The 90,740-nt window shown below is 43.8% G+C and carries 70 protein-coding genes and 1 riboswitch; of the genes, 34 read left to right on the top strand and 36 right to left on the bottom strand.

Annotated features, from left to right (window positions below; genetic code table 11):
- Positions 1 to 1,675: 1,675 nt before the first annotated feature.
- The 6 genes from GL182_RS23145 to GL182_RS23170 form a co-directional block, all read right to left on the bottom strand.
- Positions 1,676 to 2,776, bottom strand: coding sequence for a hypothetical protein (locus GL182_RS23145; RefSeq protein ID WP_163382267.1), 1,101 nt, complete (start codon positions 2,774 to 2,776; stop codon positions 1,676 to 1,678).
- 1,048 nt (positions 2,777 to 3,824) lie between these two features.
- Positions 3,825 to 4,280, bottom strand: a complete 456-nt coding sequence (locus tag GL182_RS23150; protein WP_163382269.1) for an Hsp20/alpha crystallin family protein — start codon at positions 4,278 to 4,280, stop codon at positions 3,825 to 3,827.
- A gap of 175 nt (positions 4,281 to 4,455) precedes the next feature.
- Positions 4,456 to 5,730: a TRAP transporter large permease gene (locus tag GL182_RS23155; protein ID WP_163382271.1), complete on the bottom strand. Its 1,275-nt coding sequence runs from the start codon at positions 5,728 to 5,730 to the stop codon at positions 4,456 to 4,458.
- The gene (locus GL182_RS23160) at positions 5,727 to 6,188 is read right to left on the bottom strand and encodes a TRAP transporter small permease (RefSeq protein WP_163382272.1); all 462 of its coding nucleotides are present in this window, start codon (positions 6,186 to 6,188) and stop codon (positions 5,727 to 5,729) included. The genes GL182_RS23155 and GL182_RS23160 overlap by 4 nt, the downstream gene beginning before the upstream one ends.
- On the bottom strand, positions 6,185 to 7,174 hold the full coding sequence (locus GL182_RS23165; RefSeq protein WP_163382274.1) for a TRAP transporter substrate-binding protein: 990 nt from the start codon (positions 7,172 to 7,174) through the stop codon (positions 6,185 to 6,187). The genes GL182_RS23160 and GL182_RS23165 overlap by 4 nt, the downstream gene beginning before the upstream one ends.
- Positions 7,175 to 7,263: 89 nt before the next feature.
- The gene (locus tag GL182_RS23170; protein WP_163382276.1) at positions 7,264 to 12,540 is read right to left on the bottom strand and encodes a lamin tail domain-containing protein; all 5,277 of its coding nucleotides are present in this window, start codon (positions 12,538 to 12,540) and stop codon (positions 7,264 to 7,266) included.
- Positions 12,541 to 12,643: 103 nt separating this feature from the next.
- Between GL182_RS23170 and GL182_RS23175 the strand changes: the two genes are divergently transcribed.
- The 3 genes from GL182_RS23175 to GL182_RS23185 all read left to right on the top strand — a co-directional run bounded on the left by GL182_RS23175 (position 12,644) and on the right by GL182_RS23185 (position 15,628).
- Positions 12,644 to 13,633 carry an aspartate-semialdehyde dehydrogenase gene (locus GL182_RS23175; RefSeq protein ID WP_163382278.1) on the top strand — a complete coding sequence of 330 codons (990 nt, stop codon included), beginning with the start codon at positions 12,644 to 12,646 and terminating at the stop codon, positions 13,631 to 13,633.
- Between the two features lie 33 nt (positions 13,634 to 13,666).
- A complete protein-coding gene (locus GL182_RS23180; RefSeq protein ID WP_163382280.1) occupies positions 13,667 to 14,821 on the top strand; it encodes a class I SAM-dependent methyltransferase in 1,155 nt (384 codons plus the stop codon).
- A gap of 507 nt (positions 14,822 to 15,328) precedes the next feature.
- The gene (locus GL182_RS23185; protein ID WP_163382281.1) at positions 15,329 to 15,628 is read left to right on the top strand and encodes a hypothetical protein; all 300 of its coding nucleotides are present in this window, start codon (positions 15,329 to 15,331) and stop codon (positions 15,626 to 15,628) included.
- A 273-nt stretch (positions 15,629 to 15,901) separates the two neighbouring features.
- On the opposite strand, the gene GL182_RS23190 is transcribed toward GL182_RS23185, so the two are convergent.
- The gene (locus GL182_RS23190) at positions 15,902 to 16,354 is read right to left on the bottom strand and encodes an HNH endonuclease domain-containing protein (protein ID WP_163382283.1); all 453 of its coding nucleotides are present in this window, start codon (positions 16,352 to 16,354) and stop codon (positions 15,902 to 15,904) included.
- Between the two features lie 981 nt (positions 16,355 to 17,335).
- Between GL182_RS23190 and GL182_RS23195 the strand changes: the two genes are divergently transcribed.
- Positions 17,336 to 18,220, top strand: a complete 885-nt coding sequence (locus tag GL182_RS23195) for a metallophosphoesterase (protein WP_163382285.1) — start codon at positions 17,336 to 17,338, stop codon at positions 18,218 to 18,220.
- 46 nt (positions 18,221 to 18,266) lie between these two features.
- Positions 18,267 to 19,199: a sugar phosphate isomerase/epimerase family protein gene (locus tag GL182_RS23200; protein ID WP_163382287.1), complete on the top strand. Its 933-nt coding sequence runs from the start codon at positions 18,267 to 18,269 to the stop codon at positions 19,197 to 19,199.
- Here GL182_RS23200 and GL182_RS23205 read toward each other — a convergent pair.
- The 4 genes from GL182_RS23205 to rimP all read right to left on the bottom strand — a co-directional run bounded on the left by GL182_RS23205 (position 19,196) and on the right by rimP (position 24,266).
- Complete coding sequence (locus GL182_RS23205) at positions 19,196 to 19,390, bottom strand: hypothetical protein (protein ID WP_163382289.1); 195 nt, start codon at positions 19,388 to 19,390, stop codon at positions 19,196 to 19,198. The genes GL182_RS23200 and GL182_RS23205 overlap by 4 nt on opposite strands.
- Positions 19,391 to 19,495: 105 nt before the next feature.
- Positions 19,496 to 22,474, bottom strand: coding sequence for a translation initiation factor IF-2 (gene infB / locus GL182_RS23210; RefSeq protein ID WP_163382291.1), 2,979 nt, complete (start codon positions 22,472 to 22,474; stop codon positions 19,496 to 19,498).
- A gap of 71 nt (positions 22,475 to 22,545) precedes the next feature.
- Positions 22,546 to 23,790, bottom strand: coding sequence for a transcription termination factor NusA (nusA, locus tag GL182_RS23215; protein WP_163382293.1), 1,245 nt, complete (start codon positions 23,788 to 23,790; stop codon positions 22,546 to 22,548).
- A gap of 5 nt (positions 23,791 to 23,795) precedes the next feature.
- On the bottom strand, positions 23,796 to 24,266 hold the full coding sequence (rimP, locus tag GL182_RS23220; protein ID WP_163382295.1) for a ribosome maturation factor RimP: 471 nt from the start codon (positions 24,264 to 24,266) through the stop codon (positions 23,796 to 23,798).
- A 157-nt stretch (positions 24,267 to 24,423) separates the two neighbouring features.
- On the opposite strand from rimP, the gene cysS reads away from it, so the two are divergent.
- The 8 genes from cysS to GL182_RS23260 all read left to right on the top strand — a co-directional run bounded on the left by cysS (position 24,424) and on the right by GL182_RS23260 (position 33,146).
- Positions 24,424 to 25,917: a cysteine--tRNA ligase gene (cysS, locus tag GL182_RS23225; RefSeq protein ID WP_163382297.1), complete on the top strand. Its 1,494-nt coding sequence runs from the start codon at positions 24,424 to 24,426 to the stop codon at positions 25,915 to 25,917.
- Positions 25,907 to 26,887: a M28 family peptidase gene (locus tag GL182_RS23230; protein WP_163382299.1), complete on the top strand. Its 981-nt coding sequence runs from the start codon at positions 25,907 to 25,909 to the stop codon at positions 26,885 to 26,887. Before cysS ends, GL182_RS23230 begins: the two co-directional genes overlap by 11 nt.
- 26 nt (positions 26,888 to 26,913) lie before the next feature.
- Positions 26,914 to 28,068, top strand: a complete 1,155-nt coding sequence (galK, locus tag GL182_RS23235) for a galactokinase (RefSeq protein WP_163382301.1) — start codon at positions 26,914 to 26,916, stop codon at positions 28,066 to 28,068.
- Between the two features lie 554 nt (positions 28,069 to 28,622).
- Complete coding sequence (locus GL182_RS23240) at positions 28,623 to 28,868, top strand: AbrB/MazE/SpoVT family DNA-binding domain-containing protein (protein ID WP_163382303.1); 246 nt, start codon at positions 28,623 to 28,625, stop codon at positions 28,866 to 28,868.
- Positions 28,859 to 29,182 carry a type II toxin-antitoxin system PemK/MazF family toxin gene (locus GL182_RS23245; RefSeq protein ID WP_163382305.1) on the top strand — a complete coding sequence of 108 codons (324 nt, stop codon included), beginning with the start codon at positions 28,859 to 28,861 and terminating at the stop codon, positions 29,180 to 29,182. Before GL182_RS23240 ends, GL182_RS23245 begins: the two co-directional genes overlap by 10 nt.
- A 362-nt stretch (positions 29,183 to 29,544) precedes the next feature.
- The gene (locus GL182_RS23250) at positions 29,545 to 30,180 is read left to right on the top strand and encodes an alpha/beta hydrolase (protein ID WP_163382307.1); all 636 of its coding nucleotides are present in this window, start codon (positions 29,545 to 29,547) and stop codon (positions 30,178 to 30,180) included.
- A 376-nt stretch (positions 30,181 to 30,556) separates the two neighbouring features.
- The gene (locus tag GL182_RS23255; protein ID WP_163382309.1) at positions 30,557 to 32,008 is read left to right on the top strand and encodes a sialate O-acetylesterase; all 1,452 of its coding nucleotides are present in this window, start codon (positions 30,557 to 30,559) and stop codon (positions 32,006 to 32,008) included.
- 394 nt (positions 32,009 to 32,402) lie between these two features.
- Positions 32,403 to 33,146: a hypothetical protein gene (locus GL182_RS23260; protein WP_163382311.1), complete on the top strand. Its 744-nt coding sequence runs from the start codon at positions 32,403 to 32,405 to the stop codon at positions 33,144 to 33,146.
- Between the two features lie 2 nt (positions 33,147 to 33,148).
- On the opposite strand, the gene egtD is transcribed toward GL182_RS23260, so the two are convergent.
- The 6 genes from egtD to GL182_RS23290 form a co-directional block, all read right to left on the bottom strand.
- The gene (gene egtD, locus GL182_RS23265; RefSeq protein ID WP_163382313.1) at positions 33,149 to 34,081 is read right to left on the bottom strand and encodes an L-histidine N(alpha)-methyltransferase; all 933 of its coding nucleotides are present in this window, start codon (positions 34,079 to 34,081) and stop codon (positions 33,149 to 33,151) included.
- Complete coding sequence (egtB, locus tag GL182_RS23270; protein ID WP_163382315.1) at positions 34,078 to 35,268, bottom strand: ergothioneine biosynthesis protein EgtB; 1,191 nt, start codon at positions 35,266 to 35,268, stop codon at positions 34,078 to 34,080. The genes egtD and egtB overlap by 4 nt, the downstream gene beginning before the upstream one ends.
- Before the next feature lie 121 nt (positions 35,269 to 35,389).
- The gene (locus GL182_RS23275) at positions 35,390 to 35,971 is read right to left on the bottom strand and encodes a RidA family protein (protein WP_163382317.1); all 582 of its coding nucleotides are present in this window, start codon (positions 35,969 to 35,971) and stop codon (positions 35,390 to 35,392) included.
- 56 nt (positions 35,972 to 36,027) lie between these two features.
- Positions 36,028 to 37,680 (bottom strand): aminotransferase class V-fold PLP-dependent enzyme, encoded by a 1,653-nt coding sequence (locus GL182_RS23280; RefSeq protein WP_240469942.1) that lies wholly within the window; start codon positions 37,678 to 37,680, stop codon positions 36,028 to 36,030.
- On the bottom strand, positions 37,649 to 38,872 hold the full coding sequence (locus GL182_RS23285; protein ID WP_163382318.1) for an amidohydrolase/deacetylase family metallohydrolase: 1,224 nt from the start codon (positions 38,870 to 38,872) through the stop codon (positions 37,649 to 37,651). The genes GL182_RS23280 and GL182_RS23285 overlap by 32 nt, the downstream gene beginning before the upstream one ends.
- 107 nt (positions 38,873 to 38,979) lie before the next feature.
- Positions 38,980 to 40,263: an amidohydrolase/deacetylase family metallohydrolase gene (locus GL182_RS23290; protein WP_163382320.1), complete on the bottom strand. Its 1,284-nt coding sequence runs from the start codon at positions 40,261 to 40,263 to the stop codon at positions 38,980 to 38,982.
- A gap of 200 nt (positions 40,264 to 40,463) precedes the next feature.
- Here GL182_RS23290 and GL182_RS23295 point away from each other — a divergent pair, with 200 nt between their 5' ends.
- Complete coding sequence (locus GL182_RS23295; RefSeq protein ID WP_163382322.1) at positions 40,464 to 41,744, top strand: Nramp family divalent metal transporter; 1,281 nt, start codon at positions 40,464 to 40,466, stop codon at positions 41,742 to 41,744.
- Positions 41,745 to 41,938: 194 nt separating this feature from the next.
- A complete protein-coding gene (locus GL182_RS23300) occupies positions 41,939 to 42,655 on the top strand; it encodes a hypothetical protein (protein ID WP_163382324.1) in 717 nt (238 codons plus the stop codon).
- A gap of 124 nt (positions 42,656 to 42,779) precedes the next feature.
- Here GL182_RS23300 and GL182_RS23305 read toward each other — a convergent pair whose 3' ends face one another.
- Positions 42,780 to 44,534, bottom strand: a complete 1,755-nt coding sequence (locus GL182_RS23305; RefSeq protein WP_163382326.1) for a PQQ-dependent sugar dehydrogenase — start codon at positions 44,532 to 44,534, stop codon at positions 42,780 to 42,782.
- Positions 44,535 to 45,065: 531 nt separating this feature from the next.
- Between GL182_RS23305 and GL182_RS23310 the strand changes: the two genes are divergently transcribed.
- From GL182_RS23310 to GL182_RS23320, 3 genes are all read left to right on the top strand, one after another.
- Positions 45,066 to 48,134, top strand: coding sequence for a SusC/RagA family TonB-linked outer membrane protein (locus tag GL182_RS23310; RefSeq protein ID WP_163382328.1), 3,069 nt, complete (start codon positions 45,066 to 45,068; stop codon positions 48,132 to 48,134).
- Positions 48,135 to 48,144: 10 nt separating this feature from the next.
- The gene (locus tag GL182_RS23315; RefSeq protein WP_163382330.1) at positions 48,145 to 49,764 is read left to right on the top strand and encodes a SusD/RagB family nutrient-binding outer membrane lipoprotein; all 1,620 of its coding nucleotides are present in this window, start codon (positions 48,145 to 48,147) and stop codon (positions 49,762 to 49,764) included.
- An 80-nt stretch (positions 49,765 to 49,844) separates the two neighbouring features.
- Entirely contained in the window at positions 49,845 to 53,150 is a 3,306-nt protein-coding gene (locus GL182_RS23320) for a VCBS repeat-containing protein (protein ID WP_163382332.1), read from the top strand.
- 120 nt (positions 53,151 to 53,270) lie between these two features.
- Here the strand turns inward: GL182_RS23320 and GL182_RS23325 are convergent, their stop codons facing one another.
- Positions 53,271 to 54,353 carry a bile acid:sodium symporter family protein gene (locus tag GL182_RS23325; RefSeq protein ID WP_240469943.1) on the bottom strand — a complete coding sequence of 361 codons (1,083 nt, stop codon included), beginning with the start codon at positions 54,351 to 54,353 and terminating at the stop codon, positions 53,271 to 53,273.
- Between the two features lie 47 nt (positions 54,354 to 54,400).
- Positions 54,401 to 54,862, bottom strand: coding sequence for a RidA family protein (locus GL182_RS23330; protein ID WP_163382335.1), 462 nt, complete (start codon positions 54,860 to 54,862; stop codon positions 54,401 to 54,403).
- A 289-nt stretch (positions 54,863 to 55,151) separates the two neighbouring features.
- On the opposite strand from GL182_RS23330, the gene GL182_RS23335 reads away from it, so the two are divergent.
- The 3 genes from GL182_RS23335 (at position 55,152) to GL182_RS23345 (ending at position 59,604) form a co-directional block, all read left to right on the top strand.
- Complete coding sequence (locus GL182_RS23335; RefSeq protein ID WP_240469944.1) at positions 55,152 to 56,084, top strand: SMP-30/gluconolactonase/LRE family protein; 933 nt, start codon at positions 55,152 to 55,154, stop codon at positions 56,082 to 56,084.
- A gap of 38 nt (positions 56,085 to 56,122) precedes the next feature.
- Entirely contained in the window at positions 56,123 to 58,414 is a 2,292-nt protein-coding gene (locus tag GL182_RS23340; protein ID WP_163382337.1) for a PAS domain-containing sensor histidine kinase, read from the top strand.
- Positions 58,415 to 58,581: 167 nt separating this feature from the next.
- Entirely contained in the window at positions 58,582 to 59,604 is a 1,023-nt protein-coding gene (locus tag GL182_RS23345; RefSeq protein ID WP_163382339.1) for a PAS domain S-box protein, read from the top strand.
- Positions 59,605 to 59,629: 25 nt separating this feature from the next.
- Here the strand turns inward: GL182_RS23345 and GL182_RS23350 are convergent, their stop codons facing one another.
- From GL182_RS23350 to GL182_RS23405, 12 genes are all read right to left on the bottom strand, one after another.
- Positions 59,630 to 60,016 (bottom strand): response regulator, encoded by a 387-nt coding sequence (locus tag GL182_RS23350; RefSeq protein WP_163382340.1) that lies wholly within the window; start codon positions 60,014 to 60,016, stop codon positions 59,630 to 59,632.
- Positions 60,017 to 60,151: 135 nt separating this feature from the next.
- Positions 60,152 to 60,970: a hypothetical protein gene (locus GL182_RS23355; RefSeq protein ID WP_163382343.1), complete on the bottom strand. Its 819-nt coding sequence runs from the start codon at positions 60,968 to 60,970 to the stop codon at positions 60,152 to 60,154.
- Position 60,971: 1 nt separating this feature from the next.
- Positions 60,972 to 61,214 (bottom strand): hypothetical protein, encoded by a 243-nt coding sequence (locus GL182_RS23360; protein ID WP_163382345.1) that lies wholly within the window; start codon positions 61,212 to 61,214, stop codon positions 60,972 to 60,974.
- Positions 61,215 to 61,649: 435 nt separating this feature from the next.
- Positions 61,650 to 62,903, bottom strand: coding sequence for an amidohydrolase/deacetylase family metallohydrolase (locus GL182_RS23365; protein WP_163382346.1), 1,254 nt, complete (start codon positions 62,901 to 62,903; stop codon positions 61,650 to 61,652).
- A 3-nt stretch (positions 62,904 to 62,906) separates the two neighbouring features.
- A complete protein-coding gene (locus GL182_RS23370; RefSeq protein ID WP_163382348.1) occupies positions 62,907 to 64,130 on the bottom strand; it encodes an aminotransferase class V-fold PLP-dependent enzyme in 1,224 nt (407 codons plus the stop codon).
- Between the two features lie 58 nt (positions 64,131 to 64,188).
- Entirely contained in the window at positions 64,189 to 64,719 is a 531-nt protein-coding gene (locus GL182_RS23375; protein WP_163382350.1) for a RidA family protein, read from the bottom strand.
- Between the two features lie 65 nt (positions 64,720 to 64,784).
- Positions 64,785 to 66,035, bottom strand: coding sequence for an amidohydrolase/deacetylase family metallohydrolase (locus GL182_RS23380; RefSeq protein ID WP_163382352.1), 1,251 nt, complete (start codon positions 66,033 to 66,035; stop codon positions 64,785 to 64,787).
- 14 nt (positions 66,036 to 66,049) lie between these two features.
- Positions 66,050 to 66,799, bottom strand: coding sequence for a carbohydrate-binding family 9-like protein (locus GL182_RS23385; RefSeq protein ID WP_163382354.1), 750 nt, complete (start codon positions 66,797 to 66,799; stop codon positions 66,050 to 66,052).
- Positions 66,800 to 66,838: 39 nt separating this feature from the next.
- Complete coding sequence (locus GL182_RS23390) at positions 66,839 to 68,596, bottom strand: c-type cytochrome (RefSeq protein WP_163382356.1); 1,758 nt, start codon at positions 68,594 to 68,596, stop codon at positions 66,839 to 66,841.
- A gap of 419 nt (positions 68,597 to 69,015) precedes the next feature.
- Complete coding sequence (locus GL182_RS23395) at positions 69,016 to 69,903, bottom strand: MerR family transcriptional regulator (protein ID WP_163382358.1); 888 nt, start codon at positions 69,901 to 69,903, stop codon at positions 69,016 to 69,018.
- Positions 69,900 to 70,346: a sterol desaturase family protein gene (locus tag GL182_RS23400; protein ID WP_163382360.1), complete on the bottom strand. Its 447-nt coding sequence runs from the start codon at positions 70,344 to 70,346 to the stop codon at positions 69,900 to 69,902. The genes GL182_RS23395 and GL182_RS23400 overlap by 4 nt, the downstream gene beginning before the upstream one ends.
- Before the next feature lie 36 nt (positions 70,347 to 70,382).
- Entirely contained in the window at positions 70,383 to 71,048 is a 666-nt protein-coding gene (locus GL182_RS23405) for a carotenoid biosynthesis protein (RefSeq protein ID WP_163382362.1), read from the bottom strand.
- 136 nt (positions 71,049 to 71,184) lie between these two features.
- Between GL182_RS23405 and GL182_RS23410 the strand changes: the two genes are divergently transcribed.
- Entirely contained in the window at positions 71,185 to 71,490 is a 306-nt protein-coding gene (locus tag GL182_RS23410; RefSeq protein WP_163382364.1) for a DUF4286 family protein, read from the top strand.
- Positions 71,491 to 71,503: 13 nt separating this feature from the next.
- Here the strand turns inward: GL182_RS23410 and GL182_RS23415 are convergent, their stop codons facing one another.
- From GL182_RS23415 to GL182_RS23425, 3 genes are all read right to left on the bottom strand, one after another.
- Positions 71,504 to 72,010, bottom strand: a complete 507-nt coding sequence (locus GL182_RS23415; RefSeq protein WP_163382366.1) for a hypothetical protein — start codon at positions 72,008 to 72,010, stop codon at positions 71,504 to 71,506.
- A 153-nt stretch (positions 72,011 to 72,163) separates the two neighbouring features.
- The gene (locus GL182_RS23420) at positions 72,164 to 74,713 is read right to left on the bottom strand and encodes a M14 family metallopeptidase (protein ID WP_163382368.1); all 2,550 of its coding nucleotides are present in this window, start codon (positions 74,711 to 74,713) and stop codon (positions 72,164 to 72,166) included.
- A 94-nt stretch (positions 74,714 to 74,807) separates the two neighbouring features.
- The gene (locus GL182_RS23425) at positions 74,808 to 75,701 is read right to left on the bottom strand and encodes a TIGR01777 family oxidoreductase (RefSeq protein WP_163382370.1); all 894 of its coding nucleotides are present in this window, start codon (positions 75,699 to 75,701) and stop codon (positions 74,808 to 74,810) included.
- A gap of 201 nt (positions 75,702 to 75,902) precedes the next feature.
- Positions 75,903 to 76,009, top strand: a riboswitch (Fluoride riboswitch).
- Between the two features lie 53 nt (positions 76,010 to 76,062).
- On the opposite strand from GL182_RS23425, the gene GL182_RS23430 reads away from it, so the two are divergent.
- From GL182_RS23430 to GL182_RS23440, 3 genes are all read left to right on the top strand, one after another.
- Positions 76,063 to 77,355 (top strand): voltage-gated chloride channel family protein, encoded by a 1,293-nt coding sequence (locus GL182_RS23430; protein WP_163382372.1) that lies wholly within the window; start codon positions 76,063 to 76,065, stop codon positions 77,353 to 77,355.
- 148 nt (positions 77,356 to 77,503) lie between these two features.
- A complete protein-coding gene (locus GL182_RS23435; protein ID WP_163382374.1) occupies positions 77,504 to 77,740 on the top strand; it encodes an acyl carrier protein in 237 nt (78 codons plus the stop codon).
- Between the two features lie 375 nt (positions 77,741 to 78,115).
- Positions 78,116 to 79,585: a Gfo/Idh/MocA family protein gene (locus GL182_RS23440; RefSeq protein WP_163382377.1), complete on the top strand. Its 1,470-nt coding sequence runs from the start codon at positions 78,116 to 78,118 to the stop codon at positions 79,583 to 79,585.
- A gap of 63 nt (positions 79,586 to 79,648) precedes the next feature.
- On the opposite strand, the gene GL182_RS23445 is transcribed toward GL182_RS23440, so the two are convergent.
- Entirely contained in the window at positions 79,649 to 80,065 is a 417-nt protein-coding gene (locus tag GL182_RS23445; protein WP_163382379.1) for a GNAT family N-acetyltransferase, read from the bottom strand.
- A 117-nt stretch (positions 80,066 to 80,182) separates the two neighbouring features.
- Here GL182_RS23445 and GL182_RS23450 point away from each other — a divergent pair, with 117 nt between their 5' ends.
- The 9 genes from GL182_RS23450 to GL182_RS23490 all read left to right on the top strand — a co-directional run bounded on the left by GL182_RS23450 (position 80,183) and on the right by GL182_RS23490 (position 90,704).
- Complete coding sequence (locus GL182_RS23450) at positions 80,183 to 81,304, top strand: Gfo/Idh/MocA family protein (protein WP_163382381.1); 1,122 nt, start codon at positions 80,183 to 80,185, stop codon at positions 81,302 to 81,304.
- Between the two features lie 346 nt (positions 81,305 to 81,650).
- Positions 81,651 to 82,694 (top strand): quinone-dependent dihydroorotate dehydrogenase, encoded by a 1,044-nt coding sequence (locus tag GL182_RS23455; RefSeq protein WP_163382383.1) that lies wholly within the window; start codon positions 81,651 to 81,653, stop codon positions 82,692 to 82,694.
- A gap of 62 nt (positions 82,695 to 82,756) precedes the next feature.
- On the top strand, positions 82,757 to 85,198 hold the full coding sequence (locus GL182_RS23460; protein ID WP_163382385.1) for an FtsK/SpoIIIE family DNA translocase: 2,442 nt from the start codon (positions 82,757 to 82,759) through the stop codon (positions 85,196 to 85,198).
- Positions 85,199 to 85,217: 19 nt separating this feature from the next.
- Entirely contained in the window at positions 85,218 to 85,874 is a 657-nt protein-coding gene (locus GL182_RS23465) for a LolA family protein (protein ID WP_163382387.1), read from the top strand.
- A 54-nt stretch (positions 85,875 to 85,928) separates the two neighbouring features.
- The gene (pyrF, locus tag GL182_RS23470; protein ID WP_163382390.1) at positions 85,929 to 86,744 is read left to right on the top strand and encodes an orotidine-5'-phosphate decarboxylase; all 816 of its coding nucleotides are present in this window, start codon (positions 85,929 to 85,931) and stop codon (positions 86,742 to 86,744) included.
- Between the two features lie 75 nt (positions 86,745 to 86,819).
- A complete protein-coding gene (locus tag GL182_RS23475; protein ID WP_163382392.1) occupies positions 86,820 to 88,124 on the top strand; it encodes a DUF2851 family protein in 1,305 nt (434 codons plus the stop codon).
- 53 nt (positions 88,125 to 88,177) lie between these two features.
- Positions 88,178 to 88,816: an acetyltransferase gene (locus GL182_RS23480; RefSeq protein WP_163382394.1), complete on the top strand. Its 639-nt coding sequence runs from the start codon at positions 88,178 to 88,180 to the stop codon at positions 88,814 to 88,816.
- Positions 88,817 to 88,873: 57 nt separating this feature from the next.
- Positions 88,874 to 89,860 (top strand): rhodanese-related sulfurtransferase, encoded by a 987-nt coding sequence (locus tag GL182_RS23485; protein ID WP_163382396.1) that lies wholly within the window; start codon positions 88,874 to 88,876, stop codon positions 89,858 to 89,860.
- A complete protein-coding gene (locus tag GL182_RS23490; RefSeq protein WP_163382398.1) occupies positions 89,841 to 90,704 on the top strand; it encodes a nucleoside phosphorylase in 864 nt (287 codons plus the stop codon). Before GL182_RS23485 ends, GL182_RS23490 begins: the two co-directional genes overlap by 20 nt.
- Positions 90,705 to 90,740: the final 36 nt, after the last annotated feature.

Consider the following 90,740-nt stretch of genomic DNA (forward strand, 5'->3'; position numbering starts at 1 on the left):
CATCCCGAACAGAGAAGTTAAGCCCTGCAGCGCCGATGGTACTGGGGTTACACCCGGGAGAGTAGGTCGCCGCCTCATTTATTCAAAAGCCCTTTGGTTAACACCACAAGGGCTTTTTTTATGCCCTATTACTCCAAAGCAAAGGCAATGTTCACCACAGATTACACAGATTCGCACAGATGGCATTTGGGGAAGGGATCCGAAAGACACCACAGATAGCACAGATTTAATTTGAGGATCAATGCAAAAACCCCTTATATGTTCTTCTATACCTTATGTGGTTCTTTTTTTAAACCATATAAGACATATAAGGAAATATAAGGGTTAGGGCACGTGCGGGGGAAATCCCAGCAAATTGGTATCCATCCGAGGGTATAAGAAATAGTCATTAAGGATTTTATCCAACCAGAATAGGATCCGAAGAACCCCTTATATGTTCTTCTATGCCTTATGTGGTTCCCTTTTTTCACCATATAAGGACACATAAATATATCGTAACCCCTTCCATGTCCTTATTTTGCTTATGTGGTTCTTTTTTTAAACCATATAAGACATATAAGGAAATATAAGGGTTTGGGCACGAGCGGGAGAAATCCCAGCAAATTGGTGGCCATCCGGGGGTAAAAAAATAGTCACTAAGGATTTTATCCAACCAGAATAGGATCCAAAAAACCCCTTATATGTTCTTCTATGCCTTATGTGGTTCCCTTTTTTCACCATATAGGGACACATAAATATATCGTAACCCCTTCCATGTCCTTATTTCTCTTATGTGGTTCTTTTTTAAACCATATAAGACATATAAGGAAATATAAGGGTTTGGGCACGTGTGGGTGAAATCCCAGCAAATTGGTATCCATCCGGGGGTATAAAAAATAGTCATTAAGGATTTTATCCAACCAGAATAGGATCCGAAAAATCCCTTATATGTTCTTCTATGCCTTATGTGGTTCCCTTTTTTCACCATATAGGGACACATAAATATATCGTAACCCCTTCCATGTCCTTATTTCTCTTATGTGGTTCTTTTTTAAACCATATAAGACATATAAGGAAATATTAGGGTTAGGGCACGAGCGGGAGAAATCCCAGCAAATTGGTAGCCATCCGGGGGTGTAAGAAATGGTCATTAAGGATTTTATCCAACCAGAATAGGATCCGAAAAATCTCTTATATGTTCTTCTATGCCTTATGTGGTTGCTTTTATTTACCATATAAGACATATAAGGACACATAAATATATCGTAACCCCTTCCATGTCCTTATTTTGCTTATGTGGTTCTTTTTTTTAAGCATATAAGACATATAAGGAAATATAAGGGTTAGGGAACGTGCGGGAGAAATCCCTGCAAATTGGAAGCCATCCGAGGGTATAAGAAATAGTCATTAAGGATTTTATCCAACCAGAATAGGATCCGAAGAATCCCTTATATGTTCTTCTATGCCTTATGTGGTTCCCATTTTTTTACCATTTAAGGACACATAAATATATCGTAACCCCTTCCATGTCCTCATTTCCCTTATGTGGTTTTTTTTTATACCAAATAAGTGATATAAGGGCATATAAGGTTTAGGGAGAATAAAAGTTTTCATGCTTATAGGATGTTCTTTGATGCGGGAATGTATGGATTGTCAGGTAGTAGCAATAGGTGATATTCCGTATATTTAATTAAACTTATTTTTCAATCAGGCTAAATTTATAAAAATCCAAATTTTCTTCCTCGGTGGCAGGGAAATATGAATTCATATAAAACTGACCGTCTAGTAGAAATGGATTGCGTAGCATGCGATCACTATTTTTTCCAAGGGAACTTTCCATTAGTTTTTTCCCATCTGTGTCAAATACGGATAGGTAACCAATGTTATTCATTGAATTCTCTTCATTAATGTCAATATGAAACCTGAAAATCTTATCGTTTTCAAAATCAATCAGCGGAATATCGAAGCTTGTAAATAGTGTATTTCCAATTTGAGTTGTGCCGATTGGTTCCGGTGGCGAGAAATTTGTTCCATTTTCTATCTTTAAATCCAGGCTACTCATCGTGCTATTTGCCAGATTGTACATGAAAACTTTCGATGAAAATCCGAAGCCAAACACAATGTGGTTGTCTGTAATGTTGTACTTAGGCCTTTCGTGTTGCGCATAAGTTGAATTGGGTTGTGTTTTAAACTCTTCGGGAAAAAAAATATCAAGTGGTATTAATTCGACCCGCAGGTTTTCATCTATCCTCATTTTTACAAATAAGGGATATTCCGGGTAATCCGCCTTCATTTGTAGATTTGGGCGGAATACCTGTAACACATATTCATTTTGATTGATAATCGGTACATGCGACATTGAACTTGTTATATATAAGTCGTCTTCATATTTGTCACCAAATAGGTTGTTTAGTTTGCTTAATATATCTATTTTTTTGAGCGTTTCTCCAGAATCATTGATGATGTAATAAGAAGGAAATGATTCAATTAAAAAGGTGCTGTCACTCAGGGGGAAGAAATCATTTATTCCACTTGAAATAGAATTGGGCCCATCACCTGTTTTAATGGCAATTTTCCTGATAAATATGGCTTCCACCGGGTCGGTAATGACTATATTTTTAAGCCGATCCAGGAATAAATGTTGGGGACGATCTGTATTAGCTGAATTTTCGATTGAAAATAAGGAAAAAACAGGGGACACAATCGTGTCCCCAAAAGCGATAGATTTTTTCTCAACTTCGAGTTCATAATTTAGCGCTTGCCGGAAATCTCCCGGGTTACATGCAGTAAATACCAATAGGATTGCAATGAATTTCATCTGTTAATATTTTTTTTAAGCGGTCAGATGGAATCTCGCATGATTTATAATCATCCCACTGTGTGACGGGTACGTCACGCTCGATTTCATGAGTTGGTGCAGGAAGAGTTGGGTCCATGACTATATTGATACCATTTATACTGCTCACCATTACAAACATCATGGACTGTTATATTCGCTATTAATTTCATTCCCACTATATTATTGGTTTAAATTTATAAAATATTTGTTAAGAAGAAATCTGGTAAGCGATGTTTCCCGTGAATGGTAGGTTTTTTCCTACGATTGTTCACCTTGGGAAGTCGGCAGGTAGCTGAACAGATAGGTAAAGAAGCCGCGCCTGGCACCTCCGCTAGCTGATTGGTTGACAGGTTGTTTTTTTGTCGAACTGTGGCATCGCATGCTCTTTGGTAAACGCCAAAAGGTTTTTTTAGGGCCGGGAGCAAAGGAAATGCTCACCACAGATAGTACAGATTCGCACAGATTGAATTTATGGATGAATGCAAAACCCCTTATAACCTATCATCTAACTAAACGCCTATCTTCATGATAATCTGACATTTGTTATCAAAATAGATAATAGGAGTTCCGCTCATTGATGAACTGAGTTCGATTTTAAAACTTTATGAATTATAGTACCTATTCTTTCATAAAAATGGTATTTACATAATGACTCAAACCTATTAATTATAACGCTCCCTGGAATGGGGCGTTCGCAAAAAAAATCCTCCTGCCCCCTTTTTACCTTAGATTTTGTGCAATCTGGATTCTTTACTTTATTTTTTGGTTTACATTTTTATAAACCTTATCTAGAATCGAACTCAGGTTTATATGTTCTTCTATTCCTTATATGGTTCCTTTTTTTTAAACCATATAAGTGGTATAAGGGCATATTAGGCTTAGACCACAAAGAAAAAAATCTGTGGAAATCTGGGTTCATCTGTGGTGAATACTTTAGCGGAAAAAACGAATATAAACTAGCCTCCCTTGTCGGGGAGGCTATCTGATCAATTCCCGGGATTTTTATTTATCCCACCGTAATCTGCTTAACTTCTTTTTTGATCTCTTTTTTCGGGATGGTTACCAACAGAATGCCATCCTTGTACTGGGCATTGATGTGGTCAATGTCCGCTTTCTCTTCGGGTAGGAAAAAGGATCTTTGGAAAGATTCATAGTGAAATTCCCTTCTGGTTACCTGATCCTTTTCTTCCTGCTCTTCGGTTTTCCTTTCGGATGCAATTACCAGGTGCTCATTTTCATAAGAGATGTTGAAATCTTCTTTTTTCAATCCGGGCACGGCCAATTCCAGCAGGTAATTCTTTTCATTTTCTTTGATATTTACCGCTGGTACGCTGGCCTTAAAACGGCTCATTGGGGCACCCAAATCAAAAGCCGAAGGCATGTCAAATAACCTGTCAAACAAATTGTCAAAGGCAGGTACTTGAGATTTTTTTCCGTTGTTTGCTACTTTCATCAATGTCATGGCTATAATAGTTTTGGTTTTACAATGCTTTTTCTTCACAAAAGTCAAATGATATGCCAATATTTATTTAGCTATAAACAACTGAATATTAAGACAATAAGTCATGTGGAGACTCTAAAATAAGTCAAATTGTCTAATTAAATTTTGAAATAATGCCAAAATGTCTTTCAGTGAATCAATCGTAAAACAGGCCAGGAAGCCACAGGCTGATTTCAGGAATATAAGTTAGCAACATCAAAACCACCAAACTGACCAATAAAAACGGGAAGCCTGCCTTGGCTATTTTTTCTATGGAAACCTGCCCTATACTGGAGGCAACAAACAGGCACACCCCCACAGGGGGTGTCGTAAGGCCAATAACCAAATTAAAAACCATGATGACGGCAAATTGTACGGGATCCACACCTACCTGCATGGCTACTCCCAGCAATACAGGAAAGAGAATCAACAGGGCGGCAATGGTTTCCATAAAGGCCCCTATAAAAATCAGGAGCAAATTGATCAAAAGCAATAAGATCCATTTGTTTTCGGTGAGTTCCAGCAGGCTGTTGGCTATCAAAAGAGGCAGCTCCTCCACTGTCATGATCCAGGCAAAAAGGTTGGCAAAACCTACCAGCACCATTAGGGCAGCAGTGGTTTTCGCCGATTGCAGCAAAATGGCCGGTATCATTTTTAATTTTAACTCCCTGTATACCCAAAGCCCGATGGCAAGTGCATAAATCACGGCTACGATGGAAGCTTCAGTCGGTGTGAAAACCCCTCCTATGATGCCAAAAAGAATTACAAAGGTCATCATTATGGCCCAAAAGGCTTGAAAGAAACTCTTGAAGATAAATTTTATCGGCTTCCGGCTACTTTTTGGATATTTCTTTTTGACGGCGATCAAATAGGTAGTGATCATAAATCCTACGCCCAATAACAAACCTGGAATGATACCTGCAACGAATAGTTTTCCAACGGATAAGCCTGTTAATGTAGCCGCAATGATCATGGGAAGGCTGGGAGGAATAACTGGTCCTATGGTGGAAGATGAGGCGGTTACGGCACAGGAGAAGGGAGCATCGTAACCCTCTTTTTTCATGGCAGGGATCATGACTGAACCTATACTGGCAGTATCTGCTATGGCCGTACCGGAGATTCCTCCAAATAGCATAGAGGCCCCTACATTGGCCAGGCCCAGCCCTCCTCTGATATGCCCCAAGAGGGCATTGCAAAAATTGATGATTCTTTGGGTAATTCCACTGGCATTCATCAGGTTCCCTGCCAGGATAAAACCTGGTATGGACAACAAAACAAAAACATCAATGCCGGCATACATCTTTTGAGGAATGACCATCAATGGAATATCGCTAAAGATCAGGTAAGTGAAAGCGGAAATCCCCAAGGCAAATGCAATGGGGAAACCCAGGATCAGTAAAATCAGGAACACCAGAAAAAGCAAAACGGTCATTTGAATTTTTTTAAGAGTTCAAAAATGCTGTACAGGCTGACAAAGAAACCCATTATGGCCATGGAACCGTACATAAAGGCCATATTGAGGTTCAAGGAGGGGGATTTTTGTAAGGTGACGATATCCATCAATGGAAGGCTGAATACAAACTGGGTGAACATCAGGCAGATGATCAATACTAAAATAAATGCCTCCATTTTTGATTTTGCTTTTGGGGAAAGCCGGTCCAGAAAGGTGTTCACACTTACATACCCCTTGTCTTTTACGGCCAAGGCTGCTCCGATGCTCACCAGATAAATAAAACAAAATCTGGCCAATTCTTCTGTCCAGTTTGGTGACCAGGGCAGGGCATACCTGGCAATGATCTGCAGTACAACAACTGCGATCATCAATACGAAACTCAGATTCAAAAAGAATCCCAGAATTTTATCTAATACGGGGAAGTGAGTTTTGATCATTGTACCTGCTGAATTCTATTTAGTAAATCAATCTGCTCCTCATTAAAGGTTTCCATAACCGCCCTGCTGGCAGCCTCCCTGAAAGCCTCCTTATCTACTTCTATGAATTCCATGCCTTTGTCCAGAAGATATTGATAATCTTTTTTTTCCTGTACCAGAAACAATTCGTGTTCATATTCCTGCATGACAGCTGCAGCCTCATCAATGACTTTTTGAAGGTCCGTAGGCAGCATTTCGTACTTTTTATTGCTCATGACCACATAGGCCCAGCTTTTCACATGCTCGGTAAGCATGCAATATTTTTGCACCTCGTACAAGCCTGCATCTTTGATCAGCGCAAAGGGGTTTTCCTGTCCGTGAATGGTAGATTGTTGCAAAGCGGTAAAAACCTCCGAAAAAGCCATGGGAGTAGGTTTGGCCCCTAAAGCACTCCAGGTATCTACATAAAGGGATACAGCCGGCACCCGCAGGATCATCCCCTGCAACTCATCCGGATGCCTGATGGGTCTGTTAGCTGTAAGGTTGCGTGCACCTCTTTCAAACCAGGCGATCGGCCTGAAGCCTGCAATGTCTAGTATATGTTGTTCGATTTCTTCTCCCAATGGACCACCGGCTACCTTTTTCAGGTGATCGGAATCGCGGATGGCAAAGGGGGTGGCACACAAAATGGATTTGGGCAGGCTCCAGCTTTGCAAGGACTCTCCTGTAATCATGATATCGGCACTGCCGACCAGGAGACCCGTTAGAACATCCATTTCTTTACCCAGTTGCTCGTTGGGGTAGACCTTGACTTCCAGTCGGCCCTTGGATCTTTTTTTAACTTCCTCGGCAAACTTCAGACTGGCCTGGTGCCAGCCATGTTGGCTGTTGGCCAGGTGACCAAATCGGAACACATATTCTGGTTGGTTTTCCCCTTTATCCTGGCAACCTGCCAATAACAAAAGGAGGTAAAACAAAATTACAGTCTGATACGGCTTTGGGAGCATTGTTTTTGACATCAAAACAATTGGTATGGGTTATTGCTTTTCAAATTGAATTCAAAGTACAAAAAATATTTACCACAGCCTTTTCTTTTTTAAAATTTAGCCCCAACCACTACTGTTTTTTTGATCTGCATCACCTGACCGTCCGGGTGAAACAATTCTCCGGAAACGATATAATACCCTGTGTTTACTTTTTCTCCCCTTTCATTGGTTCCATCCCAGGTATAAAAACCTGTGCTTCCCCAAATTTCATTTTGACACAACTCCCTGATGGGAATTCCTGTGGGAGAAAAGATCCTCAAGGTGGCTTGATAGCCCGGCCGGTCCATTTTGTAGGATATGGTGGTGAAGGGTTGTTCCCCGGCAGCCAATGGCACAAATACCTCAGGAGAGATGTGTATACCGAAATCTTGAGTAGGACTGTCATACACCTGTGAATTTTTGAAACCGGGGCTGGCATATCCCACATGGGCTCCTGCTGAGTGCCAATTTTCCGGATCATTGGCCGGAGAAAAAACAGAATACCTTTCCAGGGAAATGCCTTTTAAATCTCTCAAAAAACCATGATGTAAACTTTCATCATACGCCAGCTTTTCTACCCACCGCTCCTCCGGATCCAATAGAATAACCGTTCCGGACCGAATGGGATAGCTCGGCAAGGCCATTTCCAGAAAACTTTCCTTTACCCCTTTTGGATATTTCGCTGCCAGCTTTTCCACATCAGTAGTGAGCACCAGGTAGCTAAATGGATCAATGATCAGGTCATCTCCGGAAATTATCCTCCTGTTAGCGATCTCTCCATCCTCTTCATTGGCCAGTTTCCAGTTTTTCAGGTTCAACAATTTACTTGAATGGTTATAGATTTCTACAAACTTGGGACTTCCTGTAGCAGGATTAAAAAGGACCTCATTCAATACCAGGTTTCCTTCTTCCGCTTCAGCAGGGATTTTGATCCAGGCCAGGTCAGCCTCAGGAGAAATGGCGTTACCGGCACAGTCTCTCCAGGAATTTACCTGTAGCTGGTAGGCCTGGTTCTCCAGTAAGGGAGATTCCAGGACAATGATCCACTGAAACCGATTCAGCGGATCCGGGTAGGAATCCTTGATTACCAACTCAGGAGACAGATGAAATTTACTGTTGATATTATGGGGGCCTACGGGCTTTGAAAAGCGCAACAAGAGCTGGTCTTCGTTTTTGGGAATGGCCGCCAAAAGTCTGGGGGCCGTTCGGTCCGGGCTATCGTCAAATACAGCATTGATTCTTCCAGGTGTTCCCCTTTGATCACTGGTTGATGGGGTATAGTTTTCGGGGGATTCACAGGGATAGAATGGATTGATTGCCTCCAGGCTAAACCCCTTGTTGGCTATTTCTCCTCCCAGCGGCATGGAGGGATCATAAGTTACCCGGTCTATCAATTCCCCATGCGTATTGAAGAGGGAAATTTCATCACCTCCATTGAGAAGGGTAGGCCAATTTTTTAATCCCAGCACCTGGCCAAACGGATCAAAGGCTTCCTTTTCTGCGTCCGGGCATAGGATAAGGAAACCTCCCGCTGCTACCGTTGCCCTGGGCAGACTGCTTTCATTTCTTGAATTGGCGATTTTCATTCCGCCCAAATGAAACATTTGGTCAGTAGGATTGTAAATCTCAATGTATTCGCTGTCAGGTAAAGGACTACCGGGTCTTGGAGCCGGCATGATTTCATTGATGACCAATTCCTTAAAATGCGGGATTTCGGGTGGGAGGTAGGCAAAGGTCAGGGTTTGTCCGGCAATAGAGTGCCCATCCAAATCTTCCAGTTCCCGGATTTCCAAAATGACTACCTGGCCGGCTTCCCAACCGCTTTCAAAAGTAAGTAAGACCTCTTTTCCATCGTTTTCCAGGGATATGGAACTGGGAGAAATGCCATCTATGGAATAGAAGCCAGGTACCAGAGCCAGGACAGGGTTCAAAATTTTATCGAAAAACAAAAGTAGCCGGTTTTCGGGTAAAGGCTCTACTTCCAGTAATTCCGGAGGGGATGGGTCCCATGATACAGCCCTGAGACTGCCAGGTATATGGTTGCCATTTTCTCCCAGTCTGGGAGGAATTTTTAAGGTCCACAGGCTGCCAGCAGGAAGGGGCTCCTCAATGATCAATTGAATTTGACTGGGCTGACTCTTGTTGAGCAGGGCGGTTAAGCTCCGTTCGTCTTCCAGAAAACCAAATGCTCCCTCCCATGAATTGACCGTATCCAAAGGCTGTATCAGGTTGATATGTATCAACTGGCTATTTTGCACCCAAAGGTCATAAATACCATCTGCATAATGCAATTTTCCCTCAAAGGGTAAGCTCTCCTTTCCGTTCTTTGCTTGAATGGAACCGATGGAAATGGAGACACTGTCTTCCAGATGCAGTTGTTCCCGTAATTGTATTTTGACCTGATAGGCATTTTTCATCAACAAGGCACTTTCCGCCGGGGTAGCATTGATTTGATAATTTTCTGGAAAAAGCAAAGTGGCCGGATCGGGGAAGTCAGTGAAAGTCACCATAAGGTGCTGCTCATCCCATATTTCAAAGGCCCCAAGCTGAAGGAGGCTGTTGTCTATGATAATCTTTGTATCCAAAGCCGGCTCTCCTGTTTTGGCCCAAACCTCGGGAATCTTTACCTCGATTCCATCGGCTTCCAGGGGGTTTGAGGAAAGAATGATCAGGTTCAGTCCATCATTCGAAAGGAGCAGGTTTTCTGGCTTTAAGCCATTTACCCATACAGTATCCGGTAAGGCAATGGCCTTGTTCCAGACCAGCTCAAGCTCAAAGGGGGACTTTAGAAAAGCGGTATCTATCACCGGAGGGAGGGTGTCCCAAATAAAATTGCGGTTGATGGTACGGGTCATTTCCTGGCCATACAAATCTTTTAGCTGATTTATGCTGAGGCGGTAGGATTTACCCGGTTCCCAGGGAGAACCAAATTCAAGTTTTACCTGATGGGTGTCGGGCATGGACAGGGATTCAGGGAAAGCCTCGCCTTCATTTATCGTATAAAGCTGTGGGATCAGGGCCCATTTGGCATCCAAAGGTTTGTTGAAAGTCAACAGCAGGCCTGTAGCGGAGGAAACTATTAAATCACTGAGCTGTATGTTTCGGGTATCCCAGAGAAATTCCTTGCTTAGGCTAAACCGGGTATTGCCTTCCAGGTCCCTGATGCCGATTACTTCCAGGTTTAGGTTTTTATTTTGGGGGAATTCCCTGTCAAAGACAAGTAGGTAAGTATTTTCCTCCTCTTCTACAGGCAAAATCCGCTGTGGCTGCCAGGCTTCTTCTCCAAGCTTATAATTCTCCGGATTTAAAACCGTGGCCTGATCAAGCGAAAGGGCGGTCCTAAAAATAACCTGGAGAATATTTGGAGAGGAATAGGAAATACTATCCAATACATCTTCCCAGCGAAAAGAGAAGATTTCGTCAAGCAAATAGTTGCCATAGCTGTCTGCTATGCTGTCGGTTATCAATTCATATTTTTTGCCCAATTGAAGCGACTGATCGAATTCCAGGCGGATGGTATGGGCTGCCAGTTCATCAATGTGAACGGCTAAGGTTTTCGCTGGATCATCCTTAAGCCGATAATTTTCAGGCTTGGCGGCCGGTTGCTGGGAGAGTCCCTCATCGAATACCAGCAAGAGTGCATCCTCGCCTATTCCCCAGATGGCTTCCAACCGAGGAGGAGTGACATCGTATAGAAATGTGATCTCCCCGGTGGTCAGGGAAACACCAAAGCAGTCAGACAACCCCTTTCCTTTCAGTATATAAGTTTGGTTAGGCTCCATGGCCGTGGTCAACTCCAGAACCATGGAATGGTCTGAATAATCCTGCACAAGCAGTTCTTCGCCAGAAAGGGTAAACTGTGGCAGTGACTCCAGCGCTGGGGCTAAGGGTTTGGAAAAAGTCAGCAGGAGTTGTTTTGCAGATAAGGGACTTACTTTTGTTATTTCAAAAGGGCGGGTATCCGCTTCTTCGCTATAAACAGCATTTTGCTGTCCGGGTGTTCCTCCCTGGGCGGCTACTGATGCTTTCCAGTTGAAAGCATCACTGCAGGCCTGAAAGGGATTGATCCTTTCAAGGGCCCAATCACCCCGGGATTTTTCCTGATCCCGGTAGTAGCTCAGCTCATAAAAAAGGCTGTCGATCAGCTGCCCAAAGTGATCCCTGATCAATACTTCACCCGAATTATTGTTGAGATTGGGAAAGGAATTCACAGCTGCCACGGCTCCAAATGCTTCGAACACAGGTTTATTGGCTGTTGAACAAAGGATGAGATGGGAAAGTGGTTCCACCAGCACCGCTTCCACCTGCCTATTATTGATGGTAAAATCCTTTAGCAAAATGGGCTTTTCGGTTCGGTTAAGAAGTTCAACATATTCTGCACTGGCTTGATTGGGCAATACCGGATCAGGAGGGAGCATGCCCTTTGGGTTGGGGTCCGGCATGATTTCATTGATGATCAGGCTACCCGCAGGTGTGGGGCTATGCAGTTCAAATTGATGCTCCCATTCCTCATGAAGCGTTTCTTCCTGCCTTCCGGTAATCTGTTTAAATTTGATGGTATAGTTGTTGGTATACAGGTAATCATCAAATACCAACAGCAGTTTGTCCGGGTCGATTAGCCTAACATGTCTGGCCATACCATACTGGTTGTTCAGGTGGACCTCATCACTGGGCAGTTCTATGGATTGGTTAAAATGGAGCAACAGGGATGTATCGTTCTGGATTTCAACTCGATTGATGTTCAGGCCTGTCTGATGCTCCTGGATATTGATCAGGCTAAAATCATCCAGATACAGGCGGCCTGCTGAGCCGCTTCCGGAACCATATACGGCCTCCAGTAATAGGGTGACCTGTTTCAAATCCTGAAAGGCTCCGGGTATTTCCACCTGATATAAGCTATAGGGCGTATCTTCATTGGGAAAGGTATTGGCATCACCTATCTGAATCCTTTCACCAAAACCCAGCTCCGGATTTTCTGCCAGGGAGAGGTAGAGCCCTACCGGCCTGTCTCCTGATCCGTTTTTTCCGGTTTTGGCGTAAAAGGAAATTATAGGGTTTTGTAGCCCTTCAGTCGATGTTTTTATGTAAATTTGCGCATTGAAACTGCCGATCGTTTGAATGCCCAGCGCACTGGACTGGTTCAGTCCTTCGCCTGAGGCCTGGAAAACCCGGCTGCTGCCTGCGCTCAGCTCATTGGCTGACCAGCCCGGCAGAAATTCTTCAGGATGGTTGACAGTGGTAAACTTGCTTTCGAAATCCTGAATCTCAAAAGTTTCGGTTTTTGGCAGCAGCGTAAAACCTAGTATGGAAAAAGCAAGGAAACTCCATACAGAAATGATGGCTTTCACAGAATGAATATAACTAAAAGTATATAAAATTAGTATTCTTAAATAAAAAAATGTTTTTCTGATCATACATTGGGAAAACAGCACCGGTCAAAATTTAATCAACATGAAGTTAGCCGTAGTAGGAGCCACCGGTCTGGTAGGCTCAGAAATTCTTGAAGTGCTGGATGAGCACCAATTCCCTTTTGATGAGCTCTTGTTGGTCGCTTCCGAGCGTTCAGCAGGGAAAAAGATTAGTTTCAAGGGCAAGGAATATACGGTAATTGGACTCAAGCAGGCAGTAGCTGAAAAGCCGGACATTGCGATTTTTTCTGCAGGTGGAAGTACTTCCACGGAATGGGCACCCTTGTTTGCGGATGCCGGAGCCATTGTCATTGATAATTCTTCTGCCTGGAGAATGGACCCCAGTAAAAAACTGGTAGTACCGGAAATCAATGGGAAGGCCCTGCGCATCGATGACCGCATCATTGCCAATCCAAACTGTTCCACCATACAAATGGTTCTGGCCCTGGCACCGCTCAGGCAAAAGTACGGGATCAAGAGGATTGTAGTATCCACCTACCAGTCCGTGACGGGTACGGGTAAGGACGCAGTGGATCAAATGATGGCGGAAAGAAAAGGTGAAGAAGCGGCCATGGTCTATCCTTATAAAATTGACCTGAATGTATTGCCGCATATAGACGTTTTTCAGGAAAACGGCTATACCAAAGAAGAGATGAAGATGATCAATGAGACCAAGAAAATCTTTGGTGACGATAGCATTCAGGTGACTGCGACGGCAGTAAGGATCCCCGTAATGGGGGGACATTCCGAGTCGGTGAACGTAGAATTCCTTAAGGACTTTGACCTGGATGAGGTAAGACAACTCTTGTCCAACACCCCAGGCGTTATTGTGGAAGATGATCCGGCCAATAACATTTACCCCATGCCGTTGAATGCCCATAAGAAAGATGCCGTTTTTGTAGGAAGGTTGCGCAGGGATGAAACACAGCCCAATACGCTAAACATGTGGATTGTGGCCGATAATTTACGAAAGGGAGCAGCCACCAATGCGGTGCAAATCGCCGAGTACCTGTTGGCTCACAGCATGGTATAGGTGGAACTGGAAGCCCTATATCATCCAATTTTAATGCAGTTTGTGCAGGATCATCTTGATGAAGATCCTGCACAATTGCTTTTGAGGCATAAGACAATACCCGGTCTGGACATCAAGCTGGCTGCCCGGCAGATTTCCATGAGACAAAAGGCCTGGCAAAAGCTACCCGGATGGGTCAGGCATCCTTCCCTTATTTTTCCACCTGCCCTTTCCATGGAACAATGTTCGTCTGAGGCCACGGGAAAGTATAAAAGCAGTTTGGTAAAGGGAAAAACCCTGGCAGACCTGACCGGTGGTTTTGGAGTGGATACCGTCTTTTTAGGAGAGAAATTTGAGCAGGTAAGCTATATTGAGCAACAGGAGGAGCTGGTGGCATTGGCCAGGCATAACCTCCCCCAACTTCTGAAGGATCAGAAAATTGATATCCTCCATCAGGATGCCCTGTCATTTCTCAGACAAGTTCCGGATAAATTTGATTGGCTTTATGTGGACCCTGCCCGGAGGGGAAAGGGCAATCAAAAGCTGTACCGGCTGCAGGACCTGGAACCGGATGTGGTGGAAAACTGGGCTTTGCTGCAGGCAAAAGCCTCCAATATCCTGATAAAGGTCTCCCCCATGCTGGATATCAGCATGGCCAGCCGGGAACTACCGGGACTCTTTGAAATCCACGTGGTCAGTGTGAAGAACGAAGTCAGGGAATTGCTGCTTTTGTACAATGGGTCGCAGCAGCCGCTGAAAATTGTGGCCGTGGAAATCAATGGTCAGGGCCAGACTGTTTTTTCTTTTTCGCCGGAAGAAGAGCTCCATGCGGTGCCTGTATTTTCCTTTCCCCAAAAATATTTGGTCATTCCTTATGCTGGAATATTAAAAGCAGGGGCATTCAAAAGTTTTGCGGTCAAGCAGGGTTTGGCCAAACTGCAGGTGCATACCCATGTGTATACCACCGATCAATTGCCGGAGGCAGTCCCTGGGAGGGTTTTTGAAGTACTGGAAGAAATCAAGCTGGACCGGAAAATCCTGAAAAAATTGTATCCGGAGGGATTGGTCCATGTAATTTCCCGAAATCATCCCTTAAAGGCGGACGCATTTAAAAAGAAATTCCGGCTCAGAGATGGGGGAGATGAATTTTTGATTGCAGTCACGGTAATGAATGGAAAGACGGGGGTTTGGCGGTGCAAGTTGGTTTGATGTGCTGATGTGTCGATGTGCTGATGATTTGCAGGGGTTGCTGTGACTGAGGTTCCTGAGGTGCCTGCGATTCCCGCGGTGCCTGAGCGGAGCCGAAGGCAGCGGAGTCGTGATTTGTCTAAGCTAAACAATCATACTAATGCTGTTTCGTATTTGCCACGCAGAATTCAGATGAGCAGGGATTGTAAGTTTGGAACCGTAAGGCGGTTTTTTTTGAAATTATTATTTTGTTTTTGATTAATTGGTTTTATATTCAATTAATAAAATAGGCACAATGCTGGATCACTTTTTATTCATCTTGGTTGGGGTTCTTTCCGGACTTGCTTCTTTGGCCTTATTTTTATGGTTTTTGACTAAACTTAGACCTAAAATCATAATATCAGATAATATCGCATACGATGACGTGGAAATTGAAGGAACAAAAAACATTGTTTCCGTTTTAAAATTGTAAACAAAACATGGTTAAGTAAGGTATATGATGTTGAAGCTCAATTAGTATTTATTACTTTGGTTAATGCAGATGGGGGATTTAATATTTTCCTTAGCCCTATTAAACTTATTAAAGATAAATCATGGTCTTTAAATCGGATATCAAAAAATGATAAACATGCAGAGTATGCTTTTCAATTTATTACCTTAGAAGATATAAAAAGTAAATGGGGGGAAAACCAAAATGTTGAGTTAAGAGAAAAAGCCAAGCATGCGTTTAGTGGGTTTTCAAAGATTGAAAAAAAGAGATATTATAAACCAGGATTAGCCATTAAGAATGGATCATTTAAATTTGGCAATTCAATTGAAATCAGTTAATTAAATTTGATTATTAAGCTATGAAAAAGGATATCATTGGAATTTAAAACTAATGTTGGGAAAAAAAGGGGTTAATTAACCCCTTTTTTTCCCGGAAAACCAAACAAGCCTGAATGGATCGGTACCTTGTATCAATTGCAGCAAACTAAGATCCCCTGAAAAAGACAAGTACAGGAATGCCATACCGGCCAATTTGACCATTTGGATAGTGCAGGTAACTCAAAACTTGTTGGAGTTTTTGAACAATGACCCGATTTGGTATTTCAAAATCAACTAGAGTGTCCAATCAGTAGAAAAACCCATATTTTCTCCAATTTGATAAAGGGGATGAATGTTTTCTTTTAGAATATCCCCAAATTCCTCCGAATTCAACCTTGCAATGCCTTCCAGATCTTTTTTAAAAATGGTCGTGTAGTCGTAAAGCAATTTTTTATTATTTTGGTTATTTTCCAGAAAGACTTTAAATGCCTTATGTTGAATTTCGACAAAAGGATCCAGATATTCGGGTAGGGATGGAAAATTGTTGCCCTTTGAGGAGTTTACGGATCTGGTAGTCGGGATTAAATTCCAAAGCTGGTCATGGGTAACGAAACTCCAGGGAATGAAATGATCAATGGAAAGGTTTTCCAGGGACATTTCTTTATTGGAGTAAATACAAAAAATATTCCCATCCACTTTAGCCACTTCCTTCCAAAAGAAGATTGCATTTGTTAGCTTTCTTAACATCGGAGGGAATATTTTTTCTGTTAAACCAGGCACGTTTGGATTGTTTTTTTGTAAATAAATTACCAATCCCCAAAAAACAAACTTTTGTAAAATGGACAGGTGGACGTAAAAATAGCTTCTCCACTGAGGATGTAAGGTAATGGTACCCTCTGCTATTGCATAGGGGCAAAAATTGGATGGGTGGAATGGAGAATCCATTGAAGATTCCGAGATAATTTTATTTTTTTGATGATCAGGAATTCCCCTTAATTCCTTTTCAAACCAAGGAGTTAAAAACCTGAATGGGACATACCTTGAAAAATTGTTTAAAAGCTGTATAACAATGGAATTAGCTTTATTCGATTGAATTATTTTCAATAAATCCTTTTTATCGATGTTTGATTCAATGTTAAATTCCGATTTCAGTTGGGTAATACCATTGGAAAATTGATCTAATTTTCCAAAATTTAATTTGTAATGATTAATAGGATACCAAATCTCTCCGATCATTTCAATGACCAAATCGTCAATTTTAAAAGATGATTTATTTGATTTTTTAACGGTATTTAAAATGGCTAAAAACCAATAAAATTTATAAGAATTGGTGGTATTATTGAAAACACCTGAAAGTTTTTGGATGGGTAAACCTGGATCAAAGGGAATATTCATCATTTAAGCAAATAGAGATTTTACACAAAACAAATAGTAAAAACCATTTTCATTGAAAACTGGTCTGGCATTGTTGTCCAGGTATATTAAATCTTCGAACATTTTATTTTAAAATGATTTAACAGGTAAAAGGTGAATGATGGATAATTTCTCATCCTCTGGAAAATTGAATGCCTTTATCCAATATTTACCAAAAGCATTTTTATAGGAGCTATTTCTCCGGCATTTCTATAAATTTTTGAGTTAAAATTGGGTCTGCTGCTTTTTTTGATTTATTTCAAAGATAATGCATTTTAGCTGTCCTGAAAATTCACTCAATGAGACAAACCTGACATGTTCGATATCATCGGAGACATTCATGGGTACAGTGATCAATTGGAGGCCTTGCTTCTCAAGCTGGGTTACAGGAAGGAGGGAGGAGTCTATTTTCACCCCCATAGGACCGTACTATTTTTAGGTGACTACATCAATAAAGGACCAAAAATCAAGGCAACACTGGAAATCGTAAAAGCCATGGCAGACAGAGGTTCGGCCATCGCCTTGCTGGGTAACCATGAGTTCAATGCCATTAGGGACCTGTTTCGCCTGGAAAATGAGGGCTTGTCACCAAACCAATCATTTCAGTGGGAAGACAGCCTTTTGGCGTTTAATAATAACTTAAATGAATTCAAATATTATGTGGACTGGTTCAAAAGCCTGCCTCTTTTTTATGAGGATAACCGATTTCGTGCTGTGCATGCCTGCTGGGATCCGGAGCATATCGCCCATATAAGGCATAAGCGATCCAAAGATGCAGGTCCAGAGGATTTGATCGCAACAGACCCTGAATGGAACAAGGCCCTTACTGAGACCCTTAACGGAAAGGATTTGGAATTGCCCGAAAATGTCAGCATTCCAGAAAACGGCCTGGAAGCTGGGGACAGGATCAGGACCAAATGGTGGGAGGACCCCTCCCGGATGACTTATAAAGCCTTTAGCGTAGATCCGTTGGATTTGCCCGATATCCCTGTGGACTTGTCGGGGATAAAGGATTGGAAATACTATGGAGAAGATGAAAAGCCAGTATTTTTTGGCCATTATGGTCGGGCCAGGTTTTCTTCCCTCATCCGGCATAATGTGTGTTGCCTGGATTTTGGAGTGGGAAACGGAGGGTCCCTGGCGGCTTACCGAATGGATGAAAGTTCTAAATTGTCCCATGACAACCTGAAGTATGTATGAAGGATTTTTTTCTTTATATTCCCTGTCTGAACCAATTTTCCCAAAAATGAACCGAAGAACCTTCAACAAGAAAACTGCAATGGGTCTGGCAATGGCCGGCTTGTCCCCATACATGCCTTCGTTTGGCCAGTCACAGGGCAATGTCAGGCTGGGTGGTCCAGTCTACCAGAGGTACAATTCTCCGGAGCAATGGGTGTCTGCCCTGCAAAGCAAAAATTATAGGGCAGCCTACTGTCCGGTAAGTCTGGATGCCGGAGGCGATGAAATCCGGGCTTTTGAAGCAGCCGCAGAAAAAGCAGACATCGTCATTGCTGAAGTGGGTGCCTGGAGTAATCCCATCAGCCCGGACAAGGACATGGCCCGGGAGGCCTTTGAAAAGTGTACCCGATCCCTGCAACTTGCAGAAAGCATTGGCGCCAACTGCTGTGTAAACATCAGTGGATCCAAAAATCCGGTGCATTGGGCAGGACCTCATCAGGATAACCTCACACCGGATACCTTTGATCAGATTGTGGAGGTAAGCCGAAAGATCATCGATGAAGTACAGCCCGGCAGAACATATTTTGCCCTGGAACCCATGCCCTGGGCTTATCCTGACTCGGCAGAAAGCTACCTGGAGCTGATCAGGGCCATAGACCGCAAGGCATTTGGGGTGCACATGGACCCCATGAACCTGATCATTACCCCCAACTTGTACTATGGCAATGCAGCCATGATCAGGTCTTGTTTTAAAAAGCTGGGTGCCCATATCCGGAGTTGCCATGCCAAAGATATCCTGATCCGGGAAGATTATTACATGCCCCAGTTTACGGAGGTGCAGCCGGGTCTTGGAGTAATGGACTATCAGGTGTTCCTGCAGGAACTAAGCCAGCTAAAAGCCATTCCCCTGATGATGGAACACCTCGGATCAGAGGAGGAATATGACCAGGCAGCCCAATATATCCGTGAAGAAGGGAAAAAAATTGGTGTTACCGTTTAAAGCCAGTTGCTCCTTAAGGCCAGCAGGGTCAGGTATAGCAACAGGGCCGGAAGGCCATAGTATTGCAAGACCATCAGGCGGTTGCAGCGGTGCATAAACCAAAGAACCAGCACCGGGCGGATAAAGCCCAGGATCAGCCCAGCGCAGGCCAGCAGGAATACAATTTTCAGGCAAACAAGAAGGATTTCCATAAGACCAAAAAAAGGACAGCAGTGGGCTGTCCTTCTATTACTAAATTATTTGTATCACCGAGGCAGGCATAAGTCATGTGTTTGCCTGCGTCTGATTTCAGGCAATTATTTTTTGCGCTTGATTTCTTCCATTTTGTAACCTTCGAAGGTGTCACCTACCTCCAAGTCATTGAAACCTTTGATAGAAACGCCACATTCATAGCCATATTTTACCTCAGCCACATCATCTTTGAAACGCTTGAGGGCACTGATTTCTCCCTCATGTATCACGATACCATCTCTGATTACCCTGATTTTGTTTTTTCGGTGGATGTATCCATCGGTTACGTAGCAACCTGCTACCGTCCCTACTTTAGAGATCTTGAATACTTCCCTGACTTCTATATTTCCAGTGATGACTTCTTCAAACTCAGGTTCCAACATGCCTTCAATGGCATCCTTGATCTGGTTGATGGCATCATAGATGATGGAATAGTGTCTGATTTCAATTTCTTCCTGTTCAGCCAGTCGTTTGGCATTGGCGGAAGGCCTTACCTGGAATCCCAGGATAATGGCATCTGAGGCTGAAGCCAGCAGTACGTCCGATTCGGAAATCTGTCCTACGCCCTGATGGATAATGCTTACCTTGACTTCTTCTTTGGAAAGTTTTAACAGGGAATCTGACAGGGCTTCCACGGATCCATCCACATCTCCTTTGATGATGATGTTGAGCTCTTTAAAGCTTCCTATGGCGAGCCTTCGCCCAATTTCGTCCAAGGTAATGTGTTTCTTGGTTCGTAGGCTTTGCTCCCTTTGGATTTGTTCCCTGGAATTGGCGATTTCTCTGGCTTCCCGCTCAGAATCGTATACCTTGAACACATCTCCTGCCTGGGGAGCACCGCTCAATCCAAGTACTTGTACCGGGGTAGAGGGGCCTGCAGTTTCTACTTTCTGTCCCAAGTGGTCAAACATGGCTTTTACCCGGCCATAATGCTGACCAGCCAGGATAGTATCGCCGACCCTCAAGGTTCCACCTTGTACCATGATGGTGGTCACATAGCCCCTGCCTTTATCCAGAGAGGCTTCTACTACTGTACCCACCGCATTTTTCTTGGGGTTGGCTTTGAGTTCCAGGATTTCAGATTCCAGCAATACCTTTTCCAGCAAGTCATCTATGCCCAAACCGGTTTTTGCTGAAATTTCCTGGGACTGGTATTTACCTCCCCAGTCTTCTACCAACAAATTCATATTGGCCAGTTCTTCCCTGATTTTATCGGGGTTGGAATTGGGTTTATCTACTTTATTGATGGCAAAAATCATGGGCACTCCGGCCACCTGTGCGTGATTGATCGCTTCTTTGGTTTGCGGCATGACGTTATCATCTGCAGCGATTACAATGATGGCCACATCGGTGATTTTTGCACCCCTGGCCCGCATGGCGGTAAAGGCCTCGTGTCCAGGTGTATCCAGGAAGGCTATTTTGTGACCGTCAGACGTTTCCACATCATAGGCACCAATGTGCTGCGTAATACCTCCAGCCTCACCATGGGTCACCTTGGATCGCCTGATATAATCCAGCAGGGAAGTTTTACCATGATCCACATGTCCCATTATGGTGACTATAGGGGCTCTTTCTACCAATTCTTCCGGATCTTCTTCCACCTTGATTTCGGCTTCTTCTTCATCCGATTTGGTAAACTCTACATCATAGTTAAATTCATCTGCAATTATCGTAATGGCTTCTGCATCCAGTCGTTGGTTGATGGATACGAACATACCCAATCCCATGCAAACAGATATTACTTCATTGACCGAAACATCCATCAGAGACGCCAGGTCATTGGCAGATATAAATTCCGTTACTTTTAATACTTTGCTTTCCTCTGGGGTATCGCTGACCTCTTTCGATCTTTCGGAGCGCTTATCCCTTCTGTTTTTGCTTTTACCTCCGGATTTTCCCCCTCCCTGCAACCTGGCAAGGGTTTGTTTGATTTGATCCTGGATTTCTTTCTGTGTGGGTTCTTCCTTCTGGAACCTGGCATTTCCGGGTCTTGCACCGGGACGGCCGGCAGTCCCCCTGTTATTGCCTTTACGTGCACCCTGAGCAGGGCCTTTGCCTGCTGCTCCCGGAGCGCCGGGTTTGGCCCCTTCAGCTCCTCTGGCAGGCCGGTTGTCTATGCGTTTACGTGGACGCTTTTTCTTTTCCTTATTGCGCTCATCCGAAGATGCCACGGGTTTGGTTTTCTTTTTGGACTTGTCCTTGGGGAGTTCTATCTTTCCCAAAACGGTCAATCCCTTCAGGGAATCTGCCCTGGCCGAAATCACCCGATCCTCTGATTTCTCGGGCTCTTTTTCCGGCTCCTTGGCAGGGGTATCGGCTGCAGCGGTTGGTTTTTCTTCCGGAGTTGCTGGCTGCTCTTCCGGTTTTTCTGCTGCTGCTTCCGGTTTTTTATCAGGAACAGGCTTTTCTTCTACCTTATCAGCAGGCGGCTCCTGTGCCGGAGATTTCTTTTCAGCTTCTTCAGACTTTTCCTTTTCAGGGGCTTTGGCTGCTTTTTCTTCTGTTTTGGGTGCTTCTTTCTTTACCTCTTTTTCGGGCTCGGAAACTTTCTTTTCCGGAGTTTTTGCCGCAGGCTCCTGAGGTGCAGGTTTTTCAGCACTTTTTTTCTCCTCCTCAGCTGGTTTGGGGCTTTTGCCTTCCAAATCAATTTTCCCAACAACTTTTATCCCTTGCAGTTTAGGTGCTTCAGTAGAAATTTTGTCAGTATCTTTTTCTGCTTCTTTTTTCTCTTCTCTGGCTGCCGGAGCCGGTTTTTCAGGTTCAGGCTTTTTGATTTCCTTTTCCGGTTCAGACTCAGATTCAGCGCGGATGGTAAAATTTTCGTTGTGCCTTTTACCAATGGACAGATGAGAGGCCTCTTCCTTCTCCTGGGCAGAAGACCGGAACTCTTTGGCAAGCATATTGAAATGCTCCAAACTTATTTTTGAGTTCGGGTTGCTTTCTACCTCAAAGCCCTTCTTCGCCATGGACTCAACGATGGTTGCTACCCCTACATTGAGCTTTCTGGCTACCTGGCCTAATCGCATCATTTTTTCTTCTGACATACTAATACCTATTCCTGTATTTTAATATAATGCAAATATAAAGGGGATAACGAATTATCTATCGTTATTTGCTATTCAAATTCCTGTTTTAATATTTTAAATACATCATCAATCGTTTCTTCTTCCAATTCAGTTCTTCTCAAAAGGTCTTCTTTGGTAAGTGCCAAGACGCTTTTTGCCGTATCCAGGCCTGTTTTCTTGAGTTCGTCGATTACCCAACCCTCAATTTCGTCAGAAAATTCCGACAAATCCACATCTTCTTCGTCTTCATAACCAGAAAGCTCCCTGAAAACATCAATTTCGTAGCCTACCAGCCGGCTGGCCAACCTGATATTAAAGCCCCCTTTGCCTATGGCCAGAGAAACCTGATCTGGCTTGAGATAAACAGAAATTCTTTTCTCCTCTTCATTGACCTGAAGTGAAGAAACCTTGGCTGGACTCAATGCCCTGGACACATATAGATCCAGGTTGTCCGTATAATTGATAACGTCAATATTCTCATTCTGCAATTCCCGGACTACTGCATGGATCCTGCTTCCTTTCATGCCCACGCAGGCACCTACAGGATCTATGCGATCATCGTAAGACTCCACCGCTACCTTGGCCCTTTCTCCCGGCTCCCTGACGATTTTCTTGATGGTGATCAAACCGTCATATACCTCAGGAACCTCGTTTTCAAACAACCTTTCCAGAAATATGGGAGAAGTTCGGGACAAGACGATCCTGGGATTACCATTGATCATTTCCACCTTATGTACGATGGCCCGTACAGCATCTCCTTTTCTGAACCGGTCCTTGGGAATCTGTTCGGATTTGGGCATGATCAATTCATTCCCTTCCCCATCCATGAGCAGGATTTCCCTACCCAGGATTTGATAGACCTCCGCATTGATGATCTCACCAACCAATTCTTCATATTGCTGGAATAGCAAATCTTTTTCCAAATCCTTGATCCTCTGGATCAGGGTTTGTCTGGCCATCATCACTGCTCTTCTTCCAAAATCTTCGAGTTCGATTTTCTCGTAGGTTTCCTCTCCAATTTCGAAATCGGGCTCAATTTTCTTTGCCTCTGACAAACTTATTTTGTCATAATCCCAGATGTCTTCAGAATTGTCATCCACAATCTCCCTTATCCTTACGATTTCCAAATCACCCTTGTCCGCATTGATGATGACATCAAAGTTTTCATCTGTTTCATACTTTTTCCGAATCATCGCCCTAAATACGTCTTCAAGAATGCGGATCATCGTTGGTCTGTCCACATTTTTCGATCTTGCAAACTCTGCAAATGATTCAATCAGAACTTTAGCATCCATTGTTTTTATTTGAAAGAGACTAATACTATAGATTTCCTAATTTGGTCAAAAGGTAAATTCAGGCTTTCCTCAATTTCCTTTTTCCCCTTTTCTTTTTTCTTTATCAATATCTGAATTCCCCTTTGATCGACTTCGGTTAACTTTCCCTCAATGGTTTGGTCGTTGGCCAGCATTACCTTCAGATTCCGGCCCATATTTTTTTGGTATTGCCGTCTGGAGCTTAAAGGAAAATCCACCCCCGGAGAGGATACTTCCATGATATAGGCCGTATCCATCAGTTCCTTGGCTTCAATTTCTTCCCCTACAGCCCTGCTAACCAGTGCACAAGTGTCAATATTGATGCCATGGTCCGCATCGATCAGAATTTTGAGGGACTTTTTAGGGCCTTTCTCTACGATAAGAATGTCGACGACGAAATGGCTGCTGTCAGGGAGATGCTTCTCCACTATTTCCTCTATCGTTTGCCTCAAATTCATATCTTTTTACTTACTTGCTTCAGGCTTTGCTCCCAAATGGATTGATAATGAAAGAGGGGACTGCCTGTCCCCTCTTTAGATCATTAACTAATTCTAGCACAAATGTAATAAAATTATTTTCCTAAAAAAAGTATTGAAAGTTTGATAAATTTGCCCCATGCAATCCAAAAAGTTAAAAATATACAATACCCTATCCAGAAAAAAGGAGTTTTTTGAGCCCATCAGTCCCCCACATGTGGGCATGTATGTTTGCGGACCTACCGTGTACGGAGATGCCCACCTGGGACATGCAAGGGCAGCCGTTACTTTTGACGGAGTTTACCGGTACCTTTCTTTTCTGGGATATAAGGTCAGGTACGTTCGTAATATTACCGATGTAGGGCATCTGGAAGCAGATGCCGATGATGGAGAAGATAAAATTGCCAAAAAGGCCAAGCTGGAGCAGCTTGAACCCATGGAAGTAGCCCAGCAGTATGCATCTTCCTACCACCGTGACATGGAGCTGCTGAACACTATCCGGCCCAGCATTGAGCCCAGGGCTACCGGTCATATCCCGGAGCAGATCAAGCTGGTGGAGAAAATTCTCGAAGGGGGACTGGCCTATGAGGTAAATGGAAGTGTTTACTTTGACGTACTGAAATACAATGAAACCAAAAAATATGGCCGATTATCCGGTAGGGTGGTAGAGGAATTGATGAGTGGAAGCCGGGAGCTGGACGGGCAATCTGAAAAAAGAAACCCCCTGGACTTTGCCCTGTGGAAAAAAGCCTCTCCGGAACACCTGATGAAATGGGATTCGCCCTGGAGTTTGGGTTTCCCGGGATGGCACCTGGAATGTACCGCCATGAGTTCCAAATACCTGGGCAACCAGTTTGATATACATGGGGGCGGGATGGACCTGATGTTTCCCCACCACGAATGTGAAATTGCCCAAGGCAACGCCTGCCACCAGGCAGACCCGGCCAGGTATTGGCTGCATAACAACATGATCACCATCAATGGTCAGAAAATGGGCAAATCCCTGGGTAATTTCATCACCCTGCAGCAATTGTTTTCCGGTGAACACGATAAACTGGAACAGGCTTACAGTCCCATGACGGTACGGTATTTTATCCTGACAGCCCACTACAGGTCTACACTGGATTTTTCCAATCAGGCCTTGCAGGCAGCACAGAAAGGATATAAAAAGCTGATCAATGGGCACCGCATCGCAAAATTACTTACCTACCAGGAGGATCCGGAAGTTTCTCCGGATGAAAACCAGGTTAAGCAGATCGAGAAAAGCATTGCTGATGCCTTTTCATCCATGGACGACGATTTCAATACCGCACAGGCCATTGGTCATTTGTTTAACCTGCTGAAGAAGATCAACAGCCTGTATACCGGCCAACTCCATCCGGCGCAGTTGGGAAAAAAGGTATTTGAAGCGTTGATTAAAACCTTTGATTCATTTATAACGGATATTCTGGGACTCCTTGAGGAAAAGGGTGATCACCAGGAGGACCTGCTCAAAGTGATCCTGGAATTGTACGGAAAGGCAAAAACTGCCAGGGAATACCATCAGGTAGATGAAATCCGCAGGGCTTTAAAATCCGCTGGTTTGATCATCAAGGACATGAAAGATAAAGTGGATTGGGCCTATGAAGAGTAAAATTGTCATATTGTGTTTGGGGCTTTTGTATGGGTCCTGCGGAGAGCAAAGTATCCGCGAAGAGCAGGCAGCCGAGGAAAAATCCTTCAACCCGGTACCGGGTTTTAATGCCGATTCTGCCTACGCTTTTATTCAGCAACAGGTTGATTTTGGCCCCAGAGTACCCAATACCCCCGCTCACCGGGAAACCGGGGATTGGTTAACCGGCAAATTGGCGGCTTATGGCTTTTCAGTAAGCGAACAGGAATTCACTGCCCGGGCCTATGATGGGAAGGAGCTGCAATTGAGGAATATCATTGGAAGCTATCGTCCGGAGGCCTCTAAAAGGATTTTGCTGGCGGCTCATTGGGATACCAGAAGGATTGCAGACAAGGATTCGGAACGCATAGATGAACCCATTGATGGGGCCAATGATGGGGGTAGCGGAGTGGGCGTACTCCTGGAGATCGCCAGGGTGTTGCATACCGATACCTTGCAACCCGACGTAGGAATTGATATCATTTTCTTTGATGGTGAAGACGATGGGGAGCCGGAGCACCGGAATTTCAGGGATGGCAGCCAGGTTTGGTGGTGCCTGGGCTCCCAGCATTGGTCCAAAAACCCACATGCCCGTGGATATACGGCTTTTTATGGGATCTTAGTGGATATGGTAGGAGGCAAAAACGCCCGTTTTTATAAAGAAGGTTACTCCATCCAATATGCCAAAAACCTGGTGGACCGGGTCTGGAATTATGCCCATGAATTGGGATATGGAGATTTCTTTCCCATGCGCAAGACTGAGGCCATCACAGATGACCACCTGTTTGTCAATCAGGATGCCAATATCCCCATGATCAATATCATTGAATTCAGCCCTGATTACGGGTTTGGTCATTACCATCATACCCACCAGGACAATATGGACCTCATCGACAGAAAAAGCCTGGAGGTCGTAGGAGAAACCGTTTTGTTTACCATCTTTCAGGAATAGTAATTCTGAACCCAACACCCCTTTTCATGTCTATTACCAAACATATCACCCAACTTTTTCAGGAAAAATACCAACAGGAACCCCTCCTGGTAAGCTCCCCCGGAAGGATCAACCTGATTGGAGAGCATACGGATTACAATGAGGGCTTTGTGCTCCCTGCAGCCATTAACAAATACATTTATCTGGGCTTTGCAAAAAATGGCAGCCAAAAATGCCGGGTGTACTCCCTGGACTTTGGGGAGGAAGAAAGCTTTCTGCTGAAGGAAATGAAACCCCGGAAAGGCTGGATCAATTTCGTCATGGGAGTGGCCGCCCAGATGCAGTCCGCAGGCGATACTCTGGAAGGGTTTGATTGTGTGTTTGGTGGGGACATTCCCATTGGAGCCGGATTGTCTTCCTCGGCTGCCCTGGAAAATGGGGTTGGCCTGGGATTGTCGGAGTTATTCGAGCTGCACTCCGAGAAGCTGGATCTGATCCGGTATTCCCAGCAAGCAGAGCATGCCTTTGCAGGAGTCAATTGTGGGATCATGGATATGTTTGCGTCTATGATGGGTAAAAAAGATCAAGTTATCAGACTTGATTGTCGTTCGCTGCAGCATTCCTACTTCCCACTGGAACTCGGAGATTTTCAATTGCTTCTTTGCAACACCAAGGTAGCCCATACCTTGGCGGAATCAGCCTACAACAAAAGAAGGGAAGAATGTCAAGAGGGTGTCAATCGGGTAAAGCAGCAGTTCCCTGAAGTGAAAAGCCTCCGGGATGTTACTCCTCAGATGCTGGAAAAGGCCAAAGGGCAAATGGCTCCCCAGGTTTACCAGCGGTGCGCATATGTGATCCGAGAGAACGAACGGGTGATAACTACCTGCCAGGCACTTGCTGACCGAGATTTGGAAGCGGTTGGCCACTTGCTTTACGGTTCTCATGAGGGACTCTCTGAAGGGTATGAAGTCAGTTGTCCGGAACTTGATTTTTTAGTGGACTATACCCGAGACTTGCCCTATGTGTTAGGTGCAAGGATGATGGGCGGCGGATTCGGAGGCTGTACCCTAAATCTCCTAAAGAAGTCGGCTACAAAGGATTTTATTGCCTCCATTACAGGGGCTTACAGGGAGAAATTCGGCTTGCAAATGGAAACCTATGAAGTCAACGTTGCGGATGGAACGGGAGTAGTTGAGGTTTAGGGCCATAGGCTTATATCCGCTTTTTTGGCCATTCCTTATTAATGGAGTCCGCCTAAGGAGCTATTTGCTTACTTAGATAGCATACTTCCAATTTATTATAAATTCAAATGGCTCGCAAGATCGCCCGTCTTCCTTTGTAGTGAGGATTTTTTTCAATTAAAAACCAACATATATCGACCAGGAAGGGGGTATTATCAGGACCTATGCACACCTTTTCTGCACGGAATGAGTTGATTGGTACAAGAGGCGAGCAAAGAACATTGGCAGACTGCCAGGGGAAGTATTTATTCCCTGATTGACGACATTTTTATCTCTGGGGTAAACGCATTCTGTCGATTACGAACGGTTAGGTAAATCAGCGCTTATTGGTAAAATGCTACCCCTTTATACCTGTACGGCCCTTATTTTTTTTACAAATTAGTAGTTAGTTTTAGTGACCGCTGGAAGGTAAATAAAGTGCACAATTCAATTTAGCCGGATGTTGGCAATAATACCGAACAAATTTTGATAGCAGAACCAAATGTATTTACTTTGTAATAACATTTTAGAAAAATATGGAAGCATCAATAATAAAAATCGGTAATTCAAAAGGACTTCGCTTAAGCAAAACAATTTTGGATAAATACAATATCAGGGATAAAGTGGAAATTATTCTTGAAAAAGGTCATATCATACTCAAACCAATAGGTTCACCACGTAAAAATTGGGAAAAAGAGTTTAAGAAAATGAGCGAAAACGGAGATGACAATTTGCTCATGAACGATGTGTTTGATGACGAAAACCTTGAGGAATGGAATTAGCGCAGTACTTAATCGTTCTTGTAAATATTGAACCAACAGTCGGGAGCGAAATTAAAAAGACTAGACCTTGTGTTGTCGTTTCACCAAACGAAATGAATAAATACCTAAAAACAATCGTTCTTGCTCCAATGACAACGAACCTAAAAAAATATCCGACAAGAGTTTCAGTTAAGCACAATGGAAAAAAGGGAATGATAGCAATTGACCAAATCAGGACAGTTGACAAAACCAGAATTATCCGAATTTTTGATCGTCTAACCAAATCCGAAATTGAAAAATGCAAAGAAGTAATAAAAGAAACTTTTGTGGACTAAAAAAATAATAGTACCACTCGGCGTACGGGCCTCGTAACTGCCCTTCATCCCGGCTCTTCGCTAGCATCTTTTACAAAAAGATTTTTTAACGCTCGGCCCTCTCTCGACAAACCACTCCCGTAAAAAACGGGACAGGCATTGGGACTTGGTAATGCTTCGGGACACAGCCTGTCCCGATATTTATCGGGAACTCCCCCACATAAGGGACTTTCACCCTCTAAAATAATTTGGTATCTCGATACCAGATGCCCATACTGGGCACACATATTATGTATGAAATCGTAGCCACGCAAGGCAAACACTACAAGCAGAGCTACAATTCATACATTTAGCGAAATGGTGCATTAAAAAATAGTCAGAAATTGAAAATTTACGGAATAAGTGGACTTGGTGCTGACAAAAGAGTTTTCGACTATCTGAATTTGGACTATCCACTAATTCCTGTTGAATGGATTGATCCAGTAAAAAACGAGACTTTAAAAGACTTTTCCATTCGACTATCAAAAATGATTGACATAAATTCTGATTTTGCGTTAGTTGGGGTTAGTTTCGGTGGGTTAGTTGCTGCTGAGATTAACAAATTCCTTCAACCAAAACTTACCATTTTAATCGCTTCTGCCGAAACAAAGAATGAGCTCAGACCGATTTATAGAGGTCTCGGCAAAATTGGTCTCCTGAATAGTGTACCGAGTAAATTTTTTGACCCACCGAGAAATATTGCCAAGTTCATTTTCGGCACGAACAATGGAAAGTTGTTGAATTCCATTTTAGACAACACTGACTTAAGATTTGCTAAATGGGCAGCTAATGAATTAGTAAATTGGAGTAATCTTGATCGAATTGAAAACGTAATTCGCATTCATGGGACGAAGGATAAGCTTATTCCTTGGCGTGGATCAGGTAAAGTTGAATTAATTGACAATGGAGAACACTTTATGATTGTCGATAGAGCTGATGAAATAAGTAAGATAATAAATGAAAAAATAAGAACCATTTAGGCTACCATGATGCGATTAAGGCTACGGTTCATGGTAGCGTACGTTGGACTTAGCCTCCGGTACCGCTTTTAGTTCCTTTCTTTAGTTCCTTTCTTCAATATTTTCCCCGATGCTTTTTGTTGCATCAGAAAATCAAGAACTAGCTGTCTGAGGGTGGAGGTTTGTAAAAAATACCTGACACTGGTTTAGATTTCGTTAAACGGATAAAAAAATGGGGTTCGACTAGCAACACACTGCCCGAAACACGGTATTTCAGTCCATTTTCGAAAAAAATAATTAAAAAAAGCCAAAAAGTTAAAAATGGGGGGGTCTGGATTTTGGGTCAAAAATCGTATATTATCAAATCTTTTTTCAATTAAACTAAACTCAGATAACAATGAAAAAAATTGGGATGCTTATTGCGTTGTGCCTATGGATGTTTCAGGTACAGGCGGAGCTGAAATTACCGCGGGTATTTGCGGATCACATGGTGTTGCAAAGAGGACAGGAGATCCCCGTATGGGGAAAGGCAGATCCCCGGCAGCGTGTGATTGTCACCTTTCAGGACAAGGAATATCGGGTAAGAGCCGACCGGGAAGGTAACTGGGAGCTTCGCATGGGTGCTTTTCCGAAAGGAGGCCCTTATACCTTAACCGTTAACACCTCGAAAGAATCCCTTGCCTATGAAAACGTCATGATGGGTGATGTCTGGCTACTGGGAGGTCAATCCAATATGGAATGGGCCTTGAAAAACACCAATAATGGTGAAGACAGCATCAAAGTGGCAGACCATCCCAATATCCGATTGTTTGAAGTAGGAAGAAACCTCAGCCTGGAAGCCATAGATGATGTCCCGGAAGCGAAGTGGTCGGTTTGCTCTCCAGAGACGGTAGAGAATTTTTCGGCCATTGGTTATTATTTTGCCAGAAGGATCCAAACCGACTTGGATGTTCCCATAGGCCTGTTGGATGTCAACTGGGGTGGGACCTTATCTGAAGCCTGGACCAGTGCAGAAGCCTTGATGACACATGATGATTTTAAAGAACGTGTGGCAAGCAATCAAACAGAAGGGCCTGAGGATTTTTCAGACCCGGAGGTCAGGAAGCCCAACCTTTGGCCTACCAGTCTTTACTTTGGCATGTTGGAGCCTGTGATCCCTTTTGCGATCAAAGGAGCCCTCTGGTACCAGGGAGAGTCCAATGCCGGCAGGGCCTATCAGTACAGGGAAATTTTTCCTTTGCTGATTTCAGACTGGAGAAAGCAATGGGGACAAGGTGACTTCCCCTTTATATGGGTGCAGTTGGCCAATTTCAGACAAGCCAAAGAAGAACCCGGGGATAGCGACTGGGCAGAACTTAGGGAAGCACAGAGCATGACCTTATCCCTGCCCAATACCGGACAGGCGGTGATCATCGACAAAGGAGAAGCGAATGATATCCACCCGAGAGACAAATGGACCGTGGGCGAAAGGCTCGCCAAAGCGGCCAAAAAAATCGCCTACGGCATGGATGTGGTATACAGCGGACCTACCTATAAATCCATGGAAATTCAGGACGACCAGATCAGAATCAGCTTTGATCATGTGGGTTCCGGTCTGATGGTTAAGGACAAGTATGGCTATGTAAAAGGCTTCGCTGTGGCAGGAGCCGACAAGCAGTTTCACTGGGTCAAAGGTTTTCAGGACGGTGACCAGATTGTATTGGAAACAGGTGATATAGCTGATCCGGTCGCTGTCAGGTATGCCTGGGCAGATAATCCAGATGATGTAAACCTTTACAATAAGGAAGGCCTGCCAGCCAATCCATTCCGTACGGACGAATGGCAGGGCATCACCTATGGGAAGAAATAAAAGTTGAGCATCTACAAATAATCCCTTCCGGCAAAACCATAAGGTCTTTGGCGGAAGGGAATTTTTTTACCTAAATTGTATACTTTCCATTCGGCTTGTCAGGCCCCTGATAATTTCAGGAAATACCTTGCCGATTTGGCCGATTCTGAAAGTGCCGGCCTGAGACCACGACAAACCACTTGGATTTTAGCAATTGAAGGCGCTTTTCGAAAGGAAAGCCAGGACCCCTGAATACGCTTGTGGCACTGCTGATCAAAAAATCTATTCTTGGCAGGAGGATTTCCAGTGGACTACCGCCAAAGCTGCTCAGGGCTTTAAATGTAAGCTTTTCCCCCTAAAATTTCAGGATACTGACTGAAATTACTATATTCCTTAACGATCAGTTTAAAATAGCATGGAACATTTTATTGAGGGTGTACACAATTATTGTGACCGTTGGTGTGAGCGATGTATTTTTACCGACAGGTGTAGGGTTTTTGCCATGGAAAAAGAGGACCGGCCGGTGGAAGCCAATGACCCGAAATGGGAAACATCCATGGAGCCCCTTTCCAAATCCCTGGAGGAAGCCAGGAAACTGCTGGAATACATGGCCATGGAAAAAGGAATAGATTTGACACAAACGGACCCGGAATTTGAAAAGAACAGGAATGAACAAAAAACCAGGGTAGGAGACCATCCTTTGATGAAAAAATCCATGGATTATATGGAGCAATCCGGAGAATGGCTGGAAAAGGGACAGGTGAAAATCTACACAGAAAAAATTTTTGAAGGTGTGAATCTGGGCATAAAAAGCATGCAGGAAGGTGAAAGAGAGATATTGGCGCTACGGGAAAGTCTGGAAGTCATCCGCTGGTACCAGCCTTTTATCGTAGTAAAATGTCGCCGGGCCCTGATGGGAAAGGAAGATGGATATGAAAACCAGTTTCCTGAAGAAGAGCGGGGTTATAATGGCAGTGCCAAAATAGCCAGGATAGCTATTGAACGCTCCATGAGAGCCTGGGCCGGTCTTTTGGGATTCTTTGAGGAAGAGGAAAGTGCCCTTTTTCGGATTTTAGCCAGTTTGCAGCAAAGCCAGGTTTATTTGGAGAAGGAGTTTCCGCACATGGACCTTTTTATCAGGCCTGGATTTGATGAGTAAGTCTATACTTCAAAAAGACTGATGCTGAAATAGGCCTTGCTATCGGTAAAATGATGGTCTTTTTTAAAGCCGGCTTTTAACCTTATCTGGTCCAGGTCTTGTAAACTGTATTTTTGCGATATTTCCATATGAATAGGTTCATAAGGATGAAAAGTGATGGTCTGACCCGCCACCCGCACCTCTTGTGCTGCCTTGCTGATTAGGAAGCTTTTGGTGGCTCCGCTCAGGGGATCATAGCTGGCATAATGGTCAAAACCTGCTGTATTGAAATTCCCGTCCAATTCCCGGTTGATCCTTTCCAGCAGGTTGATGTTAAACTTTTTGGTAATGCCGGCAGGATCATCATAGGCTGCCAGAATGGTTCTGGGATGCTTTTTCAGATCAACCCCAAGCATCAAGTGGTCCCCTTTTCTCATAAAGCTTTTCACAAACCGGATAAAGTCCAGGGCTTTTTCCCCTTCAAAATTTCCAATGTTGCTACCGAGAAAGAGGATAATTTTTGGGTTTTTTCCGGAGGAAATGTTTTTCAAAGTTTCAAAGTAATCCCCGGCAATGGGTTTTACACAGAGTCCCGGAAGTTTTTCCTCCATGATTTTTTCATTTACCGAAAGGATTTCCGGAGAAATGTCCAGGGGGATATAACTCACTTTTTCCTTTTCCCGGACCAAGGGATCCAGAAAAAGGGCTGTTTTGCTTCCATCTCCTGCTCCCAACTCTATCACATCATAGCTTTTATGGGGAAGTTTCCGGATGATGTCTTTTGCCCGCAGCCGTAAAATCTCCGTTTCACAGCCAGGGAGGTAGTATTCCGGCATGTGCATGATTTGCTGGAATATGGCCGAGCCTTTATCGTCATAAAAGTATTTGGAATAAAGTCTTTTAGGGTTCGATTGTAAACCGGTCAAGACATCTTTTTCAAATGTATTTGTTTTCATAAGGTTCGGGCAAGTCTGATTCCTGAAAAAATCCACCTGGAGGGAGGAGCAAAAAAGTTACGGTAGGTATTTCTGCTATGGCCTTCAGGCGTGGTTATGGAGGCGCCTTTTAAAACATGCTGGTTGACCATAAATTTACCATTGTATTCTCCCAGCGCGCCGGGAGCTTTTTTAAAACCTGGATAGGGAAGGTAGGCACTACCCGTCCATTCCCAAAGTTGCCCCCAGGAAAAATGATCCGAGGCCGCTTCCCATTCAAATTCTGTAGGCAGGCGCGTTCCTTTCCATGCAGCATAGGCAGAGGCTTCGTAGAAACTAATGTGTTGAACGGGCAACTCCGGATTCACAGGTGCAAATCCATTGAAGGTGTATTGTTTCCATTTTCCTGCAGTATGGTGCCAATACAGGGGAGCTTTAAGCTCCTGACTCTGTATAAAATCCCAACCGTCTGCATGCCAGAGGTTAAAGTCCTGATAAGCTCCGGAGTTAATGAATTGCAGGTATTCCCCATTGGTCACCAGTTTGTTGGAAACCTGATAGGGTTCCAGAAAAACCCGGTGCTGTTTCTGTTCATTGTCATAGCAAAACCCTTTCCCGGAAAAACCAATGTCATAAATACCCTCCTTCATGGAGATCCATTGCTGCTGCTGATTTTCCGCTGTCAGTTGGTATGCGTTTCCATATACGGGGAAAGTAGGTTGGTGGCCCAGGATGTATTTGATATCGTAAACCAACAGCTCCTGGTGTTGCTGTTCATGGTTGATTCCCAGTAAGACGATATCCAATGCCTCCTGGCTGGCCTCGCCTGAGGCAATGAAAGTCATTACTTGGTCGGTCACATGCTTTCGGTAAGCCAAAACTTCCCGGACGGGAGGACGGCTCATCAGGCCCCTGTTGGGACGTAGCACCCTGTCTCCGGCATTGTTATAATAACTGTTGAACAAATAGGCGAAATCTGGATCGTATGGGGAATAGCCTGGGATGAAGGTACTGAGCAGAAACTGTTCAAAAAACCAGGTGGTATGCGCCAAATGCCATTTGGGGGGAGAAACGTCTACCATGGGCTGAGGCACATGATCTTCCAGTTCCAGCGGCGCGCAAATCCTCTCGGTTTGTTGTCGGCAGTTTTTAAATTGTTTTAAAAGTATTCCTGATCTGGTTTCAGATTGGCTCAAATTCACTGACATGCGGTGATTGGATTTGATTGGTTGTATGAAACAAATGAATAGGGCTAAAGTTTACTTCTTCTCCGGAATAAAAGCAAGTTTCAGGCTGAAGTAGTTTGTATCAGAAAATAATTTCGTTTTTTTACTCGTAAAGTTCGACAATCATATCGATTTCTACGGCGATGCTATTGGGCAGGGAGCTCATACCTATGGCTGCCCTGGCGTGTTTTCCCTTTTCGCCAAAGACTTCTACCATTAAATCCGAGAAGCCATTGATGACTTGAGAATGTTGTTTGAAGTCGGGGGAAGCATTGACCATGCCCTGCGCCCGTACGATATTTTTTACCCTGTTCAGGTCTCCAATTTCAGCTTTCAGGGAGGATAGCAGGGAAATACCGGTGAAGCGGGCGGCTTCGATCCCTTGTTCCAGTTCCAAATCAGATCCAAGTTTGCCTATGACCTGGGTGCCATCGGGTCTATCCGGCCCGTGCCCGGCCAGGTAGACCACATTGCCCACGGTTTTGGCTTTGAGGTAGTTGGCAGTTGGGGCGTTTGGTTCAATCAGCGTGATGCCCAGATCTGTGATTCTTTGTTCGGCATCTATGCCATCATCGGTCACCTGTGCAGTGTTTTCCTGATTGCTGATGGTAGTGTTTGTTGCTTTTTCCCCACAGGAAATGAGACAAAAAACGGACAATAGGGTAAATAAAGATAGTTTTTTCATGTGTTTTTTATTAAGGTTTTGTTCTCCGGCTATTATTGGGTTAGGATAAAAGCTTTTCAGGTGGCTAGCGGAGGTCCTGAGGGCACCATTATTTTCTCTTTCCTGGGGCTGCCTTCCGGTCTTTTGGCGGTAAATTCAGCGGTGAGGTATTCCCCCATAAACACTTCTCCTTTCATTTCATTTCCTTCCATTTTACCTGTAAACATAAACGTTACCGAATCCCCCGGTTTACGAAAATTGCTCCGCATTTTAACCGTGTTTCCTTCAATGGTTCCATAAAGGTCCTGGTCAGCAAAATCACTCATGTGGGTACCGTTTAGCCAATTTCCATCCTGCTCCAGCAACCACTTATGGGTGCTTGTACTGCTGAAAAAGGACATGTTCACTTCCCATTTTCCTGAGAGGTTAGCAGCGGGGGCAGTCATGGAAGTATCAACTGCTTTTCTTTTAGCAGAAAGGGTTTGGTGTATCCTGTCTGCGACCACATCAGCTTCTCCGGGCTGCATCTGGTTGGGACTTATGGTTATGGATGTCAGCCCATCCTGATTTCGGCTGCCAACGGCAATCCTGGGCGCTGTTCTTCCGAAAAGCTCAGCTACTTCCTCACCGCTAATATGCAATTGCTCCGGGTCCCAAAGGATCTGAAGCATGGGGGCACGGTTATTCAAGCCACTGGGCTGGTTGATTTGGTGGGTCACTCCCTTGATTTTTGTTGCCCTGTCTGCGATGCTGTTAAGCCATTCCATCCAGGTATCCCATTCCTTATCGTGATCCCTGGTGGTCCAAGCCTCTACAGCGGCCAGCATGCCCAGCATTTCTTCCTTACCTACTTTATTGTCTCTTCCGGGGCCGTGATGGGGAGAGCTGGCTTGCCAGGCAGACAGCATCAGGTCTTTTCTGCCTAGCAGCAACCCGGCGCATTGGGGACCGCAGATGGCCTTTCCCCCGCTGTAGGCCACCATGGTAGCGCCCCTTTCAAAATGCACACAGGGAATGGTCAGGTTTTCTGCTGCTGCATCCATAAGAATGGGAACATTGCTACTTTTTGCAATACGGGCAACATTTTCCAAAGATAAGGGCTGACCTGTATCCGCTCCCCTTCCGGAAATCAGGTAAATCATTGCCGTTTTAGGGTTTATGGCCTTTTCCAGTTCTTCGGGACTATTAACCTCCACTATGGTAACGCCAATATTCCTTACCGCATGGTCGTATACATTTCTGGAATGCCGGGGAATGATAACCTCGGTTTTGTCAAATCCGCTGAGGTCCGGGATTTTTAGTAATTTTTCCGGGTTCCCCCCGGTGACACAAGCCGCTGTGGCATGCTTCATGGCGGCAGCACAACCGGCAGTAATGATACCAAAATCAGCTTTGGTGATAGTTGCCAGCCTTTCCCCTATGGCGAAAGCCAGTTCGTCATATTGCACGAAGTTCTTTGCAGCCGAAGCCATTGCCTGGTGCACCTCAGGTCTTTCTATGGAGCCGCCGATAATGGTGAAGGTCCCCCTGCAATTGATGATGGGTTCTATTCCCAGGGAACGGTAAATGTTCTCATCCAGGGCAAGTGGACCGCTGGATTTATGGGTTTTCTGGCTTCCCATTAAGGGTGACATGCTCATCAGGCCACCACCCATGGGTAGAATTGCCAGATTTTTAATCATTTCTCTTCTGTCCATATCAATAAGTATAATTTTTTGCAGCCAATCCATTCAGGTCATAGACGATTTTTCCACCTTTCATGGTAAGCTCAGTTTCCAATTTATGTTTTCCTTCAATTTTATTTCCTCCGGCATCGATAAAGCCAAAGGCCCCTTCATGTAATTTCAGTAGCGTGAGGTCGGCCACTGCACCTTCACTGAGATGTCCCAGGTCTGTTCGCTGAATGGCCTGCGCAGCCTGCCAGGATGCCCTTTCGATCACCTCGGTTACTTCCATGCCAATATTAATAAATTTGGACATGACATTCAGCATATTTTTCATGCCTGAGTTCATGCTGAAGCGGTGAAGATCGGTGCCGAAGGTGTGGGGACTCAGGCCCTGTTGCACTGCAGGTATGGCCTGGCTGAACCAAAATCCGGCCCCTCCATGACCTACATCGAATAATATACCCCGATCATAAGCTGCTTTTACAAAGCTCCGCAATTGCCCCTGATCATCTACAATGGGCATGCGCTCTTCAATTTCTTCAAAGCTATGGGTTAGGATATCTCCGGGTCTCATTTTTTCCAGCTGTTGGGCCAGGGTGTATTGGGGGAGGTGGCATTCCACCAGCAGGGGCTTGTTGGCCATCTCTGATGCTTTGAGGGCATTTTCAAAGGGTGTCCATTCCGGCCCGGTATAATGACCGATTTTGATGCCCACCAGTATGTCCGGATACTGTTGGAGGGTTTCATAGGCTTTGTCAGGATCCATGTCCTGCAGGTTTTCCTGGTCCGGATTTCCGCTCATACCGGTACCGGCAATATTCAAGAATGCCAATACCCTGGTCTGGGAAGCATCGATGATGTTTTTTTTGAAGGTTTCAATATTCCTCCATCCGGAGGTTCCGGCATCTACCATGGTGGTAATACCCGATCTAAAGGAAAAATCATCCGGGGATACACTTGAAAATCCATCAGCAAAGGTCCTTGCCTTGCTGCCGACAAAAACATGGGTATGCAGGTCAATCAATCCCGGGCTTAGGATTAACCCCGAGGCATCAATAACCTTTTTTGCTTCACCTGAGGGGATACTGGTAGCAACTCTGGCAATTTTTCCAGCCGTAATTCCTACATCCCGGCTGTCCCGAATCCCATTTTTTGCATCGATCAGGTAAGCCCCTTTGATCAATATGTCCAATTGCTGAGCTGGTAGGGGCAGGCTAAGACAGCATATCAGAAAAAAGAGCAGCCATTTTTTCATCTGTTTATAATTTGATTTTTAATGGTCAGATGGAATCTTTGACGATTAAAATAATCATTGCCCTGTGTGTTTAATGATGATTTTAATCGTGTCGATTTCATGTTGATTTATTTACTGCCTAATTCAGTTTCCCAATGCGGAACACTGAGTCCATTCAGGTCCCATACAATTCTCCCTGCCCGGATAGTTAGTTCAGTTTCCAGTTTTTTGTCTCCGTCAATTTTGGTCCTGCGGATATCCTGAAACCCAAAGTTTCCTTCCCTAAGGCTGAACACGGCAATGTCTGCTTCCGAGCCCGGGTCCAGATTCCCCAGGTCTTCCCTGTGGATTACCTGTGCCGGATTCCAGGTGGCCCTGAGGATGACATCTTCCAGGCTGAGTCCCATATTCATGAATTTAGAAAGGAGGTTGGCCATATCCTTAAAGCCTCCGTTCATGCTGTCCTTGTGCAGGTCTGAACTGATCACATCCGGAAGGAAACCTTGCTGAATAGCTGGAATGGCCTGTCGAAAAGAAAAAGCGCCCCCTCCGTGACCCACATCAAAACGTATTCCCCTTTGCTGCGCCTGAAAGACAAAGGGCTTTACTTTCAGGTCTTCATCTACGATGGTTTCCCTGTTATTGGGGCCATAGGAAAAGGTATGCGTGAAGATATCTCCCGGGCGGAGGTGCTGCATAAAAAGGGCTTCTATGGAATTGGGTGGTTGGTGTTCACCAAAATCCACCATTACGGGCACATTGGCCAGGGTTCCCGCCTCTACAGCCAGGTCTACCTGTGTAAAATCTCCCCAGAAATGAGCAGATTTGATGCCTACCAGGATGTCGGGAAACAATCCGGTAATCATATTAGCGGTCATGGTAGGGTTCATGTCCATGACATCCTGCTCCTCAAATCTTCCATACATGCCTGTGCCAACGATGTTGAGCAGGGCCAATATTCGGGTCTGGGATTTGTCAATGGTTTGCTTTTTGAATTCCCGAAAATTTCTCCAACCCGATGATCCCGCATCTACTACCGTCGTAACCCCCGACCTGAAGGTAAAACCATCCGGAGGAAGGCTGGTCAGGCCATCCGCAATGTATGCTTCCGTGTCTGTGCCATGAAATACATGTACATGCATGTCCAATAGACCTGGCGTTACAATGTAACCACTGAGATCAATGGTTTTTTTGGCACTGCCTGCCGGGATATCCTTTTCCACTTTTAGGATAGTTTTGCCGGAAATAGCAATGTCCATGATGCTGTTGATCTCATTCTTGGGATCCAGTACCCGGCCCCCTTTTAATAGTAAATCAATTTCCTGCGCCTGTGCGGACAAACCTAAAAACAAACCAGTACAAAGGAACAGTAAATGCAGGTAAAGGGATTTGGGCGGAGAGATAGCAGTCATGGGTTTCTTTTGAATTCTTCAGGTCGAATGAGATAAGGAAAGTAGGGTTTGCACCATTGTAATTATGGAAATATTGCAAAAATAAATGTTTTAACAAAGGCATATTTTATAAAAATATACACTATCGATATTTTTACTTTTTATTGAGCAGATAAATTTTCAATTTGACATCTCAAAAAAATAAACCTAAATATTGCTCCATGGAAGCTGCTGATAATTCTCCCAAAAACAATTTGTTTCAGAAAATATGGCTTTTCATGCTCGGAATAGGTCCGGGGATATTTTGTATTGGATATACCATCGGCACAGGAAGTGTCACTTCTATGGCTAAGGCGGGCAGTCAGTTCGGCATGCAGCTGCTGTGGGTTTTGGTGCTAAGTTGTATTTTTTCCTGGGTTTTGATGGAAGCATATGGGAGATATGCGGTGATCACTGGCCAAACATCTATATACAGTTTTAAAACAAAACTGAAAGGAGGAAAGGTGATTGCCTATCTGGTAGTGGGGGGGATAATTCTGGCACAATGGAATTCTTTATCCGGAATTCTGGGTTTAAGTGCCAATGCCATCTATGAAATGGTGATCTTGTTTTTCCCGGGCTTATCGGGTGATTCCTATTGGCCGGTATTGGGTATTGCGATCTTGCTGATCCTGCTGATGTATTCCCTGTTGTGGGTAGGGCAGTATTCCTTTTTTGAGAAGGTATTGATCGTCTTTGTGACCATTATGGGTATTTCCTTCATTATTTCCATGTTTGTAGTTCTGCCTGATCCTGCGCAGATGGTCAGGGGTCTTGTTCCTTCTATTCCGGACGTAAGCGGAGGGAAATTGCTGGTGGCAGCCTTTGTAGGGACTACCATGGCGGCGCCTACCTTTGTCGTTCGTCCTTTGCTGATGAAGGGAAAGGGTTGGGGACCTGAGCAAACCGGGGAACAATCCAAGGATGCCCTTACCAGCGCTGTTTTGATGTTGATAATCAACCTTTCTATCATGGCCGCAGCTACCGGAGCTTTATATGCAGAAGGGAAGACCATAGAAAAGGTGATGGATATGGTCTATACCCTGGAGCCCGTAGCAGGTAAATTTGCTGTAGCCTTGTTTATGACCGGGGCATTGAGTGCGGGACTGTCTTCCGTTTTTCCTATTCTGATGGTTGCTCCTTTGTTGGTAGCGGATTATAAGGAGGGTGAATTGGATACCCAATCTATTCGGTTTAAGGTGCTGACAGGAGTAGCTTGCCTGGTAGGACTGACCGTACCCATCCTGGGGGCCAATCCCATTTATGCCCAGATTTTGACCCAGGTAGCAGCTGTTTTTGTGTTGCCCCTGGTTATAGCCTGTATTTTATACCTGATCAATCAGCAAGAACTTATGGGAAGGCACAAAGCCGGGTTTTGGCTGAACCTGGGTTTGGTTGCAGCATTGATTTTTGCCTGTCTGGTTTCTTATACCGGGTATTTGGCTTTGTCGGAATTGATCTGAATCGCTATTCCTGTATCAGCTCATGCACAGGGGCTCTGGCCTTAGTAACGTTGGTACCAAAAGACGGAATCCAAAGGCGGGTGCAGGGTAATCGCCATTTCCTGGGGTCTGACAGGCTATATCTGATTGAGAGGAGTATGGTTGTACGATTTAACTTCCAATTCAACCAAAATGTACTTAAACAATTAGCCAATATGGCTATATTGCAGGTTATGAGAAATATATTTATTTGTTGTAGTATCCTGGTGTTATTCGGATGTTCAAACCCTGGTAATGATCAGGTTGATGTGTCCTACGATGGTGAAATATTTTCCTTTAAATTAGAGGAATTAAAAAATGACGCTTTATCTATTTCCAGTACCAGGGCTTGGGCAGAAGGAAAGGAGTTTATACAGGCAACTGGTGAACTTGATTTCGTTTTTTCTAAAATTTTTAAAGGATTCCAGATTAACATGGGTCCGAAATGGGAGGGTAGAATTTTTAAGCTTACAATTAATTATGCTGAAAGCGAAGGATATCACCAATTTTTCGACGAATTGACAGCACGAATCCAGGACGAAACCCAGATCAATATTTTTTCCGAAATGGGCCTGTTAGACACAAAATGTTTAAAAGTAATAAATAAAGATGATTTGCAGCCTAACAGCTACCAAATTAACCAAGGTGTTTTAGAAAGCTCGGATTTGTCTGAGAAAAAATTAAAAGTTTCGGGAAAAACACTGAATGGTCTAGTGGATGAAATAAACAAGTTGGATCACTTAAAAAGAATCCTTTATAAGGGACTTAATATGGATGTTTACCAATTCGAGCTGGACGTTACCAATGAAACCAGTCTTAATAATTCGTTGCTTCCCTATGGTCTCTCCCTTACGGATTGTGAAGTTGATGCTATGGTTGTCGATATTAAATAGTCAATTACCAGATTCTGCTGACCCAATTTCTGATATAAATTGTGATTCCAGTAATTTTATAGTGTCCGTGGCGTTTTTCGTTTTGACCATGTTCTTTCCTATCAAGGGCCAAAAATCAAACCATCTATTTTGAAATTTCAGCCCTGATATTTGCTACCTCTTCTTTTGAAACAACTGAAGCGTTATTGTCGAAATTCTGCCTTATGAAGGTCAATACTTCTGAAACCTGATCATCGCTTAAAAATTGATGGGCCGGCATTACATTGTCATACAATTCTCCATTGACTTCTATTTCTCCCTCCAGGCCTTCCAGTACCAATTGGATCAGCCGTTTTTTGCTTCCTGTAACCCAGTCTGTTTGTCTTAGACCAGGTATCCTGCCTGTTGCCCCATTGCCATCTCTTTGGTGACATGGCGAGCAATAGGTATTGTATACCCTTTTACCTTCAGGAAGTTGACCTTTATCCAGGTTGTCCGCTTCAGGATGAGGGTTGCGGATATTGGCTACTAATTTTTGTGCTTCCATTTCTTCCAGTTCAGCCTTTCCAAATGAGCCCTTTTCTCCTGTAAAAAAAATACGCCAGATTTTGCCTACCCTTGAATCAGAGACATACAATGAACCATCAGGCCCTTGTGCCAGACCCATTGGCCTGAATTCAGCGTCATTGGTATTGACAATAAGTTCTTTTCCCGCAAACCCATTGGCAAAAACTTCCCAATCTCCTGAGGGTTGCCCGTTTTGAAAGGGTACAAAGGCGACAAAATAACCTGACTGCTGGTATGGAGAGCGGTTAGTAGAGCCATGAAAGGCGATAAAAGCACCATTTTTATACCTGTCGGGAAATTGATCTCCCGTATAAAACAATAAGTCATTGGGAGCCCAGTGGCCGGGGAAACCCATGACCGGATCGTCCATACCAGCACACCTGCCTACCATCTCACCATCCCCTCCGTACTCGGGGGCAAGGACCTTTTTCTTTTTGATCTGGTCATAGTAGCAATAGGGCCAGCCATAGTCTGCTTCCTGGCTTACTTTGATAAACTCTTCCGCAGGCAATACAGCACTTTCCCAGGGAGAAAAGGTTTCAGGGTAAAGCAAGTGCAGGTTGTCTCTGCCATGCATCACCACATAAATGTGATTGTCTACCGGATTAAAGTCCATGGCCACCACGCTGCGTATGCCCGTGGCAAATAATTCACCATCTTTCTGGGTCATTCCCATTTTATCCTTGGGGAATTTCCAGACTCCTCCATGTTCGATCAGTTCGGGACAGGGATCCAGGCCCTGGGATCCGGGAATGCCACCGGGTTTGTTTTCCAAATCCTGGCAGGCGTTGGAGGGGCTTCCAAATGGGACATATAAATTCCCTTCCTGATCAAAGGAAACAGGCTTGGTGATGTGCCAATGAATGCCATGTTCATGGTCATCCGTAAGTACGACCTCCATGGGGCTGTCAGGTACAAGCTGGCCAGGTAATAGCTTGTTCCTGTAGACTACCCTTGCCGAGCTGTAGTAGAGGTACCCATCATGGATTCGCATGCCATTAGCCAGGCTTCCTTCATCTTCATAATCTCCAAAATACCTGATGAGATCTGCCTTGCCATCCCCAGTGGTATCCCTAAGCGCTACATTGCTGCCCATACCTTCCGCATACCTCAATTTTACATAGATGTCACCATTGCCATTGACTGCCAGGTGCCGCCCTTTTCCGATACTGTCTGCTACCACCAGCGCACCAAAGCCCTCCGGTAGCATCAGACCGCCATTATCTGGGTCTGCATCCGGATGGGAAGGGTATGAACTGCAGGATAAAATAAATGAAAATGCCAAGAGGTGAAATATCCTAACACTTGGGGAGGAGGATAGCTTTTGAATCATGATATGCTCGAAACTTTAAATATTAATTGGTGTAAAGCTTAATTTATAACAATAAAGTTTCACATAAATAATAAAAATATATGATTAATTCTAGAATAAAATTTTTTACGAATTAATAAATCTAATTTACCTGCAAAATAAATATATAGTTTTACGATAAAAAGCTCGATTTAATTCGATGAAAATTACAATAACAATAAAAAATTATTTATTTTTAACCTATACTATTGGTGTATTTTTTACATTTCTATCAAGAGGAATTTTCAAAAAATTATTTCAGGCCTTAGGGGTTTGCTTGTAATATAAATTATTCCTAATATTAGCTGTTAATCGCCCCAGCCTAACCGTCTATCAGGCCCATTTGAAGAATAAATCACTATATGGGAAATAATATAATAGGAGTTGTTTTATGAAAATTAAATATTGCTTCGGAAGTATCCGAAAGGTACTGTCTGATTGAGGACAGTTTAGGTTATAGTTAAACATTGGAGTTATTCCATCATCCAATCCATTACAATTGTTCACTTACTTATGAAAAAAAGATTACTTGTTTTATTCCTGGCCTTGTTTGCATTTCAAGCCATGGCCCAGGAGCGTACCGTCACGGGAACCGTGATCGATGCAGAGGCTGATGCCCCTTTACCGGGTGTCAGCATATTGGTAAAAGGAACCAATACAGGTACCATCACCGATATTGATGGTCAATACAGTATCAATGTGCCCGGAGACCAAAGTGTTTTGGTTTTCTCCTATTTGGGATACGGGCAGCAGGAACGCGCTGTCGGCAATAACAGTGAGATCGATGTTTCACTGGCTGCTGAAGAGTCGGCCCTTTCCGAGGTGGTGGTAACCGCTTTCGGTCTGGAAAGGGAAAAGAAAGCCCTTACTTATACTGTTCAGGATGTAAGCACCCGTGAATTGTCAGAAGCCCGGGAATTGAATGTGATGAACTCTCTTTCCGGTAAAGTAGCCGGTCTCTCCATCAACCGTTCAGGAAGCGGTGTAGGCGGATCCACCAGGGTGGTATTGAGAGGTAACCGTTCCATTAGCGGTGACAGCCAGCCCCTTTATATTGTGGATGGTGTGCCTGCCAATGGAATTGAAAACCTCAATCCGGATGATATCGAAAGCATAAACGTGCTTAAAGGACCGAACGCTGCGGCGCTTTACGGTAGCCGGGCCAACAACGGGGCGATTGTGGTGAATACCAAGCGCGGACGCGACGGCGGGTTTCAGGTAAGCCTGAACACTTCCTATATGTTTGATCAGCCCTTGATTTTGGCCAACTTTCAAAACATATACGGTCAGGGAAGCAACGGTAACTATGCTCCGGGATCGGAATTTTCCTGGGGTCCCAGAATGGATGGGTCTTCTGTAGCTCATTGGTCTCCGGATCCTAACAGGCCTCGGGACACCTATTCCTTTTCTCCCCAGCCGGATAACATCAATGATTTTTATCAGACAGGACATAACCTGGCCACTACATTGGCTATCACCGGAGGAAATGAGAGAAATCAAACCTATTTCTCCTATACGTATACAGATGCGGCAGGGGTGGTTCCAGGAAATGAATTGGGCAGGCACAGTATAAATTTAAGGCTGACCAATAAGCTGACTGATAAATTGACTTTGGACTCCAAAATCAACTACATCCGTCAGGACATAAACAACCAGTTGGCACAGGGAGAAAACTTTTCCAACCCCAACCGGCACATCATGCGCTTACCAAGGAACATTGCAACCGAAGATATTTCGGATTTTGAATTTGTAAATCAGAATGGACTGCTCAGACAAAACTATTTCAATCCGGGATCTAACGGAGGCGCCAACCCTTACTGGACCATCAATAGAAACCTGAGGAAGAATACCTCAGACAGGATTGTAGCTTTCTCTTCTTTGAGCTACCAGCTGGCCGAAGGATTGACCATTTTGGGTAGGGCAGCCATGGACAGATCCTTTGGCAACAGCGAAGAGAAACTGTATAACGACAGTTATATCATTGCGCAAAACGGAAGGTTTTCTGTTGGTCAGTCTGAAAATATGGAAATCAATACGGATTTTCTGATCACGTATGAGAAAACCCTGAGTCAGGATTGGTATTTCAATATCAATGCAGGGGGCAACAGCCGGATCAATAGGAATTCAAATTTGAATTCCAATACCGGTCAGAACATGATCGTTCCCAACTTTTTTGCCCTGCAAAATACGCAACAGGTAGTCTCAACTCATGGAGTAGGCTCTCCAAGGGATGTAAATTCACTTTATTCCTTTGCTCAACTGGCCTGGAAAAACGCGATCTTCCTGGACATTACTGCCAGGAATGACTGGTCTTCCACTTTGCCCAGAGACAACTGGTCATTCTTTTACCCTTCTGTAGGATTGAATGCTGTTGTATCTGATCTGGTACAATTTCCGGAATGGTTTACCTTCGCCAAAGTGAGGGGGTCTTTTGCTGAGGTGGGTAACGACACCAGTCCTTATCAGCTGCAAAGAACCGCAGCTTTTGCTGCCGGCGGATTGGGCGGATACCTTTCTTTGAGTACCACCCTCCCCAACGAAAATCTACTGCCGGAAACTACGCAGTCTATAGAATTGGGTGGTGACTTCCGATTCCTGGATAATCGCCTCGGGTTGGACTTCACCTATTACAAGACCAATTCCTTTAATCAATTGTTTACCGTGGCATTACCGGTAGGGTCCGGGGCTTCCAGCTTCTTTACCAACGGTGGAGATGTGCAAAACGAAGGTATTGAGGTGGTTTTTAACATTACTCCGATTAGGAGAGATGATTTCAATTGGGATATTACGGCAAACTTTGCCCGAAACATTTCCATGGTCAATGAGATCAATGACGAACGACCCAGTATCGTGGTAGGTTCCGATTTCCTGAGACAATTCAGGGTAGAGGAAGGTGAAATGTTTGGAGAAGTTTATTCCAGGGGATACCTGAGAGATGATCAGGGAAGGGTAATTGTAGGCGAAAACGGTGTACCCAGAACTACTCCAGGATTTACTGTTCGTGTAGCCAATTACAACCCGATCTGGATGGGAGGAATACAGAACTCATTCAGCTATAAAAATTTCAGGGCCAACTTTACTATTGATTTCCGACAGGGAGGAAGTATTGCTTCCTTGACCAATGCGATCATCTATGCTGATGGTATGACGGAAGAAACCCTGCAGGGAAGAGATGGGGGTTTGGTTTTCGGAGAAAACTTCATGGAACATGAAACTGCCGTAAGGGAAACAGAAGATGGTACTTATGTTCCCAATGACATAGAAACCACCGCTGAATTATTTTGGGTAAATATGGGCGGTAGAAATGCCCCTATTGGTGAAGTGTTCTCCTATTCTGCTACCAATGTTCGGATGCGGGAAGCTGTGATCGGATATACCATTCCGGCAGCAAAATTAGAAGGCTTGCCCTTAAATAGTGTAAGCATCAATTTCGTTGCGAGAAACTTGTTTTTCTTCCTGAACGAAGCAGGAAACATTGACCCTGATGTGACGGTTGGAACCGCAGCATCTGCCCAGGGATTTGATTCATTCGGCCCTCCAACGGCAAGATCCTTTGGTTTCAATCTTAATTTAGGATTTTAAAAATATTAAAATGATGAAAATATCTAAAATAGCGATGGGTTTATCCCTTGCAGCCCTTTCATTGGGAGCCTGTACGGAAAACTTTGAAGAGTTGAATACCCAGCCGAATGCCATTGTAGCATCCAATTTGGATATTGGTTTGTTAGGTCAGGCATTTGCCAATGCCCAGGGCAGGGCCATGTACCTGGCCCCGGGTGGAAGTACAGCCGGTTTCCAGACAGCCCAAAGTTTGTTTGCCGATTTGTATGCCCAATACTTTGCTACCACGCAGGTAAATTTTGACTCAGACCGACATGTTCAGGTGGGTGGATGGTCCAATGGTGCCTGGAATTACTTCTATGGACAAGCGGCACCGGTCATTCAGTTTGTGGAAGAGTTTACCGAAGAAAACGAACTTCCCCTGGAAAATGCTTTTATCAAGGTTTGGAAAGTGAACGCCTATCATCGGATTTCTGATTACTGGGGACCGATCATCTATTCTTCATTCGGAAACGGTGAGACCGTTGTTCCCTACGATTCCCAGGAAGAGGTTTACAGGGATTTATTTCAGGTTTTGGACGAGGCAGTGGCGGTACTGAAGCAAAATACCGGTGGAAGTGCCTTTGTGGGGCATGACCAGATCTTCGGTGGCTCAGCGGACAAATGGCTGACTTATGCCAATTCCCTGAGATTGCGACTGGCCATGCGGGTAAAATATATAGATCCTGCCCTTTCCCAATCAGAGGCTGAAAAGGCCGTAGCTGATGGGGTGATGGAATCCAATGACGACAGTGCTTTTATCACCACTACCATTAACTCCCGAAATCCTTATTGGATCATTACCAATTGGGGAGAATTCAGAATGAGTGCTTTGATGGAAAGTGTGATGGTAGGGTATGATGATCCGCGTACCGGTGTATATTTCAGCGAAACAGTTGATTACCAGGAAGACGGTGAAGGACCTCCCTATAAGGGGTTGAGAAACGGACTGTCCCGTGAAGACTTGGGAGAAACAGGCTGGAACAGTGCACATTCTGATATGGGTGCCATTTTTCTTAATGAAGGTAGAGGAGGAAGTTCTGCCGGAGAGCCCTGGAGGGTTTTGAGTGCAGCTGAAGTTCAGTTTTTATTGGCTGAGGGTGCGTTGGAAGGCTGGGCCATGGGAGGTTCGGCACAGGAATTTTATGAAAAAGGCATAGAATTGTCCATGTCTGAGCCTAGAATCGGAGCAGATCCTGCAGCCATACAAGATTACATAAGTAGTGGTAATACTCCTAAAGCGGTCACCTTTCCAAACAATCCTGAGTGGAACCTTGACCCCAATTCCAATGTACCTGTAGCCTTTTTGACTAATGGCGACAAGGAAGCCCAGCTGGAACAAATTTGTACCCAAAAGTGGATAGCCATCTATCCAGACGGATGGGAAGCCTGGGCAGAACTGAGAAGGACCAATTATCCTACCCCTTATCCCAGACTAAATTCTGACAATGAAGATGCGCCGGCTGATGAAGTGATGCCAAGGTTGATCTTTGTACAGGGTGAATATGATAACAATGCGGAAGCAGTTGAGGCGGCTGAACAGTTGCCGGAATTGACAAGCAGGGGAGGCAATACCAACGGCACCAAGTTATGGTGGGATGCCAAGCCATAATAATATTTCATTTTACTTCTTTAATAAAAAGTGCCGTTCATAGCGGCACTTTTTTTAGTTTTACAGCAAATTGGCAAGAGATGATGTACCCTTTCCGCTCCTTATGTTTTCTTTGTATTACTTTGATTGCGATTTCATGTACAAAAGAAAATCCCAATGCCTTGTTTACGGAATTGGCTTCCAGTGATACAGGCATTGATTTCAAAAATCTGGTGAAGGAATCGGATGAATTCAACGTGTTGACTTATGGCTATTTTTATCAGGGAGGCGGACTGGCTGTTGGAGACATCAATAATGACGGCTTGCCGGATATTTATTTTACCGGCAATATGATGGCCAGCAAATTGTACCTGAATAAGGGTGATTTTGAGTTTGAAGACATTACGGAATCAGCCGGCGTTGCAGCTGCTGGCTTGTGGAACACCGGAACTACCATGGCTGATGTCAATGGTGATGGCTTTTTAGATATTTATATTTGCCGGTCTGCTGCCAATGATCCCAATAACCGGAAAAATCTGCTTTTTATCAACCAGGGAGACCTGACTTTCAGAGAGGAGGCTGCGGAATTTGGTCTCGATGATCCGGGTTATTCCACCCAGGCTTCTTTTTTTGACTATGACAATGATGGTGACCTGGACATGTTTTTACTGAACCATTCCACGCAGGAGTATGCCGGATTCAGTAGAATTGATGGTTCTTTTAAAAAGAGGACCGGAGCTTATTTAGGAGATAAATTGTACCGGAATGATGGAGGCACTTTTACAGATGTCACCCGGGAAAGTGGCATCATAGACAATGTCCTTGGCTTTGGTCTGGCCGTTGCTGTAAGTGATTTTAATGACGACGGATGGCTGGACATCTATGTGAGCAACGATTACAATGAAGAGGATTACCTGTATTACAACCAACAGGATGGGACATTTGAAGAAGAAGTAAGAGAGCACATGGGACATGTTTCCCTTTTTTCCATGGGTGCCGATGCCGCCGACCTGAACAATGACCTGCTGCCTGATTTGCTCACCATGGATATGATGCCGGAATTCAATTTTAACCAGAAATCCATTCTTGGCCCGGAAAATTATGACAAGTACCGGGAGCTATTGAACAAGGGTTTTCATGCGCAATCCATGCGTAACATGTTACAGCTCAATCAGGGAGAGGGCAATTTTATTGAACTGGGGCATTATAGCGGCATTGCCCATTCGGATTGGAGTTGGGCCGTATTGGCGGCGGATTTTGATAATGATGGATGGAAAGACATTTTCATCAGTAACGGATATGCCAGAAATTACCTGGACATGGATTTTTTGAATTATATGGTCAGCGAAAGAATCAAATCCAACCAATCCGGGAAGGAAGAAGCCCTGACTGATTTGATCGATAAAATGCCTCCTATTTATGTGAGGAATTACCTGTACCATAACCAGGGCGACCTAACGTTTAAAAACAAAGCCCTGGAATGGGGACTGGGTAAGGAAACAGTTTCCAATGCGTCTGCTTATGCCGATCTGGATGGGGATGGAGACCTGGACCTGATTGTTTGCCATACCAATGAGCCTGTAAGTATTTACCGGAACAATAGTGAAAGGCTTTTTGATCACGATTACCTGAAAATAAAGCTGAAAGGAAATGTGGGGAATACCTCTGGCATAGGAGCTAAAGTCGTCCTTCATGCCGACGGACAAAGTTTTCACCAGGAATTGATACCCGTCCGTGGCTATCAATCTTCTGTGGATCATGAATTGGTTTTCGGTTTGGGCAGTAAGGATGGGGTGGACAGCCTGGAGGTCTGGTGGCCCGGGAGCGGGTACCAGGTGATCCATCATCTGGACGTGAACCAGACGGTTATTCTGGATCAAGACGAAGCACAGGTACAACCAGAGACCGGCAGGGTGGAGGAAAAATGGCTTTTGGAAGTGGAAGATGCCCTTGGTTTGGATTTTGTTCATCAGGAAAGTAGTTTCCTGGACTTTACCCAGGACAGGTTGATGCCTCATACCATGGGATCTTTTGGACCAAAGTTGGCCATTGCAGATGTCAATGGTGATGGGTTGGAGGACCTGTTTATAGGGGGAGGCAAGGATCAGGCAGGTAAACTATTTTTGCAGGATCCATCCGGTAGATTTTCTGTATCCAGGCAGGCTGCCCTCGAAGCGGATAGTCTGGCTACTGATACAGATGCGGTCTGGCTAGACGCCAATGGAGATGGATACCCTGACCTGTATGTGGTCAGTGGAGGGGTGGATTTTTCTGAGGGTCACCCAGCCTATCAGGATCGCTTGTACCTGAACGACGGTAGGGGGAACCTTAAGCGAGCGGATAATGCACTTCCGGAAATGCCTGTCAGTGGAATCGCCGTATCGGTAGCTGATATCAACGGGGATGGTCAGCCTGATTTATTTGTAGGAGGCAGGTATTTGCCAGGAAAATATCCGGAACCTCCAAGAAGTTACTTGTTGCTAAATGATGGAAATGGCCATTTCAGCGATGTGACCGCCCGGTACAGCAAGGAACTGCTATCACCAGGCCTTGTAAGTGCTGCTTGTTTTGCAGATACCGATGGAGATGGTCAGAGCGAACTGGTTTTGGCCGGTGAATGGATGGGCATTCAGGTTTACAAACAAGATGGGGAGAGCTTTAAGGCCATCCATGAAGAACTTACCGAACAAACCAAAGGTTGGTGGCTGAGCCTTCACCTGGCCGATATGGATGGGGACGGGGATGTGGATATATTTGCGGGTAATTACGGTAAGAATACAGTCTATCAGTCCAGCCCGGAACAGCCCATGCAGGTTATTTTTAAGGATTTTGATAATAATGGTCGTACCGACCCCATAGTGACCTACTATAAGGCAGACACCAATGCTTTTGCATTTAGCAGGGATGAAATGATTGGACAGCTGCCCATGATGAAGGGAAAATTTCCGGATTACCGTTCCTTTGCCAGGGCTGGGGTGAATGATATACTGGAGGCATTGGGAACAGGCGGTGCCGACACATTAACCGCCTTCCGTCTGGAATCTTTGTTTTTGGAAAATGATGGGAAGGGTAAATTTACAGAAAAGCAGTTACCTGCAGCCATCCAGTTTTCCCCGCTTTATGCCGTGGAGGAAACCCATATTCAGCCTCAGAAAAATCCAGTTTGGCTTACCGGTGGGAACTTGAGCAAGACCAGGGTAAGTACCGGCAGGTTGGATGCCAATCCGGGCTTTGCATTTATTCAGGATGAATCTGAAAACTGGAAAATACTACCTCAGGCAGCAACAGGCTTGCATGTCCCCGGGGAGGTCAGGGATATAAAAGAGCTGAAGGTTCAGGGTAAAAGATATTATATATTTGCTCAAAACAATGGCAGAGTCAGGGTCTTCACTCCCGGAAAGGAATAATAGGGGTGCAATTTTTTTAAGCTTTTTTAAAACATTAACCTATTACAAAATCTTAATCTTTTCCAAAGTTTAAAACTTTGGAAAAGGTAAGTAGTTAGGTCGGTTATAACAAATTTGGATTTATTCTTTTGGAGGTTTTCGGTGCCAGTAGGAGGCCAGTACAGACCCGGTAATGTTCATCAAAGGTCCAAAAACAGCAGGAGCAAGACCTACAGTGGCAATTTTGCCCATCTCCTTGGCCAGACCGGAAGCCAGTCCGCCATTTTGCATGCCCACTTCCAGGGCTACGGTACGGGCATCTTTTTCGGAAAGTCCCAGCCATTTGCTGACCCAGAAACCCAGGTTATAGCCCATGACATTATGGATGAACACCAAAATGATCAACAAACCGCCAATATCCAACAGACTGTCCCTTCCGGCGGCCGTTATGATAACGATGATCACTCCGATGCCAATCATGGATACCAATGGCATGGCATCATCCAGCCATTTGGCTTTTCCGCTCAAAAACCTGTTAAACAATAAGCCTGCGCCTATAGGTAGAATCACCATTTTGATGATGCTCCACATCATGTCCAAGACGTCAATTTCTACAAACTCTCCTGCGAGGAGTTTCATTAAAAGGGGGGTCATAAATGGGGCCAGCAAGGTGGAAATCGCAGTAATGGTAATAGAAAGGGCCAGATTGGCTTTGGCCAAATAACTCATCACGTTTGAAGCCAGTCCACTGGGCGAACAGCCGATCAATACCAGTCCGGCGGCTATTTCAGCAGGGAATTGGCTCAGGCTGGCAAGGATAAAACCCAGGACAGGCATGATGGTAAACTGAGAAAGCAATCCAATAAAGACCCCTCTGGGCATTTTGGCTACTCCGGCAAAATCTTTTATAGACATGGATGTTCCCATACCAAACATAATGATTTGAATCAGGGGAGTGATCAGGTTGCTGTATGCATATCCTTTGTATTCAACAAAATATTCCGGATAATACATGGCTGCTGTCACCCCGGCAAAAATCATGGTAGTATAGGTAAAACCTTTCAGTTTTTGAAAACCACGGAAACCAATACCAAGAAAAACAAAAAACAGGATAAGGACCGGACCTGTATCCGCAATCATTCCCGAGATGATCATAATGAAAGCAAGGAGCAGGCACAAAAGTCCTGCTCCTATGATGGATTTGAAAAGTTTTTCGTTTTTCAAGGTAATTTGGGTTTTATTAGACCGGATTTAAATTTAATGTATAGCTACTATATATAAGCGATGCAGTCCATTTCGACCAGAGAATCTCCAGGTACACCGCCGTAGGTGGCTACTGTGGTGCGAACGGGTGGCTTACTCCCAAACCTTCCCCTGAAAACCTCATTCATGCCCTTGTAATCATTTAAGTCATGCAGGTAAACATTTACTTTAAGGACTTTTTCCATGGAACTTCCCGCTTTGACCAATTCTTTTTCCAGTTCCTTGAGCACATGGTCCGTATGGGCTTTGATATCTCCCTCAAAATGAGCTCCCTTACCCGCTATATATACGGTGTTTCCCAATTTGGTGGCTCCCGAAAATAGGGGCACATCCTGCTCTTCCTGTATGTTAAATGCTTCTTTTTCAGGGGCAGCATCCGCATTGGCGTGGGCTACAGTTCCTACTCCTGCAATTCCGGCAAGTGAGGCAAATAATTTTTTGATGGTACTTCTTCTTTTCATCTTTTCCATGATTGTGGGTATCGATTTATGGTAAGCATTAAAACCATTGAATATATGGCAATAAATTTTTTTCTCCAAATACTTCAGGGACAATGCCCCGGAGATAGGTTCAGACGGACAATCTATTGGTTGAAATTAAAAGGTTGAAGGCAGCCCCTGGTTCAGCGAAATTTTTGCTTCTTATGACATGTATTTATCGTTTATTTTTATGTAAATTCACTTTATGCCAGAAGGCTCATTACTGCTATTTTTGGTATCATAGGAAATTTAAAATTTTGTTTTATAAATATCATTCTACATGTTACTAACAAAAGAAAAACCCTGGTTTATGCTGCTTTTTATTTGTACACTGGTAGCCTGTGCCGGAAAAAACGAAAATAATAATGCTGTAAATATGATAGAACAGGAAGAATTTTATAAGAGTGAGCCATTTACCAGCAATGGTGAATTTACTTCCGGGATAGAAGGACCTGCGGTAGACAAGGAAGGAAATGTTTATGTGGTAAACTTTGGAGAGGCGGGTACCATAGGTAAGGTTACTCCCGACGGGGAGGCCAGCCTGTTTGTTACACTGCCAGAAGGTAGTACGGGAAATGGCATTCGCTTCAACAGCCAGGGAGAGATGCTGATAGCAGATTATACCGGTCATAATGTATTGAAAGTGGACATGCAATCCCGGGAGGTATCCGTTTATGCGCACCATGATGGATTAAATCAGCCAAACGACCTGGCTATCATGGATAATGATATCTTATTTGCCAGTGATCCTAACTGGGGAGAAAGTACCGGGCAAATCTGGCGGGTAGGTCTGGATGGTCAGTTTGTGCTTTTGGAAACTGATATGGGCACCACAAATGGCATAGAGGTCAGTCCTGACAACAAGACCCTTTATGTCAATGAATCAGTGCAGCTGAGCGTCTGGGCTTATGACCTGGATGAAGAGGGTAATATTTCCAATAAACGTTTGATCCATACTTTTGATGACTTTGGAATGGATGGCATGCGTACGGATGTAAAAGGTAACTTGTTCATCACAAGGCATGGAAAGGGGACCATTGTCAAATTGTCTCCGGATGGGGAGTTATTGAGAGAATTTGCAGTATCTGGAAAAAAACCCTCCAATATTGCCTTTGGAGGGACGGACGGAAAAATGGCTTATGTTACCCTTCAGGATAATGGTAACATAGATCGGTTTAGGTCAGAAAATGCAGGCAGAGCTTTTGGCCAATGAGAGTCAGGACAGGGGCGTTATTTATTTTTTCTTAAACCATGGCTTATCAAAGAGAAGGAGGCACCGATTGGCACAATATTTTAGCACTTAATGGCATTGGGGCCTGGAAAATGGATCCTATCGGGCAGACCATTAGTTGTTGTACCCGAGGCAGTGAAATCCTTCAGATACCCCCCAATGAACCCTTATCACTTGTTGCACTCAAGGGCAAATTCAGACCCAATTCTGATAAAATACTAACTCAAACGCTAAACAACTTTCTGGAGGCGAGTCAGGGTTTTATTAAAGTGCTGGAAATGCTATCGGGTACCCGAATAAGATTAAGGGGAAAGGTCGTACAGCAAGGGAATGCTTTAAGTTATTGTGGTTCCATAGAATCCATTGAGTCAGCTGAATTGGAGGACCACCAGGTGCTTTTTTCAGACAGAGCGGATCTTTATAATATACTGTTTCAGGACAATCCCATGCCCATGTTTATCTGGGAGTTTGGAACCCTCAATATTATTGATGTTAACCGGCAGGCTTTGTTGAAATATGGATACAGTAGGGATGAGTTTTTGAAACTGAACATCAGGGATATCAGACCCGGGGAAGATATACCGTTGATTGAAAAGCATACCAGCAGGGAGGATGTTTATGGTGAAATACACCAAAAAGTTTGGAGGCATTTAAACAAAGCAGGGGAATTGATGCAGGTGGAAATCACAGGCCACCGGGTTGAGATTGGCGGAAGAAGTTGTTCCATGGTTTTGATCAATGATATTACGGATAGGGTAGAGGCAGAAGAACAGCTGCTCGCAAGCCTTAAAGATTTATCAGATTACCGGTTTGCCCTGGATGAGTCCTGTTTGGTGATGATCCTGGATAAGGACAAAAATGTAGAGTATGTCAATCAGAAATTTCAGGATATTTCAGGTTTCGACAAATCCAGCCTGCGCGGAAATTCTCTTGAAGTGCTTTATAACGAAAACCAGGGAACCCTGGTAACAGGCTGCTGGGATGCGGTTTATTCCGGAGATATCTGGAGGGGAGAATTGAAAGGTAAAAGGAAAGAGGGGGGTGTCTTCTGGGTAGATACCGTAATGATCCCCTTTAAAGATAATGATGGTTTGGCTTACCAGTACATCTGGGTGGGCTATGATATTACAGAAAAAAAACTTGGAGACGAAGCATTGGTGAAGGAGCGGTCCTTGTTGCGCGCTATCATTGATAATTTACCCATCCAGATTTATGTTAAAGATACCGAGGGCAAGCATATTATCAATAACAGGTTTCAATACGAAAATCTCCTGGGCCAGGCATCAGAAAAGGAGACTTTGGGTAAAACGGTATATGATTATTTCCCTGAGGAAATCGCTGCAGGGATGGATGCCTACGATCGTAAGATTGTCAGGGAAGGAAAGCCGGTGTTGAATGTGGAGGAATATTATTATGACCGTAAAGGTAAACTGGTTTGGCTGCTAACCAATAAGGTGCCTTTAAGGGATAGTGAGGGAAAAGTAGTGGGTCTTGTGGGCATGTCCAGAGATGTGACTGATAGGAAAAAGAAGGAAGAAAATCTGAAGCGCTTAAATTCCGCCCTGCAAAAAAAGGCACTTGAACTAGAACGTTCCAATCAGGAGCTGGAGCAGTTTGCCTATATCGCTTCTCATGATTTACAGGAACCCTTGCGAATGATCACGGGATTTTTAGGTTTATTGGAAAAAAAATATGAGCCTTTACTTGATCCTAAAGGAAGACAATACATCCATTTTGCAGTAGATGGGGCAAGCCGCATGAAAAACATCATCATGGACCTTCTGGCCTATTCCAGGGCAGGTAGAATAGAAGAAAAGGTAAAGGAAGTAGCTGTTGACGAATTGGTGGCGAATGTGATTCAGCTTCAAAAAGAGTTGATTAAGCAGAAAAATGCCCGTATCCGTCTGGGGAAGTTTCCGAAAATTAACATCCCGGTTGCCCCGATTCGTCAGGTATTTCATAATCTTATCAACAATGCCTTGAAATACCAAAGGGAGGACCAGGTACCTCAGGTGGACATAAAAGCAGAAGAAGAGGAAGAATTTTGGAAGTTCATGGTTATAGACAATGGGATAGGGATCCCTGAAACCCTTCAAGGGAGGGTTTTTATTTTATTTTCCAGACTACATGGAAAGGAAAAATATAGCGGAACAGGAATCGGCCTGGCCATGTGTAAAAAGATAATTGAAAACCTGGGAGGCACCATTGGATTTAGATCTATTGAAGGAAAAGGAAGTGCCTTTTTCTTTACTGTTCCCAAATCAATTGCTGATAAAAAGGGAAAAGATAGGATCAATACTTTTGATCATTAATTCTTATAAAATTCATATAAAGGTTGGATTTAAATTTAATATTTTCTTAATTAAGGCGTTTTTGAAATATTAGTTGATTTCACGGAATAAATAACAGCAACAAAGCAAACGATTATTTGTTAGTAATTTTAGCGACTTAACCAGGTTTGTTTTTTTAGTAGATTGTAATGGTAAAAGATCAGGAAGGGTATCATTTATTGTTGGTAGAGGATAATCTCGGAGATGTTTTACTCATTGAAGAATACCTTCATGAGAAAATCCTTAATCTGGATCTCACCGTAGTCAATACGTTCGAGGAGGCAAGGGAAAAATTAGTTGACCCGGACACCTATTTAGATGCCATCATCCTGGATCTCACCTTGCCGGATTTACAGGGCGAACCACTTATTTCCAAGGTCAAAGAGCTTGCCGGAGATGTAAGTATTTTGGTTTTAACGGGCTATTCCGACATCGAATTCGGGATGAAATCACTCACTTTGGGGGTTTCAGATTATTTGCTAAAAGATAACCTCTCACCTACTTCCTTGTATAAAAGTATCGTATACAGCATTGGAAGAAACGCCATTTCCAGACAATTAAAATACTCAGAAAAACGGTATAAGGAACTATTTCAGCTAAGTCCTCAACCCATGTACCTGTATGACATGGGAACTTTAGACTTCCTGGACGTAAACAAAGCGGCTATAGATCACTATGGCTACTCAAAGGAAGAGTTTTTAAGTATGAATCTGAGAGATATTCGTCCGAGAGAGGAAATTTCCAGGCTTGAGATGGTGATTTCAGGCATCAGAGAAGGAAAGAAAGCTCCCGGACCCTTATTTTTTAAACACCAAAAGAAGGATGGTGAAATCATAACAGTGGAGATCAAGAGTAATGTGATTGACTATCAGGGCATCAAAGCAGAAGTAGTACTGGCCAATGACATTACCGAAAGGGAACAATATATTCATGCTATAGAAGATCAAAACAAGCGTCTACAGGAAATAGCCTGGTTGCAGTCTCATGTGGTAAGGGCGCCTTTGGCCAGGTTGATGAGTCTGGTGATGGCCATGGATAGTTTGGAGAAAGATTTTGGAAAAGAAAATTTCCGAAAAATGATCATGGATTCCGCAGAAGAACTAGATGAAATCATCAGAGAGATTGTTAACAAAACTGATAAAGTAAGCCTGAAGGAAAAGGACAGCAACTAAACGTGTTTTTTGGCTAAAGGCGACTTTAAAGGGAGGTTTTATAGTCTCCATGAAGGTAATACCCTTCTAGCAATTCATTGAAACCACTTTTGGTCAGCGGCTTGAGCTGAAAGGAAAATACATTGTGAAACAAATTAGCTTTTTCTCTGTCCTGCTGGCTGCTGGAAGAAGTCAGGATAATCACCGGAATTTCAATCTTTCGGTTACGCATGAAGGTAAGTATATCCCATCCACTGACGATGGGCATGTTTAAATCCAGGAAAATTAGTTCAGGCTTTTCTGTTTCCAGGGCGGCCATTGCCAATTCAGGATCGTCAAAATCAAATATTTCCAAATCTTCCCGAATCATAGACAGATACTTTCGGTTCAATACATTGGTAATTTTCTGATCATCAATTAAGAACACTTTCATATGATTAATCTTTAGTGGCCAAATGGAATCTTGCATGCCTTCCCCACGACAACTATCTGGGCTATCAAGGGATACTGCTGTTTGTGCTGAGTGCTGCATGGAGCATGCTCGATTTCATGATGGTATAGTTCAATTTTAATTCTCTTCATTATCAAATACTTCTGACCTTTGTACCACTTCAATTATCGCACGGTCTAGATCCAGGACAGATTCAGAGAGAAGGGGTAAAATATCACTGATGTATTCTTCAACCGGTAGGTCATCTTTAATCGCTACCATGTCGATAACTCTGGTAAGCGGTTCCCTGAGCTGGTGTGAATTAAACTGTATCAGCCCTTTTAATTTACTATTGGAATCCTTCAAGCGGCTTGTTTTTTCGATTATTGTTGATTCCTGCTTGCGGTTTAGTGCCTCAATTTCTTTGTTTTTTGCCTGTAATGCAGTTGTCAAACGCGCTAATTTTTGGTTTTGAAAATGAATCAGCTGTACCATGTTCAGGTTTTCTATTCTTGCGGATAATATTTTATTCACCACCTTGATCAACGGAATGCTTTTGTCTGCAAAAGGGTTGTCTGAATGAGACCTGATGAGGAGCAAGCTGAAATGGTTGTTTTCATTATAAAATTTCCAACTATGGATGCTGGTTTTGCTTACCTTGCAGTACTTGCTTGCAGGAACACCACTTTCCAATACCTGCTGGGCAAAAGCATCCAGTTGATCCAGAGAGCAGGTAGAATAGCTGGCTTTGCCCGTTTGATTTACCCATAGACAGTCCACTTTATTTTCTTTGATAAAATAGTAGTTAAATTCCTGAAAGTTTATCAGGTATTTTAAATGTAAATTGATTTCCAAAGGCAGTTCTTCCAGGTTTTTGATCATGGAAATTCCTGCAGAAAATTTTACCATGGCCTCAAAGAGGATCTTATATCCCAAATAGGGATTGGAAACTTCCATTTTACAGGGAATAGCTTAACTCTACAATTTCATTATCAATTTTTATCCCGGAAATGTTGGCAATGGTATTGAGCATATTGACCAGATCTGCCTGGGCAAAAAGTTCCTGAATTTCATCCTCATTAAAACCTGCGTTCATTAGGGCATCAAAATCTTTTTCCTCTACATGGCCGTCCGATAGGGCCGCATTGGCAACGGTCCTCACTGCTACCTTGTAGCTGTTTGGAACGAGTTCACTATCCATGTTTTCAGAAATCAAAAAATCAGGCAGTTTGGAAACTAGCACTGCTATGGTGAAGTTGAAAACTGCAACGAAGGGACTGATTTTGAAGTAATTCCAGTTTGCAATAGAATTCCTAATGCATATTTCGGGTTTAACATGAAATCGACACGATTAAAATCATCATTAAACACACAGAGCAATGATTATTTTAATCGTCAAAGATTCTCCCGATTTAGTATCGGGACAGGCTATGTGGCCTATTAAAAAAAATATAAACACATGAAAGTCAGGGCGGAATTAGTCACCAGTTCCATTTATGTAGCTGTATTTCAGACTTTATTTAAAAATACCCGGTTTATGAATAGCTTTCCCTTGTTCTTTGTGTATGAAGGCCCTGTAAATAAAAAATGCCCTCCCCGGGGGAAGGCATTGTATACCTATTTTTATGAATTGGCTTTATTGAATGACTTCCTGGGCTGCCAGACCATTGAAGTCGTATACAATATTACCATCTTTTATGGTCATTTCACATTCCAGTCTTTGGTCCGTCTCGACTTTTTGCCCTGTACGGTCCCATACGCCAAAATCACCATCCCTTACCCGTAATATGGCCAGGTCTGCGATGGCTCCTTCAGACAAGTGGCCCAGTTCCGTTCTTTGTATGACCTTCGCCGGCTCCCAGGTACTTGCACTGATTACCTTGGGAAGTTCCATATCCAGTGCCATAAAGGTGGTCATTACGTTGAGCATATTTTTCATGGCCGCATTCATACTTCCTGTATGTAAATCCGTACTGATCGTATTGGGATACAGGCCTGCAGCCAGTGCGGGAATGGCCTGTCGCAACTCAAAGCTGGCACCTCCGTATCCTACATCAAATATGATTCCCCTTTTTTGAGCTTCCAGTACAAAAGGTTTGAATTCCCTGGTTTCTCTGTCCACTATGGTTTCTCTGGCACCGTTAAGTTCGGCATAGGCATGGGTGTAAATATCCCCTGGCCTCAACCTTTCAAAAAAGAGTTCGCGAATGGAGAGTGGCTCGAATTGGGTAGAACCACCAAAGTCTACAATGACCGGCATTTGGGCAATGGTTCCTGCTTCTACCGCTCGGTCTATGGGAATCCAATCTCTATTGCTGTAGTGGGCTACTTTAAACCCCACTACATGCTGTCGGTTTTGCTGGGCTACCATCGCACTTAACTTGGCATCCATGTCGCCGGTATTTTGTTCCCAGGCACCCCCGCGCATGCCCTCACCTACGATGTTCATGAAAGCAAGAACCCGGGTTTTGCTGGCATCAATGATGTTTTTCTTAAAAGTATCAAAGTTTTTCCAACCCGGTCCTCCGCAATCTACAATGGTAGTGACTCCCACCCTGAAGGTAAATCCATCCGGTGGTACAGCGATCAACCCGTCACTTAGGTAATGGTTTGGCTGGGTTCCGTGAAATACATGGCCGTGGATATCTATTAATCCCGGGGTGACCAAAAGCCCCTCTGCCGAGACCGTCTTTTTGGCATCAGCTGCATTGATGGAACTGGCTACCCTGGCCACTTTACCATCTGAAATGGCAATGTCCATTACCCCGTCGATATTGTTTTTCGGGTCAATCAACCTCCCACCCTTGATCAGCAGGTCATAGGTTTGGGCAGATATCAGCCCGCTGGAAAAAACCAGCAGGGTTATAATAAAAAGGCTTTTGATTTTCATGGTTTATACTTTAGCAATATTTAATTCTTCAGCGATTCTCTTGGCAACAATTTTTTCTTCTTTGGGGCGGAGCATAAAGACTGTCATGCTTATCGCATGGTCCCCGCCGCTGATCACTTCAATGGAGGGATTGCCCTGCCGGAGCTTTTCCTGCATCTGGGCCCGGGTAAGTTGGATTTTTTCCGGATCCCATCCGATTTTGAGATAAGGCGTATGGTTGGCTATTTCAGGAACAGATACTTCCGTAGTGACGCTGTCTATTTTTTCCACTACGCTGGCCACATAAGCTACTTTATCTTCCCATTCCTGCCACTCCTTATCGTGGTCTTTTTTGATGTATTCATCCAGTGCCACATACATGCCCAGTATTTCTTCCTTGTTTACTTTCATACCCCTGCCTATGGTTCCTCCCCTTGGGGGGGCACTCAGCCTTGCAGCTTCAATCAGGTCTTTTCTACCCATAAGTATTCCGGCACTTTGCGGTCCTTTAATGGCCTTGCCGCCTGAAACGCAAACCAGATCAAAACCCATATCATTGTATTTCCAAAGATTTTCTACTGGAGGTACATCCGCAGCCATATCAATCATGGTGGGAATGCCATGTTTTTTCCCTAAAGCCACCCACTCTTCATGTTTGATCTTGCCATCCGGAGCTGTGTAATTTAAGAACCACATCATGGCCGTTTTTCCATTGACAGCACGATCTACATCAGCCGCAGTTTCCACTTCTACCACAGAAACTCCGGTATTGGTAATGGCGTGTACATAGCCTACATTATGGGATTTTTGGACAATTACCTCAGATTTCATGCCTTCAAGATTGGGCAATTTCCGGATTTTTTGCTGGTCTTTACCAGTCAAAACACCCGCCGTACCCAAAACCATGGCAGACCAGCATCCTGCGGTGACCGTTGCCGCTTCTGCATGGCAAAGTGCAGCAATTTTCTCTCCCACTTTGTCCTGTACTTCATCCAGCATGATATAATGCCGGGACGAAAAATTGATGGTGTCCATCACCTCCTTTGGCATTAGGGAGGCTGTCATAGCCGTATAGGTTCCTGCTGCATTGATAAAGCTGCGCAATCCCAATTCCTGAACGATATCTCTTTTAGGGCTAATTTCAGAATTTGCAGCCATAGAACCGCTCAGTGGTATGCCACTGCCTATTACCCCTCCTACGAGTGGTAATGCTCCTAATCTTTTAAGTAATTTTCTTCTGCTTATCATATTTTCATTTAATTTTGGAGTCTGGGGCTCATCCCGGCTTGGAATGGTACCTGTTGAGTCATTCTTCTACTTCTACAATCATTTCTATTTCAATGGCAATATTATTGGGTAAAGAGCCCATTCCCACAGCAGAGCGGGCATGTTTCCCTTTCTCCCCAAAAACTTCCACCATAAAATCGGAAAAGCCATTCATTACCCGGGGTTGTTGGGTAAATTCAGGGCTGGCATTGACCATTCCCAATACCTTTACGATTCTTTTTACCTTGTTTAAATCTCCGATTTCAGCTTTCAATGAAGATAACAAGGCAATTCCTGTCAGCCGGGCAGCTTCCTGTCCTTCGGTTATGGTAAGTTCTGTGCCCAATTTGCCCTGAACACTAGTCCCGTCTTCGCGTGCGGGACCATGTCCTGATAGAAATACCAGGTTTCCGGTTCTTACTGCCCTGACAAAATTGGCTGTCGGAGGAGCGGGTGTTTTCAAGGTGATGCCCATGGATTTTAATTTCTCCTCCGGACCCTGTTGGGCGTAGCCTGCAAAAGAAATGGATAGAAAGCCGATGGCCAGTAATAATTGAAGTGGTTTAAGCATTTTTTTGACGTTTTATTTTGTTTATAATGGTTATATCAGATAAGCTTCAGCCTATCATTTTTATTTTATTCATGCCAGGCTGAGCTTCCCAATCCATTGAGATTCCATACGATTCTCCCTGCTCTCAGGGTTAATTCTGTTTCCAGTTTTTGCTTTCCGGAATGGGACTCACCTGCTGAATCCAAAAATCCATAGTTTCCCTCATGCAGACTAAAAATAGCCAAATCTGCCTCTGCTCCTTCGCTGAGGTGGCCCAATTCTTCTCTTTGAATTACTTTTGCGGGTGTCCAGGTGGAGGCGGCAATTGCCTGCTGAAGGCTCATGCCCAGGTTGATCATTTTTGAAAGCAGGTTTACCATGTCCTTCATGCCCCCATTCATGCTTCCTGTGTGAAGGTCTGTGCTGATGCTGTTCGGCCAAAAACCTTGTTTCGTAGCAGGTATGGCTATATCATAGTAAAAAGATCCACCACCGTGGCCCACATCAAAAATGAGTCCTTTATTCTGTGCTTCCTTCCAATGGTCCCTTACTTTCCCAGAATCATCCAGGACTGCTTCTTTAGGGCCATGCCCTGAATAATTGCGTCCGTACATGTGGGTGAGGATATCACCGGGTCTCAGCACTTCCAGAAACAATTTATCCAAAGGCAAAGCTGGATCTGCCCCTCCCAAATCTACCATTACTGGTATTTGGGCCATTTTCCCGGCTTCAGCGGCTTTTTGATAAGGCTCCCACTGATGTCCCCGGTAATGGGCTATTTTCACGCCGATAATTTCAGGAAATTGCCTGGCCACCATGGCGGTCATTTTTGCATCCATATCTCCCTGATCCTGCTCATTGGGAACTACCCCGCTCATTCCATCACCTACGATATTGATAAAGGCCAGCACCCTGGTAGCGGACCTGTCGATGACTTGTTCCTTGAATACCCTGAAATTTCTCCAACCGGCTCCACCTGCATCCGCCACAGTAGTTACACCTGCCCTGAAGGTGAAGCCATCTGGAGGCAGGGCTGTGAAGCTGTTGCTCAGGTAGCGGTGGGGTACCGTTCCAAAAAAATGATGCCCATGTATATCAATAAGTCCGGGAGTAACTATCAATCCATCCGCATCTATTGTTTTTTTTGCAGCATCCGGGCTGATATCAGCGGCTACTTTGGCAATTTTTTCTCCCGTTATGGCAATATCCATCACCTCATCTATCTGATTTTTTGGATCTATCACATGTCCATTTTTTATCAAAATGTCATATTCCTGGCCTTTGGAAAGGATCAGAAAGGAAAAAAGAAAAGCGGTGAGCAGGCTGTATCTTTTCATGTTCTTTTGGCTTATTATTGAAAGGTAAGATCACCAAAATACCCGGGAAGATGAAAGTCCGGCCTCTCATTGATTACTTCGTTCCAGGTAAAGTAGTGTGGGTTGCTGGTTTTACTTCCTGTTTTATAAAAATTGGCTTTCCAGGTAACCCCGGGAGCAGGAGGGGTGATGTTGCGATGGTCCTTCAATATGCTTATCGGCATTCTAAACTCTATGTACCAGGTGACATCTTCCCGGATTTCCGGATCTACCTTATCCGGCATGCTATGTGCAATTTCTATTTGCATGATATCTTCCGGATCCAGGACCTTATACTCTTTTCTGGGACTGGTGACATAGTGAAAGAGAGGGACACCGGAACAGTTAATTTCCAGATTGAAATATTCCAGTGGAGCGGCTACATCAGGCGAAAAGAAAAATTCTACACAGGAATCGGTGGACACAGGACCGTTTATTTCCTGGACCAGGCATTTTACATAGCGATCCTGGACTTTAAAGATGCCATAGATGTTGTTTTTGTCATACCGCAGTTTAACTTGTGTTTTGGGAGAAAAAAGAGGCTTCTCCCCCATGTGAAGCGCTATTTCAGCTGCAGGAGTATTTTTCCATTCTTGTTTTTCCCAGTTACCATCGATTTTAATGGGCTTGGATACCGGGTGTACCAGGTACTCGGATGGATTGGGTGCTGAAGGGATCATGGTATCTGTAAAATGACTTTTATATAAGCCAAGCGTTAGAATAAATAGGAATAGTATTATTTTCATCGATGTTTGAATTTAGGGAATTAAGGCAGGTAACGCAAGTTATTGCATTTCATTCCTGACCTTTGCCACCTCGGTGGCTGAAATACTGGAAGAATTGTTTCCGAAATTTTTCCTGATATAGGTCAATACTCCCGCTATTTCTACATCGCTTAGGAAGGAATGAGCAGGCATGATACCATTGTAATTCACCCCGTTGACTTCTATTTGCTCTTCCAGACCATTGAGCACTAAGCTGATCAACCGCTTATTGTTTCGTGTTACCCAATCTGTTTCAGACAGGGGAGGAAAACGAGTCCCATCACCTTTGCCATTGGTTTGATGGCAGGTGGCACAATATATATTATAGGTTTGTGCCCCTGTTTCCAGCAGTCCTTTCTCCAGGTTGTCCGCCTCTTCATCCGGGTTTTTGATGTTTGTCCTTGTTCTTTTTCGCTCTTCCAACTTAGCCAGGGCTGCCTCCCCAAAATCCTCCTTGTCTCCGGTATACATGACCCTCCAGATTTTTCCCTGTACACTCTCCGTTATATAGAGCGACCCGTCCGGTCCCATGGATATGCCCATAGGCCTTGCTGCAGCATCTCCGGTATTTACAATGGTATCCAATTGTGCAAACCCGTCTGCAAAAACTTCCCAGGGACCGGAAGGCTTTCCGTCTTGAAAGGGTATAAATCCTACAAAATACCCTCCCTGTGGATAAGGTCCCCTTATCGTACTTCCGTGGAAAGCCACAAATGCGCCGTTTTTATACCTTTCCGGGAACTGTTCTCCCTGGTAAAAATAAAGGTCGTTGGGAGCGAAATGTCCGGGAAAGCCCAAAAGTGGCCATTCTACATTTTCAGCACCGGTAGCCAATATTTTATCGCCTCCATATTCCGGATTCAGGAGTTTTTCTTCCCGCATTTGGTCGTAGTAAAAATAAGGCCATCCACCGTCGGTACCATCTTCCACCCTAAATAGCTCTTCCGCTGGAAGTATGGCTGACTCCCACCTTGAAAATAAATCCGGCCAGGTTCGGTGGAGGTTATCCCTGCCATGCTGTACCACATAGAGGCTGTTTTGCTCCTTGTTCCAGTCCATGGCTACTACACTGCGAATGCCCGTGGCATACCTGTAGCCATCTTGCTGCTGGGTTTGGTTAAGCTTGTTGGCATCAAATCTCCAGATTCCGCCATGCCACTCCAGTTCAGGACAGGGATCCATACCCGGTGCCCCGGGTCTCCTGTTGAACTCCTGGCAGACATCTCCGGGAGAGCCAAAGGGGACATACATGTTTCCTTCCTGATCAAATGCAAGCGGCTTGGCAATGTGCTCGTAGCCATGTACTGCATTTTTATAATCATCTTTCATGATCAATTCCACCTCTCCTTCTGGCACCAGTTTGTCCGGGTCTATTTTTGTTCGGTACACTTCTCCAGCTGTGCTGAAATAGAGGTAGCCATTATAGATTTCCATTCCGGTGCCGTAATTGCCCGTGTCTGAATAATCACCAAAAGTCTCCACCCTATCTGCCTTGCCATCTCCATTGGTATCCCTCAAGGCGACTACTCCTTGTCCTGCTTCATTCGGAACCCTTAATTTCACGTAAATGTCCCCGTTATCGTTAACCGTCAGGTGTCTGGCTCTACCTATACTGTCTACTACCACTACTGCTTCAAAACCGTCGGGAAGATACAGTCCGCCATTGTCCGGGTCGGCAGGAGGAAGGTTGCTTCCTGATTGACAGGAAGTAATTAAAATCAATCCTGTGAGTAGCCCATATATAAAATGAAGGCGGGTGCTCAGAATTCCTTGTACCATGTAATTATCAATTGAGAATGGAAATAGCTAATTTTAGGGAAATGTGCCGGGTGCCTGTTTCGTAAGAAAGATAATGCGAATTCCTAAAATTTCCACACAATAATTAATCGTTCATCACAAAAATTTACCTAAATGGAGCATAGAGTACAATAATGGTGAATAATTATATCAGGAGAACATATTTCTAAAGACAAATCCGAACCCTATAAAAAAGTTTTGGCTTCATTGGTGATCATAATTTCAGTCTGCAAGAGGCTTCCTAATGCATATTTCGGCTTTAAAATCACCCGATTTGTATTCTGGGCATATTGGCACACCCGATTTCCGGTTTTGATGAAAAAATCATGGATGCTGGTACATCTTTTTTCAGAAAAAAATCCGGAAAGCTGTCAGCTGATATATAAATGATTAGGCTGGAATCATGCTACATGAGTGAGAGACACCAGATAATCTTTGATGTCTTTAAGGTATTGCATGACGTGCACATTGGCAGGTATGTCCAGGTCTTGCCCGATAATTTGATAGCCGGAAATCAATATTTCGGACGCAGCAAACCGCTCGCTCAGTGAATTCAGATAATTTTGCACTTCATCTCCTGAAGGAGAGGTGGTAATAACAGTGACCAGATAATCTGGTTTATGCGCTTCATACACACTGTTCAAATCCTCATCTGGTGTGTTTTGACCCAGGTAGATGACTTTGTGTCCGCTAGACTTAAGCAGGTAACAGGAAAAAAGCAAGGAGATCTCATGAAGCTCACCTTCAGGCAAAAACAGAAGGAACTTCTTGCCTCCGCCAGTATACATTTGACCATCGATGGCCACAATTAATTTCTGCCTTACAAGGTTGCTAATGAAGTGTTCCTGGCCAGGATGAATACTTCCGGTTTGCCACAGAATACCAATTTTAGATAGAAATGGATAGATTATGTGGAGCATGGTTAGTTCAAAGCCAATTTTCAATATATTGGTAGAGATTATTTTCTCAAAACGCTCTTCATCTAACTCCACCATGGTAATGATCAGAGAATGGATCTGATCATCATATGCGAAGGACCTTTCCGTCAATTTAAGCACTTCTGATTTCATGTCTGCCAGAGGCATCTTGGCAATTTTACTGATTTTGAAGCCATTGTCGTTCAACAAGGCCACATTAAGTATCAGCTTTAGGTCTTCATCATCATAAAACCTGATATTGGTCTCCGTTCTTTTGGGTTTGAGTAAGTTGTACCTTTGTTCCCAAACCCTCAGGGTATGGGCTTTTATTCCTGACAGTTGTTCTAAATCCTTTATTGAATAACTACTCATCTCGATCTTTTTTTAAAATACTTGAAAGGAACAAAAAACAATCCAAAAGAAACAGATCCATCCCTGAACCTGCTGGCATGATGAGCCTGATGGGCCTTGAAAATCCCGGCCAAAAAACCTTTTTTTGGCTTTCCAAAGAACTTGAGTCTTCGGTGAATGAGGATATCATGCAAAAAGAAATAACTCATTCCATAAAAACTTATTCCTACTCCCATCCAAAACCTGTAATCAAAATTTTCAAGTCCCAGGAAAATCAAAACTATTGCAATGCTGCCAAAGAGCAATGAAAACAAATCATTGAGCTCGAAATAACCCTTGGTATGTTCGTGATGGGTTTTATGGATCCTCCATAGTGGCCCATGCATAATGTATTTATGGATAAACCACCCGGATAGCTCCATGGCTAAAAAACCTATTATAATATAAAACAGCGCATAGATCATCGTATAATCAACTTTAAGGGCTATAAAATGTTTAGGCTATTCAAGGATAATTGCCAAAATGAAAAAAAACAAAATTAAGTTAATGAAAATGAACACGTTAAGCGGGTTTTTCTTCTTGAATTTTATTTTCCTGTAAGTGATTTGAATTATGAATGCGATTAGAAACCATCCCACAAAATTGGATAAGGGAATGTCCTTCTGTTCCCATTGCCAAAAATCAAGTTTTACAGCAACAGGTTCCAGCACCATATCCATCAATACCATAAGTGTAGAACTCAATAGGGCTGCCAGGATATCATTTTTAATCAAACCACTAAAAATCCCGCCGGTGAGATATACCAATAAGAACCAGTTTATCCCAATGATCAATGGTACCCCGAAAAACTGAGGCCCAAGAACAGGTCCATAGGTATAATCGCCAAATATCAGCCCGGTTTTAACCCCGATAATTTCGGATAGCATGCCTACTGTAAATGCAAATAAAGCAAATAGCCAAAACCTTAAGTTAAAATCATTATGAAAAGAAAGTAACAGGCCGGTGACTATCAGCAGGTGAAGTGGGGTCAAGCCCTGAAAGACCGATCTGCTCAAAGGCAAATAAAGCCCAATCAGGCCTACCAAATGAAGGATTGATATAACTATTTTAGCTATAACCAGCTTATTTTGTTTAAAAAAATACTGCATTTCTGTGTGACTGCTCATGGCCAGGATTAATGATTTGTTTTTCGGTACAATTTTGGTACTGACTTATGTTAATGGATTTTTTATACTTTTGTTTTTAAATGATTAAGTATAGTAGAAAAATGCGATCCAAAATTAAAGAAAAATAGTTAAACCCATGATACTTTATAATATTACCATCAATATTGACCAGGAAAGAGAGTATGAATTTGTTGAGTGGATGAAGTATGAGTACCTGCCAAAGGTGATGCAAACCGGATTATTTTTTGAAAAACGATTTTTCCGGCTGCTTCAGGAGGACAATGGTGATGGGGTAAATTTTTCTGCCCAGTTTTTTGCTGAGGGTATGGAGGATCTGGAATTTTTCCAACAGAAGTATGGGCAGGTATTGCGAGAGGAATTTGTTGAAAAATTTGGCAGCCAATTTGTTTCCTTCAGATCGGTTTTGGAATCTGTAGATTGACCAATGACGAAAATCAGCTTCCGGTTTTCATCAAAAGGTCACCTTTTCTTTTCACGATAGAAAGTTCAAAGTAATCGTTAATGATTGATTTACACCTGTTTTCAGCAAAGTGGGCCCTTGAGGGGCTATCATAAAGAAGGGTTATTCTGAGCATGGCCTTTACGTAGGCTTCCTGATGACCCAATTTAAACACCCATTTTTTTAAACAAAGCGCCCAGTCTTCCTGGTATTTTTCAAAATGAGTTTTTCCATCAAATAGGATTTCCAATTGATTTGATCCATACCTGAACCTATAGATTCCGGCAAGTTGTCTGTAAATGATAGACAAGTGTGTTTCAGGAAAATCCTGATGTCGGACAATCTGCAGGTAGGTGTCGTCCTGCAGCTGCAAGGGGTTAAACAGACAAATAAAAGATTGCTTTAATTCATCTGTAATTAAGGCCATCATTTCCTTTTCCATGGCCAACTGGGCTTGCTGGAGAATGTAATTTTTGTCTAAAGGAAAGAGTTTTTTAGCCATATGATGCCTTTGAGAGAGTAAATTAAGCAAAACTACATGGAATTATAAAGCAGCTTATAAAAAATAAAAATTTAGATACCGTTTCCAGGGTAGAAAATGTATTTTCAACGTATAAAAATGAAGGAGGAGAGCTGTTAAGCCCTCCTCCATTCTTTATCTTGTAGCAGCACCGCTTATGGTTTGTCCAAAAAATACGGCATTCAGAAAAAGTTTATTGGTTCCAAACCAAAAGGCCCTGAAATTTGGATTATCCACAAAGCCGATGGTTCTCCCGCTACCTTTGCCTGAAACCTGAATGACCCCCTTGTTTTTTATCAGTTCCAAATTATCAGGATGAACGTACCCACTGGCCAGTGGGTCCTCTGTGTAAATCATGGGGTTGGCATAAGGATTCTTTGCTGGTTTGAGGAATTGATTTCCTGATTTGAAGACATGGATTTCGGATGAAGGATAGCCATAGGCCACGGGATGGGTAATGTCTAATTTTGCTTTGAAAATGGCTCCACCGGTTACTTTTGCGCCACGTTCATTATCCATGTCAGCATATTGTTTTTGGATAGCCGCTGAGGAATCCTCCTGAGATTCAAATTTAAAGGAGGCAAGTTCCTGTCTGTCCAACCAGTTCATCGCCGAGCCACGAGCAATAAGGGTACCTCCTTTTGTAATCCAGGTGTTTAATTGATCTACTCCATTCTGGCCTACGGTACCGTAGTTTCCTGCCGGCAAAATAATGACCGTGTAACGGTTAAGGTCAGCAGAGGAAAGCCTGCTGGCAGAGATCAGGGTTATCGGAATGTTCATCCGCTGGTCAAACAGGTGCCAGATCTCTCCTGCATCACTACTGCTCAGCCCATCATCTACCAAAAGTGCAATGGAAGGCTTTTTCAATACATCAATACTTGGTGATCCCAGGTTTATGCCTGAAGTATATCCGGTGGTCAGGGCATGAATGGTAATTCCGGTAGCCCGTGCCACCTCATTGAGGTCATCATAAAAGGCCGCATCGCTTTTGTTTGACTTGCCTTTTTCTACCAGGATGGTGCCCCGGGTAAATACCTTACCAAGTTGATTTTGGAAAGGTTTATGGGCTACCCTGAGTTGGTAACCTTTGTCCATCAACTGATACAAAGCCCTGGGGCTGTAATATTCCTGCCATTCAAAGGCGTAACTGTAAGCCCCTTCAGCTCCCAAAACCTTCCCTTCCTTAAAAGTAAGCCCTTCGCTCACATCCTCCACCTTAGCCAGGTTGAGGATTTTGCTGCTAAGTGCCATGAATTCCAAATTGAAAGCCATGGGCATGTTCCAGGTAGATACGTCATAAAAAAGACTGTCTGTAAACGTTGTTCTCGTTTCAAACATGGTTTTGATCAACTTATACTGGGGCTGATCCAATGGAACGATGAAGGATTTTCCGGATTGAAAAGGAACCCCATTGAGGTTGACATCTTCTTCCAGGCTGTATAGCTGAATGTCATGCTGTAAAAGGATGTCAGCAAAATGATAGGTCCTGCCGTAATCTTCTTCCGCACCGAAGATATAAGCCTTATCATCGTCTTCATTGTAGGCTTGCATCGACTCCTGATAAAAATCAACCATGTATTGGTTCAGCTCTTGTCTCATGTCCCGGGCAGCTTCAAAGGAAGAAAGGGCGGTGGTAAATTGGTTTTTAATCGTAAAGGGAAATGAAATTTCGCCAAACGCATTTTCCTGCAGGTGACCCCTGGAGGATGCTTGTTCAAATAAGATCCCTACCGCACCTTGAATATCCGGGTAGGTTGACCCTTTGCCATAATAGTAGTCATCAAAACTTTCCCTTGAATAATAAAGAGAGCCAATTTTATCTAAATAACTGGCATGGTATTGCGCTATTTTCTCGGTTAGTTCAAAGTTTTTTTCCGGGGTTAGGGGATTGTTCCGGCTGGGTATACCAGGCTGAAAAAAGAAAGTATTGTCTGTACCCATCTCGTGAAAATCCAACACAATGTTGGGGAGCCATTCCTGAAGCTGACCTAATCTGCCACGAGATTCCGGATGCTGAGCAGGTAACCAATCCCGGTTTAAATCGAACCAATAATGATTGGTCCTCCCTCTTGGCCAGGCTTCATTGAGTTCCCTGTTGTTGCGGTCTCCGCTGGGAACGTAGCTTTTGTGGCTATTTACCCAGGAAGCAAAGCGATTGATGCCATCTGGGTTAATGGCAGGATCAATTAATAGAACCATGTTTTCCAAGTCTTCCTCCAGCTCTATGGCTGCCGTAAAATGATAGGCGGAAAGAAGGGAGGCATTGACCCCGGATGGTTCATTTCCATGAACGGAATGGCCCATATACATGACCACAGGCGTATTTTCTGGCGAAGCATTTGAATTTCTCAATGCCGCTCTTTGGTCTTTTATGTTTTCCAGGTTTTGGATGTTTTCGGGAGAAGAAACGGCCAACATTATTAGGGGGCGCTTTTCATAGGTGGACCCGTAATTTATCAATGTAGCGCGTGGAGAACTGGCTGCAATTGCCGTGTAGTATTGGACCACCTGGGAATGGTTGGCATGCCATTCCCCAACCTCAAAACCCAAAAAAGAGGAAGGCTCGGGAATATTTGCCTCATAGGTGAAACCTCCCGGCAGGTAGTAATCCAGATTTACTTCCTGAGCCTCTGCCGCAAAAACTATCATCAAAAAAAAGCTGCTTAGCAATTTGATTTTCATACTTGTAGGATTTAATTACTCAAGTCATTGTATGGTCACAATGATCAATGAAAGTATAAAGTTAATTTAGGAATGGAACAACCACTTATCAAAACTAGCGAAAAATCTGTTGCAGTGCCTGATTAAGATCGCCATAGGTATACTTAAACCCTGTACCTTCTATTTTTTCAGAGCTTACCCGGTTTCCCCCCAACACCATTTGCGCCATTTCTCCCAGTAAAAGCTTGAGCGCAAAAGCAGGTACGCCTATTTTAACAAAAGGTTTGCCTTTGAAACTTGCTGCCCGCTCGGTAAGGACGCTATTGGTCACAGGTACAGGGCCTACTGCGTTGTAAATGCCGGAGAGTCCGTGATTTTCCAGGGCAAAAATAAACATCCTGGACAGATCCTCTATATGTATCCAACTCATGTATTGCTTACCTGAGCCAAGAGGAGCAGCGACTGGTGGTTTGAGCATTTCTTTTAAGGCTCCTCCGTCTTTTGCCAGGACTATGCCAGTCCTGAAAATCACTGTTCTGATTTTTGTCAACTGAATTTTTTCAATTTCCGACTCCCAGTCCTGCACTACCTGGGCAAGAAAATCTTTACCCGGAGGCTCACCCTCATAGATCAGTTTGTCGCCTGTATCAAAGCCATAGTAGCCAACAGCACTTGAACTCACAAAAGCTTTGGGTTTATCCTTTACTTTTTCAAGTTCTTCAAATAGCAACCGGCTGCTTTTGATACGGCTTTCCAAAATTTCATTTTTCCTGGCTTCCGTCCAACGCTTGTCAGCCACACCCTCTCCTGCAAGGTGAATGATGCCTTCTGCCCAATAGAGAGACTCCTGGTCAATTTTATAGGCTGCAGGATCCCAATAATAGGCTTTTTGTGTGTATTTCTCCGGATTTCTACTCAGCCATGCTACCTCCTTGCCTTGCCGCTCCAGCAATCGGGTAATGGATTTTCCAATTAACCCTGAACCTCCTGTAATCAGTATTTTTTGCATTTTATCCCTTCCTGTATAGTATAAGTGACCTAATTGCATTCCCTATCAAAAAGCATTCCATCTGAGCTTTTGTCCGGCAAACAACAGGCTTTTAGGACAGCTGACTTTGAGCTGCTTTTTTGAATAAACTCCGATTGGCTCGTCTCAACCATGCTTTATCTGCTTTTCTATCAGAAAAAATAAATTTGTTTGCTTACATTTGTTGGCTATGGTGATGGGGTTCCACCAAAATTCCTGAATACCCCGATTTTATCGGGATTTCAGATTTTAACCGCTGCATTTGTTCAGCTGATGACTCCTGCTTCAACTTCCGGCCTGAGCTTCAGGTTTATTTTATGATGAATGTTTAAAAATTACCTTCATGTTGAAGAGGACCAGGTTTTTTTTGCCCCTAAGAAAATTTATATTTCGGGAGTTTGTTCCCAACATCAGCTACTCCATTCGATGGCTCCTTTTCACCATCGTTATTGGTTTATTGGTAGGTTCTGCATCAGCTGTTTTTTTGATCAGCCTGGATTGGGCCACCCAATTCAGGGAAGCCAACCTGTACATGATATTTTTCCTTCCCCTGGGCGGATTCATTATCGGATGGGTTTATCACCGGTATGGGAGCTCGGTAGTAAAGGGAAACAACCAATTGTTGGAAGAGTTTTATAATCCCTTAAAAATCATTCCCCTGAGAATGGCACCATTGGTACTTTTCGGCACGGTAATGACCCATTTGTTTGGAGGATCTGCAGGGCGAGAGGGAACGGCCGTGCAGATGGGGGGCGCCATTGCGGACCAATTTACGAAATGGTTTAAGCTTCCCCATACCGATAGAAGAACCATTATTACCATTGGTGTGGCAGCAGGCTTTGCTTCTGTATTTGGCACTCCGCTGGCGGGGGCAGTATTTGCTTTGGAATGGTTAGTGATAGGCAGGTTGCGGTATGAGGCTATTTTGCCGGCTTTTTTAGCGGCTGTTATTGCTGATCATGCCTGTGCAGATCTTTGGGCCGTCCATCATACCCATTATAGCATTCCTTTAGTGCCACAATTGGACCTTATGCTTTTACTATGGATTATTCCAGCCGGTATTTGTTTTGGTCTCGCAGGCAGGCTTTTTGCTTTATCTACTCACTTCTGGTCCGGGATTTTTTCCAGGAAAATTTCTTATCCCCCATTCAGGCCTTTAGTGGGAGGGGTAATAATTGCAGCTTCGGTTTTTCTCATGGGAGAAACAAAATATATCGGTTTGGGCATTCCAACCATTGTGGATGCTTTTTCGGAAGATTTGCCCTGGTATGATTTTTTAATCAAAACCGCCAAGACATCCCTCACGCTGGGAGCCGGGTTCAAAGGAGGTGAAGTAACCCCACTGTTTTATGTAGGGGCTACACTAGGCAATGCTTTGGCTGAATGGATACCCTTGCCGGTGGCTTTATTGGCAGGTATGGGCTTTGTTGGGGTGTTTTCCGGTGCGACAAACACCCCTCTAGCTTGCATATTAATGGGACTGGAGCTTTTTGGGATAGCACCAGGAATATACATTGCGCTGGCTTGCGTATTGGCTTATCTTTTTAGTGGCCATTCCGGGATTTATGGTTCACAAGTGATAGGTTCTCCGAAACATATAAGCCTATTGGGAAAAAAGGGAAGACGTATCAAGTAAGGAACCCATCCATCTTTTTAAAATTTTATTGTGCCTGACCATTTAACTGGCCGTAGTTAACAAATTTTAATTAAAAAATTCTATTCTTCTCACAACAAATCCATAACCTATATCGTCTTAAGTTTGAGTTAAAATCAATTTAGGAAAAATGAAGAATATCACAGCAATGCGCAAAGCAATTGGGGTGTTTCAGTCATATGGCATTCCACTTACAGGCAAAAAGAAAGCCGCTAACTTTTACAATGATTTGAGAATGGATAAAATTTTTGTTGCCGGGCTGATTTTTGAGTTGGAGTATGAACTCAAAAGGGAGGTGGAGGAGGAAAAGGTAGCGCATATTCAGACGCCTTCTGAATTGATTAACACTTTACTCAAGGCCTCATAATTGTTTTTGTCTTCATCATTTTTTGGTCAGGCAAATTGGCTGATTGTTTCTAATCCCCCAACAGGTTTGTGAAGGTTATTTATGAGTTCCATCCAATGTTTGGAAAGGTGTATTTTAATGCTCCCTTGAAAATAGAAATCAAACGGAATCTATTATTTCGACTTTGCGTCCCACCAAATTAATTGTTTTTTATTCAGAGATCCTTTCAATCAAATTTTTTTCAAAAATCGATACTGGAGGAAATTAATGCTAAAGTTAAGGTACCGTTCAGACAGCTTGTTACCAATAGGAAGAAATAATATTTGATATATAAAAAGTATTTTCTTTTATTTATAAGGTTACTAATTTAATTTATCCTTTAAATAAACCCAAAAAATGAAAGAAAGAAGGGAGTTTATCAAGAAATCCATTTTTGGTGCCGGGGGCCTGACCATTGGAGCCATGGGCTTCAGTGCCAAATCTTATGGAGCAATAATGGGAGCCAATGAACGGCTCAGAATAGCAGTTTGCGGTGTCAATGGCAGGGGAAAAACCCATATCAGGGAATTTTCAGAACACAAGGATTCCGAGATTGCATACCTGGTAGATCCAGATAGTCGTGTTTTGGGAGAGCGGGTGCAGGGGCTCCGGGATGGTGACACCAAAAGCAATAAAGTTAAGGGGGAGAAGGATGTGCGAAAGGTTTTGGAGGACAAAAGCATAGATGCCATCAGTGTGGCTACTCCCAATAACTGGCATTCATTGATGGTCGTCTGGGCAGCTCAGGCGGGTAAACATTGTTATGTGGAAAAGCCTGCCAGCCATGATGTGCATGAGGGAAGGATTGCACTGGCTGCTGCACAAAAATATGGAATAGTAGTCCAGCATGGTACCCAAAGGCGTAGCAGTGGAAACTGGTCTGAGCAAATCGGCGCCATTAAATCAGGAAAATATGGAAAAATGAAGGTTTCTCATGGATTTGCCTGCAAACCAAGGGAGGGAATAGGATACAGCCCGGTCACCAATCCCCCGGAACACCTGGACTGGAATTTGTGGAAGGGACCATCAATCATTGATGGGTACCATGAAAATCTGGTTCACTATAACTGGCATTGGTTTTGGCAGGTGGGTAATGGAGAATTGAATAACCAGGGGACACACCAACTGGATGTGGCTTATTGGGCCCTGGACGATGAGGTGGCAAACACCCATCCCAAAAGGGTCATGGCTTTGGGGGGCAGGTTCCGCTGGGATGATCAGGGAGAAACACCAAATACCATGTTTGCCCTGGCCGAGTTTGCCAACGGGCAATATGTTTTTTTTAATGTTCGAAATGTGAATCATGAAGGCTACCAAAGGGAGGTGACCAATCGTTTTTATTTTGAAGATGGTGGCAGGTTGATGGAAGGAGGAGAATACCAATCGCATAATGGGAGCCAACCGAGGGATGTGGCCGTGACACCTGTGGCCATCACCCCGGGAGGTGCATTTGGGAGTTTTATTGCGGCCTGTAAAGCCAATGATCCCATGATGGCCAATGGCAATATGTACGATGCTCACTATAGCTGTACCTTGGGCCATTTGATGAATATTTCTTACAGGCTTGGAGAGCAAGTGCCATTCAATGCCAAAGCCGGCCGGTTTGGAGATAACCAACTGGCGTTTGAAGAATTCATGAAAATTCACGAGATCGCCAGAGATGGCATGGGAGTACCGGTAGATCAGGCCAATTATATTGTTGGTCCCTGGTTGGAATTTGACGGGGAGGCAGAGCACTTTGTGGGAGAACGATCCACGGAAGCCAACCGATTGCTTTATGACCCTAGGAGAGCAGAGTTCGATCTCCCTTCACCTGGTTCGGTCTGATTCAGTGGCGAGTGCTATGGAAGGTTTTCCATGGCATTACTCTTTGTGGATGGCTGAAACGGATCAGGTTAGCTTATTAAGGGGTTCCAGATAGTAACAGTTGTCATGTTTACTCATGCCTATTTTTGGATAAAATCCAATGGCTTTAGGTGCTGATAGGAGGATAAGCTTGGCCATGGGGTAGGCTGCTTTGGTTTTAAGGATCAGGGTTTTGCCAATCCCTTGCTTTTGAAATTCCTGATGTACGGCTAAATCGGACAGGTAAGTGCAAAAAGTGGTATCAGTAAGCGATCTGGCTATCCCAATGAGTTTTCCCTCGTTTCTCGCAGTGATGATGAGGTTGGCATGGCGAAGCATGGCTTCCAGTCTTGCTGTATTGTCCACGGGCCTTCTTTCCCCCAGGGTGGAAGCGACAAGAATTTCCCTGAATTCCGCCATAGATAGTTGGTTTTCCTGCTGGTAAGTGATGTTTTTCTTCATGATTACCGGATTGTAATATTTTCACTGGAAGGTAATTATAATTTTACAATTATAGATAAAACCAATAACTTGCAGTACACCGATCAATAGAAACAACAACCATAACCTTTGAATCCTATGTCAAGCAGAAGAAATTTTTTGCAAAAACTGACACTTTCCGCTGTGTCCATTCCCTTTATTTCCGGTTTTGAAACCAAACCTATTTATCCAATGAACCAAAAATCAGATCAGGATACCCTGTTACGCGTTGCCATCATGGGCCTGGGAAGCTATGGCACCCGGGTGGCAGAGGCCATGCAAGAGAGTAAAAAAGCAAAATTGGTAGGGGTAATTAGCGGTACTCCGTCCAAAATTACGGATTGGCAAGCGAAATACAATATCCCGGTAAAGAATTGCTACAATTATGAAAACTTTGATGCTATCAAGGATAACCCGGATATTGATGCAGTATACATCATCACGCCCAATGCCCTGCATCATCCCCAGACATTGAGGGTAGCAGCTGCAGGAAAGCACGTAATCTGTGAAAAACCCATGGCCCTTAATGCCAAAGAGGGTAGAGAAATGGTGGCAGCATGTAAAAAAGCAGGGGTAAAACTTTTGGTAGGGTACCGCATGCACTTTGAGGGAAATACCCTGGAAGTTATCCGTATGCGTGAAGCAGGAGAGTTCGGTGAAGTCAAATTTTTTCAGGGCCTGAGCGGCTTTAAAATTGGAGATCCTACCCAATGGCGACTGGACAAGGACCTGGCTGGAGGGGGTGCTATGATGGATATCGGTATATACTCCATCAATGGGGCCAGGTATATGGTAGGAGAAGAGCCGGAGTGGGTTACCGCCCAGGAAACGAAAACCGACCCAGTGAAATTTAAAGAAGGGGTGGATGAAACCATCATGTTCCAGTTTGGATTTCCTAGCGGGGTGGTGGCTTCCTGCTTATCAACCTACAGTATGGGGAATCTGGACAGGTTTTTTCTGAATGGAACACAGGGATACGCAGAAATGCAGCCGTCTACCGGGTATGGTCCCATCAAGGGAAAGACCCATAAAGGACCCCTGGATAAACCTCATATCACCCACCAGACGGTGCAAATGGACCGAATGGCAGAAATTATCCTGGAAGGTGAAACAGCCAAGGTGCCGGTAGATGGAGAAGAGGGCCTGAAGGACTTGATTATTATCGATACCATTTACAAAGCGGTGAAATCCGGGAAAAAGGAAAAGATCAATTTGGGTTAGAATAGGAATTCACCTTCTGTTTCCTTTTAACCCGGACCATGCATTAGGAATCGTAATAGATAGGCTGATGCAAATTTCGGGTTTAAAAACAATGGATTTTTGATTCATTTGACCTGGGGTCTGCGCCGGCCGAAAGCAGACCCCAGGTCAAAAGGATTTTTCGTTGCCGCTGATTTTCCACATTCCTTTTAGGCTCCTTCAGGACTGGACTCCCTTTTCCCATTTACTGTTGTCCTGAAATGGCTGTAGGGCTACCTCTGGCTTTAATCTCTTATTTTGTAGGCTGATGACCGGGGCATTGTCAGAGAATTGGATTAATTTTGTGATTAGCCAAAAATAATTAGCCGTGTACAAGCATTTGATTAAGCCATTATTGTTTACCAAGAACCCTGAATCAGCCCATTATTTCACGTTTGGGTGGATCAAAAGGCTGTTTAACCTGCCTGTAGTGAGTTCGGTAATCAAATCCACTTTTGCCTTTGAGCACAAGGGCTTGGAGCGGGAGGTTTTTGGCCTAACATTTAAGAATCCAATTGGCCTGGCAGCAGGCTTTGATAAGGATGCCAAACTGATCGATGAAATGTCCATGCTGGGATTCGGTTTTATTGAAATCGGCACCTTGACACCAAAGGCGCAGGAAGGCAACCCAAAACCCCGGATGTTTCGCTTGCCTAAAGATCAGGCACTTATCAACAGGATGGGCTTTAATAATGAAGGGGTAATAGCAGCAGTAGAAAGATTAAAAAAAAGAAAGTCAGGCGTATTGGTGGGTGGAAATATCGGTAAGAATAAGGATACACCTAATGATCAGGCCATTGATGATTATTTGTACAGCCTGCATGCCCTGCATCCTCATGTGGATTATTTTGTGATCAATGTCAGTTCACCCAACACGCCAAATTTAAGGGAACTGCAGGAAAAGGAGCCTCTGAAGCGGCTTTTACAGGCAGTCAAATCAGCAACTGACCACTATCCCCAAAATCGCCCGATTTTACTTAAAATTGCACCCGATCTTAACAAGTCACAATTGGATGATATCATTGCTATCGTAAAAGAAACCAATATAGATGGCGTGATAGCTACCAATACCACCATACAAAGGGATGGTCTGATTACCTCCCCGGACCGGGTCCGGGAAATCGGAGCAGGTGGGCTAAGCGGAAGGGTGTTGAAAGATAGAAGTACAGAAGTTATTCGCTATTTGACCAGCCAATCCGGGAATGCTTTTCCGGTAATTGGAGTAGGAGGGATTTTTACGGTGGCAGATGCCATGGAAAAGTTAGAAGCCGGGGCCAGTCTGGTACAGGTATATACTGGTATGATTTATGAGGGTCCCGCAATGGTCAAACGATTGAAAATGGGATTGGTAGCCAATTCCAGAGTATTGTAAATCTTTTTTATTTCTAAAGCAAGCGTTAAATTACACCCCGATAGTGGAGGAAAGGAATTACCATGGCTGCAAATACGTACAAAAAAAATACTTTTAAGAAGAAAGCCGCACCGGCAAAAGTAAAGGAAAAAACCAGTAACACATTCACCTGGGCTGTTTTTAAGGACAAGCGATGGGGGTTGTCCTTTGGCATTTTTTTTATGATGTTTGCCATTTTCATGCTTCTGGCATTTCTAAGTTACCTTTTTGCCGGGCAGGCAGATCAAAGCCTGGTCAGTGATTCAGGAGTTCCTTTACGAACAAAGGCTGGAGAAACCCAAAACTTATTGGGTTACACTGGAGCGGTCATGTCTCATTATATGATTTATCGATGGTTTGGCCTGGCGGCCCTGCTTTTTCCCCCTTTCTTATTTTTGTGGGGTTTAAAACTTTCCTTTAAGAATGCAGCTGTATCATTGACCAGGTATGCGGCATTTTCCTTGTTCTTTCTGGTATGGTTAGGGCTTCTCTTAGGTTATACCGTACATTTGATAGATGGATTCCACTACCTTGGTTTTTTAAGTGGAGGCTTTGGCTATGAGTTGGCGCTGATTACAGATGAGTTTTTGGGATGGGGAACATTCATTTTGATTTTCGGATCTCTATTGATCTTTGTCGTTATATTTTTTAATGTGGACCAAATCAGCTGGTTTTCATCCGGGAAAGAAAATTCTGTTGATGAGACCGAAGAGGACCATGAAAACAGTTTGCCTTATGAGGACGAGCATCCAGATGAAAGTTCAAATAATCCTGAAGGCCCTGATGAGGAAACCGCTACCAATAGCTGGAAATTAACTGAAAAGGAGGTTTCCGAATCCAAAAAAGACAGTACGCAGGAGCCGACCTTTAATGTGGAAGACAGGACCCAGGATCAGTATGAGGAGCCGGAGGAAAAAGCCGATGGTTTTTTTGTACAGGAGCAGAAAGTAGAAGAAAAAACAGCAGACTCAGTGGAGAACCTGGATCCCTATGACCCCACATTGGATTTGCCCAGCTACAGGTATCCTACTTTAGACCTTCTGAATGAATACGACCAGCAAAAGGTGACGGTTACCAGGCAGGAACTAGAGGAGAATAAAAACAAGATAGTAGAGACACTGGTAAATTTTAAGATTGGCATTCAGGAAATAAAAGCTACCATTGGGCCAACAGTAACCTTGTATGAAATCATTCCAGACCCGGGAGTGAAAATAAGTAAAATCAAAAATCTGGAGGATGATATAGCGCTTAGTCTGGCGGCCTTGGGTATTAGGATCATTGCACCCATACCCGGAAAAGGTACCATAGGCATTGAGGTGCCCAATAAGAACAGAGAATTGGTAGCTGCCCGGTCTGTCCTGGGAACGGAGAAATTCATGAAAAGCGACAAGGATTTACCAGTAGCTCTGGGTAAAACCATATCCAATGAAGTTTTTGTAGTGGATTTAGCCAAGATGCCACATTTACTGATGGCCGGTGCAACTGGCCAGGGTAAGTCTGTGGGTCTGAACATGATCCTGGCTTCATTGATCTATAAGAAACATCCTTCCCAGCTCAAATTAATCCTTGTGGATCCGAAAAAAGTAGAATTAACGCTTTTTAATAAAATTGAGAGACATTTTTTAGCCAAACTTCCCAATTCAGAAGAGGCCATCATCACAGATACGAAAAAAGTGATTTATACCCTCAATTCGCTTTGTATAGAGATGGATAACCGGTATGACCTGCTCAAGGACGCTGGATGCAGGAATTTGAAAGAATACAACGCTAAATTTGTGGCTAGAAAGCTGAACCCTGAGAAGGGGCATCAGTTTATGCCCTATATCGTGTTGGTGATAGATGAGCTTGCTGACCTGATGATGACAGCTGGTAAAGAAATCGAAGGCCCTATTGCCAGGTTGGCGCAATTGGCCAGGGCAATCGGTATCCATTTGGTGTTGGCTACCCAGCGGCCCTCTGTCAATGTGATCACAGGTATAATAAAGGCCAACTTTCCGGCAAGGTTGTCTTTCCGGGTGACAAGTAAAATTGATAGCCGTACAATTTTGGATGCGGGAGGAGCAGAACAGCTCATAGGCATGGGGGATATGCTGCTTTCCATGGGTTCGGATGTGATCAGGTTGCAATGTGCTTTTCTGGATACCCCGGAAGTAGATGCGGTATGCGAATGGATTGGAGACCAGCGCGGCTATCCTGATGCTTACCTGCTCCCTGAATTTGAAGGAGAGGAAGACGGAGGAATCGGAGAAATAGACCTTTCCGACAGAGATCCTTTATTTGACGATGCTGCCAGGTTAATTGTATTGCATCAGCAGGGTAGTACTTCTTTGATCCAAAGGAAGTTGAAATTGGGCTATAACCGGGCCGGCAGGATCATTGACCAGTTGGAAGCAGCAGGAATAGTCGGAGCATTCGAAGGAAGTAAAGCCAGGGAAGTGTTGGTTCAGGATGAAAATAGTTTGGAACAATTATTGAATAACCTCTAGCATATATTGATGTATTAAAATGAAAGGCAAAACAACAATCATCTTAAGTCTTATTTTCCTCGTTTTTATTCAGGTGTCCCTGGGGCAGAATGATCCGAAAGCCGTGGAAATACTTGAAAAAGTGAGCGACAATTATCAGAAATTAAATGGCTTTTCGGCTATTTTTGAGTACAGCTACTCCACAGAAGATGAGGGCTTGATCCAAACCAATACCGGGGAGGTTACGGTAAAGGGAGAAAAATACCGACTTACCCTCGATGATCAGGAAATATTTAATAATGGAAATACCGTTTGGACCCTGATAAAATCAAGTAAGTACAAGGAAGTTACCATTAACGATGTGGAAGAGGATACCGAGGAACTTACCCCTTCAAATATTTATAGCATCTACAAAAAAGGGTATGAGGCAAATCTGGAAGGCAGCAGTGTGATGACCGGGGTACCGGTTCACGAAATATTACTTATAGCAGAAAAACCTAATGCCCAATTTGAAAAGATAAAACTGTATGTGGATAAATCAAAAAACGATTTGCTGGCCTGGGAAATCAAGGATGATGTAGGAGGAACATTCAAATATACCTTTAAGGACCTGAATAGCAACATCAGTATCATGGACGATTATTTTGTGTTTAATACCAGTGAGAACAAAGATGTCGAAATCATTGACCTCAGGTAATCTGCCAGGTGCCTGTTTTGCTTTTTTTGTTATTGTTTTCTTTACTTTTGTCCCATGACATCCAAGGAAATTTTTGCTGAGATCAAAAGAAAACAATCCTTTTTATGTGTGGGGCTGGACCCGGTACTGGAAAAATTACCGAGACACCTTCAAAAAGAAAAGGATCCCGTTTTGGTTTTCAATAAGACCATCATTGACCACACCATAGACCAGGCAGTAGCTTATAAACCCAATCTGGCTTTTTATGAAGCGATGGGTGCAGAAGGCTTGGATATCCTGCAAAAAACCCTGGAGTACCTGCCAGCGGAGGTATTTACCATTGCAGATGCCAAAAGAGGGGATATTGGCAATACTTCCAACCTTTATGCCAGGGCTTTTTTTGAAAAAATGAATTTTGATGCCATCACCATTGCCCCCTATATGGGGGAGGACAGCGTAACCCCTTTTTTGGGGTTTGAAGGTAAATGGGCGATATTACTGGCCCTGACTTCCAATCAGGGGAGTCAGGATTTCCAGCTGATAACCAATAGGGAAAACCAACCGCTTTTCCTTTCGGTATTGGAAAAAAGCAAATCATGGGGTAGCGCCGAAAACATGATGTATGTGGTTGGCGCCACGCAGGTTGGCCACATTGAGGCTGTCAGAAAGGTAGTTCCTGAGCATTTTTTGCTCGTCCCGGGAGTGGGAGCGCAAGGTGGTAGCCTGGAAGAAGTTGCCAAGGCAGGTATGAATGAACAATGTGGTTTGTTGGTCAATTCTTCCAGAGGAATAATTTACGCATCCGCTGGTGAAGACTTTGGCATGGCGGCAAAAAAAGAGTGTCAAACCCTACAGGCTTCCATGGAAAAATTACTAAATGCCTACTGCTAAGGAAATTAATCCCTGTACTTTTTGGTCTTTTTTATTTTTATAGGTAACTTAAATGGGTTTTTTAATGCATTTTTCATGGTTCAATTTCAGGAGGATTTTCTTCAGTTGGTATGGAAATACCAATATTTTGATAAAAAGGGACTGGAAACTACCTCAGGAATCCCCTTGTCTATTCAAAAGATAGGATGGCACAATCACCACGAAGGGCCTGATTTCAAGGAAGCAGAAGTTATCCTTGGAGGCATCAAAAATTATGGCCATGTGGAGATTCATTTGAAAGCCTCTGACTGGAAGGTGCACCAACACCAAAGTGATCCTGCTTATAACAGCGTAGTATTACATGTGGTATGGGATCAGGATGAAGAAGTTTATAGGGCAGATGGTACTTCAATTCCTACTTTATCTCTTTCAGGTAAGGTGCCCCTGGATGTGATCAGGAATTATGAAAAGCTGCTATTTTCTCCTAATAAACTCCTTTGTAAAGAAGCATTGGCGGATGTCCCGGCCATTTTAAAGTTTTCCATGCTGGAGAAAGCTTTGGTGGAAAGGTTGCAGGAAAAAAGCCGGATGGTACTTACTTTATTGGAAGAAAACCAACAGGATTGGGAAGAGACTGCTTATCAGTGGCTGTTTTATGCCTTTGGATTTAAAACCAACGCAAATCCCATGCTTAAACTGGCCAGGAGCCTTCCCTACAGGCTGATAAAGAAAAATGCAGGTGACTTATCCCGGATTGAGGCCATGATATTTGGTCAGGCAGGCTTGTTACCTGCTACACTGGATCTGGAACAAGGTTATGGAAAGGATCTTGCGGCCGATTATTCTTTTCTGCGGAAAAAATACCAGCTAAAAAACGAATTATTTGGTTCCGAATGGAAATTCATGAAAGTCAGGCCAAGTAATTTTCCTTCCTTGCGACTTGCCCAATTGGCTGCTTTGTTAAACCAGACGCCTAACTTGTTTTCAAATGTATTGCATGGGCTGGATACCAGACTAGCTTTCAGGGAGATTTTTGATTTCCAGGTGAGTGATTTTTGGCAACGACATTACCATTTTGCCAAACCCATGAAACAAAAGGCTAAGGAGGGGTTAAGCTCCGGAATCCTGGATTTATTGGCCATAAACTATGTGGTACCGCTATGGTATGCCTATGGACAATATGCGGATTTGGGGGAATGGCAAGAAAAATGCTTTAATTTTCTCCAGGAAGTTTCGGAAGAAAAAAACAGGCTGACAAATATTTTTCTTACTGCAGGTTGGCCTCCATTGAATGCTTTTGATAGCCAGGGGATGTTGGGGCTGTACCATGGTTATTGTTCCAAAAGAAGGTGTCTGTATTGCAAAATAGGCCAGAATCTGCTGAGGCCTAATCTGAAATGAACTTTGCATGGGATGGTTATTTCCATTAATTTTGCCTTTCTAAATAAAAAATCATGGAGAAACCCATCATTATATTTGGGGCCAAGGGAATAGCCCATCCGGCTCTGGAAATTTTTAATAGTCATGATCTGGTGGTATTTGGTTTTCTGGATGAGGATGAAAGTCTGCACAAAAAGGAAATCAATAATATCGTCATATTAGGCGGACCTGAAGATGACGGTTTTCTTAAATTGATCGGAAAGAAATGTGAGGCCTTCGTGGCCGTTGATGATGCCAGGTACAGGGAGTCTGTGGTGAAGATGCTGAATGAAAAAAGGAAAGTGCAGCCCGTTAATGCCTTACACCGGATGGCTTATATATCTACAGATGCGGCTATAGGGCACGGGAATTTCATCAACGCCAAAGTCACCATCGGAGCTGGTGCGGATATCGGTAATCATTGTATCTTACACACCAATGCCACCATCGAGCATCAGGTCAGCCTGGGGGATTTTGTGCAGGTAGGGGCAGGAGCAGTGGTGAATTCCGGCGTGACCATCGAAAACGGTGCATTTCTGGGCTCAGGCGTGACAGTGGTCGCTGGAATTAAAATTGGAAAGGATGCCAGAATAGGGGCAGGTTCAGTCGTTATTGCCGATGTGGCTGCCAACCAGACTGTTTTTGGCAATCCAGCCAAAGTCATTGAAAAGTAACAATTGGTAGTTTTATATTTGTCAACATTACACCCTGCCTGAAACAGGGCTTGTTTTATGGATTATAATATTTTATTGTACTATTGCTATGCACCAATCGAAGATTTGGAAGCATACAGGGATGAACATCACCTATTTTGTATTGAAAACAATATCCGGGGAAGAATTATCGTCTCCTCAGAGGGGTTGAATGGGACGGTTTCCGGACTTAAGGAGGATTGTGAAAAATACATGGCCTATGTGAAGGCTGATCCCAGATTTGCAGATACAGAATTTAAAGTTGACAGTCACCACGAACATGCATTTGCAAAAATAAATGTAAGGGCAAAAGATGAAATCGTCCATTCTGGATTAAAACACATCAACCCCAGGGTAAAGACCGGGAAACACCTCGAACCTGAAGAGTTTAAAGCATTAAAGGATGAGGATGATGTGGTTATCCTTGATGTCCGGTCCAATTATGAACATGAGTTGGGGCATTTTAAGAATGCGGTAAGATTGGACATTGATAACTTTCGGGATTTTCCGGAAAAAGTCAGGGAGCTGGAGCACCTCAAGGAAAAGAAAGTCCTGACCTATTGTACCGGGGGAATCAAATGCGAGAAAGCTTCAGCCTTTTTATTGGAACAGGGATTTAAGGATGTATATCAGTTACATGGAGGAATCATCAAGTATGGTTTGGAGGCTGGTGGGGCCGATTTTGAAGGTAAATGTTATGTATTTGATAACCGCCTTGCCGTAGAAGTCAACCAGGTCAACCCAAAAGTTGTATCCAAATGTTTTGTTTGTGGAACAGCCTCAGACCGCATGGTCAACTGCGCTAATCCTGAATGTAATGAGCATGTGCCCATTTGTGAATCCTGTGGTTGGGAGATGGAAGGAGCTTGCTCTGAAACATGCAAGGACCATCCCCACAAGAGACCTTACAATGGTACCGGATATTATCAAAAAAACACCAACGGCTACAATCCTTATAAAGGATTTTATCAGAAACCCAATGCAACGAAAATAAAATCTGTTTTGCATGGTAAACCCCATTCCTGAATCGGAACTCCTCATCAATGCTGATGGAAGCATTTACCACCTGAACCTCAAACCTGGTCAGGTGGCAGATACGGTTATAGCCGTGGGAGACCCTGATCGGGTTGAAAAGATATCCAGGTATTTTGATACCGTAGAATTAAAGGTTCAGAAAAGAGAATTCGTCACCCACACCGGTTGCTATAGAGGTAAAAGGCTGAGTGTAATCAGTACGGGAATGGGCACGGATAACGTAGAGATTTTTATGACGGAACTGGATGCCTTGTTTAATGTTGATTTTGAGACAAGACTTCCAAAGGACAAGCACCAAAGATTGAATGTCATACGAGTAGGTACCTCCGGCAGCATGCAAGCCCGAATCCCCGAAGGAAGTATGCTGGTGTCCGATTACGGTCTGGGACTCGACAGCCTGATGGCTTTTTACAACCTTCAACAAACGGAACTGGAACACGAAATTTCTTCACAGGTAAAGGCCTGTCTGAATTTGCCGTTCACACCCTATTGTGTTAAGGGATCGGCTGTTTTACAGTCAAAGTTTAAAGACTTGCTGTCTGGTATAACCGTGACCTGTCCTGGTTTTTTTGGACCGCAAGGTAGAAAGGTAAGGCTTAGTCCTGCATTTCCTGACATTTTTAATCAGTTGTCGGGATTAAATCCGCAAGGCCTGGAATTGTCTAATTTTGAAATGGAAACGGCCGGATATTATGCCATGGGGAGATTACTGGGCCATGAAACGCTGAGTTTGAATGCGATCATTGCCAACCGGAAGACCCGGAACTTTTCCAGTTCTCCTGAAAAGGTAATTGAAAACCTAATTGCTACTGTTTTAAAAAAATATTCTGAATGATAAAGGTACCATTAGTCTTAATGTCAGTGATATTTT

The sequence above is a fragment of the Cyclobacterium sp. SYSU L10401 genome (assembly GCF_010993705.1).
Classification (GTDB): Bacteria; Bacteroidota; Bacteroidia; order Cytophagales; family Cyclobacteriaceae; genus Cyclobacterium.

Bases quoted from the DNA above. Each gene is read 5' to 3' on its own strand.
- GL182_RS23480 (WP_163382394.1), top strand. From the start codon at position 88,178: ATGGAGAAACCCATCATTATATTTGGGGCCAAGGGAATAGCCCATCCG.
- GL182_RS23160 (WP_163382272.1), bottom strand. From the start codon at position 6,188: ATGATCAAAACTCACTTCCCCGTATTAGATAAAATTCTGGGATTCTTT.
- pyrF (WP_163382390.1), top strand. From the start codon at position 85,929: ATGACATCCAAGGAAATTTTTGCTGAGATCAAAAGAAAACAATCCTTT.
- GL182_RS23450 (WP_163382381.1), top strand. From the start codon at position 80,183: ATGTCAAGCAGAAGAAATTTTTTGCAAAAACTGACACTTTCCGCTGTG.
- GL182_RS23385 (WP_163382354.1), bottom strand. From the start codon at position 66,799: ATGAAAATAATACTATTCCTATTTATTCTAACGCTTGGCTTATATAAA.
- GL182_RS23360 (WP_163382345.1), bottom strand. From the start codon at position 61,214: ATGGATAGTGAACTCGTTCCAAACAGCTACAAGGTAGCAGTGAGGACC.
- galK (WP_163382301.1), top strand. From the start codon at position 26,914: ATGTCTATTACCAAACATATCACCCAACTTTTTCAGGAAAAATACCAA.
- GL182_RS23305 (WP_163382326.1), bottom strand. From the start codon at position 44,534: ATGATTCAAAAGCTATCCTCCTCCCCAAGTGTTAGGATATTTCACCTC.
- GL182_RS23445 (WP_163382379.1), bottom strand. From the start codon at position 80,065: ATGAAGAAAAACATCACTTACCAGCAGGAAAACCAACTATCTATGGCG.
- GL182_RS23200 (WP_163382287.1), top strand. From the start codon at position 18,267: ATGAACCGAAGAACCTTCAACAAGAAAACTGCAATGGGTCTGGCAATG.
- GL182_RS23275 (WP_163382317.1), bottom strand. From the start codon at position 35,971: ATGAAAAAACTATCTTTATTTACCCTATTGTCCGTTTTTTGTCTCATT.
- GL182_RS23370 (WP_163382348.1), bottom strand. From the start codon at position 64,130: ATGATAAGCAGAAGAAAATTACTTAAAAGATTAGGAGCATTACCACTC.
- GL182_RS23380 (WP_163382352.1), bottom strand. From the start codon at position 66,035: ATGAAAAGATACAGCCTGCTCACCGCTTTTCTTTTTTCCTTTCTGATC.
- GL182_RS23490 (WP_163382398.1), top strand. From the start codon at position 89,841: ATGGTAAACCCCATTCCTGAATCGGAACTCCTCATCAATGCTGATGGA.
- GL182_RS23230 (WP_163382299.1), top strand. From the start codon at position 25,907: ATGAAGAGTAAAATTGTCATATTGTGTTTGGGGCTTTTGTATGGGTCC.
- GL182_RS23190 (WP_163382283.1), bottom strand. From the start codon at position 16,354: ATGTTAAGAAAGCTAACAAATGCAATCTTCTTTTGGAAGGAAGTGGCT.
- GL182_RS23255 (WP_163382309.1), top strand. From the start codon at position 30,557: ATGAAAAAAATTGGGATGCTTATTGCGTTGTGCCTATGGATGTTTCAG.
- cysS (WP_163382297.1), top strand. From the start codon at position 24,424: ATGCAATCCAAAAAGTTAAAAATATACAATACCCTATCCAGAAAAAAG.
- egtD (WP_163382313.1), bottom strand. From the start codon at position 34,081: ATGAAAACAAATACATTTGAAAAAGATGTCTTGACCGGTTTACAATCG.
- GL182_RS23440 (WP_163382377.1), top strand. From the start codon at position 78,116: ATGAAAGAAAGAAGGGAGTTTATCAAGAAATCCATTTTTGGTGCCGGG.
- GL182_RS23390 (WP_163382356.1), bottom strand. From the start codon at position 68,596: ATGGTACAAGGAATTCTGAGCACCCGCCTTCATTTTATATATGGGCTA.
- GL182_RS23355 (WP_163382343.1), bottom strand. From the start codon at position 60,970: ATGGAAGTTTCCAATCCCTATTTGGGATATAAGATCCTCTTTGAGGCC.
- GL182_RS23205 (WP_163382289.1), bottom strand. From the start codon at position 19,390: ATGGAAATCCTTCTTGTTTGCCTGAAAATTGTATTCCTGCTGGCCTGC.
- GL182_RS23165 (WP_163382274.1), bottom strand. From the start codon at position 7,174: ATGCTCCCAAAGCCGTATCAGACTGTAATTTTGTTTTACCTCCTTTTG.
- GL182_RS23425 (WP_163382370.1), bottom strand. From the start codon at position 75,701: ATGCAAAAAATACTGATTACAGGAGGTTCAGGGTTAATTGGAAAATCC.
- GL182_RS23475 (WP_163382392.1), top strand. From the start codon at position 86,820: ATGGTTCAATTTCAGGAGGATTTTCTTCAGTTGGTATGGAAATACCAA.
- GL182_RS23260 (WP_163382311.1), top strand. From the start codon at position 32,403: ATGGAACATTTTATTGAGGGTGTACACAATTATTGTGACCGTTGGTGT.
- GL182_RS23150 (WP_163382269.1), bottom strand. From the start codon at position 4,280: ATGACATTGATGAAAGTAGCAAACAACGGAAAAAAATCTCAAGTACCT.
- GL182_RS23335 (WP_240469944.1), top strand. From the start codon at position 55,152: ATGTTACTAACAAAAGAAAAACCCTGGTTTATGCTGCTTTTTATTTGT.
- GL182_RS23245 (WP_163382305.1), top strand. From the start codon at position 28,859: ATGGAATTAGCGCAGTACTTAATCGTTCTTGTAAATATTGAACCAACA.
- GL182_RS23460 (WP_163382385.1), top strand. From the start codon at position 82,757: ATGGCTGCAAATACGTACAAAAAAAATACTTTTAAGAAGAAAGCCGCA.
- GL182_RS23180 (WP_163382280.1), top strand. From the start codon at position 13,667: ATGCAGTTTGTGCAGGATCATCTTGATGAAGATCCTGCACAATTGCTT.
- GL182_RS23290 (WP_163382320.1), bottom strand. From the start codon at position 40,263: ATGACTGCTATCTCTCCGCCCAAATCCCTTTACCTGCATTTACTGTTC.
- GL182_RS23300 (WP_163382324.1), top strand. From the start codon at position 41,939: ATGGCTATATTGCAGGTTATGAGAAATATATTTATTTGTTGTAGTATC.
- GL182_RS23400 (WP_163382360.1), bottom strand. From the start codon at position 70,346: ATGATCTATGCGCTGTTTTATATTATAATAGGTTTTTTAGCCATGGAG.
- GL182_RS23410 (WP_163382364.1), top strand. From the start codon at position 71,185: ATGATACTTTATAATATTACCATCAATATTGACCAGGAAAGAGAGTAT.
- infB (WP_163382291.1), bottom strand. From the start codon at position 22,474: ATGTCAGAAGAAAAAATGATGCGATTAGGCCAGGTAGCCAGAAAGCTC.
- GL182_RS23395 (WP_163382358.1), bottom strand. From the start codon at position 69,903: ATGAGTAGTTATTCAATAAAGGATTTAGAACAACTGTCAGGAATAAAA.
- GL182_RS23350 (WP_163382340.1), bottom strand. From the start codon at position 60,016: ATGAAAGTGTTCTTAATTGATGATCAGAAAATTACCAATGTATTGAAC.
- GL182_RS23485 (WP_163382396.1), top strand. From the start codon at position 88,874: ATGGATTATAATATTTTATTGTACTATTGCTATGCACCAATCGAAGAT.
- nusA (WP_163382293.1), bottom strand. From the start codon at position 23,790: ATGGATGCTAAAGTTCTGATTGAATCATTTGCAGAGTTTGCAAGATCG.
- GL182_RS23420 (WP_163382368.1), bottom strand. From the start codon at position 74,713: ATGAAAATCAAATTGCTAAGCAGCTTTTTTTTGATGATAGTTTTTGCG.
- GL182_RS23320 (WP_163382332.1), top strand. From the start codon at position 49,845: ATGATGTACCCTTTCCGCTCCTTATGTTTTCTTTGTATTACTTTGATT.
- GL182_RS23465 (WP_163382387.1), top strand. From the start codon at position 85,218: ATGAAAGGCAAAACAACAATCATCTTAAGTCTTATTTTCCTCGTTTTT.
- GL182_RS23375 (WP_163382350.1), bottom strand. From the start codon at position 64,719: ATGCTTAAACCACTTCAATTATTACTGGCCATCGGCTTTCTATCCATT.
- GL182_RS23175 (WP_163382278.1), top strand. From the start codon at position 12,644: ATGAAGTTAGCCGTAGTAGGAGCCACCGGTCTGGTAGGCTCAGAAATT.
- GL182_RS23285 (WP_163382318.1), bottom strand. From the start codon at position 38,872: ATGAAAAAATGGCTGCTCTTTTTTCTGATATGCTGTCTTAGCCTGCCC.
- GL182_RS23435 (WP_163382374.1), top strand. From the start codon at position 77,504: ATGAAGAATATCACAGCAATGCGCAAAGCAATTGGGGTGTTTCAGTCA.
- GL182_RS23155 (WP_163382271.1), bottom strand. From the start codon at position 5,730: ATGACCGTTTTGCTTTTTCTGGTGTTCCTGATTTTACTGATCCTGGGT.
- GL182_RS23280 (WP_240469942.1), bottom strand. From the start codon at position 37,680: ATGGATTGGCTGCAAAAAATTATACTTATTGATATGGACAGAAGAGAA.
- rimP (WP_163382295.1), bottom strand. From the start codon at position 24,266: ATGAATTTGAGGCAAACGATAGAGGAAATAGTGGAGAAGCATCTCCCT.
- GL182_RS23295 (WP_163382322.1), top strand. From the start codon at position 40,464: ATGGAAGCTGCTGATAATTCTCCCAAAAACAATTTGTTTCAGAAAATA.
- GL182_RS23315 (WP_163382330.1), top strand. From the start codon at position 48,145: ATGATGAAAATATCTAAAATAGCGATGGGTTTATCCCTTGCAGCCCTT.
- GL182_RS23330 (WP_163382335.1), bottom strand. From the start codon at position 54,862: ATGGAAAAGATGAAAAGAAGAAGTACCATCAAAAAATTATTTGCCTCA.
- GL182_RS23345 (WP_163382339.1), top strand. From the start codon at position 58,582: ATGGTAAAAGATCAGGAAGGGTATCATTTATTGTTGGTAGAGGATAAT.
- GL182_RS23415 (WP_163382366.1), bottom strand. From the start codon at position 72,010: ATGGCTAAAAAACTCTTTCCTTTAGACAAAAATTACATTCTCCAGCAA.
- GL182_RS23340 (WP_163382337.1), top strand. From the start codon at position 56,123: ATGGCTTATCAAAGAGAAGGAGGCACCGATTGGCACAATATTTTAGCA.
- GL182_RS23365 (WP_163382346.1), bottom strand. From the start codon at position 62,903: ATGAAAATCAAAAGCCTTTTTATTATAACCCTGCTGGTTTTTTCCAGC.
- GL182_RS23405 (WP_163382362.1), bottom strand. From the start codon at position 71,048: ATGAGCAGTCACACAGAAATGCAGTATTTTTTTAAACAAAATAAGCTG.
- GL182_RS23310 (WP_163382328.1), top strand. From the start codon at position 45,066: ATGAAAAAAAGATTACTTGTTTTATTCCTGGCCTTGTTTGCATTTCAA.
- GL182_RS23195 (WP_163382285.1), top strand. From the start codon at position 17,336: ATGTTCGATATCATCGGAGACATTCATGGGTACAGTGATCAATTGGAG.
- GL182_RS23240 (WP_163382303.1), top strand. From the start codon at position 28,623: ATGGAAGCATCAATAATAAAAATCGGTAATTCAAAAGGACTTCGCTTA.
- GL182_RS23430 (WP_163382372.1), top strand. From the start codon at position 76,063: ATGTTGAAGAGGACCAGGTTTTTTTTGCCCCTAAGAAAATTTATATTT.
- egtB (WP_163382315.1), bottom strand. From the start codon at position 35,268: ATGTCAGTGAATTTGAGCCAATCTGAAACCAGATCAGGAATACTTTTA.